Annotated in this window: 111 protein-coding genes, 4 tRNA genes and 1 pseudogene (1 of these 116 running past the window's edge); 48 read left to right on the top strand and 68 right to left on the bottom strand. The window is 68.0% G+C overall.

Features of this window, described 5'->3' with window-relative positions:
• The 6 genes from ACFYRU_RS31530 to ACFYRU_RS31505 form a co-directional block, all read right to left on the bottom strand.
• On the bottom strand, positions 1-1562 hold the 5' portion of the coding sequence (locus ACFYRU_RS31530) for an alpha/beta hydrolase (RefSeq protein WP_387665236.1). The gene continues 28 nt to the left of window position 1, outside the view; the window shows 1562 of its 1590 coding nt (coding positions 1-1562); its start codon is at positions 1560-1562; the stop codon falls past the left edge of the window.
• A 107-nt stretch (positions 1563-1669) separates the two neighbouring features.
• Positions 1670-2962: an ATP-dependent Clp protease ATP-binding subunit ClpX gene (gene clpX, locus ACFYRU_RS31525; RefSeq protein ID WP_387665233.1), complete on the bottom strand. Its 1293-nt coding sequence runs from the start codon at positions 2960-2962 to the stop codon at positions 1670-1672.
• 157 nt (positions 2963-3119) lie between these two features.
• Positions 3120-3731, bottom strand: a complete 612-nt coding sequence (locus ACFYRU_RS31520) for an ATP-dependent Clp protease proteolytic subunit (protein ID WP_387665230.1) — start codon at positions 3729-3731, stop codon at positions 3120-3122.
• Positions 3732-3761: 30 nt separating this feature from the next.
• On the bottom strand, positions 3762-4385 hold the full coding sequence (locus tag ACFYRU_RS31515; protein ID WP_387665228.1) for a ClpP family protease: 624 nt from the start codon (positions 4383-4385) through the stop codon (positions 3762-3764).
• 364 nt (positions 4386-4749) lie between these two features.
• Complete coding sequence (tig, locus tag ACFYRU_RS31510) at positions 4750-6159, bottom strand: trigger factor (RefSeq protein ID WP_387665225.1); 1410 nt, start codon at positions 6157-6159, stop codon at positions 4750-4752.
• A 77-nt stretch (positions 6160-6236) separates the two neighbouring features.
• A tRNA-Pro gene (locus ACFYRU_RS31505) sits at positions 6237-6309 on the bottom strand.
• A 109-nt stretch (positions 6310-6418) separates the two neighbouring features.
• Here ACFYRU_RS31505 and ACFYRU_RS31500 point away from each other — a divergent pair.
• Positions 6419-6489, top strand: a tRNA-Gly gene (locus tag ACFYRU_RS31500).
• A 158-nt stretch (positions 6490-6647) separates the two neighbouring features.
• Here ACFYRU_RS31500 and ACFYRU_RS31495 read toward each other — a convergent pair.
• From ACFYRU_RS31495 to ACFYRU_RS31480, 4 genes are all read right to left on the bottom strand, one after another.
• Positions 6648-8108 carry a nitric oxide synthase oxygenase gene (locus ACFYRU_RS31495; RefSeq protein ID WP_387665222.1) on the bottom strand — a complete coding sequence of 487 codons (1461 nt, stop codon included), beginning with the start codon at positions 8106-8108 and terminating at the stop codon, positions 6648-6650.
• A 71-nt stretch (positions 8109-8179) separates the two neighbouring features.
• Positions 8180-8806 (bottom strand): DivIVA domain-containing protein, encoded by a 627-nt coding sequence (locus tag ACFYRU_RS31490; RefSeq protein ID WP_387665219.1) that lies wholly within the window; start codon positions 8804-8806, stop codon positions 8180-8182.
• The gene (locus ACFYRU_RS31485) at positions 8803-9990 is read right to left on the bottom strand and encodes a globin domain-containing protein (RefSeq protein ID WP_387665216.1); all 1188 of its coding nucleotides are present in this window, start codon (positions 9988-9990) and stop codon (positions 8803-8805) included. The genes ACFYRU_RS31490 and ACFYRU_RS31485 overlap by 4 nt, the downstream gene beginning before the upstream one ends.
• Positions 9991-10222: 232 nt before the next feature.
• On the bottom strand, positions 10223-12055 hold the full coding sequence (locus tag ACFYRU_RS31480; protein ID WP_387665213.1) for a hypothetical protein: 1833 nt from the start codon (positions 12053-12055) through the stop codon (positions 10223-10225).
• Between the two features lie 98 nt (positions 12056-12153).
• Here ACFYRU_RS31480 and ACFYRU_RS31475 point away from each other — a divergent pair, with 98 nt between their 5' ends.
• From ACFYRU_RS31475 to ACFYRU_RS31455, 5 genes are all read left to right on the top strand, one after another.
• Positions 12154-13215 (top strand): ATP-binding protein, encoded by a 1062-nt coding sequence (locus ACFYRU_RS31475; protein WP_387665211.1) that lies wholly within the window; start codon positions 12154-12156, stop codon positions 13213-13215.
• Positions 13208-14971 (top strand): hypothetical protein, encoded by a 1764-nt coding sequence (locus ACFYRU_RS31470; protein ID WP_387665208.1) that lies wholly within the window; start codon positions 13208-13210, stop codon positions 14969-14971. Before ACFYRU_RS31475 ends, ACFYRU_RS31470 begins: the two co-directional genes overlap by 8 nt.
• Positions 14972-15034: 63 nt before the next feature.
• The gene (locus ACFYRU_RS31465; protein ID WP_387665205.1) at positions 15035-16255 is read left to right on the top strand and encodes an MFS transporter; all 1221 of its coding nucleotides are present in this window, start codon (positions 15035-15037) and stop codon (positions 16253-16255) included.
• A 312-nt stretch (positions 16256-16567) separates the two neighbouring features.
• Positions 16568-18232 carry an ABC transporter ATP-binding protein gene (locus tag ACFYRU_RS31460; protein ID WP_387665203.1) on the top strand — a complete coding sequence of 555 codons (1665 nt, stop codon included), beginning with the start codon at positions 16568-16570 and terminating at the stop codon, positions 18230-18232.
• Entirely contained in the window at positions 18229-20100 is a 1872-nt protein-coding gene (locus ACFYRU_RS31455) for an ABC transporter ATP-binding protein (protein WP_387665199.1), read from the top strand. The genes ACFYRU_RS31460 and ACFYRU_RS31455 overlap by 4 nt, the downstream gene beginning before the upstream one ends.
• Before the next feature lie 61 nt (positions 20101-20161).
• Here the strand turns inward: ACFYRU_RS31455 and ACFYRU_RS31450 are convergent, their stop codons facing one another.
• Positions 20162-21073, bottom strand: a complete 912-nt coding sequence (locus tag ACFYRU_RS31450) for an RNA polymerase sigma-70 factor (RefSeq protein ID WP_387665197.1) — start codon at positions 21071-21073, stop codon at positions 20162-20164.
• Positions 21073-22005, bottom strand: a complete 933-nt coding sequence (locus ACFYRU_RS31445; RefSeq protein ID WP_387666065.1) for an NAD-dependent epimerase/dehydratase family protein — start codon at positions 22003-22005, stop codon at positions 21073-21075. Before ACFYRU_RS31445 ends, ACFYRU_RS31450 begins: the two co-directional genes overlap by 1 nt.
• 91 nt (positions 22006-22096) lie before the next feature.
• Here ACFYRU_RS31445 and ACFYRU_RS31440 point away from each other — a divergent pair, with 91 nt between their 5' ends.
• Positions 22097-23266: an AAA family ATPase gene (locus ACFYRU_RS31440; protein ID WP_387665194.1), complete on the top strand. Its 1170-nt coding sequence runs from the start codon at positions 22097-22099 to the stop codon at positions 23264-23266.
• Here the strand turns inward: ACFYRU_RS31440 and ACFYRU_RS31435 are convergent.
• From ACFYRU_RS31435 to ACFYRU_RS31375, 13 genes are all read right to left on the bottom strand, one after another.
• The gene (locus ACFYRU_RS31435) at positions 23263-24099 is read right to left on the bottom strand and encodes a hypothetical protein (protein ID WP_387665191.1); all 837 of its coding nucleotides are present in this window, start codon (positions 24097-24099) and stop codon (positions 23263-23265) included. The genes ACFYRU_RS31440 and ACFYRU_RS31435 overlap by 4 nt on opposite strands.
• Positions 24099-24821, bottom strand: a complete 723-nt coding sequence (locus ACFYRU_RS31430) for a CDP-alcohol phosphatidyltransferase family protein (protein WP_387665188.1) — start codon at positions 24819-24821, stop codon at positions 24099-24101. The genes ACFYRU_RS31435 and ACFYRU_RS31430 overlap by 1 nt, the downstream gene beginning before the upstream one ends.
• A gap of 150 nt (positions 24822-24971) precedes the next feature.
• Positions 24972-25415, bottom strand: coding sequence for a nitroreductase family deazaflavin-dependent oxidoreductase (locus tag ACFYRU_RS31425; protein WP_387665186.1), 444 nt, complete (start codon positions 25413-25415; stop codon positions 24972-24974).
• Positions 25416-25457: 42 nt separating this feature from the next.
• Positions 25458-26009, bottom strand: coding sequence for an SUKH-4 family immunity protein (locus ACFYRU_RS31420; protein WP_387665183.1), 552 nt, complete (start codon positions 26007-26009; stop codon positions 25458-25460).
• The gene (locus tag ACFYRU_RS31415; RefSeq protein WP_387665180.1) at positions 26006-26467 is read right to left on the bottom strand and encodes a hypothetical protein; all 462 of its coding nucleotides are present in this window, start codon (positions 26465-26467) and stop codon (positions 26006-26008) included. The genes ACFYRU_RS31420 and ACFYRU_RS31415 overlap by 4 nt, the downstream gene beginning before the upstream one ends.
• 11 nt (positions 26468-26478) lie before the next feature.
• Positions 26479-27159 carry a sortase domain-bontaining protein gene (locus ACFYRU_RS31410; RefSeq protein WP_387665178.1) on the bottom strand — a complete coding sequence of 227 codons (681 nt, stop codon included), beginning with the start codon at positions 27157-27159 and terminating at the stop codon, positions 26479-26481.
• Entirely contained in the window at positions 27156-28196 is a 1041-nt protein-coding gene (locus ACFYRU_RS31405) for a hypothetical protein (protein WP_387665175.1), read from the bottom strand. The genes ACFYRU_RS31410 and ACFYRU_RS31405 overlap by 4 nt, the downstream gene beginning before the upstream one ends.
• Before the next feature lie 193 nt (positions 28197-28389).
• Positions 28390-29646, bottom strand: a complete 1257-nt coding sequence (locus ACFYRU_RS31400) for a hypothetical protein (protein ID WP_387665172.1) — start codon at positions 29644-29646, stop codon at positions 28390-28392.
• Positions 29647-29773: 127 nt separating this feature from the next.
• The gene (locus ACFYRU_RS31395) at positions 29774-30868 is read right to left on the bottom strand and encodes a PP2C family protein-serine/threonine phosphatase (protein ID WP_387665169.1); all 1095 of its coding nucleotides are present in this window, start codon (positions 30866-30868) and stop codon (positions 29774-29776) included.
• Positions 30869-30931: 63 nt separating this feature from the next.
• Complete coding sequence (locus ACFYRU_RS31390) at positions 30932-31759, bottom strand: Fpg/Nei family DNA glycosylase (RefSeq protein ID WP_387665166.1); 828 nt, start codon at positions 31757-31759, stop codon at positions 30932-30934.
• 162 nt (positions 31760-31921) lie between these two features.
• Positions 31922-32389 carry a ribose-5-phosphate isomerase gene (locus ACFYRU_RS31385; protein WP_387665163.1) on the bottom strand — a complete coding sequence of 156 codons (468 nt, stop codon included), beginning with the start codon at positions 32387-32389 and terminating at the stop codon, positions 31922-31924.
• Positions 32390-32406: 17 nt separating this feature from the next.
• Positions 32407-33156, bottom strand: coding sequence for a hypothetical protein (locus tag ACFYRU_RS31380; RefSeq protein ID WP_387665160.1), 750 nt, complete (start codon positions 33154-33156; stop codon positions 32407-32409).
• 81 nt (positions 33157-33237) lie between these two features.
• On the bottom strand, positions 33238-33852 hold the full coding sequence (locus ACFYRU_RS31375; RefSeq protein ID WP_387665158.1) for a DsbA family protein: 615 nt from the start codon (positions 33850-33852) through the stop codon (positions 33238-33240).
• A gap of 110 nt (positions 33853-33962) precedes the next feature.
• Between ACFYRU_RS31375 and pepN the strand changes: the two genes are divergently transcribed.
• The 3 genes from pepN (at position 33963) to ACFYRU_RS31360 (ending at position 37994) form a co-directional block, all read left to right on the top strand.
• Positions 33963-36536, top strand: a complete 2574-nt coding sequence (gene pepN / locus ACFYRU_RS31370) for an aminopeptidase N (RefSeq protein ID WP_387665155.1) — start codon at positions 33963-33965, stop codon at positions 36534-36536.
• Positions 36537-36706: 170 nt separating this feature from the next.
• Entirely contained in the window at positions 36707-37144 is a 438-nt protein-coding gene (locus ACFYRU_RS31365; RefSeq protein WP_387665153.1) for a hypothetical protein, read from the top strand.
• Between the two features lie 226 nt (positions 37145-37370).
• Positions 37371-37994, top strand: coding sequence for a hypothetical protein (locus ACFYRU_RS31360; protein WP_387665152.1), 624 nt, complete (start codon positions 37371-37373; stop codon positions 37992-37994).
• Here ACFYRU_RS31360 and ACFYRU_RS31355 read toward each other — a convergent pair.
• The 7 genes from ACFYRU_RS31355 to ACFYRU_RS31325 form a co-directional block, all read right to left on the bottom strand.
• A complete protein-coding gene (locus ACFYRU_RS31355) occupies positions 37976-38557 on the bottom strand; it encodes a GNAT family N-acetyltransferase (protein WP_387665150.1) in 582 nt (193 codons plus the stop codon). The genes ACFYRU_RS31360 and ACFYRU_RS31355 overlap by 19 nt on opposite strands.
• 2 nt (positions 38558-38559) lie before the next feature.
• Entirely contained in the window at positions 38560-38961 is a 402-nt protein-coding gene (locus ACFYRU_RS31350) for a DUF5130 family protein (protein ID WP_387665147.1), read from the bottom strand.
• The gene (locus ACFYRU_RS31345; protein ID WP_344190514.1) at positions 38948-39226 is read right to left on the bottom strand and encodes a hypothetical protein; all 279 of its coding nucleotides are present in this window, start codon (positions 39224-39226) and stop codon (positions 38948-38950) included. The genes ACFYRU_RS31350 and ACFYRU_RS31345 overlap by 14 nt, the downstream gene beginning before the upstream one ends.
• 66 nt (positions 39227-39292) lie before the next feature.
• Positions 39293-39796, bottom strand: a complete 504-nt coding sequence (locus ACFYRU_RS31340) for a hypothetical protein (protein WP_387665145.1) — start codon at positions 39794-39796, stop codon at positions 39293-39295.
• Positions 39797-39919: 123 nt separating this feature from the next.
• Entirely contained in the window at positions 39920-40726 is an 807-nt protein-coding gene (locus tag ACFYRU_RS31335; RefSeq protein WP_387665142.1) for an SAM-dependent methyltransferase, read from the bottom strand.
• 90 nt (positions 40727-40816) lie between these two features.
• A complete protein-coding gene (gene malQ / locus ACFYRU_RS31330; protein WP_387665139.1) occupies positions 40817-42934 on the bottom strand; it encodes a 4-alpha-glucanotransferase in 2118 nt (705 codons plus the stop codon).
• Positions 42935-42994: 60 nt separating this feature from the next.
• On the bottom strand, positions 42995-43999 hold the full coding sequence (locus tag ACFYRU_RS31325; RefSeq protein ID WP_387665136.1) for a hypothetical protein: 1005 nt from the start codon (positions 43997-43999) through the stop codon (positions 42995-42997).
• A 98-nt stretch (positions 44000-44097) separates the two neighbouring features.
• On the opposite strand from ACFYRU_RS31325, the gene ACFYRU_RS31320 reads away from it, so the two are divergent.
• On the top strand, positions 44098-44817 hold the full coding sequence (locus ACFYRU_RS31320) for a mechanosensitive ion channel family protein (protein WP_387665134.1): 720 nt from the start codon (positions 44098-44100) through the stop codon (positions 44815-44817).
• Here ACFYRU_RS31320 and ACFYRU_RS31315 read toward each other — a convergent pair.
• Positions 44765-45460: a GNAT family N-acetyltransferase gene (locus ACFYRU_RS31315; RefSeq protein WP_387665131.1), complete on the bottom strand. Its 696-nt coding sequence runs from the start codon at positions 45458-45460 to the stop codon at positions 44765-44767. The two genes, ACFYRU_RS31320 and ACFYRU_RS31315, sit on opposite strands and share 53 nt — an antisense overlap.
• A 137-nt stretch (positions 45461-45597) precedes the next feature.
• On the opposite strand from ACFYRU_RS31315, the gene ACFYRU_RS31310 reads away from it, so the two are divergent.
• Entirely contained in the window at positions 45598-46614 is a 1017-nt protein-coding gene (locus ACFYRU_RS31310; RefSeq protein WP_387665130.1) for a chitinase, read from the top strand.
• A gap of 42 nt (positions 46615-46656) precedes the next feature.
• Here ACFYRU_RS31310 and ACFYRU_RS31305 read toward each other — a convergent pair whose 3' ends face one another.
• Genes ACFYRU_RS31305 through ACFYRU_RS31290 form a run of 4 tightly spaced genes read right to left on the bottom strand, consistent with a single transcriptional unit; the run spans position 46657 to position 48390 of the window.
• Positions 46657-47085, bottom strand: a complete 429-nt coding sequence (locus ACFYRU_RS31305; protein ID WP_387665128.1) for an OsmC family protein — start codon at positions 47083-47085, stop codon at positions 46657-46659.
• Positions 47086-47113: 28 nt separating this feature from the next.
• Positions 47114-47533: a globin gene (locus tag ACFYRU_RS31300; RefSeq protein ID WP_387665125.1), complete on the bottom strand. Its 420-nt coding sequence runs from the start codon at positions 47531-47533 to the stop codon at positions 47114-47116.
• Between the two features lie 15 nt (positions 47534-47548).
• Entirely contained in the window at positions 47549-47965 is a 417-nt protein-coding gene (locus ACFYRU_RS31295; RefSeq protein WP_387665122.1) for an acyl-CoA thioesterase, read from the bottom strand.
• Positions 47965-48390, bottom strand: coding sequence for an acyl-CoA thioesterase (locus ACFYRU_RS31290; RefSeq protein ID WP_387665120.1), 426 nt, complete (start codon positions 48388-48390; stop codon positions 47965-47967). The genes ACFYRU_RS31295 and ACFYRU_RS31290 overlap by 1 nt, the downstream gene beginning before the upstream one ends.
• An 81-nt stretch (positions 48391-48471) precedes the next feature.
• On the opposite strand from ACFYRU_RS31290, the gene ACFYRU_RS31285 reads away from it, so the two are divergent.
• Positions 48472-49227, top strand: coding sequence for an SDR family oxidoreductase (locus ACFYRU_RS31285; RefSeq protein WP_387665118.1), 756 nt, complete (start codon positions 48472-48474; stop codon positions 49225-49227).
• 12 nt (positions 49228-49239) lie between these two features.
• A complete protein-coding gene (locus ACFYRU_RS31280) occupies positions 49240-49695 on the top strand; it encodes a MaoC family dehydratase (RefSeq protein WP_387665115.1) in 456 nt (151 codons plus the stop codon).
• On the opposite strand, the gene ACFYRU_RS31275 is transcribed toward ACFYRU_RS31280, so the two are convergent.
• The gene (locus ACFYRU_RS31275) at positions 49692-50576 is read right to left on the bottom strand and encodes a GNAT family N-acetyltransferase (RefSeq protein WP_387665113.1); all 885 of its coding nucleotides are present in this window, start codon (positions 50574-50576) and stop codon (positions 49692-49694) included. The genes ACFYRU_RS31280 and ACFYRU_RS31275 overlap by 4 nt on opposite strands.
• A gap of 205 nt (positions 50577-50781) precedes the next feature.
• Between ACFYRU_RS31275 and ACFYRU_RS31270 the strand changes: the two genes are divergently transcribed.
• The gene (locus ACFYRU_RS31270) at positions 50782-51552 is read left to right on the top strand and encodes a hypothetical protein (RefSeq protein ID WP_387665112.1); all 771 of its coding nucleotides are present in this window, start codon (positions 50782-50784) and stop codon (positions 51550-51552) included.
• An 82-nt stretch (positions 51553-51634) separates the two neighbouring features.
• On the opposite strand, the gene ACFYRU_RS31265 is transcribed toward ACFYRU_RS31270, so the two are convergent.
• Positions 51635-52546 carry a GNAT family N-acetyltransferase gene (locus ACFYRU_RS31265; protein ID WP_387665109.1) on the bottom strand — a complete coding sequence of 304 codons (912 nt, stop codon included), beginning with the start codon at positions 52544-52546 and terminating at the stop codon, positions 51635-51637.
• Positions 52547-52914: 368 nt separating this feature from the next.
• Between ACFYRU_RS31265 and ACFYRU_RS31260 the strand changes: the two genes are divergently transcribed.
• A complete protein-coding gene (locus ACFYRU_RS31260) occupies positions 52915-53445 on the top strand; it encodes a hypothetical protein (protein ID WP_387665107.1) in 531 nt (176 codons plus the stop codon).
• On the opposite strand, the gene ACFYRU_RS31255 is transcribed toward ACFYRU_RS31260, so the two are convergent.
• The gene (locus ACFYRU_RS31255; protein WP_387665105.1) at positions 53436-54407 is read right to left on the bottom strand and encodes a helix-turn-helix transcriptional regulator; all 972 of its coding nucleotides are present in this window, start codon (positions 54405-54407) and stop codon (positions 53436-53438) included. The two genes, ACFYRU_RS31260 and ACFYRU_RS31255, sit on opposite strands and share 10 nt — an antisense overlap.
• 134 nt (positions 54408-54541) lie before the next feature.
• On the opposite strand from ACFYRU_RS31255, the gene ACFYRU_RS31250 reads away from it, so the two are divergent.
• Both ACFYRU_RS31250 and ACFYRU_RS31245 read left to right on the top strand, forming a co-directional pair.
• Entirely contained in the window at positions 54542-55921 is a 1380-nt protein-coding gene (locus ACFYRU_RS31250) for a hypothetical protein (protein ID WP_387665103.1), read from the top strand.
• Between the two features lie 10 nt (positions 55922-55931).
• Positions 55932-56756 carry a hypothetical protein gene (locus ACFYRU_RS31245; protein WP_387665101.1) on the top strand — a complete coding sequence of 275 codons (825 nt, stop codon included), beginning with the start codon at positions 55932-55934 and terminating at the stop codon, positions 56754-56756.
• 3 nt (positions 56757-56759) lie between these two features.
• Here the strand turns inward: ACFYRU_RS31245 and ACFYRU_RS31240 are convergent, their stop codons facing one another.
• From ACFYRU_RS31240 to ACFYRU_RS31230, 3 genes are read right to left on the bottom strand one after another with little or no spacing between them, the layout of a single operon-like run.
• A complete protein-coding gene (locus ACFYRU_RS31240) occupies positions 56760-57512 on the bottom strand; it encodes an SDR family oxidoreductase (protein ID WP_387665099.1) in 753 nt (250 codons plus the stop codon).
• A complete protein-coding gene (locus ACFYRU_RS31235) occupies positions 57512-58732 on the bottom strand; it encodes an acetyl-CoA C-acetyltransferase (RefSeq protein ID WP_387665097.1) in 1221 nt (406 codons plus the stop codon). Before ACFYRU_RS31235 ends, ACFYRU_RS31240 begins: the two co-directional genes overlap by 1 nt.
• A 12-nt stretch (positions 58733-58744) precedes the next feature.
• Complete coding sequence (locus ACFYRU_RS31230) at positions 58745-59890, bottom strand: acyl-CoA dehydrogenase family protein (protein ID WP_387665094.1); 1146 nt, start codon at positions 59888-59890, stop codon at positions 58745-58747.
• A 76-nt stretch (positions 59891-59966) separates the two neighbouring features.
• On the opposite strand from ACFYRU_RS31230, the gene ACFYRU_RS31225 reads away from it, so the two are divergent.
• Positions 59967-60566 carry a TetR/AcrR family transcriptional regulator gene (locus tag ACFYRU_RS31225; RefSeq protein WP_387665092.1) on the top strand — a complete coding sequence of 200 codons (600 nt, stop codon included), beginning with the start codon at positions 59967-59969 and terminating at the stop codon, positions 60564-60566.
• Between the two features lie 48 nt (positions 60567-60614).
• Here the strand turns inward: ACFYRU_RS31225 and ACFYRU_RS31220 are convergent, their stop codons facing one another.
• Entirely contained in the window at positions 60615-61184 is a 570-nt protein-coding gene (locus ACFYRU_RS31220) for a YceI family protein (protein WP_387665089.1), read from the bottom strand.
• 155 nt (positions 61185-61339) lie between these two features.
• On the opposite strand from ACFYRU_RS31220, the gene ACFYRU_RS31215 reads away from it, so the two are divergent.
• The gene (locus ACFYRU_RS31215; protein WP_387666062.1) at positions 61340-61798 is read left to right on the top strand and encodes a MarR family winged helix-turn-helix transcriptional regulator; all 459 of its coding nucleotides are present in this window, start codon (positions 61340-61342) and stop codon (positions 61796-61798) included.
• Here ACFYRU_RS31215 and ACFYRU_RS31210 read toward each other — a convergent pair whose 3' ends face one another.
• Positions 61799-63166, bottom strand: coding sequence for an FAD-dependent oxidoreductase (locus tag ACFYRU_RS31210; protein ID WP_387665087.1), 1368 nt, complete (start codon positions 63164-63166; stop codon positions 61799-61801). It lies immediately after the preceding gene.
• A gap of 82 nt (positions 63167-63248) precedes the next feature.
• Between ACFYRU_RS31210 and ACFYRU_RS31205 the strand changes: the two genes are divergently transcribed.
• Together ACFYRU_RS31205 and ACFYRU_RS31200 are read left to right on the top strand one after the other, a co-directional pair.
• Positions 63249-63695, top strand: coding sequence for a MarR family winged helix-turn-helix transcriptional regulator (locus ACFYRU_RS31205; RefSeq protein WP_387665084.1), 447 nt, complete (start codon positions 63249-63251; stop codon positions 63693-63695).
• Between the two features lie 40 nt (positions 63696-63735).
• Positions 63736-64620 (top strand): aminoglycoside phosphotransferase family protein, encoded by an 885-nt coding sequence (locus tag ACFYRU_RS31200; protein WP_387665081.1) that lies wholly within the window; start codon positions 63736-63738, stop codon positions 64618-64620.
• A gap of 324 nt (positions 64621-64944) precedes the next feature.
• Here ACFYRU_RS31200 and ACFYRU_RS31195 read toward each other — a convergent pair whose 3' ends face one another.
• The 4 genes from ACFYRU_RS31195 to ettA all read right to left on the bottom strand — a co-directional run bounded on the left by ACFYRU_RS31195 (position 64945) and on the right by ettA (position 68794).
• Positions 64945-65970 (bottom strand): M4 family metallopeptidase, encoded by a 1026-nt coding sequence (locus ACFYRU_RS31195; RefSeq protein WP_387665080.1) that lies wholly within the window; start codon positions 65968-65970, stop codon positions 64945-64947.
• A 242-nt stretch (positions 65971-66212) separates the two neighbouring features.
• Positions 66213-66689 (bottom strand): SRPBCC domain-containing protein, encoded by a 477-nt coding sequence (locus tag ACFYRU_RS31190; RefSeq protein ID WP_387665078.1) that lies wholly within the window; start codon positions 66687-66689, stop codon positions 66213-66215.
• On the bottom strand, positions 66686-67012 hold the full coding sequence (locus ACFYRU_RS31185) for an ArsR/SmtB family transcription factor (protein ID WP_387665075.1): 327 nt from the start codon (positions 67010-67012) through the stop codon (positions 66686-66688). The genes ACFYRU_RS31190 and ACFYRU_RS31185 overlap by 4 nt, the downstream gene beginning before the upstream one ends.
• Positions 67013-67111: 99 nt before the next feature.
• Positions 67112-68794 (bottom strand): energy-dependent translational throttle protein EttA, encoded by a 1683-nt coding sequence (ettA, locus tag ACFYRU_RS31180; RefSeq protein WP_387665073.1) that lies wholly within the window; start codon positions 68792-68794, stop codon positions 67112-67114.
• Positions 68795-68931: 137 nt separating this feature from the next.
• On the opposite strand from ettA, the gene ACFYRU_RS31175 reads away from it, so the two are divergent.
• Both ACFYRU_RS31175 and ACFYRU_RS31170 read left to right on the top strand, forming a co-directional pair.
• On the top strand, positions 68932-69429 hold the full coding sequence (locus tag ACFYRU_RS31175; RefSeq protein WP_387665071.1) for a single-stranded DNA-binding protein: 498 nt from the start codon (positions 68932-68934) through the stop codon (positions 69427-69429).
• A gap of 81 nt (positions 69430-69510) precedes the next feature.
• Positions 69511-70128, top strand: coding sequence for an SRPBCC family protein (locus ACFYRU_RS31170; protein ID WP_387665068.1), 618 nt, complete (start codon positions 69511-69513; stop codon positions 70126-70128).
• Between the two features lie 92 nt (positions 70129-70220).
• On the opposite strand, the gene ACFYRU_RS31165 is transcribed toward ACFYRU_RS31170, so the two are convergent.
• From ACFYRU_RS31165 to ACFYRU_RS31155, 3 genes are all read right to left on the bottom strand, one after another.
• Positions 70221-71900 (bottom strand): GTPase, encoded by a 1680-nt coding sequence (locus ACFYRU_RS31165; RefSeq protein WP_387665065.1) that lies wholly within the window; start codon positions 71898-71900, stop codon positions 70221-70223.
• Positions 71897-73519 carry an ABC transporter gene (locus ACFYRU_RS31160; protein ID WP_387665062.1) on the bottom strand — a complete coding sequence of 541 codons (1623 nt, stop codon included), beginning with the start codon at positions 73517-73519 and terminating at the stop codon, positions 71897-71899. Before ACFYRU_RS31160 ends, ACFYRU_RS31165 begins: the two co-directional genes overlap by 4 nt.
• A 320-nt stretch (positions 73520-73839) precedes the next feature.
• Entirely contained in the window at positions 73840-74310 is a 471-nt protein-coding gene (locus tag ACFYRU_RS31155; protein ID WP_387665060.1) for a hypothetical protein, read from the bottom strand.
• 638 nt (positions 74311-74948) lie between these two features.
• On the opposite strand from ACFYRU_RS31155, the gene ACFYRU_RS31150 reads away from it, so the two are divergent.
• Positions 74949-75851, top strand: a complete 903-nt coding sequence (locus ACFYRU_RS31150) for a hypothetical protein (protein ID WP_387665057.1) — start codon at positions 74949-74951, stop codon at positions 75849-75851.
• A gap of 149 nt (positions 75852-76000) precedes the next feature.
• On the opposite strand, the gene ACFYRU_RS31145 is transcribed toward ACFYRU_RS31150, so the two are convergent.
• Positions 76001-77701, bottom strand: coding sequence for a PrsW family intramembrane metalloprotease (locus ACFYRU_RS31145; protein WP_387665055.1), 1701 nt, complete (start codon positions 77699-77701; stop codon positions 76001-76003).
• Positions 77702-77860: 159 nt separating this feature from the next.
• On the opposite strand from ACFYRU_RS31145, the gene ACFYRU_RS31140 reads away from it, so the two are divergent.
• Positions 77861-77934 (top strand) — tRNA-Arg (locus ACFYRU_RS31140).
• Here ACFYRU_RS31140 and ACFYRU_RS31135 read toward each other — a convergent pair.
• Positions 77896-78468, bottom strand: coding sequence for a TetR/AcrR family transcriptional regulator C-terminal ligand-binding domain-containing protein (locus ACFYRU_RS31135; RefSeq protein ID WP_387666060.1), 573 nt, complete (start codon positions 78466-78468; stop codon positions 77896-77898). The two genes, ACFYRU_RS31140 and ACFYRU_RS31135, sit on opposite strands and share 39 nt — an antisense overlap.
• A 203-nt stretch (positions 78469-78671) precedes the next feature.
• Here ACFYRU_RS31135 and ACFYRU_RS31130 point away from each other — a divergent pair, with 203 nt between their 5' ends.
• The 6 genes from ACFYRU_RS31130 (at position 78672) to ACFYRU_RS31105 (ending at position 83962) form a co-directional block, all read left to right on the top strand.
• Complete coding sequence (locus tag ACFYRU_RS31130) at positions 78672-79892, top strand: alpha/beta hydrolase family protein (RefSeq protein WP_387665053.1); 1221 nt, start codon at positions 78672-78674, stop codon at positions 79890-79892.
• Positions 79893-79980: 88 nt separating this feature from the next.
• Positions 79981-80559 carry an AAA family ATPase gene (locus ACFYRU_RS31125; protein ID WP_387665050.1) on the top strand — a complete coding sequence of 193 codons (579 nt, stop codon included), beginning with the start codon at positions 79981-79983 and terminating at the stop codon, positions 80557-80559.
• 129 nt (positions 80560-80688) lie between these two features.
• Positions 80689-81531 carry a S1 family peptidase gene (locus tag ACFYRU_RS31120; RefSeq protein ID WP_387665047.1) on the top strand — a complete coding sequence of 281 codons (843 nt, stop codon included), beginning with the start codon at positions 80689-80691 and terminating at the stop codon, positions 81529-81531.
• Positions 81532-81589: 58 nt separating this feature from the next.
• Entirely contained in the window at positions 81590-82723 is a 1134-nt protein-coding gene (dnaN, locus tag ACFYRU_RS31115) for a DNA polymerase III subunit beta (RefSeq protein WP_387665045.1), read from the top strand.
• Between the two features lie 113 nt (positions 82724-82836).
• Complete coding sequence (locus ACFYRU_RS31110) at positions 82837-83280, top strand: hypothetical protein (protein WP_387665043.1); 444 nt, start codon at positions 82837-82839, stop codon at positions 83278-83280.
• 4 nt (positions 83281-83284) lie between these two features.
• Positions 83285-83962 (top strand): YdcF family protein, encoded by a 678-nt coding sequence (locus ACFYRU_RS31105; protein ID WP_387665040.1) that lies wholly within the window; start codon positions 83285-83287, stop codon positions 83960-83962.
• Here the strand turns inward: ACFYRU_RS31105 and ACFYRU_RS31100 are convergent.
• Positions 83947-84474 (bottom strand): HEAT repeat domain-containing protein, encoded by a 528-nt coding sequence (locus ACFYRU_RS31100; protein WP_387665038.1) that lies wholly within the window; start codon positions 84472-84474, stop codon positions 83947-83949. The genes ACFYRU_RS31105 and ACFYRU_RS31100 overlap by 16 nt on opposite strands.
• A gap of 120 nt (positions 84475-84594) precedes the next feature.
• Here ACFYRU_RS31100 and ACFYRU_RS31095 point away from each other — a divergent pair, with 120 nt between their 5' ends.
• Entirely contained in the window at positions 84595-85650 is a 1056-nt protein-coding gene (locus tag ACFYRU_RS31095) for an acyltransferase family protein (protein ID WP_387665035.1), read from the top strand.
• Here ACFYRU_RS31095 and ACFYRU_RS31090 read toward each other — a convergent pair.
• A complete protein-coding gene (locus ACFYRU_RS31090; RefSeq protein WP_387665032.1) occupies positions 85632-86399 on the bottom strand; it encodes an alpha/beta fold hydrolase in 768 nt (255 codons plus the stop codon). The genes ACFYRU_RS31095 and ACFYRU_RS31090 overlap by 19 nt on opposite strands.
• Before the next feature lie 143 nt (positions 86400-86542).
• Between ACFYRU_RS31090 and ACFYRU_RS31085 the strand changes: the two genes are divergently transcribed.
• From ACFYRU_RS31085 to ACFYRU_RS31070, 4 genes are all read left to right on the top strand, one after another.
• Positions 86543-87514, top strand: a complete 972-nt coding sequence (locus tag ACFYRU_RS31085; RefSeq protein ID WP_387665030.1) for a LysR substrate-binding domain-containing protein — start codon at positions 86543-86545, stop codon at positions 87512-87514.
• Positions 87515-87559: 45 nt separating this feature from the next.
• On the top strand, positions 87560-88711 hold the full coding sequence (locus ACFYRU_RS31080) for an NAD-dependent formate dehydrogenase (protein WP_387665028.1): 1152 nt from the start codon (positions 87560-87562) through the stop codon (positions 88709-88711).
• 84 nt (positions 88712-88795) lie between these two features.
• On the top strand, positions 88796-88945 hold the full coding sequence (locus ACFYRU_RS31075) for a hypothetical protein (protein ID WP_387665026.1): 150 nt from the start codon (positions 88796-88798) through the stop codon (positions 88943-88945).
• 74 nt (positions 88946-89019) lie between these two features.
• Complete coding sequence (locus ACFYRU_RS31070) at positions 89020-89772, top strand: GntR family transcriptional regulator (RefSeq protein WP_387665024.1); 753 nt, start codon at positions 89020-89022, stop codon at positions 89770-89772.
• Here ACFYRU_RS31070 and ACFYRU_RS31065 read toward each other — a convergent pair.
• Positions 89765-89902 (bottom strand): hypothetical protein, encoded by a 138-nt coding sequence (locus ACFYRU_RS31065; protein ID WP_387665022.1) that lies wholly within the window; start codon positions 89900-89902, stop codon positions 89765-89767. The two genes, ACFYRU_RS31070 and ACFYRU_RS31065, sit on opposite strands and share 8 nt — an antisense overlap.
• Positions 89903-90446: 544 nt before the next feature.
• On the opposite strand from ACFYRU_RS31065, the gene ACFYRU_RS31060 reads away from it, so the two are divergent.
• Positions 90447-91349, top strand: a complete 903-nt coding sequence (locus ACFYRU_RS31060; RefSeq protein WP_387665020.1) for a 1-aminocyclopropane-1-carboxylate deaminase/D-cysteine desulfhydrase — start codon at positions 90447-90449, stop codon at positions 91347-91349.
• A 2-nt stretch (positions 91350-91351) separates the two neighbouring features.
• On the opposite strand, the gene ACFYRU_RS31055 is transcribed toward ACFYRU_RS31060, so the two are convergent.
• Positions 91352-92107, bottom strand: a complete 756-nt coding sequence (locus ACFYRU_RS31055) for a hypothetical protein (protein WP_387665018.1) — start codon at positions 92105-92107, stop codon at positions 91352-91354.
• A 207-nt stretch (positions 92108-92314) separates the two neighbouring features.
• Between ACFYRU_RS31055 and ACFYRU_RS31050 the strand changes: the two genes are divergently transcribed.
• Together ACFYRU_RS31050 and ACFYRU_RS31045 are read left to right on the top strand one after the other, a co-directional pair.
• On the top strand, positions 92315-92503 hold the full coding sequence (locus ACFYRU_RS31050) for a hypothetical protein (protein WP_387665015.1): 189 nt from the start codon (positions 92315-92317) through the stop codon (positions 92501-92503).
• On the top strand, positions 92500-92823 hold the full coding sequence (locus tag ACFYRU_RS31045) for a hypothetical protein (RefSeq protein ID WP_387665012.1): 324 nt from the start codon (positions 92500-92502) through the stop codon (positions 92821-92823). The genes ACFYRU_RS31050 and ACFYRU_RS31045 overlap by 4 nt, the downstream gene beginning before the upstream one ends.
• Before the next feature lie 185 nt (positions 92824-93008).
• Here the strand turns inward: ACFYRU_RS31045 and ACFYRU_RS31040 are convergent.
• The 6 genes and pseudogenes from ACFYRU_RS31040 to ACFYRU_RS31015 form a co-directional block, all read right to left on the bottom strand.
• Positions 93009-94255 (bottom strand): annotated as a pseudogene (locus ACFYRU_RS31040) (IS256 family transposase).
• A gap of 827 nt (positions 94256-95082) precedes the next feature.
• Entirely contained in the window at positions 95083-95526 is a 444-nt protein-coding gene (locus tag ACFYRU_RS31035; protein WP_387665009.1) for a hypothetical protein, read from the bottom strand.
• Position 95527: 1 nt separating this feature from the next.
• Positions 95528-97036 (bottom strand): Nramp family divalent metal transporter, encoded by a 1509-nt coding sequence (locus ACFYRU_RS31030; protein WP_387665006.1) that lies wholly within the window; start codon positions 97034-97036, stop codon positions 95528-95530.
• Positions 97037-97094: 58 nt separating this feature from the next.
• Positions 97095-99233: an acetate--CoA ligase family protein gene (locus tag ACFYRU_RS31025; RefSeq protein ID WP_387665003.1), complete on the bottom strand. Its 2139-nt coding sequence runs from the start codon at positions 99231-99233 to the stop codon at positions 97095-97097.
• A 13-nt stretch (positions 99234-99246) separates the two neighbouring features.
• Positions 99247-100473: a formyl-CoA transferase gene (gene frc / locus ACFYRU_RS31020; RefSeq protein ID WP_387665000.1), complete on the bottom strand. Its 1227-nt coding sequence runs from the start codon at positions 100471-100473 to the stop codon at positions 99247-99249.
• Between the two features lie 11 nt (positions 100474-100484).
• Positions 100485-102194, bottom strand: coding sequence for a thiamine pyrophosphate-binding protein (locus ACFYRU_RS31015; protein ID WP_387664997.1), 1710 nt, complete (start codon positions 102192-102194; stop codon positions 100485-100487).
• A 138-nt stretch (positions 102195-102332) separates the two neighbouring features.
• Here ACFYRU_RS31015 and ACFYRU_RS31010 point away from each other — a divergent pair, with 138 nt between their 5' ends.
• Positions 102333-102602, top strand: coding sequence for a hypothetical protein (locus ACFYRU_RS31010; RefSeq protein WP_387664994.1), 270 nt, complete (start codon positions 102333-102335; stop codon positions 102600-102602).
• A gap of 544 nt (positions 102603-103146) precedes the next feature.
• On the opposite strand, the gene ACFYRU_RS31005 is transcribed toward ACFYRU_RS31010, so the two are convergent.
• Positions 103147-104478 (bottom strand): MFS transporter, encoded by a 1332-nt coding sequence (locus ACFYRU_RS31005; protein ID WP_387664991.1) that lies wholly within the window; start codon positions 104476-104478, stop codon positions 103147-103149.
• 136 nt (positions 104479-104614) lie between these two features.
• On the opposite strand from ACFYRU_RS31005, the gene sucC reads away from it, so the two are divergent.
• Positions 104615-105763 (top strand): ADP-forming succinate--CoA ligase subunit beta, encoded by a 1149-nt coding sequence (gene sucC, locus ACFYRU_RS31000; RefSeq protein WP_387664989.1) that lies wholly within the window; start codon positions 104615-104617, stop codon positions 105761-105763.
• A 2-nt stretch (positions 105764-105765) separates the two neighbouring features.
• Entirely contained in the window at positions 105766-106653 is an 888-nt protein-coding gene (gene sucD, locus ACFYRU_RS30995) for a succinate--CoA ligase subunit alpha (protein ID WP_387664987.1), read from the top strand.
• On the opposite strand, the gene ACFYRU_RS30990 is transcribed toward sucD, so the two are convergent.
• Positions 106650-107627 carry a LacI family DNA-binding transcriptional regulator gene (locus ACFYRU_RS30990; protein WP_387664984.1) on the bottom strand — a complete coding sequence of 326 codons (978 nt, stop codon included), beginning with the start codon at positions 107625-107627 and terminating at the stop codon, positions 106650-106652. The two genes, sucD and ACFYRU_RS30990, sit on opposite strands and share 4 nt — an antisense overlap.
• Before the next feature lie 152 nt (positions 107628-107779).
• The gene (locus ACFYRU_RS30985; RefSeq protein WP_387664982.1) at positions 107780-108751 is read right to left on the bottom strand and encodes a 2-dehydropantoate 2-reductase; all 972 of its coding nucleotides are present in this window, start codon (positions 108749-108751) and stop codon (positions 107780-107782) included.
• A 131-nt stretch (positions 108752-108882) separates the two neighbouring features.
• Here ACFYRU_RS30985 and ACFYRU_RS30980 point away from each other — a divergent pair, with 131 nt between their 5' ends.
• On the top strand, positions 108883-109437 hold the full coding sequence (locus tag ACFYRU_RS30980; RefSeq protein WP_387664979.1) for a dihydrofolate reductase family protein: 555 nt from the start codon (positions 108883-108885) through the stop codon (positions 109435-109437).
• Positions 109438-109760: 323 nt separating this feature from the next.
• A complete protein-coding gene (locus tag ACFYRU_RS30975; RefSeq protein ID WP_130381366.1) occupies positions 109761-109964 on the top strand; it encodes a cold-shock protein in 204 nt (67 codons plus the stop codon).
• Between the two features lie 44 nt (positions 109965-110008).
• On the opposite strand, the gene ACFYRU_RS30970 is transcribed toward ACFYRU_RS30975, so the two are convergent.
• Positions 110009-110527, bottom strand: a complete 519-nt coding sequence (locus ACFYRU_RS30970; RefSeq protein WP_387664975.1) for a GNAT family N-acetyltransferase — start codon at positions 110525-110527, stop codon at positions 110009-110011.
• Between ACFYRU_RS30970 and ACFYRU_RS30965 the strand changes: the two genes are divergently transcribed.
• The 3 genes from ACFYRU_RS30965 to ACFYRU_RS30955 all read left to right on the top strand — a co-directional run bounded on the left by ACFYRU_RS30965 (position 110526) and on the right by ACFYRU_RS30955 (position 112211).
• On the top strand, positions 110526-111398 hold the full coding sequence (locus tag ACFYRU_RS30965) for a class I SAM-dependent methyltransferase (protein ID WP_387664973.1): 873 nt from the start codon (positions 110526-110528) through the stop codon (positions 111396-111398). The genes ACFYRU_RS30970 and ACFYRU_RS30965 overlap by 2 nt on opposite strands.
• 50 nt (positions 111399-111448) lie before the next feature.
• The gene (gene orn, locus ACFYRU_RS30960) at positions 111449-112069 is read left to right on the top strand and encodes an oligoribonuclease (protein WP_387664970.1); all 621 of its coding nucleotides are present in this window, start codon (positions 111449-111451) and stop codon (positions 112067-112069) included.
• 69 nt (positions 112070-112138) lie between these two features.
• Positions 112139-112211 (top strand) — tRNA-His (locus tag ACFYRU_RS30955).
• The last annotated feature ends 350 nt before the right edge of the window (positions 112212-112561 follow it).

Here is a 112561-nt window from a genome sequence, read left to right as displayed (position 1 = left end):
TTCCCTGCAGGTTCCGGGTCGAACGGTTTGCGGTCCTGGTTGCAGGTCGCGCCGTCGGCCGGAGCCTTGAGTGCCGTGAGGTAGCTAGTGATCATCGCGTCGGCGCAGGTGCTCTTGCCGATCGTGGTGTGGCCCCAGCCCTCGACCGTGACCATGCGGGCGTCCGGGTAGAGGTCGGCGTACGGCCTGGTCGCCTCGTACGGGGTGGCCGGGTCGTGGCGGGTACCGAAGACCAGGACCGGCGCCTTTACCTTGTTCGGCCACGGACCGAGGAACGCGTCGTGGTCGCGGATGCCGAGGAATTCGCACTGGATCCCGAGCCACGCGCGGTACGCCCCGAAGTGCGGCGCGCGCTTGTCCGCCGCGGCCGCGAACGCGGGGTAGGCCAACGGCCGGCCGGACTGCTTCGCCTCGACACACGGCTGCAGGACGCTGCCGATCGACGTGTAGTGCTCCTTACGGCGATTCCACTCGACCAGCGCTTCCGGGGCCTTGCTGCTCGCGAGCTTGGCCCGGTTCGTACCGGCCAGTTGAGCCCACAGCTCCGCCAGGCCAGGGAATGCGGCCGGGTCGTACAGGCTCGAGAACGTGGCCGCGACCGCGACCGCGTACGTCACCTTGACCGTCGAGCCGTCGGGCAGGGTGAAGTCCACCGGATGCGTCTTCAGCCGTTCGAGCGTGCCCTCGACGACCGTCTTCGGGTCACCGAGCTGGTTCAGCGCACAGTTCGCGCCGGCCTTCTTGCATTCGGCAAGGAACTGCTCGTACGTGTCGTACGCGCCGTCGCCCTGCTTCAGCCGTACGCCGACGGGCGCCTTGTCGCCGTTCGACCCGGAGTACCACTCGGGGCTCAGCGTGCCGTCCAGCACGAGCGCCCGGACCTTGTTCGGGAACAGCTTCGCGTACGTCGCACCGAGGTACGTGCCGTACGAGTAGCCGACGTACGACAGCTTGTCGTCGCCGACCGCCTGCCGGAGCCGGTCCATGTCTCGCGCGACGTTCGCGGTCGAGTAGTGCGCGAACCGGTCCGGTGAGGTGGTCCGGCAGCTGACCGCGAGCTTCGCGGCGTCGACGATGTACTGGCGCTCCTCCTTCGCGCCGAGCGGGAACGGCGGGACGTTCGCGAGCGCCTTCGACTCGTCGGCCGCGGTCGGGTAGCAGGTCGCAGGATCCGAGCGACCGACCCCGCGCGGATCGAACCCGAGGATGTCGAACCTCGCCCGGACCGCGGGCGAATAGATCAGCTGGCCGGCCTGCTGGATGAAGTCCACCCCGGAACCACCCGGACCACCGGGGTTCGTGAACAGGGTGCCGATCCTGTGCGCCGGATCGGTGGCCGGCAGCCGGGTCAGCGCGATCGTCGTGGTCGGACCGTGCGGATTGTCGTAGTCGGTCGGCACCTGCACCGTGGCGCACTGGAACGGCTTCAGCTTCGGGTCGGAACCGCAACTCCCCCACGCGATCCCGTTCTTGGCCTCGGCCACGGCAGACGTCATCGGTGTCAGCAGCGCGAGGGCCACACCGGCGACTGACAGTCTTCGAAGGATTGTTCTGGGCGTCATGGCACCGAAGGTAGGCGGGCCGCTCGTCCCATCGCGTCCACCACGAGAAGGAGGCCGGGAACCCGCCGTACGGCGGACCCGGCCTCCCTTGCTGCTGTGGAGTGCTGTCAGGCGCTCTTGTCGCGGCGCTTGCTGCGCTCGATCTGGTCGCGCGGGATCAGCGTCGGGTTGACGTTCTCCAGCACGACCTTGCCGGTGACAACGACCTTCGCGACGTCCTCACGGCTGGGCACCTCGTACATCACGTTGAGGAGCACCTCCTCCATGATCGCCCGCAGACCGCGCGCGCCCGTGCCGCGGAGCAGTGCCTGGTCGGCGATCGCCTCGACCGCGTCGTCGCTGAACTCCAGCTCGACGTTGTCGATCTCGAACAGCCGCCGGTACTGCTTGACGAGCGCGTTCTTCGGCTCGGAGAGGATCTTGATCAGCGCCTCGCGGTCCAGCGGCGACACCGTCGTGATCACCGGGAGCCGGCCGATGAACTCCGGGATCAGCCCGAACTTCAGCAGGTCCTCCGGCATCACGTCGGCGTACCCGCCGAGCTCCTTCGGCTTCTCCGGCTCGCGGCTGGTGTTGAAGCCGAGCGTCTTCTTGCCGACCCGCTGCTCGACCATGTGGTCCAGGCCGGCGAACGCGCCGCCGACGATGAACAACACGTTGGTCGTGTCGATCTGGATGAACTCCTGGTGCGGGTGCTTGCGGCCACCCTGCGGGGGCACGCTCGCGGTCGTCCCCTCGAGGATCTTCAGCAGCGCCTGCTGCACGCCCTCGCCGGAGACGTCCCGGGTGATCGACGGGTTCTCGCTCTTGCGGGCGATCTTGTCGACCTCGTCGATGTAGATGATCCCGGTCTCGGCCTTCTTGACGTCGTAGTCGGCCGCCTGGATCAGCTTCAGCAGGATGTTCTCGACGTCCTCACCGACATACCCGGCCTCGGTCAGCGCGGTCGCGTCCGCGATCGCGAACGGGACGTTCAGCATCCGGGCGAGGGTCTGGGCGAGGTACGTCTTGCCGCAGCCCGTCGGGCCGATCAGCAGGATGTTCGACTTGGCCAGCTCGACGGCCTCGTCCTTCGCGTGCCGGCCGGCGCTGGAGGCGCCCTGGCCGTCGCGGACCCGCTTGTAGTGGTTGTAGACCGCTACCGCGAGTGCCTTCTTGGCCACGTCCTGGCCGACGACGTAGGCGTTGAGGAAGTCGTAGATCTCCCGCGGCTTCGGCAGCTCGGTGAGACCGACCTCGGAGCCCTCGTTCAGCTCCTCCTCGATGATCTCGTTGCAGAGATCTATGCATTCGTCGCAGATGTAAACGCCGGGACCGGCGATGAGCTTCTTGACCTGCTTCTGACTCTTGCCGCAGAACGAGCACTTGAGCAGGTCGCCGCCGTCACCAATGCGTGCCACCGGGACAGATCCCTTCTATGCGCAGTCGGACCGATTTCGACGGTACCCCGTCACGGGCGGAAAAACCGCGCCCGCCACCGGGTTGTGACTACGCCGGTGGCGAACGCGTCAAGCCCTTGACAGCCGGTCAGACCGGCGGGGCCAGTTTCGAACTCGTTCAGACGCCGGCCGGGACCGGGGTCTTGAGGGTCTGCAGGACGTCGTCGATCAGGCCGTACTCGATGGCCTGCTCGGCGGTCAGGAACTTGTCCCGCTCGATGTCGCGGGACACCTCCTCGTGCGACTTGCCGCTGGCGTCGGCGAGCATCTTCTCCAGCAGCGAGCGCAGCCGGAGGATCTCGTTGGCCTGGATCTCGATGTCGCTCGACTGGCCGTAGGTGCCCTCGGTGGCCGGCTGGTGGATGATGATCCGGCTGTTCGGCAGCGCGAGGCGCTTGCCCGGCGTACCGGCGGCGAGCAGCACGGCCGCAGCCGAGGCTGCCTGGCCGAGGCAGACCGTCTGCACGTCCGGCTTGATGTAGCGGACGGTGTCGTAGATCGCGGTCAGCGCCGTGAACGAGCCGCCCGGGGAGTTGATGTAGATGCTGATGTCGCGGTCGGAGTCCATCGACTGCAGACACAGCAGCTGCGCCATCACCGCGTTCGCGATCTCGTCGGTGATCGGCGTACCGAGGAAGATGATCCGGTCCTCGAACAGCTTCGTGTACGGGTCGATCCGGCGCATGCCGTACGACGTGCGCTCCTCCCACTGCGGGATGAAGTAATTCATGGTGCTGTCCTTAACTGACGGAGTGGGAGATCAGGAGTTCGGGCTGCCCTGGCTGAGCTGGGCGGCACTGGTGACCACGTGGTCGATGAAGCCGTACTCCTTGGCCTGCGAGGCGGTGAACCAGCGGTCCCGGTCGGCGTCGTTCTCGACCTGCTCCAGCGGCTGACCGGTGTGCTCGGAGATCAGCTGGAACAGCAGCGCCTTCAGGTGCAGCGACTGCTCGGCCTGGATCTTGATGTCCGAGGCCGTACCGCCCATGCCGCCGGACGGCTGGTGCATCATGATCCGCGCGTGCGGCAGCGCGTAGCGCTTGTTCTTCGCGCCGGCGCAGAGCAGGAACTGACCCATCGAGGCGGCCAGGCCCATCCCGACGGTGGCGACGTCGTTCGAGATCCACTGCATGGTGTCGTAGATCGCCATGCCGGAGTCCACCGAGCCACCCGGCGAGTTGATGTACAGCCAGATGTCCGCGTTCGGATCCTGTGCGTTCAGCAGCAGCATCTGCGCGCAGATCGCGTTCGCGTTGTCGTCCCGAACCTCGGACCCCAGGAAGATGATCCGGTTCTTGCGCAACTCCCGGTAGATGTCGTCGTCTTGTCCGCCGGATCCGTTGCCGCCCGCGGCGGTGGGGCTGGCTGCAAATGTCTCGTTCACGAACCCGACATTACTGGTCCCCGGCGACAGACCTAAGGCTGGGCCGGAGGTGTTCGCTCACGGCGCACCGCCCGTCTGCCCGGCGTCTGCTGTGAGCGAATCACCAGCCGCAGAGGATGACCGAGCCGGACTCCTCGACGATTGCCTCGTCAGGTACTTCGCGGGGCTCCGGCGCGTCGGCGTCGCGCCGTACCTCAGGCTCCTGCAGCAGCGCGGCCATGCCCGTTCCTCCCGTCGGAAATCGTTTCACCCGCCACGCTAGGCGGTCGAACCGACAGTTTCCTTGCGGCCGGTTCGCGATCGTCCGACGAGATGCGAACGGCCCGGGACCCCTGTTCGGGGTTCCCGGGCCGTGTCGGCTTGCTCAGGCCTTGGCCGGCTCCGGCTCCTCGGCGCTCTCCGCGGCAGCGTCCGCGGCGTCGGTGGCCTCGGTCGCCTCCGGGTCGGCGTACGTGCCGTCCGGCTGCAGGGTCTTCAGCTCGACCGTGTTGCCGGAGGCGTCGGTGACCTTGGCGTTCTCCACCAGGTACGCCAGCGCCTTGCCGCGGACGACCTCGGACACCAGGCTCGGGACCAGGTTGTTCTCGACCGCGTGCTGGGCGAACTGGTCCGGGCTGACGCCGGAACGCTGCGCGTGCCGGACGATGTGCTCGGTCAGCTCCTGGTCGTTGACGCTCAGCTCCTGCTGCTCGGCCACCAGGTCCAGCACGAACTGCGCCTTGATCGCGTCCTCGGAACGCTTCTTCAGGTCCTCGTCGAACTCTTCCTGGGTCTGCTCCTCGCCCTCGAGGAACTGCTCCATGGTCATCCCCGAGTACCCGAGCTGCTGCTCCAGGTTCTCCTTGCGGGCGGCCAGCTCGTCGGTCAGCAGGCCCTCGGGGACCGGCACGTCGACCAGCGTCAGGATCTTCTCCAGGACCGCGTCCCGCGCCTCGCCGGCCTGCTCGAGCCGCTTGCCGCGCTCCAGCCGGGTCTGCACGTCGGCCTTGAGCTCGTCGGCGGTGTCGAACTCCGACGCGGTCTGCGCGAACTCGTCGTCGAACTCCGGGAGCTCCTGCTCCTTGACCGCGGTCACGGTCACCTCGACGTCGACATCCTCGCCCTTCAGCTCACCGCCCACGAGCTGGGTGACGAACGTCTTCTTCTCGCCGGCGCTCAGGCCGATCACGGCCTCGTCCAGGCCGTCCAGGAGCTGGCCGGAGCCGACCTGGTACGAAAGGCCGGTCGCCTGCGCCTCCTCGACCTTCTCGCCGTCCTTGCTGGCCGACAGGTCGATCGTGATGAAGTCCTTGTCCGCGGTCGCGCGCTCGACCGGGTTCAGCGAGCCGAACCGCTGGCGCAGCGACTCGATCTGCTCGTCGACCTCGTCGTCGGAGATCGCGATGTCCTCGACCGAGGCCTCCAGGCCCTCCAGGTCCGGCAGGGTGATCTCGGGACGGACCTCGACCTCGGCGGAGAACTGCAGGCTCTCCTTGTCGTTGAACTCGGTCACGTCGACCTCGGGCCGGCCGATCGCCTTCACCTGGTTGTCACTGACCGCCTGCGAGTACAGCTTCGGGAGCGCGTCGTTGATCGCCTCCTCGAGCACCGGACCCCGGCCGACGCGCTGGTCGATGACCTGCGGCGGGATCTTGCCCTTGCGGAAGCCCGGCACCACGATCTGCTGGCCGATGCTCTTGTACGCCGCGTCGAGGCTCGGCTTGAGCTCCTCGAACGGCACCTCGACGATGAGCTTGACCTTGGTCGGGCTCAAGGACTCGACGGTGCTCTTCACGGTGGCGGTTCTCCTTGATTCGGTGACATGTTGCGACGCCGGACAGCCGACGCCACAGCCGGTACTGCACGGGGTTGTCGGGGCGACAGGACTCGAACCTGCGGTCTCCTGCTCCCAAAGCAGGCGCGCTAGCCACTACGCTACGCCCCGCAGTGACCGCACGAGTCTAGTCGACGCGAACCAGTGCTCGCGCCACCGGGGCCCACCAATACCGTTTTGAGTCCACCGGGCCCTTTGTGGAATCATGTCCGAGCACCCCGCGGGTGTAGCTCAATGGTAGAGCCCTAGTCTTCCAAACTAGCTACGCGAGTTCGATTCTCGTCACCCGCTCTCGGCCGGAGGCCGAGTCGTGTCCGCAAACTGCGCGGACCGGCTCGGCCTCGCCGTTTTCTGCGCCATCGCTTCGCTCGGCGGCTGTGGTCGGGTTCGTCGAGTCGTGGAGGCTGGTTGGAAAATCCGGCCGATTTCCACGACTCGAGGATCGGCGGTCAGGGGAAGGCGGGGGGTTCGCCTTGGAGGGCTCTCGTGGTGGAGGCGGGGTCTGTGGTGAAGGCGGGGGTTTTGGTTTCGGTGTTGTAGTAGCGGTGGAAGACGGGGGTCTGGGAGCCCGACATCGGGGGGACGATCCAGCTCCAGTCGGCGGGGCAGGTGCGGCCGGCTCGTTCTTCCTTTTCCACGTGGAGGAGGAAGCGGCGGGACTCGGTGTGGTGGTCGGTGACGGTGACGCCGCTCAGGTTGAACGAGTGCAGGACGGCGCGGTTGATCTCCACCAGGGCCTGGTCGCGCCAGAGGGTGGTCTCGTGTGAGGTGTCGAGACCCATCCGCTCCGCGACCTCCGGAACCATGTCGTACCGGTCGCTGTCGGCCAGGTTGCGCGCGCCGATCTCCGTACCCATGTACCACCCGTTGAACGGCGCCGCGGGGTACGAGACACCGCCGATCACCAGCCGGTTGTTGCTGATCACCGGAACCGCATGCCACCGCAGGTCCAGCTCCGCGAACCACGGCAACTCCGGGTGCTGCAACTCGACCTCGTGGACCGCCTGCCGCGGCAGCTGGAACATCCGCGGCCCTTCCTCGACGGTCTCCACCACGAGCGGCAGTACGTCGAACGCCCCGCGCTGCTCCGGCGGCCGCCAGCCGCGCTGCATCAGGTTGCTGGTGAACCCGCAGTACCGCGGGTCCCCGAGCGGACGCCCGCTCGGCTGGTCGTACCCGGCGTACCGGATCAGCTGCTCGTTCCAGATCCGCGGCCCCGGCCGGGACGGCGTCTCCGGAGCGAACACCGTGATGATCGGCCGGATCTTCCCGCCGTTGTGCGCCGCGGCCAGGTGCTCGAAGCAGTGCGCGGCGACCCCGCCCGCGTCGGACACCCCGCGGAGATCACGTACCTGCAGACTGCGCCAGTACAGCCTGCCGATGCAGCGCTTGTTGTTCCGCCACGCGACCCGTGCGCCGAACGCGAGCTCCTCCGAGGTGTGCCAGTACGTCCCGGTCGTGTCGATCTCGCGCATCACGGCAGCCAGCCGCGGCCCCAGCGGCCCGGCGTCCGGGTTCTCGCCGTGGAACTGCTCCAGGAACTCCTTCGCCGCGGCCCGGACCATCCCGGTGTCGACGCGGACGGGTGCAGGCTCCGCCTCGGGCCGGTTCGCGGGCCGCCGTGGCGCGGCAGTCACCCGCGGCGGGCGCCGTACCGCCGTCCGCCGGCTCGGCCGCGGCGAGCCACGCCGGCCACTGAGGTGGAACAGCTGTTCGCCGGAACGCACCGCGATCAGCTGGTGCGCGCAGATCCCGGCGGCCACGACGAGCATCGCGAGGCCGAGTGTGATCGGTACCGCGGCCGGGACCCCACCAGGCACCTCCCGGCCGAATCCGAGCAGCCCGACGGCGGCGCCCGGCAGGGTCAGTCCGAGGACCGCGAGCGGTACGGCCGGCGTCCGCCGGGGCACGGCTCGACGCGGTCTTGGCGGGGTCAGGTCGGTATGAGCAGGGCAACGCCCTTCGCTGTACGACATACCGCTCACGCCGGCCCCGGAGACTCCGGACCCCGCTCGTTCCGCAGGCGGAGCTGCCAGTCGCTCATGTCGTCGAACCAGGCGTCCTTCTGGTGCCGTCCGGTCTCCGGGCCTGCCTCGTTCCCCATCTGCTCGATCTCGGTACCGAACGAGTCCACGATCGACTGCATCCGCAGCTGCGCCGACTGTGCGTACGAACGGACCTGCTGACCGGCGGTGTCCATCGCCTCCTCGACGATCCGGCGCTCGTGCGCCCGCGCCTGACCGATCCGCTCACGGGCGTCCCGGCTGACGTCCTGGACCATCTCCTCGGCCACCAGTTGGGCCTGGCTGAACAGCTGGACGATCTGCTCGTTCACCTTGTCGCCGGCCTGCTCGTACTCGTCCAGCTCCGCCTGCACCCGCTGCAGCTCCGACTGGGCTCGGCGCAGCTCTCCCTGGAGTCGTTCGTTTTCGGCCCGGCTCGTGCTGAGGTCCCGGGCTGTGTCCTGCACCTGGTCGGCCAGTACGTCGAGGTAGCTGAACACCTCGTTCTGGTCGAGGCCTCGCATCCGGCGCCGGAAGATCTCCGTGCGGATCTGGTCGGGTGTCTGGTACTGCCGGGAGCCGTGGCGGCGGCTGGTGTTGGTCACTTGACATCTCCTGACCTCGTAAATGGCCTGTCCAAGGCCGGGTGGGCCGTGTGGTCGTCCGCGGCCGCGTAGTAGAAGTTCTCGTACTTGATGTGCTCGGTGGGCAGGCCCGCGGCGGACAGGCGCTCGAGGGTGTGCGCGACCATCTGCGGACCGCCGCACACCATCGCCGTCCGGCCGGACAGGTCCTGCCGGGCTGCGACGGTGCCGACCTTGCCGCGTGTCCCGGGGTAGGAACCGTCAGCCGACACAACCTCCGTGTAGTCGAACCAGGGCCTTGCCTGCGCGAGCTCCCGCAAGCGAGGGCGCTCGTAGAGGTGCCAAGGCATCCGTACGCCGTGCAGCAGCTGGACCTGCGGTGCCGTGCCGGTCCGTGCCCACTCGTTGTCGATCTGCTCGAGTACGGCGAGCAGCGGTGCCAGACCGGTACCGCCGGCGACCATCAACAGGTCCCGCGGGTCGTTGTGCCGCCGGGTCAGCCGTTCACCGACCGGCGCACCCAGCTTGATCTCGTCACCGGCCTGGAGTTTCCGGACCACGCTCGGGCTCACCTGGCCACCGTCGATCTGCTGTACGTGCAGGTCGATCGAGCCGTCCGCGCGGGGCGCGTTGGCCGGGCTGAAGTACCGCCACAGCCGCGGCCGTTGCGGAACCTCCACCGACACGGACTGGCCGGGCAGGAAGTGGTACGCGCGCCGCGGCCGGACCGTCAGCAGCGTCAGGTCCATCGTCCGCCGTTCGACCGAGAGCACGTCGGCGTCCCACCAGTCCGGTGTGGACTCCTGGGAGTTCTCCGCGGCCTCGACCATCATCCGCGCGACCACCTGGTAGGCCGCCGTCCATTCGCCGGCGAGCTCCTCGTCCCACTCGGCGCCGAGGAAATGTTTCAGCGTGGCGCAGAGCGAGGCGCCGACCGCGTTGTAGTGCTCCGCGACAACGGCGTACTTGCGGTGGTCACGGCCCAGGTGCTGGAGGAAGGCCGCGTCGTTCTCGATCTGGTCGGCGTGGCTGACGATCCGGCCGAGTGCGCTGACGAACTTGTCCCGCTGGTTCGACATCGACAACGGGAACATCGACCGCACACCGGGGTTGGCCACGAAGATGTGTGAGTAGAAGTACAGCGCTACCTGTTCTCCGTGCTTCGTCACCTGATCCCAGCTGCGCTGCAAAGCGTAGGCGTCCATCGACGTTCGCTATCCGGCTCGCTGCGGCGGCTCCTCGGTCGAAAAGCACGGCCCACCTGCGGGCACCACGGACTGCCGGTCGTCGCCGTTTCCGGCCGACGGATACTGCAGTGACAAGGGTTCCCTCCCAGTTCAGTCCCCGAGTCTTTTCAGTACTCCGTGTGTCTTCCCCCCGTCCTGCCGTAATCAAACCGCGATCGGGACCGACACGTACCGAAATTCTCTGCCTGGCCTAGGGAGCGCGCAGAAAGGCGATGCCGTCAATCGTTGCCGGAGCCGTCGAGGTGGAGACGATCTTGACCGCCCCGGTGCGGAAAACCGTCGTCGGGAGGTAGGTCACGACGCGGCTGGTGGTCGACGCCGACAGCGAGACTGTGCCGATCTTGATGTTCGCGTGGTAGATGTCCACGCGGCCCTGGCCGGGACCGTGGATCGCCACGAGCGCAATGCGCAGTCCTGCCTCGGTGGCCTTCGTCAGGTAGGCGCCGTTGGCCTTGAGAACCGTGGTGGTGCCTTGGAAGGCCAGGGTGCTCGTGGTGCGGGTCACCGTGCCGGCTGAGGTCAAGGCGCGGTCGTCGTCGGGTACGACGGAGCAGATGGGGGCCGACCAGGCGGACACGTTCCCCAGGTAGTCGCGGGCCCGGACCATGAAGCACTCGTCCCAGCCGAGCCTGGGAGTCCAGGTGATCGACGTGATCCGGGTGTTCTGCCAAACGGCTGGGTAAATCCACTTCCCGAGCGCGGCGCCCGGTGCGGCCGTCTTATAGACCACGTCGTACGACGCGACTCCGGTGTCGTCCTTGTACGCCCAGCGCACCGTGGCCGATCCACTCAGCTGCACGCGGTCGCCGATGCGCCAGGTGGCCAGCAAAGGTGCCGTACCGTCGACCTCACTGCAGTACGACGCACTCCAGGCGCTCAGGTTGCCGGCGTAGTCGCGTGCTCGGACCTGCCAGCACGTGTCCGTACCGATGGGAGCAGTGAGACTCGCACCGGTCGTCGTGAGGCCCTGCCACGCCGCGGGCTGGTTCCATGCACCGTACGGCGAGCTGCGGTTGACGCGCTGCTGGTAGCGCAGGTCGTAGCTCTTCACACCGCTGGCAGGCGAGTTCGGGTCCTGCGGGTCCACGTATGCCCATTCGAAGGTCAGGCTTGTGTTATCGCGTACGCGGTCACCGGCGGTCGCGCTGGTCAGTACGGGCGCGACTGTGTCCGGGCGCGGCTGCGGGTCCGGGGTGAGCCAGCTGAGCGTGGCCACACGTACCGCGTTGGACGGGTCGGCGTAGACGAGCTTGGCCAGCCCGGACCCGTCCGCACGAAAGCTCGTGTCACGGACAGGGCCGTAGGTGTGCTGCCCCAGCGCCGGGTCGTTGAGATCGGTCACCACCAGGTTGGAGCCGGAGGTCTGTACGGTGAACCCGTTGCCCAGCTGGGAGTCCGCCCCGACCGTCAGGTTCCGTGGCGGCTGCGGGCCGTTGACGTCCACGACCTGGTTGCAGCCGCTCAGCACCGCCCAGCGTCCGTTCACCGCGCCCGCGCCGACACTGCACGCGCCGGCGACCAGCACGGTCTTCACGACGCCGGTGGTGAGGTTCTTGCCGTCCAAGTGCCCTGGCTCGGTCACCTTCCACAGCGTGTTGCCGGACAGCGCGAACGGCGGCGCCACGTCGGCCAGCTTGGTCTTGCTGGCGACGTCGTACACCTCCGCGGTCGCAGAGCTCGGTGCGCGATGCGAAGCGAGTACCCCGCCCTTACCAAGCACCACGTCGTCAGTAGCTGGAAACGTGAGCCCGCCGACCTTCGCAGTGCTCCCGTCGAACGTCAGCAGCGTGGAGCCCTCCAACTGCAGGGCCTTACCGCTGCTGGTGCCTCCTGATGCGGTCCAGGTCGTCCCGTTGTTGCTGGTCTCGTACACCGTGTGAGTTGAAGGATCCGACACCACCACACGCGCACCCGACACGGCGACGTCCGCCGCTGCATGCCCCGGCACCAGCACACCGGCCTCGACAGGGTCAGCAGCACGCGCCTGCCCCGCGGTCAACGACAGCAACACGACGGAACCCACAGCAACCGCTCTGGCACCCAACACGAGACCCCCATAACCAGGTGACACACCGTGACCTACAGAGGATCCTAGAGCGTTGACCACAGCGAAGGGACGGTATGCAGGCAGCAATCACGGTCACGGCAGCCGAACTGCCCGAGGTACTGCTGCACGTCGCGGTGGTACGCCCCGTCTTCCTCTGGGGCGCACCCGGGATCGGCAAGAGCAGTCTGGTGCGGGCGTTCGCGGACTCGCTCGGTCTGGAGTGTGTCACGCTCCTCGGCACGCAACTCGCGCCCGAGGATCTGATCGGCGTACCGCAGATCGTCGACGGCCGCAGCCGGTTCGCGCCGCCGGTGGCGATCGCCCGCGACGAGCCGTACTGCCTGTTCCTGGACGAGCTCAACGCCTCCTCGGCCGAGGTACAGAAGGCGTTCTACTCGCTGATCCTGGACCGCCGGATCGGCGAGTACGAGCTGCCCGAAGGGTCCGTCGTGATCGGCGCCGGCAACCGCGCCACCGACAACGCGCTGGCCCGTCCGATGGCGAGCGCCCTGGTCAACCGGCTGGTCCACGTCCACCTACGCGCTTCCGCGAGCGACTGGCTGGAGTGGGCCGGTACCGCGGGCATCCACCAGTGGGTACTGGAGTACCTGCGCAACCGCCCCGACCACCTGTGGACCGCACCGCCGAAGACGGAGGAGCCGTTCTCCACGCCGCGCAGCTGGCACATGCTGTCGGACGCCCTGCACTCGTACGGCGACGACGTGTCCGACGAGACGCTCCGGGTCCTCGCCTTCGGAACCGTGTCGGCGGCGCATGCCTCGACGTTCCGCGCGTACGTGAAGACGGTCCGGCACGCGTTCGGGCTCGACGCCGTCCTCAAGGGCGAGGCCGGCTGGCCGGCGGCGCCGGAGGACCGTGACCTGCTGTACTTCCTCGCCGAGACGTTCCGCGCACGCCTGATCAAGGAACTGGCCGCGGACAAGGCTTCCGCGAGCCCGGCCGCCCGTCAGCTCGCACACCGGGGCAAGGCGCTGCTGGTGGAGCTGGCCGAGATCTCGCTCGAAGTCGCGCAGCTGGTGATCGCGTCCGACGACGAAGGCCGTCCGGTACTGCCGACGTGGTTCCTGGTCGAGGTCAGCCGCGACCTGCCACGCCTGGTCGCGGCCCGTGCCTAAGAAGCGGAAGCAGGACCCGGCGCTCGAGGCGATCCAGGCCGGCTGGAGCGCGGTCGTCAGGCACCCGCTGTTCGCGCCGATGGCCCACTGGGCGAGCGGTCCGATCCGCGACGACGCGATCCCGAACGACGCCTGGGCGACGATCGACTCGACCGGCCGGATCGCTGTGCACCGGACCCGCAGAGCGACACCACAGGAGTGGTCGTGGGTCTTCGCCCACTTGCTGGTCCATCTCGGTCTCGGCCATGACCGGCCCAACCCCGATCCAGCCGCGAGCGCTGCGTACGACGTAGCCGTCAACAGCTACCTGCAGTCGCTGAAGCTCGGCACACCGATCGTGGAGCTACCGACGACCTTTCCCAGCATGGAAGAGGACGCGCTGGCGAGGCTCTGGCGACGCACCGGCATCCCGCCGGAGTACGAGGGCCTAGGCGTCGCGGGACACACAGCCGATGTGCAGGCGGCTCGCTGGAACGGCTGGGGCAAGCCGCCGGTCTGGAGCGAGCTGTTCGCTGCCGGCCTGTCCGCGGCCGCGGCAGCAGCTGTCGAAGTTGCCGGCGGCGCCCGCTCGTCGTTGAAGGGCAGGAGTCGCGAGAAGTGGGACCTGGCGCTCGGTTGGTTCGTCTCGTCGTACCCGCTGCTCGGTGCGATCGCGTCGAGCATGACGATCGTCGCCGAGGCGGAGCTGGCCCGCGCCTGGGACATCCACTTCGCCGCGGTGAACGCGTCGGCGGGCGAGATCTACGTGAACCCGCTGACCGACCTCACGCTGAGCGAGTGGCGGTTCGTGATGGCCCACGAGATGCTGCACGCCGCATTGCGCCACGGTGAACGCGTCGGCGGCCGTGACCCGTACCTGTGGAACGTCGCGGCGGACCTGGTGATCAACGGCTGGCTGGTGGAGATGGGTGTCGGAACGCTGCCTGACGGTGTGCTGTACGACCCGCAGCTGAAGGGCATGTCCGCCGAGGAGGTCTACGACCGCATCACCACCGACCTGCGCCGCTACCGCAAGCTGGCGACGCTGCGCGGCGTCGGGCTCGGCGACGTACTAGGTCACCCGCTGCCGCACGCAGGTGAAGCCGCGAGAGCCGCTGGTCTCGACGACATCTACCGGCGCGCACTGACGACAGGGCTCGCGTACCACGACCCCTCGCGCGGCACACTCCCCGCCGGGCTGGTCGAGGAGATCCGCGCGCTGGACCACCCGCCGCTAGCGTGGGACGCGCAGCTCGCCCGCTGGTTCGAGGAGCACATACCTGCCGTAGAGAAGCGCCGTACGTACGCGCGTGCCTCGCGACGCCAGTCCAGTACGCCGGACATCCCCCGCCCGGGCTGGATCCGCCCGGTCGAACTCGAGCACCTCCCGACGTACGGCGTCGTGCTGGACACGTCCGGCTCGATGGACCGCCAACTGCTCGGCAAGGCACTCGGTGCGATCGCCTCGTACTCACGGGCACGCGACGTGCCCGCCGCGCGAGTCGTGTACTGCGACGCGGCTGCCTACGACGCAGGCTACGTACCTGTCGACGACATCGCCGGCCGGATGCAGGTCCGGGGGCGCGGTGGGACCGTTCTACAGCCCGGGGTGAACCTGCTGGAGCGTGCGGACGACTTCCCGGTTGACGGCCCGATCCTGTTGATCACGGACGGCCAGTGCGACGTGGTGCGCGTACGGCGCGAGCATGCCTGGCTGATCCCTCGTGGCGCATCACTCCCTTTCACTGCAAGGGGTCCCGTGTTTCGCGTTGAGTGAACTGCTCTGCTCGTGGCGAACAGGCGTAGTCGGGCGGCTCTGCTGCGTGACAGGTTCGTCGGCATGGCATGGGTTGTGAGAGGTGAGTTCCGGAAGCTGTGGATCGGGCAACTGGTGTCCGCGTCCGGCAGTGCGGTGACTCGCGTCGCCTTGCCGCTGGTAGCCGTCGTGACCCTGCAGGCGTCGGCCCTGGAGATGGGCGTGTTGTCCGCGTTGTCCATCGCACCGCATCTGCTGTTCGGACTCCATGCCGGTGTCTGGGTCGACAGGTGGCCGTTGCGACGCGTCCTGATCTGGACGGACCTCGGAGCGCTCGTTCTTCTCGGCTCAGTCCCTGCTGCGGCAGCCCTTGGCTGGCTGCGGATCGAGCAGTTGTATGTGGTGGGAGTACTGACCGGGTTGATGGCTCTGCTGTCCGACACCGCCTCGCAGACGATGATCCCGTCGCTCGTACCGCGTGAAGACCTCATGCGGGCCAACAGCGCGGCGCTGCTCAACTACAACCTCGCTGGGACGCTCGGCCCGTCGGCAGCCGGTCTTCTCGTACAGGTGCTGACGGCACCGTTCGCCATCCTGGTCGACGCGGCGTCGTACGTCGTGTCGATCGTGTCGGCGTGCCTCATCCGCGAGCCGGAGCGGCCACCCGCCCGACCGCGGTCCGAAGTACGGCTGTCTGCTGGACTACGCGTACTGTTCGGCCACCCAATGCTCAGGCCGCTCGTGCTCTCGGCGGCAATTGCGGCCATGGCCGGAGCGATGCTGGGACCGCTAGTCGTACTGTTCCTGGTCCGCGAACTGCATCAGTCGGCCGCGTTCGTCGGGCTGAACCTCACCGTGTTCGGAGCCGCGGCGGTAGCAGGCACCTTTGTCGCCACCGCCTGGTGCAATCGGGTCGGCATCGGCCGTTGCTATCTGTCCGGTGTATTCCTGGCGGCACTGAACGGCGTCGCACTGTTCACCGGCGTGACACCGGTCATCCTGCTCGGATCGGCTTGCGCAGGACTCGGCATGTCGTTGTTCGGCGTACCGCAACGAACCCTGCGCCAAGCCCTCGCTCCGGAGGGCCTTGTAGGGCAGGTCACCTCCTCGTGGCGCACACTCGTCATCGGCGGCCAGACCGTCGGCGCCGCGACGTCCGGAGTGCTCGCGACCGCCTTCGGCATCCGCCCCACGCTGCTGATCGTCACCGCCGGCATGCTCGCCGGAATGCTGGTCGCGGCCCTCTCGCCGCTCCGCGGACTCCGCGACCTGCCGGAGGTCGCGCGATCGGTTGTGCGGGACTGATTGCGATCCGTGATAGGTCGACGACCCTTCGCCGCGTACGGCCGGAACGGCCTATTGCGATTCATTCACCGGGAATGGAATTGGCAGGACAAGCGCTTACCTACTGGGCGATACTGGAAAGTGCGCCGTTTTCAGGTCGCCGAACCCCAATCAAAACCGAAGTAGATGGGAAGTGCGCCCGTCCAGATGCCCTCAGAGCACACTGTCCAAGCGCCGTCGATCGCTGCCCCTTCCAACCATGCCCCAGAACGTAGCCGCAACCTCTGGCGGCTGCGTCCCTATTTGAAGCCACACCGCTGGCGTCTGTCGGTGATGTTCACCACCGCCATGCTGGGCGTCGGCGTCAGCCTCACCGTCCCACTGGTCACCAAGGCCATCATCGACGGCCCGGTCACCCGCCGGGAGCTGAGCATGCTGGTGCCACTGGCCCTGCTGGCCCTCGGGCTCAGCATCTCCGAGGTCATCCTGGTCTGGATGCGCCGCTGGGCGCAGTCCCGGACCGTCAGCGACCTCGAGGCCACGCTCCGGCACGACCTGTACGTCCGGCTCCAGTCGCTGCCGATGGAGTTCCACACCAAGTGGCAGAGCGGCCAGCTGCTGTCCCGGGTCACCACCGACCTGTCCACGATCCGCCGGTTCATGGGCTTCGGCCTGCTGTTCCTGGTGATGAACATCCTGCAGCTGATCGTGGTCACGATCCTGCTGCTCCAGCTGTACTGGCCGCTCGGTCTGGTCGTCCTCGTGGCCGCCGTACCGATCGTCATGGTGTCGCTGAAGTTCGAGAAGAAGTACCTGCGGATCTCCCGCAAGGTGCAGGACCAGCAGGGCGACCTGGCCACCCGGATCGAGGAGTCCGCGCTCGGTTTCCGGGTGATCAAGGCGTTCGGCCGCCGGCCGTACGTGCAGCGGCAGTTCGACGACGAGGCGACCACGCTGTACGACACCGAGGTCGAGAAGGTCCGGCTCGCGTCCCGGTTCTGGAGCTTCCTCGGCGTGATCCCGAACCTGACCCTGGTGATCGTGCTGCTGCTCGGCGCGCTGGCCGTCGGCCGGGAGGCGATCACGCTCGGCACCCTGGTCGCGTTCATCACGCTGATGCTGTCGCTGGTCTGGCCGGTCACCTCGCTCGGCGCGATCCTGGCGATGGCGCAGGAGGCGATGACCGCGGCGGACCGGATCAGCGAGATCCTCGACACCTACTCGGTGATCAAGTCCGGTCCGGACGAGCTCACCAACTCGCGCGGCCACCTGCGCTTCGAGCACGTCGGGTTCCGGTTCTCCGACGACTCGACCGAGGTGCTGCACGACATCAACCTGGACCTCACGCCCGGTACGACGCTGGCCCTGGTCGGCGCCACGGGGTCCGGCAAGACCACCCTGACCGCACTGGTCCCCCGGCTGTACGACGTGACCGCCGGACGGATCACCATCGACGGCCACGACATCCGGGACCTGTCCCTGGTGTCACTGCGGACCGCGGTCGCCTCCGCGTTCGACGACCCGACGCTGTTCTCCATGAGCGTCCGGGAGAACCTCACTCTCGGCAGGCCCGACGCCTCTGAAGCAGAGGTACAGGAGGCGCTGGACGTCGCCCAGGCACAGTTCGCCAACGACCTCCCGTGGGGCCTGGAGACCCGCGTCGGTGAGCAGGGCATGTCCCTGTCGGGCGGTCAGCGGCAGCGGCTGGCCTTGGCGCGCGCAGTACTCGCCAAGCCCGCGGTACTCGTGCTGGACGACACGCTGTCCGCGCTCGACGTACACACCGAGGCCCTGGTCGAGGAGGCGCTGCAGAACGTGCTCGCCGACACGACCGGCATCGTGGTCGCGCACCGCGCGTCCACGGTGATGCTGGCCGACAAGGTGGCCCTGCTGCAGAACGGCACGGTCACCCACGTAGGAACCCATCAGGAGCTGCTGGCCACGGTCCCGGAGTACCGGCACCTGCTGGCGGCGGAGGAAGAGGAGGTGCACGCATGACGACGACCCAGCAAACACCTCCTCAGCCGAAGGAACAGGAAGCCCAGCCGGAGGAACAGAAGTGGCGGGGTCTGTTCGAGGAGGACCCCGACCGCGAGATCTCCCGCGCCACGACCATCCGGCTGAAGGAGGACTCCCGCAAGCTGCTCGGGGAGCTGCTCCGGCCGTACCAGAAGCTGATCTGGCTGCTGGTGGTGATCGTGATCGTCGAGAACGCCGCCCGGCTCGCCGTGCCGTACCTGGTCCACCTCGGTATCGACAAGGGCATCCCGCCGATCCTGGCGGGTGAGGGCTCCAAGCAGCTGATCACCATCGTCATCGTGGTACTCGCGTCGGCGTTGCTGCAGGCGTGGGCGCGGCAGATCTTCCTGATGCGCTCGGGCCGGCTCGGGCAGACCATCCTGCTCGGGCTGCGGAAGCGGGTCTTCGACCACTTCCAGCGGCTCAGCCCGGCGTTCCACGACAAGTTCACCTCGGGCCGGGTCATCTCCCGGCTGACCTCCGACGTCGCCGTCATCGACGAGATGCTGGCGAGCGGTTTCGACAGCCTCGTCACCGCCGTGCTGACCCTGGTCGGTACGTCGATCATCCTGCTCACCCTGGACGTCAAGCTCGGTCTGCTCGCGCTGCTGTCGTTCCCGGCGCTGCTGATCCTGACGGCGTGGTTCCGGAAGCGGTCCGCGATCGTCTACCGGCAGACGCGCGAGGCCGTCGTGCTCGTGATCGTGCACTTCGTCGAGTCGATGACCGGGATCCGCGCGGTGCAGGCGTTCCGCCGGGAGCCGCGCAACGAGGAGATCTTCCACGGCGTCAACGACCGCTACCGCAAGGCCAACCTCGAGTCGTTCCGGCTGAACGCGATCTTCATGCCGGCGATCAAGGGCGTCGGCAACATCACCATCGTCGCGATCCTGGCGTACGGCGGCTACCAGGCGTACCACGGGCACGTGACGGTCGGCGTACTGACCGCGTTCCTGCTGTACCTGCGGCAGTTCTTCGAGCCGCTGCAGGACATCACGCAGTTCTACAACACGTTCCTGTCCGCGTCGGCGGCGCTGGAGAAGCTGTCCGGCGTACTGAACGAGACTCCGGACGTACCGGAGCCGATCCAGCCGGCCAAGCCTGGCCCGGCGCACGGTCACCTGGAGCTGCGGAAGGTCCGGTTCGAGTACGTCGACGGCGTACCGGTGCTGCCCGGTCTGCAGCTCGACGTACCGGCGGGCCAGACGCTCGCGCTGGTCGGTACGACCGGAGCCGGCAAGACCACGATCGCGAAGCTCGTGGCCAGGTTCTACGACCCGACCAGCGGGCACCTGCTGCTCGACGGCGTGGACCTGCGGGACCTGTCCGAGGACGACCTGCGCGAGCGGGTCGTGATGGTGACCCAGGAGAACTTCCTGTTCACCGGGTCGGTCGCGGACAACATCAGGTTCGGCAAGCCGGACGCGACGATGGCGGAGGTGGTCGAGGCTGCCAAGGTGATCGGCGCGCACGACTTCATCACCGCGCTGCCGAACGGGTACGACACCGCGGTCGAGAAGCGTGGATCGCGGTTGTCGGCCGGCCAGCGGCAGCTGGTCGCGTTCGCCCGGGCCTTCCTGGCGAACCCGGCCGTACTGATCCTGGACGAGGCCACGTCCAGCCTGGACATCCCGAGCGAGCGGCTGATCCAGCGGGCGCTCAAGACGATCCTGGCCGACCGGACCGCGATCGTGATCGCGCACCGGCTGTCCACGGTCGAGACGGCCGACCGGGTGCTCGTGCTCGAGCACGGTCAGATCATCGAGGACGGTTCACCCGACCACCTGATCACGGTCGACGGCCACTACGCCGGACTACACCAAGCCTGGGAAGAATCCCTGGCCTGACAGCAACAAGTAAAGGGGGCGCAGCCGTCGGCTGCGCCCCCTTCGCTTGTCCCCGGGCGGCTCACGAGCGGCGGGCGGCGCCGGTGTCGCGGACGACGGCCCAGGCGTCGGCGAGCGGGCCGATGTGCCGGAGCTTGTCCGGGTTCACCACCGCGCGGATCGCCTGGATCTGCCCGTCGGCGATGTCCAGCGTCCAGGTGTTCACCACCCGGCCGGCGCTGTCCCGGAAGATGGCGCCCGGCTGCCCGTTCACCTCGCGCGGCTCGACCACACCGCCGATCCGCGCGAACGGTTCCGCCAGCGCGGCCAGCATCCGCGCCACGTTGCCGGCCCCCGTGACCACGCCCCGCCCCCACTGCGGCGCCTTGCCACCGGCGTCGCCGACCAGTTGGACATCGGCGGCCAGGAACTCCATCAAGTTGCCGACAGCACCTTCTTTGAACGCGTCGAAGAACCGGACCGCGAGCTCCTCCCGCTCCCGACGATCAGCCGCGAACCTGGTCCGCCCGGCCTCCATGTGCCGCCGGGCACGCACGACCAACTGCCGGCACGCCGCCTCCGACCGCCCAACAGCAGCCGCGACCTCCGCGAAGCCGAACCCGAACACCTCCCGCAGTACGAACGCCGCCCGCTCGAGCGGAGACAGCCGCTCCAGCAGGAGGAGCGCCGCCATCGAAACGGAGTCCGCCAGCTCGGCAGCACGTTCCGGGTCCTCGTACGGGTCCGACAGCAACGGCTCCGGGAACCACGGGCCGACGTACTCCTCCCGCCTGCGTCTGGCGGAACGCAGTACGTCGATGGAGATGCGGGTGACGACCGCTGACAGGAAGGCCTTCGTGGACACGGGTTTGGTCTCCACAGCTGAATACCGCAACCACGTCTCCTGCACGGCGTCTTCTGCTTCGCTGACGCTACCGAGGATGCGGTAGGCAATCGAGAACAGCAGTGGACGCAACTGCTCGAACTCCTCCATCAGGACAGCTCAGCCTTGAAGCCCTGCCGCCACGACGGGTACTTGAGCGTCCAGCCGAGCTCCCGCTTCGCCTTGGCGTTCGAGAAACCGCGGCCCTCGGTCATCATCACCACAGCCTGGTCCCCTGCGAGCCGTCGCGCCAGCCACACCGGGATGCGCATGGGCGGCTTCGCACCCGCGCACTGCGCCAGGTACGGCAGCCAGTCGCTGGCCGGTGCAGGATCGTCGTCGACGATGTTGAACACACCGGTGACCTTCTGCTCGACAGCCAGCACTGTAGCGCTCGCAGCGTCGTCCAGGTGCACCCACGAACTGTAACCAGTCCCCTTCCCCACCAACGGGTACTGGCGCTTGCGTACGAGCTCCACCTGGTCGTCGATGGCTCCCGGCCCGTAGAAGGCGCCGTAGCGCATCACGGCTCCACCAGTCTTCAGTACGAGGTCCTCGATCCGGCTGAGCGCCTTGAGTCCGACGTACGCCGCCGTACCTTCGAGAAGGTCCAGCGGGTCCTCCTCTGTCTTGACCCAGCCGCCTTCGCGGACACCGTTCCAGCTCGCGTAGCCCTGCGCGACGAAGTGCGGCACTCCCACGGCTTCAGCCGCGGCCAGGAGGTGGTCCGTGCCTTCAGTACGCAGCCGGTTGGTCTTGGCGAACCACTTGTCCGGATGCTTGATGTCCGGCTTGCCCGCATGCGTCATCGAGATCGCGGTCATCTGATGCACGATCACATCGGGCTTGGCCATCGCCACCGCTTCACCGACAGCAGCACCGTCGAGACCGTCCATCACCACACCGTCAGCCCCAGCAGCCTTCAACAACCCCAGCTTGCCCGCGCTGGTCGTGGTAGCAGTCACCTGATGCCCCCGCCCCACCAACTGAGGCACCAACCGCTGCCCGAGAACCCCACTCCCACCGGCAACAAACACCCGCATCATCATCACTCCTCGTCGTTTAACCCTTCCGACGAGACAGTCCCTCGGCCTGTGACATCGGATTGTCCGAGGCCGTCGGTAGCGTGGTCGCATGCTGACGACGCTGGCGGTGGAGAACTACCGATCACTGCGACGGGTCGTCATGCCGCTACTGGCGCTGAACGTGGTGACCGGGGCCAACGGCACGGGGAAGTCCAGCCTCTACCGGGCGCTCCGACTGCTTGCTGACGCCTCGCGCAACGGCGCCGTCGCGGCGCTCGCCCGTGAAGGTGGTTTGCAGTCGACGCTGTGGGCCGGCCCCGAGCATGTGCGAAAGGACCGCCCCGTCCAAGGCACTGTACGGACCGGCCCGGTGGCTCTGCGGATGGGGTTCGCCTCCGATGACTACGGGTACGCGGTCGACTTCGGGCTCCCCATCGCGGTCAGCGGCGTCCGGGCCGAACCGTCAGCGTTCAACCTCGATCCGGAGATCAAGCGTGAGGCGCTGTGGGCGGGACCGTTCCTCCGACCCGCCACACTGCTGATGGAACGTGCCGGCCACGGAGCACGCATCCGCGGCGACGACGGCAAGTGGCAGGACGGCGGGCACCCTTTGCAACCGTTCGACAGCATGCTGAGCGAGTTCGCTGACCCGCACCGCGCACCCGAGTTGCTCGCTCTCCGGGAACGGATCCGGGCGTGGCGGTTCTACGATCATCTGCGCACCGACGTGGACGCTCCGGCGAGGCAGGCGCAGATCGGCACCCGGACACCGGTCCTGGATCCCGAGGGGGCGACGCTGGCGGCTGCGCTGCAAACCATCCGCGAGATCGGCTCGAAGGGCTCTCTCGACGAGGCGGTCGAGCTGGCGTTCCCCGGCAGCCGGATCGAGGTCGTCAACACCGCGGGCCGGTTCGAGATCGCCTTCCATCAGCACGGGTTGTTGCGTCCGCTCTCCGGTGCGGAGCTGTCCGACGGCACCCTCCGCTACCTGCTGTGGGTCGCCGCGCTACTGACCCCACGACCACCCGAACTGCTGGTTCTGAACGAACCCGAGACCAGCCTGCACCCGGATCTGCTGCCCGCGCTCGCGAACCTGGTCGTCACGGCAGCCAAGGAGACGCAGGTGATCGTCGTCTCGCACTCGCGCCCGTTCATCAGCGCGCTGGCAGCCCTCGCCCCCGAGCTCCAGACCATCGAACTGATCAAGGAGCAGGGCGCGACCAGCATCACCGGCCAAGGCCCTCTCGACGAGCCGCCGTGGAAGTGGCCGTCGCGCTAGTGTTTGACCGATTCGAAGCGGACGAGAATCACGGAGCCTGTCGCCGACAACGCGAAGCCGGCGATCGCGGCCGGCCACCAGCCCGCGCGTACGGCGTCGCCCAGGACGAAGACGCCGACGGCCGCCGGGGTGACGGTCTGCAGCGCGATCATCGGCGTCGTTGCCAGCGTCACCGAACCGCGCTGCAGTGCCAGCGAGTACAGGATGAACGCGAACGCCCCGCTGATCGGCAGCGTGTACAGCGTCGGGCTGTGGAGCAGCTGGCTCAGCGACCCGTCCTTGAGCAAGCGCGCCGAGATCGCGACGCCCGCGTACCCGAGACCGGCCAGCAGGCCGAGCAGCGCGGTCGAGGCGCCATGCTGTGAGCGGCTGGCGACACCGCCGAGTACGGCAATGGTGACCAGGCCGACGACGATGCCGACGGTGAGCCCGTGATGCTGTGCACTCGCACCCGCGTCACCGGCCGCCACCGCGAGCAGCCCGAGCCCGACCACGACGCCGAACACCGCGGACCACTCGAGCGCGCTCAGCCGGTCCGACATCAACCGGGTCGCCAGCAACGCCGTCACGACCAGGCTGACCGCGATCCCCGCCTGCGCGAGGTACAGCGGAAGCAGGCGCAACGCGACGAAGTGCAGACCGAAGCCCGCGAGGTTCAGCGCCAGCGCGCCGAGAAACGCGGGCTGCTTGAGCAGCTTGGCCACGAACCCGCCGAGCCGTCGCGGATCCAGCTCCGACTCCGTCGGCACCTTCCGCGAACCGACCGCCTGGGCGATCGCACCGACACCGAACAGCACCGCGGCACCGAGGGCCGCGCCGAGACCGAGGACCACTACGCGACGACCCTACGGCGCCAGGTCAGGTACAGGCTGAGGGCCGCGTAGTACACCAGGTAGGCCAGCGAGATCACGACGACGATCGCGTTCGGGTGCGGCATCTGGGCGAGGAGTACGGCGTACGACGCCAGCCAGACCGCCGTCGTCAGCAGGTTCAGCGAGCGGAACGCCTTGGTCCGCGACGGGTACACGTACTTCACCGGGATGAAGACCAGCACCGAGAACACGACCAGCAGTACGCCGGTGACGACCGGGCTGAGGCCGAGCACGATGATGTAGAACGCGACCACGTTCCAGTAGCTCGGGAAGCCGAGGAAGAAGTGGTCCTCGGTCTTCGCGTCGACCCGGCAGAACTGGTAGCTGGAAGCAAGCAACGGCAGCGCGCCGAGGACCGCACCCCAGGTGCCGGACGGCAGGTAGCCGCCGGTCCAGAGCAGCACGATCGGCGCGAAGGCGTACGTCAGGTAGTCGACGATGTTGTCGAGCATCGCGCCGTCGAACCACGGGATGGTCTCCTTCACCCGCAGCCGGCGCGCGAGCATCCCGTCGGTACCGTCGATCACCAGGGCCGCCAGCCCGAGCCAGAGCGCCCGGACGGCGTCGCCGTCGATGGCGGCGATCACGATCAGCAGCGCGAGCACCGTTCCGCTCGCGGTATAGGCATGCAGTGCAAGTCCGGCCAGACGCAGCCGCGTCGACCCGACGAACGGTTCCCGCACCGCGTCGTGTGTGGTCAGGACAACTCCCAGAACTCTCCCGACGCAGCGCGCCGGGCCGGGTCACGGTGAACCCGGCCGTCGCCAGCGTCTCACAAGCCTGGGCCCGCCCTTGTCACCGACCGTCAGGTAGGGCGAGATCTTTGCAAGGACTTAGTTGACGCGGTCCAGTAGGAAGACCGGGATCTTGCGGTCGGTCTTGGTCTGGTAGTCGGCGTACGGAGGGTAGGCGGCGACGCCGCGGACCCACCACTCGTCGTACTCGGCGCCGTCGATCTCGCGCGCGACGTACTCGCCGACGACGTCACCGTCCTGCAGCGTCACCTTCGGGTCGGCCTTGAGGTTGTTGTACCAGACCGGGTTCTTCGGCGCGCCACCCAGCGACGCGAACGCGGCGTACGTCCCGTCGTGCTCGACCCGCATCAACGGCACCTTCCGGAGCTTCCCGGACTTGGCACCGCGCATCGTCAGCAGCACCACCTTCATGCCCTGGATGCTGACCGCATCGGTGGTCCCGGCCGCGGTCACCTTGTCGACCTGGTCCCGCACCCACCCCTCGGTACTCGGCGCGTAGTCGTCCTCATGTTTCGATGTCATGTCACCAATCCTAATAGTGACACGTCACCCACACCAACCGACTCAGTCCTCGGCAACGAGAGCGGACCGCAGTCCCTCGAGAACCCTCGCCCACCACGTCCCGGAGTTCCGAACGGAGTACGGGTCCTGCCCGTGCAACAGCGCAGCGAGCTCCGCGACCGACTCCAGGTCCTCCGCAACCGTCGCGGACTCCTTCTCGTAGTACACGGCGAACCGGAGCAGGAACTCGACGAAGACCGTGAGCGAGCTGTTGACCACCTCGAAGACCGGGCGCTGCTCGTCGAGGCTGCACAGCACGACGCAACCGTTCCCGACGTCCAGGAAGTACCGTAGCTCCGGCCGATCCCGATGACCGCCGATGAACAGCGCGAGGTTCTCCGTACCGTCGGCCGCAGTCATCCGCTGCGTCGTGAACGTGTCCGGTTCACCGTCGACCTCGAACGCGAACACAGGACCGGCGGTCAACGGCAGGCCGACCTCCACCAGCACCTCGTGGTCTGCCGCGGACAGACCGAGCGTTGCCGCGCCGTCGGGGTCCAGCGTGGTCAGGTTCTCCACCCCTAGAGCCTCGCTGTACAGCTCGACCGCGCTCACGAGTCAACCGCGCAGGACTGGAGTTGGGTGGCGGTGGCGAGGGTGGCTTCGATCCAGCGGCGGCGGAGGAAGTGAGCCTTGAGGAGGCGGTGCATGCCGTCCAGGACGACCAGCCGGCCGCGGTAGGCGACCAGGTTGATCGGGAAGTCGAGGTCGGCGTCCATCACCCGTTGGTAGTGGGCGCGGAAGTTCATCGGGGTCTCGGCTACCTGGTGCGGGGTGACCTTGAAGCGGCCCCCGTCGAGCTGCCAGAGCGGCAGGTCGAACATCCACTCCAGGTCGGCGATCTCGACCGGCTCCACCTTCAGGTCGAGTTCCCACAGCTTCACGAGCTGCCAGCGGTACGGCGGGAACACCTCCCGCAACGTCTCCGGCATCATCGCGACCAGCTCGTCGAACGAGACGTCCGGCGCGGCCCGGTCCGCGCCGAAGGTGTCGCCCAGCCCATCGATCGTCACGACGGAGCAGGCTACGCCATCGGCAGGGCGACCACGACCACGTTGCTCAGGTAGACCGAACCGTTCCAGTCCTCACACGTGACCAGCACGAGCCGGCCACGGACACCCTGGTCGAACACCTGCGCCGCGCGCTTCGCCAGCGTGGCTTTCCGGTACGTCGTGACCGTCGCGACCCGGTACCGCAACGGGCCACGGACCGTCGTCAGCTGCACGACCGACCCCGGCACGAGCTGGCCGAGGTTGTCGAACGCGCCACCGCCGGTGTGCACGGTATGCCCGGTGATGACGGCCGAACCACGTTTCGCCCCGGGCTGTGCGCCGCCCGACCACCAGCCGACCGTCGTCGGATCGGACGGCGGGGTCAGCGCGGCGTCGACCGCCTTGATCGAGACGACCGGGGCGCTCACGTTCAACTGCGGGATGGTGATTGCGGTCGGACGGCCGGGGCGGGTGTTCACCGGCGTACGACTGGACGACGGACCCGACTTCGGCAGCGGTTTGCCCGAAGCAACCACTGGCGTTCGAGGTGAGGTCGAAGTCACCGGCGGGGACGGCGTGGTGGACGCGCCCGCGTGGTCGTCACCGTCGAACTGCAGGTACGCGCCGGTGGCCAGGACACCGGCACCGACGACGGCGACCACCCCGCTCCACCGCAGTGGAGCAGGACGGCCGCGTCGACGGGCAGGACTCACTGCGAGACGCTGTGCTTTCCGCGCTTTCCGCGTCGGCGAAGCGCCATGAACCCACCACCGGCGAGCATCGCGGCACCGGCGGCGAGCAACAGCCCACCCATCAGCCCGAACGGACCGTTGCCACCGGCAACCGAATTGCCGTTCGCGGTGCCGCCGAAGCCGGCATCCACCTCGGTCGGCACGCCACCGGTCGGAGTCTCACTCGGCACGGCGCCCGCCGGGGCGGACGGCGTGTCCGACGGACCAGTTGACGTACCGGGCGCCGTCGTGGTCGCAGGCGGAGCAGTTGTCGCCGGCGCCGTAGCCGTTGCAGGCGGCGCGGTCGTGGTCGGCGGAGCCGTCGTGGCGGGCGGAGCCGTCGTCTCCGGCGGCGCTGTCGTGGTCGGCGGTGCGGTCGTCGTCGGCGGCGCCGTCGTCGGGGGCGCGGTCGTCGTGGGTGGCGCGGTTGTCGGCGGGGCCGTGGTCGGCGGCGTCCTGGTCGGCGGGCAGGTCGGCGTCGGGGTCGGCTTCGGCGCATCGCAGCCCGTCACCCAGAACACCTTGTACTTGGTGTCGTTGCCGATCGAGCCGTCCGCGTGCACGGTGACCTTCACGTGGTAGCCCTGCTTCGGGTGCGGCTGCCCCGTGAACTTCAGCGTGTATACCTCGCGCGCGTCCAGGTCGTTCCCTCCACCGGCGGCATCCTCACCGATGAACACCTTGGACTTGCCGGAAACGACCTGCAGCCCACCGTCCTTCGTCGGCGCCTGATCCGCGAAGGTGACCGTCGCGTAGTTGTCATCGCCCTTGTCGTAGTTGTAGAACTCGACGCTGAACGTGCAGCCCTGGTGCGGGTTGTTGTTCGGCGGCTTGTCCTGCAGGACCGCGTCCTCGATCTTGATCGTGCCGTTGTTGCCCTTCGGATCCTTCGTCGCCGCGGTCTGGTCGGCGTTGGCCGACGGCGCGACGAGCAGGGTGGTGGTACCGAGTAACAGTGCGAGCGCTCCGGCGCCGGCGAACAGGCCGGCGGCCCGGGAGCGGATGCCTGTGTGGGTCATGTCCGTCCTCGAACAAAGCAGGGGGTGAAGAAGTCCAGGAGAAGTATTTCGGTTCCGTTACAGCAGTCAAGGCGGTTGGGTAACGATTGACCGCGTCGTTCCTGGGTTTTCCACAGGCGGGCAGTGCTCACGCACCGGGGGCTTGTCGTGACCTTCCCGGTGCGTGAGCCGCTTGTTGCCGAGGACAAGCTCGTCAGCGCGAGTGACGTCCCTGGCGTCGCAGCGAAGCGATCGCTCCGCCGGCGAGGAGCATGCCGCCGAGCGTCATCAGGATGCCGCCGGTTGCGCTCGGCCCGTTGTCCGTGCCGGCCGCGACGGCTCGGGTCGGCGTACCGGCCAGACCCGCCTCGACGGCCGTCGGCACGCCGGTCGAGGTACTCCTGTGGTGGGTCGGCACGGTCGACGGGTGCGCGGTCGTCGGCACAGTCGTTGGTGGCACCACCGGTGTACTCGTAGGAGTGGTCGGCGGCGTCGTGGGCGGTGTGGTCGGCGCCGTCGTGGGCGGTGTCGTAGGCGGTGTCGTAGGAGGCGTAGTTGGCGGCGTCGTCGGAGGACTCGTAGGCGGCGTCGTCGGAGGCGTGGTCGGCGGCGTCGTGGGCGGCGTCGTCGGAGGTGTAGTCGGCGGCGTCGTGGGCGGCGTCGTGGGCGGCGTCGTCGGAGGTGTAGTCGGCGGCGTCGTGGGCGGCGTCGTCGGAGGTGTAGTCGGCGGCGTCGTGGGCGGCGTCGTCGGAGGTGTAGTCGGCGGCGTCGTCGGAGGTGTAGTAGGAGGCGTAGTCGGCGGCGTCGTCGGAGGTGTCGTCGGAGGTGTAGTAGGAGGCGTAGTCGGCGGCGTCGTCGGAGGTGTCGTCGGAGGTGTAGTAGGAGGCGTAGTCGGCGGCGTCGTGGGCGGCGTCGTCGGCGGGGTGGTGGGTGGGGTGGCGTCGCAGCCGGTGACCCAGAAGACCTTGGACTTGGTGTCGTTGCCGATCGAACCGTCGGCGTGGATCGTCACCTTGACGTGGTAACCCTGCTGCGGCTGCGGCGGCCCGCTGAACTTCAGCGTGTAGATCTCCTCGGCGTCCAGGTCGTTCCCACCACCGGCGGGATCCCCACCGATGAACGGATTCAGGTTGCCCGACACCACCTGCAGCCCGGCGTTGCCGGTCGGCGGCTGATCCGCGAACTGCACGGTCGCGTAGTACGGCCCCTGCTCGTAGTTGTAGAACTGCACCTTGAAGGTGCACCCCTGGTGCGGGTGATTGGCCGGCGGACCGTCACCGAGCTCGACCCCGTCGATCTTGATCGTCCCGTTGTTCCCGGGCGGCGCTGCCATCGCCGCGAGCGGCGCGACCGGCACGCCACCGCCGGAACCCGACTGCAGCACCAGTACCCCGGCACCGATCAGAACAGTGAGTGCTCCAGCAGCCGCCGCGATTCCGGCAGCCTGAGCACGTACCCCCTTGCGAACCATCCCCGGTCCCCTGTCTAGCCATGGTCAACCACAGGTCATAGTGCGGGCGGGCATCTCACCAGCAGTATGACCCTGTCGTTGCCCAAGTCAACAAACATCGGGACTGACAACGAGAGACTTGCTTGCCTCAGGCATGCGCTTTGCGGTGGATGATGACGATCGCGGCGTCGTCCCCGGCGCCGCCGGCGGTCTCGACCAGCTCCCGGGCCGCGCCCTTGAAGCCGTGCCCGACCAGCCGCTCGGCGTGTCCCGCGAGCCGGTCGGTTCCGCGGCCGATGTCCTGCCGCGGCGTCTCGACCATGCCGTCGCTGTACAGGAACAGCGCGTCGCCCAGCTTCAGCTGCCCGTGGTTCACCTCGAACTCGGGCGACTCGACCAGGCCGAGCAACGGCCCGTCGGCGTCCCGGGTCTGCCAGCGGCCCGACCAGGCGTCGAACTGGATCGCCGGCGGATGACCGGCCGTCCGTACGTCGAACTCCCCGGTCGCGAGGTCGAGGACGACGTGCACGACGGTGGCGAAGTCGTCGTCCCATTCCTGTCTGCGGATGTACCGGTTCGCGGACGGCAGGAACTCTTCGACGGGTACGACCCCCAGCAGGCCGCCGAACGCACCGGACAGCAGCAGCGCCCGGGTACCGGCGTCGATGCCCTTGCCCGAGACATCGACCAGCGCGACCTCGAGTAGGTCGTCGTGCACCGTCGACACCACGAAGTCCCCCGAGAACGTGGACGCTCCGGCGGACTGGATCCACGACTCGACCAGCCAGCCCGGCGGCAGCCGCGGCAACTCCCCCTGCGCGGTCAGCGTGTCCCGCAACTCCATCAGCATCGACTCGCCCCGGGTCCCCGGTACGCCGAGCCGGCTGCGCACCTTGGCGCTGGTGATCATGATCCAGCCGACCACCGCGATCACCAGCACGAACCCGATCCGCGGCATCGTCAGCCCGCGGGACAGTACGACGTACGAGCCGAACGTGGTCGTGATCGCCGTCAGCGCGACGAGCTCACCGAACCGCAGGAGTACGCCGCCGACCACCAGCGGAACGATCAGGAACGACACCGGCACGAACGTCATCCAGATCAGGCTCGCGATCGAGATCAACAGCTGCACCAGCATCAGGGCGACGAACGCGACCCGGTGCGAACGGCGGGCGCGCCGGCCCAGCGCCTCGACCCGGCGGCCGATGCGTCGTGCCAGCGCAACACCGCCGCTCTTCCTCATGGTGTGAAGAAGATAACGGTACCGATCGGTCCGCGCATCAATCCGAGACACGATCGAGAACTGTCAGCTCTTGCGAGTGAGGCCGGTGCGCTGGCATCTGGGGCACCAGAACAAGTTACGGCCCGCGAGGATCTTCGTCCGGACCACCGACTGGCAGACGTAACATCGTTGCCCGTGGCGCCGGTACACGTACACCTCGCCGCCGTGGTCGTCCTGGCGCGGGTCGCGGCCCATCGCCTCCGGGGTGTGGTCGTCGGCGACGGTGTCGATCCGGCCGGTCTCGACGCCGTACTTCATCAGCTCGAGCAGGTCGTCCCACATCCCCTGCCATTCGCGCTTCTTCACCACGTTGCCGGGCGTCATCGGGTTCAGCTTGGCCCGGAACAGCACCTCGGCGCGGTACACGTTGCCGACGCCGCTGAGCACGTCCTGGTTCATCAGCAACTGCCCGATCGGCAGCTTGCTGCGGTGGATCCGCTTCCAGGCGAGCTCCGGGTCGGCGTCGTCGCGGAGCGGGTCCGGCCCGAGCCGGCCGAGCAGCTTCTCGCGCTCCTCGTCGGTGATCACCTCACAGACCGTCGCGCCGCGCAGGTCGGCGTACGCCGTGGCGTTCTGCAGCCGGACCCGGACCGCGCCGACCGGCTCGGGTACGGGCGCCGGGTGGATGTCCATCTTCCCGATCAGGCCGAGGTGGATGTGCAGCCAGCCGGCGCCCTCGAAGTCGGCGAGGAAGTGCTTGCCGTGCGCCTCGGTCTGCCGCAGCACGTGGCCGTCGAGCAACGCGGCACCGTCGGCGAACCGGCCCTGCGGACTCGACGCCCGGACGGTACGGCCGCCGAACGCGTCCCAGACGTCGTTCGCCAGCCGGTGCAACGTGTGACCTTCAGGCATGATTCCTCTTGTGGGGACGACAGGTGGTACCAGAGGGGGCAAGGCGGCGACGCCCACGCCGGCCGTGGTCGGCACGGGCCGGAGCATGCGCGCCCGGGACGTGTCCCGCCCCAGACAACCGGTCAGGCGCCGGCCTGTGCTGCCGGTGACCGACCAGGACGATCAGGAGAGCGGCGGGAGCTCGCCGGTCGACTCGTAGGCGGTCAGCATGTCGATCCGGCGTGTGTGCCGCTCCTCACCGGAGTAGGCGGTCGCCAGGAACGTGTCGACGAACCCCGTGGCCTCCTCCTCGGTGTGCATGCGGGCACCGATGCTGATCACGTTCGCGTTGTTGTGCTCGCGGCTGAGCCGTGCGGTGTCGGTGTTCCAGGCGAGTGCCGCCCGGACCCCCTGCACCTTGTTGGCGGCGATCTGCTCGCCGTTGCCCGAGCCGCCGATCACGACGCCCAGACTGCCCGGGTCGTCCACCACGGCCTGCCCGGTGCGCAGGCAGTACGGCGGGTAGTCGTCGACGGCGTCGTACACCGCCGGACCGTGGTCCGTGACGTCGTGCCCAGCAGCCTTCAGGTGCTGCACCAGGTGGTTCTTCAGTTCGAAGCCGGCATGGTCAGAGCCGATATGCACTCGCATGGCAGGCAATCTACTTGTCAGCTCACCGGTACGCGCACGCCGCCCGGCACAGTCAGCCCGGCGGTCAGTTGCGTCACAGCGGCGTACGCCTGTTCGTACGGCGTTCCGCACGGGTGCAGTGTGTAGACCGCGACGATGACCCGGTCGTTCGGGCCGACCGTGCCCGTGGTGTGCAGCGCCTCGCTCACGAGGTCTACGACCGACTCCGGCTTCGCCTTGTCGGAGCGGTACCCGCTGGAGCCCTGAAAGCCGGACCAGCCCTGCTTGATGCTGAAGTCCGGTGCGAACACCGACGCGATCCCGAAGTACTGGTCGAAGCCGTCGGTGCCGTTACGGGTCGCCCGGTGCAGCTGGCCCATCACGAACTGACGGACCGGCCGCGGGGCCTCCTCCAACAGGTATCGGTAGATGCGTACCGTGTCGGCTGCCGTGATGGCGACGTACCCCCAGAAGCCCGGGTGGGTGGCGGGCGGCCCGGCTGTGTGCGTCAGTCCGAGCCGCCCGATCATGCGCTCCACCAGAGCCGCACCACCACGCTGATCCCAGTAGTAGCTCGCCGCGTCGTCGTCACTGCTCCGCAGCATCAGCTCGAGCCGCTCCCGGTCCTCCTCCGGTACGTCGTACGCCGGCCCGCGGTCCCAGAAGAAGTCGAGCGCGATCAGCAGCTTGACCACCGACGCCGTACGGAACTGCAGGTCGGCGTCCTGCTCGTGGACGAACTGTCCGGTCTGGCGGTCGAACACCGCGATGCCTGCAGTCAGCGTCATCTGAAACCTACTCACCACTGGACGGAATCTTCAGTGAGCAACTTTCACGGTTCGGGTGGCTCCAGGACAAGCCCTGAACCGTCAGTCGAAGATCGGGCCGCGGTCCCGGGTGCGCTTGATCTCGAAGAAGCCCTCGGTACCGGCCACCAGTCGCACGCCGTCCCAGAGCTTGCCGGCCGCCTCGCCCTTCGGCGCGGGCGTGACAACCGGGCCGAAGAACGCGGTGCCCTCGACCGAGATCACCGGCGTACCGACCTCCATGCCGACCTGGTCCATGCCCGCGTGGTGCGACTTCTTCAGCGCGTCGTCGTACCGGTCGGTGCCGGCCGCCTCGGCCAGCGACTCCGGCAGCCCGACCTCGGTCAGCGCCTCGCGGATCAGCCCGTCGACGCCGTCCACGATGCCGCGGCCCTCGATGTGGATCCGCTTGCCGAGCGCGGTGTACAGCGGCAGCAGTACCTCGTTGCCGTGCGCCTGCTCGGCCGCGATCAGGACCCGCACCGGACCCCAGGCGTTGCTCAGGAAACTGCGGTACTTCTCGGGGAGCTCGTCGCGGCCGTCGTTCAGCACAGCGAGGCTCATCACGTGCCAGGTCGTCTTCACGTCCCGGACCTGCTCGACCTCGAGCATCCAGCGGGACGTCATCCAGGCCCAGGGGCAGGCCGGGTCGAACCAGAAATCAGCGGAGGCAGTCATATGCCCCATCATACAAAGTTGAAACAACAGAGATACCGTCTTGGTATCCATACCCCAAGGTCGGGGGAAACCCTCGGCGAACCCAACAGCCAGGTGCATAGGATGCGGACATGCCTGGAACCAACCTGACGCGCGACGAGGCGCGTTCCCGTGCGGGTGTGGTCAGTGACGTCAGCTACGCGATCGAGCTCGACCTGGCCAACGCCCCGACCGGTGCACCGACGTTCCCGTCGGTGACCACCGTCACGTTCGCCGCCGAGGCCGGCGCGAGCACCTTCGCCGACCTGATCGCGGACAAGGTCCGCGAGGTGACGCTGAACGGTGCCGCCCTGGACCCGGACGTGGTCTACGACGGCGCCCGCATCCAGCTCGACGGGCTGGCCGAGCGCAACGAGCTGCGGGTGCTGGCGGACTGCCTGTACTCGCGGACCGGTGAAGGGCTGCACCGTTCGGTCGACCCGGCCGACAAGGAGACCTACCTCTACACCCAGTTCGAGGTCCCGGACGCGCGCCGGGTGTTCGCCACCTTCGAGCAGCCCGACCTGAAGGCCCCGTTCACGTTCACCGTTTCGGCACCGGCCCGCTGGGTCGTGATCTCGAACGCGCCGACCCCGGAGCCGGCGCCGTACCAGGGCGAGAACGGCGAGGAGCTGGCCCGTTGGGAGTTCCCGCCGACCGAGCGGATCTCGACGTACGTCACCGCCGTCGTCGCCGGCCCGTACCACGTGGTCACCGACGCGTACGAGGGCCCGCACGGCACGTACCCGATGTCGCTGCTGTGTCGCCCGTCGCTGAAGGACGCGCTCGACGTCGACGACCTGTTCGAGGTCACCAAGCAGGGCTTCGCGCTGTTCGAGGAAGCGTTCGGTACGCCGTACCCGTTCCACAAGTACGACCAGGCCTTCGTGCCGGAGTACAACATGGGCGCGATGGAGAACGCGGGCTGCGTGACGCTCCGCGACGAGTACCTGTTCCGCAGCCGGACGACGCACGCGGAGATGGAAGCCCGCGCGAACACCGTGCTGCACGAGCTCGCGCACATGTGGTTCGGCGACCTGGTCACGATGACCTGGTGGGACGACCTGTGGCTGAACGAGTCCTTCGCCGAGTGGGCCAGCCACTGGGCGCAGGTGGTTGCGACGACGAAGTACAACGACGCCTGGACGACGTTCTGCAACGCCCGGAAGAACTGGGCGTACCGGCAGGACCAGCTGCCGTCGACGCACCCGATCGCCGCGGACATGATCGACTTCCACGCGGTCGAGGTGAACTTCGACGGCATCACCTACGCCAAGGGCGCGTCGACGCTGCGCCAGCTGGTCGCGTTCGTCGGTGAGGACACCTTCGTCACCGCGCTGAAGGAGTACTTCAAGGACCACGCGTTCGGGAACACCGAGCTGACCGACCTGCTGAAGCCGCTGGAGAAGGCGTCCGGCCGGGACCTCGACGACTGGACCGAGCGCTGGCTGCGGACCGCGGGCGTGAACACGCTGCGCGCCGACTTCGCGGTGGACGACGAGGGCGCGTTCACCTCGTTCGCGATCGAGCAGACGGCGAACGAGAAGTTCCCGGTGCTGCGTCCGCACCGCCTGGCGGTCGGGCTCTACCGCCGTACCGACGCCGGCCTGGTCCGGACCGAGCGGTTCGAGGTGGACATCGACGGCCCGCGCACCGAGCTCCCGGAGCTGACCGGCGCGACCCAGCCGGACCTGGTACTGCTGAACGACGACGACCTCACCTACGCGAAGATCCGGCTGGACGAGCGGTCCCGGGCGACCCTGGTGGAGTCGATCGACCAGCTGACCGAATCGTTGCCCAGGGCACTCGCCTGGGGTGCGGCCTGGGACATGACCCGGGACGCGGAGATGCCGGCCAGCCAGTACGTCGGCATCGTGCTGCGCGGGATCCGGGCCGAGACCGACCTGACCGGCGTCCGGGCCCTGCTGAACCAGGCGAGCAGCGCGATCAACCAGTACGCCGCGCCGCAGAACCGGCCCGGCCTACGGGCGCAGCTCGAGGAGGCGCTGGCGGGCCTGGTCGCCGAGGCGCAGCCGGGCAGCGACCACCAGCTCGCGTTCGTCCGGGCCTACAGCTCGGCGGTGTTCTCCGAGGCCGGAGCCGAACGGCTCGCGGGCTGGCTGGAGGGTCGTGACCTGCCCGAGGGTCTGGTCGTCGACACCGACCTGCGCTGGACGCTGATCGTGGCGCTGGCGCGGCTCGGCCGGATCGGTGCGGACGAGATCGACGACGAGCTCACCCGCGACACCACGATCACCGGTCAGGAGCGGGCTGCCCAGGCCCGTGCGGCACGGCCGACCGCCGAGGCCAAGGAAGAGGCATGGCGGGTCGCGGTGGAGTCCGAGGACACCCCGAACGAGACGCAGTTCCGGACCATCCTCGGCTTCCAGCAGCCGGGCCAGGAGGACCTGCTGCGGCCGTACGTCGACAAGTACCTGAGCGCGGCCAAGGACGTGTACACGCGGCTCGGCTCGTCCATGGGCGAGAACGTGCTGGTGTACCTGTCCCCCCGGCACCTGGCAGACCAGGCAGCCCTGGACGCGCTGACGGGCTGGCTGGCCGCGGAGTCCGCGTCGGTGGACGCCCCGACGCTGCGGTACGTCACGGAAGCGCAGGCCGACCTGACCCGAGCGATCGCCGCACAGGCAACTGACACTGTCGCCTGAGTGTCTCGAGCAGGGCCGGTCTCACCAGAGACCGGCCCTGTTTCTTTTGAACCTCGCAGTGCGGTAAGACTGGACCGGTGCCCGCCTCAGACCCCGCCTTGGCTGGTGCGGCAGCTGTTGCGCTGACCGGACTCGCAGAGGCGTACCGACCCCGCCCAGTCACTCCGCTGATGCCCTGGCGATACCCACACCGCTTGGTGAAGCCGTACATCGTCACGGCCCGCGGACGTCAGTGGGACGACGAGATGGTCGACATCGCCCGGGGCACCGCGACCAGGCAGCTCGAGTTCGACGACGCGATGGGCTCCGTCGGTCTCGGTGTCGTCGTACTGCACCTGGGCGACGACGGCATCTACCTGGTGGTGCAGAGCTGGGCGCGCGACTTCCAGTCCCGCTTGAGCATCTTCAGCGGAATGGAAGTCGACGACCTCCGCCCGGCCCCGATCGGCGCCGCACCGTGCGTCTGGGAGCTGGAGGTCCTCAGCCACGAACGCACGTCGTACGTGAACCACATCCTGTCCGCGGACGTCGACGTCGACGCCTGGCTCGACGACGCCTTGGACACTCGCCCCAAGGTCCGCTACGACGGGATCCCGTCCGGCACCTAGCCTGACGCTGTCCAGGTCAGGACATTGCGGATCCGGGAGTGCTCCGATTCGTTCCGTGAGGGTCAAACGATCGTTGGTCGGCACACGGTGAAGACCTGTGCGCGGTGCGCGATTCCCTTTCCTGGAAAGAGATTCTTGCCACCTGAAAGAGGCTCACTTATACGCTCGATCGGATTAAGCTGCACCGGATATATCAGTCTGGGGCGATCTGGGGAGGGGCCCTGCTGTGACACGCGCCGATCACCGGAAGCGGAAAGCCCAGCGTTCGCGCAGCGCCGTCAGCGCGGGAATCGTGGCCGGGCTCGCGCTGGCCGCTGTGTTCGGGTACATCCTGAGCCGCGGCTCGGGCACCGACCAGACCGCCGACGGGCTGCGGATGGGCTCGGGCACCGACACCGGCGCCGCCGCACCGGCCCAGAGCGCCACCGGTAGCGCCACCAAGGGCGACCGCAAGCCTCCTGTGGCCGCGACGACCAAGCCGACCGTGACCCAGCAGCCGTCGACGAAGGTCCAGTCGGTCACCCCGCCGTCGGTGAACACCGGCCCGACGTCTCCGAAGTTCAAGCACGGCCAGTGGATCGCCGTACTGGACAAGTACCCGGCCGACGCCGAGCAGTCCGCCAGGGACACCGCGACCAAGGTGACGCGCGCAGGCATCCCGGCTAAGGCCATGCTGGTCAACGGGCAGTACCCAGGCATCACTGACAGCGCGCTGACGCCGATCACCGGCACCTGGGTGGTCTACCTCGGACCCGGTGCGTCCTCGGCGCAGATGCTGAACCTCTGCCAGGACCCGCGGACGCAGGCGGCGTACTCCAGCGCCTGCCCGACCTACGAACCGGCCGGCTGAGGTACGACGTCCGTCGCGAGCCGCGCGTGCAGGTGAGAGTCGTGCCGTTGCCCTGTCGGCTCGACGTAGTAGTCGCGCATGACGCCCTCCAACTGGAAGCCCGCGCGTAGGGCGACGCGGCAGGAGCCCTCGTTGACGAGCGAATGGTCCAGCGAGATGCGGTGCAGTCGTAGACCGTCAGCGGCGAAGCCCCAGCGCGCCGCGGCATCCAGTACGCGCGCACCGAGCCGACGGCCGCGCGCCACCGGGCTCACCCAGTAGGCCGCGACAGCCTGGTCAGGCACGCGGTGTACGTCCCGCAGCGTGACGCTGGCGATCACCTTGTCGCTGTCGCTGTCGGCGACCGCGAAGACGGCGTTGCCGTGCGCCCAGCTGTCGAGCCGCGGCTCCAGCCACCTGCGGGCACGTAGGTCCGCAGGCGAGCTGATCACAGCGGTCCCGGCAGTCCAGCGCAGGATGCCGGGGTCTTGCAGTGCCACAGCCACTGCAGCCTCGTCGGACATGACGAACGGACGGAGTACCACGTCGCCCAGCTCGATGCGACGCGGCTGCAACGGCGCCACTGCTAGAGCTTGTGGGGCTCGTTGTTCGCGTGGAGCAGCGGAGCCTGGTGCGCGTGCGCACCCAGCTGCTGTACGCCGGTCACGAGGCCACCGGCCAGGTCACCGGTCGCGAACGACGTCTGCATGGTCAGCGCGGCCAGGCCGGCGGACGAGTCCGACAGCTGCCGGCGGGCCTGCGAGCCGGACACGATCTCGAGCCGGCGGCCGGCCGGGTCGACGTACACCAGGACCGAGCTGTCCGGGTCGTCGAGCTCGTTCAGCAGCTCGATCGCGAACGGGCGGGTCTCGGAGTCGGCGCCGCCGACGTACACCGAGAAGTGCAGGCCGGACGCCTCCTCGGCGTTGCGGACCGCGCGCTCGATGTCGTGGAGCTGATCCGGGGTGAAAGCGTCACCAGCTGGCACTTGCGCCTCCGATCGTGCGGGCGACGCCGGCGGCGGTCGCGGTGGCAGCCGGAGCAGGGTCGAGCTCGGGCAGGTTCGCGGGGTCGGGCTTGGTGGCGGTCGGCCCGTTGATCCAGACCGGCGGTGCCCACCAGGACAGCCCCGGACGGTACCGCGGGCCGTTCGCGATCGAGGAGGCGAACGTCAGCAACGCCACCACCGCGATCACCAGCACGGGAATCCCGACGAACACCAGCAACGAGTGCCCGGACAATTCAGCAATCACGGCTCGAAGCCTAGTACGCCCCAACTGCTGGAGGAGCCACCGCCCCTCCAGCAGCCGACGAGACGCTCAGCAACCGCCGCAGTTGTAGTACGTGATGTCCCAGTGGGAGCCTTCGTCCGCGTAGATGTTGCCGGCGCCGGACTGCCACTGCGGGTAGCCGTCACCACGGTTCGCGATCCGGGTGAAGTTGTTGTGGATGTAGTTCCCGATGCAGGTGTACTTCGAGATGTCGACCTTGTACCCGTTCCAGTGGCTGTAGGTCCCACTGGCATGCCCGGTCTCGGTCCCACCGGTGATGTTGATCGCGCACCCGCTGGCGTTCTTCAGCGTCCGGACGCCGTACACGGTGCTGTCGTTGATCTGCTCGAAGGACGTGCAGGTGGAGTTGTAGCGATCGGTACACCCGCCACTGGACGACCAGGTGATTCCCGCGGCCCGGAAGATCGAGGCCGCCTGCGACTGCGTCAGCTTGGTCAGGGCGGACGCCTGCTCGATCACCACCACACCGGGCAGCAGGCCGACCGCGACGGCGACGAGCGGTACGAGGATGCGTCGGAGCACAGATTTCATGGGGACACTCCTTGAAAACGGGGCGGTTTTTCAAAGAATGAACTTCCCGCGAAAGATATTGCCGAAACGTCCGGTTGAATCAGAAATCAGCGTCCGGAGACAGACTCTCGCGGGATCAGGCCGTCAGACGGCCTCAGCCAGCACGAGGTGACGCGACAGGCAGCCTTGCTCGGCGAGGCGGTATGCCGTGTCGAAGAAGCGTTGCTGCCGAGCGAACAGTTCGGCGCCTTCGCTCCTGATCAGATCAGTCGCGTGCCGAGCCCTGGCCTCGAAACGTCGGCGAGCGCTCACGGCCACGTTCTGTGTCCGGTCCGCCTGGCGAACAACTCGGAAGCCCGTCGCCTGGAGCAGCTCCGGATCCGAATGTGCCGGCGTGAAAAGAAACCTGCCAATGGATGAACGCACCGTCAGATCCTCGCCACTGATCGGACCGGTCATCACTGCGGGGTTCGTGAACAGAACTCGCCCGCCGGGCCTCAGCAGTCGGCGCCACTCGGCGAAGAGCACCACCCGGTCCAGCACGTGGTTGATAGCGTCGACGCTGATCACGGCGTCAAACGCTCCGTTTCCGAACGGCAGGAGCAGATCCTCACCGGAAACGTGGAAAGACGCTCGATGTTCTACCTGGCTACGCTTGGCGCGGTCTCTGGCGGCCTCGATCGCGCGAATGTCGATGTCGATGCCGTCAACCACACACCCGGTCTTCTCGGCGATCCGAAGAGTTGGACCGCCGGCGCCGCAGCCGAAATCAAGCACCCGATGGTGGGGACCGAGACCCAGCCAGTCCAGGAAGACATCCTGTTCGTCCGCTGTCTGCCAGCCGTTCTGACCGATGTCCTCACCGAAGGCTTCCGACCTAATGCGGGTAAGCAACTCACTGTTGAACGTCTCGTACGCGGCGCCGTAGTGGTCGTTGCTCGCCGTAACCATCGGACTCCTCGTTCACTCCGGAAGGCTGAAAATGCTTTATTTTCAGCCAGTGCTGTGAACCTGAGCTGGAGCCGAGCTGACGTCCGGTCGCTAGATGTTCAGCGCGCCGATGAGGCGGCGTAGGCGGAGGTTGTTCGGGAGGTCCTCCACCAGGACCGGGTCGCCCTGCGGGCCGCCGAGCGGGACGCGCCAGTTCGGGTACTCGTCCGTCGTGCCGGGCTGGTTCTGCGTCCGGCGCTCCCCGACCGCGTCCGTCAGCGCGACGCCGACCAGCTTCGCGGGCGTATGGGCTACGTACCGGTGCAGCGCCTCGACGATCCGCTCGACGTCGCCGTCGGTGTTGCTGAGGAGGTGGCGCTCACGGAGCGCGTTCAGCCACGCGTCGCGGTCTGCCTCGTCGACAGCGAGCTCTTCCGCGACAGGTCGGGTGAGCAGACCCAGGCGATTCCGCAGCTCCACGTGATCGCCCGCGAGGTACCCGGCCGTCGGCGGGAGGTCATGCGTCGTCACAGTCGCCAGACAGAGCTCTCGCCACCGCTCCGGCGCCAGCGGCTTCCCGTCGGCGTCTCGCTCGAACCAGAGCACGGACGTCCCGAGGACGCCCCGCTCCGTGAGGTAGTCGCGTACCCACGGCTCAACCGTCCCCAGGTCCTCGCCGATCACGGTGACACCGGAACGCTGCGCCTCGAGCACCAGGATCCCCACCAGCGCCTCGTGGTCGTACCGCACGTACGTGCCCTCGGTCGGCCGCTCCGGCGACGTCACCCACCACAGCCGGAACATGCCGAGGATGTGGTCGATCCGCAGCCCGCCACCGTGCCGCATCACGGCCCGCACCAGGTCCCGCCACGCGGCGTACCCGGTCTCGGCCAGCGCGTTCGGCCGCCACGGCGGCTGCGACCAGTCCTGGCCCTGCTGGTTGAACGCGTCCGGCGGGGCACCAACGTGGATGTTCGGCGCGAGTACGTGCTGCAGCGCCCAGGCGTCGGCGCCGTCCGGATGCACGCCGACAGCCAGGTCGTGCACGACGCCCAGCGACATTCCGGCCGCCTTCGCGCGGGCCTGCGTACGGCCCAACTGTTCGTCGAGCTGCCACTGTAGCCAGCAGTGGAACTCCACCGCGTCCGGGTTCTCGTTGCGGAAGGCAACAACCGCCGGGGACGTCGGCTCCTGCAGTTCCTCCGGCCACTTGCTCCACTCCGGCCCGTGCACGTCGGCAATCGCAGCCCAGGTGGCGAAGTCGATCAGCCCCTGACTCTCGCGGTCGCAGTACGCGCCGTACTCCGCGATCCGCCCCACGGACGGCTGCACGCGGAACAGCACCTGCAGCGCCTCCCGCTTCGCGGCCCACACCGTGTCCCGGTCGATCGCGGTCACGTCCTCGCTGAGAGCCCGTGCCTGCAGCGCCAGCGCCCGGACCTGGTCCCGCTCCATCGGCGCGAGGTCGCCGTACTCGTCGATGTCCTCGATGCGCAGGTAGATCGGGTTGCCGAAGCGGCGCGACGCCGGGAGGTACGGCGACGGCTCCATCCGGCCGGCCAGCTCCGCGGCGTGCAGGGGGTTCACCAGAACGAAGCCGGCACCCAGGTCGTGCGCCGACCACGCGGCGAGGTCGCCCAGGTCGTGGAGGTCGCCGATACCCCAGGAGCGCCGGGAGCGTACGGAGTACAGCTGGAGGACCCAGCCCCACGTCCGGTGCAGCTTCTCAGGCTCCAGCTTCTTAGGCGTGACGATCAGGGTGCTGACGGAGATCTCCGGGTTGGTGCCGATCCGCGCACACAGCCGGTGGTAGCCCAGCGGCAGGTCACCTGGCAGCTGGAACGTGGCCTCACCCACCTGGACGCCGTCGATCCACTCAGGCTCGACCCAGTGGTCCTGCTGCGGAAGGTCCCGCCGCTGGCCGCCGTCCTCGAGGTCCACCCACACCTCGGCCGTCGAGCCGTGCGGCAGGTGTACGGCGAACCACGGGGTCCACCCCTCCCGCATCACAACGGTAGGAGGCAACGTACGACGCCAGCGCGTCTGCTGGTGCTCCGCGAGCGCAAGAGCTGCCTTCTCAGGCGTGGAGGCGTCCACACCGAGTGCGGCGAGCACATCAGACACGACCTCGCTGGAAACGATCACGTGCTCGCCTTGCCAGTTCCAGTACTCCGTGGCCACGCCATGGGCGACTGCAAGCTCGACAAGGGCCGGAGTGGGAGCTGTCACCCCAGCGAGTCTGCCGTATCAACCGCGGGTACGGCCAAACGGCGCGCGTTGCGCTACCCGTTACTCGTTGGAGCGGCGGCGGCTGAGCATCAGGACTGCCAGGAGCAGTACGCCGCTTGCCACGACGAGTCCGATCGCCACACCGGCCAGGTTGTCGGTCAGCTGGTACAGGGAGATCGGCCAGATGACCAGGAGGATCGCGCAGCCCACCACGGCGTACGCGGAACGCCTGGTACGCCCGTACGCGACCAGCAGTGCGGCCGGACCCGCCGTACCGACCGCGAGCGCCATGATCTCGCCGCGTTCCTGCACCAGCCAGCAGATCGACGAACTGAACATCGCGGCTCCGGCGAGTGACCACGACGTCACCTGGTCGCGGACCAGTCCGAGCATCGCGAAGACGAACGCGACGATGATGAACCCGGTCCCGGCGATGCCCGCGCTGTTCGCGGCCGAGCCGGCGTCCGGAGTGAGGACATCGGAGGTGATCACCAACACACCGACCGCCAGGATCCCGAACGTTGCCACCAGCAACGAAGATTCCTTCAGCCACCACAGTCCGCCGGCCGCCAGCGCGAGCGCGACCATCACCCCGGCGACCCGCCCGGCCTCCCCCTCGATCGCCACGAACGTCGCGAACCCGGCCACACAGCAGCCCAGCGACGCCAGCGCCGCACTGAGCTGCCGGCGACGCCCGACGAGCGCCAGCAGGACGGCGACGCCGAGCAGCACGACGGCGGCCGTCGTACCGGTACTGACCCGGGCCGCGCGGCCCATTTCGCCCCAGTTCGCCAAGGTCAGGAGTGCGACGGCACCCAGCAGCAGCGCGCCGCCGATGTACCCGAGCACCTCGACCAGTGCGTTCGCGTGTGCCGCGGCGGGCGGACCCGTCCGCTTGGCCTGCTCGGACTCCCCGGGCTCGTCCGGCGGGCGGGGCCGACCGGGGTCCGCGAGGGCAGCGTCCAGCTCCGCGTCGGCCGCGTCCCGGATCGAGTCGGCCTGGTACTGGCGCAGCACACCAGCGCTCACGAGCCTGGAAAGCTCGTCGTCCAGCCGACTCGACATGCTTTTCCGTCTCCTTGTCAGTCCTACTAACATCGGGCGGCGAGATGCCTATTCTGACCAGCTACCTTGTGTCCCTAGTCAGTCACCCCCTGTTTTCGGTGCCGGACTCCTTCCCGACCTTCTTCCGGACGGGGTCCGACGGCAAGCTGGAGATGACCGATCAGATCATCGTGGTCCCGGCCCGGATCGCGGGGCTGATCATCGGTTTCTTCGTGCTCCGTTGGGTCCTGCACAAGGTCATCCGGCGGTTCGCGCGGCGGACCGGGAGCGGTGCGGTGGCCGGCGTCCTGGCGAAGTCCAAGCGCGGGCAGGAGTTCGTCGAGAACACCCTGGCGAACGAGCGCCGGGCGCAGCGCGCGGAGACGATCGCGTCGCTGCTGACCAGCGCGGTCACGATCGTGCTCACCGCCGTCCTCGTGGTGATGGTGCTCGCCGAACTCGGTTTCAACATCCTGCCGGTGATCGCGTCCGCGAGCATCATCGGCGTCGCGCTCGGTTTCGGCGCGCAGACGCTGGTGAAGGACTTCCTGGCCGGCGTGTTCATGATCTTCGAGGACCAGTACGGCGTCGGCGACCTGATCGACATGGAGAAGGCGACCGGCGTCGTGGTCGCCGTCGGCCTGCGCATCACCACGCTGCGTGGTGAGGACGGCACCACCTGGTACGTCCGCAACGGCGAGGTCCTCCGCGTCGGCAACATGACCACCCGCGACCCGAACAGCTCCGGCTCGTCCGGCGTGGGCTCCGGGATGGAGAAGGAAGAGGCTAAGGCCGACGAAAGTGCGGCGAGCGGTACGCAGGACGAAAACCAAGGTTGAGGTAGAGGCGCTCCGCGTCCGATCCCTCCACCACCTGCAGGGTCAACCGTCCACCCGCAGCCTCCTGCCGCGCCTGTTCGAGAAGCCTGGTCGCCAGCCCGCGACCCCGGTACTGCGGTTTCGTCGCCACGGCGTAGACACCGGTGACCAACTCGGTCCGTAGTACCAGGGTGATGGATGCCGGGTCCCCGTCGACACGCAGTAAGTACAGCGACTGGTTCGGCGCGCAGTAGTTCTGCACCGCGCGCTCGACGAACATCTCCCGCCACCAGTCGTAGTCCGGCTCCCCCACCTCAAGAAACACCGCCCCCTGCACCTCCGCAAACGCCTCAGCATCACGCTCCGTGGTGATCGGTGCAACCGGCTCGCCCTGCGCCGAACCGGCCGGTGCCTCCATGTGCACCAGCACCTCGGCGGCCATGAATCCCGCCGCGGCCAGCCGCTCCTCCCAGCCGGGGCCGCTGTCCGGCACCAGCCGGACTGCGTTTACCCCGGCGGGTAACTCGGCGGACGGTGAGAGCGGGATCCAGACGGAGAACTCCTCCGACTCGCCCACCACCTCGATCGCGTCGGCCGACCGCCGGACGTCACCCCGGTGAGCCGCAAGGAACGCCAGGTGGTTCTCGAGCAACGCATCAACCATGCGCGCAGTCTGCCGCGCAGCACCGACAGATTTGAGCTGTTGACGCAGCGCGAAGAGAGGATCATGATCGTGCAGAATCATTAGGAAACCTTCCTATTGATTCGAGACTCTGACCGCCCCCCGATCCAAGGAGAGTCATGAAGATCCTCGTGAGCGCGGTGACCGCCGCGTGTCTGGCGACCGGTATCGCGTCCGCCGCGCAGGCAAGCACCCGGCCGGTACACGCCCCACAGGCACAGGCCCCACAGCTGCAGGCCGCGGACCCGGCGAGCATCGGCGCGGCGCCGTACCTGTACCTCGGCTGGGGCAACCCGCAGAAGCCGACCGACGTGATGAAGGCCGCCGGGAACAAGTGGTTCACGCTCGCGTTCATCCTGTCCGACGGCGGCTGCAACCCGAAGTGGGACGGCGACCGCGCGCTCACCGGCGGCTCCGACCAGTCCGCGATCAACAGCATCCGGGCCGCGGGAGGCGACGTGATCCCGTCGTTCGGCGGCTGGTCCGGGAACAAGCTCGGCGAGAAGTGCAGCTCGGCCTCCGCTCTGGCCGGCGCGTACCAGAAGGTGATCGACGCCTACAAGCTGAAGGCGATCGACATCGACATCGAGGACACCGAGTTCCACAGCGCCACCGCCCGGCAGCGGGTGGTCAGCGCGCTCAAGACCGTGAAGAGCAAGAACCCCGGCATCAAGACGTACATCACGATGGGCACCGACCAGGGCGGCCCGGACGCGTCGGGCGTCGACCTGATCAAGAAGGGCGCGGCCGCGGGACTGGCCAACGACGGCTGGGTGCTGATGCCGTTCGACTTCGGCGGCGGCTCGACCAACATGGCGACGCTCACCAAGAAGGCCGAGGAAGGCCTCAAGGCCCGGCTGAAGAGCGCGTACGGCTACACCGACGACGAGGCGTACCGGCACATGGGCATCTCGTCGATGAACGGCAAGACCGACGACTCCGGCGAGACCGTCCGGCTGTCCGACTTCAAGACGCTGCTCACGTACGCACAGGACCACCACCTGGCCCGCTTCACGTTCTGGGCGGTCAACCGGGACCGCGCCTGCGGCGGCAGCAACACCGACGGCGACTCGTGCAGCGGGATCTCTCAGAGCGCGTACGACTTCACCAAGGTGATCGCCCAGTTCCACGGCTGAAACACAGCAGCGCCCCGGCGATCTCGCCGGGGCACCGGATTCTCAGGCGGTGAAGGTGACGTCCAGCGTGATCGGTACCGCGGACAGCGCCTGGGACACCGGGCAGTTCTTCTTCGCGCCCTCGGCGAACTCCGCGAACTCGTCGGCGGTCAGGCCCGGGACGTTGCCGTTCACGGCCAGCTTGATGCCGGTGATGCCCTCACCCGGCTGGAAGGTCACGTCGGCCTGGGTGTCGATCGACGTCGGCGCGTGACCGCCCTGGGCCAGCGCGTGCGACAGCGCCATCGAGAAGCAGGTGGAGTGCGCGGCCGCGATCAGCTCTTCCGGGCTGGTCTTGCCGTTGGCGTCGTTCGCGCGGGAGGCCCAGGTGACGTCGTACGTACCGACACCGGAGGACTCCAGGGCGACCTGGCCGGCGCCCTCCATCAGCGAGCCTTCCCAGTGAGCCTTCGCCGTACGGATGGTAGCCATGCTCTTGTTGTCTCCTTCGAAGAGGGAATCAGCGGCCGGACACGTCGATCGCGCCGGGGTAGTTCGGTTCGTCGGTGTTCACCATGCTGTGCGCGGCCATCACCATGTAGGTCCAGATCTGCTCGTCCTGCTCAGGTGTCAGGCCGAGCTCGTCCAGGGCGGCCCGCATGTGGCCGAGCCACCGGTCCCGTTGGCTCGGGGTGACGGCGAACGGGGCGTGCCGCATCCGCAGCCGGGGGTGCCCGCGCTGCTCGGAGTACGTCTTCGGACCGCCCCAGTACTGCTCCAGGAACATCCGGAAACGCACCTCGGCCGGACCGAGGTCCTCCTCCGGGTACAGCGCTCGAAGCTCCGGGTCGGCGGCGACACCGCGGTAGAACGCGGCCACCAACCGGTGGAAGGTGTCCGCCCCACCGACGGCGTCGTAGAAACTCTGCTGCTCAGTCATCTCGGATCCAGTCTCTCAACTGCTCGCAACGTGCTGCAGGAGGGCTGCCCGTTCGTCGTTTCCGAGGGTTCGTTTTGCGTGCGTCGTGCCGTCCACGGCGACGAGTACGGACTCCGCCTTCGCGTACACGTCGTCCGACTCGCCGCTGCGGTCGACGATGCGGGAACCGAGTGTGTACGACGACGTCCCGACCGAGGCGATCCACACGTCCACGTCGTACGGCGGGTGCCGGAGCAGGATCGGGCGCAGGTAGTCGACCGTCTGACTGACCAGGACACACGGGTACTGCGCGAAGAAGTCACCCGTCGTCTCCATCACCTGGCTGAGGAACGCGATCCGCGCCTCCTGCAGGTAGTCGAAGTACCGCACGTTGTTGACGTGGTCGTACGAGTCGATGTCCGACCACCGGACGAGCACGGGGTGTGTGAACATCAGCGACCCACCAGCTTGCCGAGGGCGACCTTCTCGTCCGGGGAGATCCGCCGGAGCCGGTTCGCGGTGAAGTCGAACGGGACCAGCTTGGTCTTCGCCTCGACGTACGTCCTGCGCTCGGGCTCGGCGTCGAGGATCTCGTAGTCGACCGTGAACGAGGCCGCGCGGATCTCGGAGATCCAGAGCTCGATCCGGACCGGCTCCGGGCGGAAGTGCAACGGCGCGCGGTAGTGCACCTCGTGCCGGGCGACCAGCAGCCCGGTCTCCAGGGTGTCCGCGCCGAGCTCCTTCGCGGTCCGGAACAGGAAGTCGACGCGCGCGTCCTGCAGGTAGTCGACGTACCGTCCGTTGTTCACGTGACCAAGCGCGTCCATGTCGCCCCACCGCAACGGGCAGTGATAGACGTGGCGGTTGTGATGATCCACACCACGATGATGTCATCCCGTGAGTGACCGACCGTGGGTAGTGTCGTCCCCGGCAGACCAGTTGACGGATTGGAGCGGTTGATGACAACGCAGCGGGTGGCGATCGTGACGGGGGCGGCCCGGGGAATCGGCGCGGCCGTCGCGCAGCGGCTCGCCGCGGACGGGAACGCCGTCGCGGTCATCGACCTCGACGAGGGCGCCTGCGCGGCGACCGTCCAGGCGATCACCGAGGCCGGCGGCAAGGCGATCGGCGTCGGCGCCGACGTCAGCAAGTCCGACCAGGTCAGCGCGGCGGTCGAGCGGGTGGTCGCCGAGCTCGGCGCGCCGACGATCCTGGTGAACAACGCCGGCGTGCTGCGCGACAACCTGCTGTTCAAGATGTCCGAGGACGACTGGGACACGGTCATGTCGGTACACCTCAAGGGCAGCTTCCTGATGTCGAAGGCCTGCCAGGCGCACATGGTCGAGGCCGGGTACGGCCGGATGGTCTTCCTCTCGTCGACCTCCGCGCTCGGCAACCGCGGCCAGGCGAACTACGCCTCCGCGAAGGCCGGCCTGCAGGGCCTGGCCAAGACGCTGGCGATCGAGCTGGGCAAGTTCGGCGTCACCGCGAACGCGATCGCCCCGGGCTTCATCGAGACCGACATGACGGCGGCCACCGCGGCCCGCGTCGGCGTCGACTTCGAGGAGTTCAAGAAGGCCACCGCGGCGACCATCCCGGTGAACCGGACCGGCAAGCCGGAGGACATCGCCGCCGCGGCGTCGTTCTTCTGCAGCGAGGAGGCCGGCTTCGTGTCCGGCCAGGTCCTGTACGTCGCCGGCGGACCGCGCAACTAGAGGGAGCCCCCAATGCCGCAGACCTTCAACGGCGTGGACGAGGTGTCGCACGCGGTCGGCACCACGCTCGGTGAGACCGAGTGGCTGGAGATCACCCAGGAGCAGGTGAACCAGTTCGCCGACGCGACCGGTGACCACCAGTGGATCCATGTCGACGTCGAGCGCGCGGCGAAGGGCCCGTACGGCGGGACGATCGCGCACGGCTACCTGACGCTGAGCCTGATCGCCCGCTTCGGTGACGAGCTGTTCCACGTCGACGGTGTGACCGCGAAGCTCAACTACGGCGTGAACAAGGTCCGCTTCCCGGCGCCGGTCCCGGTCGGCAGCCGCGTCCGCGCCGGCGCCTCGATCGCCAACGCGGTCGAGACCCCCGCCGGCGTCCAGGTGTCGCTCAACTGGGTGATCGAACTGGAGAACTCGACCAAACCCGCCTGCGTCGCCGAAACCGTCGTACTGCTCGTCCCCTAAAGGGGGCAGATCAGGACCGCATGGGTGGCGATGCGGTGGTAGCCGAGCCACTCGTTGACCGCGATCATCGGCGTGTTGCCGTCGTAGTTGGCCGTGTACGCGCCTCGTACGCCGGCGTCCGCGGCGCGGTGCAGGGCCGCGGACTTCACCAGTTTCGCGAGGCCGCGGCCGCGGTACTCCGGTAGCGTCGAGGTCATCTTCGACCAGATTTTGGTGGAGTCACCGTGGTTCCGGGTGAACGCGACGATCCTGCCGTCGGATATTGCCGCCATGCTGAGCCCCATCAGCAGATCCGGTGAGTTCCAGGTGTCGGCAAACCAGGCGGAATACGGCTGAGACGAGATCTTCGCATCACCCGGCTTGGTTCGCTGCGCGACCTCGTCGGCGGCGTGCAACAGCCTCGGATCTATCTCAGTGAAAGGTACGAGGTCCACGTGGCTCGGGATCTTGGGCAGGTCCGCCGCGTTGCGCGGGTCGATCCCCGCGTAGTGGACCTGACGAGTCTGCCGATAGCCGAACTGCCCCGCCCACTCGACGCTGCTCGGGTCGGCGAACACGCGCGCCGACGTAGCCCCCGCCGCGCGCAGATCCGCGTGTGTTGCCTCCAGCAACCGGCTCCCGATCCCTCTGCCCCGGTACTCCGGCCGGATCAGCAGCCGCAGCTCGCCGTCCAGCGGATCCGAGCCACCGATCAGCCCGTCCGACGCCCAGCCCACCGCGTGGCCGTCGTCCAGTGCCATGAACGTTCCCCGACCTGGTCTCGGCGGCGCCGTCAACCGTCTGATCAGCGAGCTCCGGGTGACCACCAAATACGGCACCAGGACGTCATGCATCGCCACCGCAGCGTCGACGTCCTCTGGTCCCGCTACCTTGATCTCCATCCAGACTCCTTGGATACCCCAACGACCAAGTCCCCCGGACGGTAACGCCCTTTCAGGTGCGTACCGGAAATTGCCTGGTTACAGCTCTTGTTCAGTTGAACTCCAGCCGCGCAACAGGCCGCGTGGCAGGATCCGCGCTGCACCCCGTTCTTGCCCGGCATCCAGCCGGCTTTGAGAGGACTTCAGTATGAGAGCTGTTCGCGCAGTGACCGCTATTGCGGCGCTACTGACGCCGGTCGGCGTCGGCGTCACCCATGTGGCTTCGGGCACGGATCCAGCACCGACGACACCCGTCGTCTCCTTCGACCGGATCGAGACCACCCAACCTGGGACCGGGGAGATGGAAGCAGAGGGGCACGTGAAGCCCGCGCCTCCGGATCACACTGTGGCCATCTTGCAGAAGTGGGACGCAGTTCATGCGGAGTGGACAACGGTGCAGAGAGGTGAATCGATCGGTGGTCATATCCTGTTTCACTTGGCGCTGCCTGGCACAGCCGGTGCGTTCCGGCTGTTCAGCGCGGCCGGCGGAACGGATACCGAGTCAGCCTCGAGCTCCAAGTTTCTCGACCACTTTGTCTGGCGCGGCGGTTTCATGAAGCCCCTGATTGCGTCCTCTAGCGGCGAGGGCAGTTTGTTCGTACGGAAAGACGGAACTCAGGATCTGCTTCTCGACCACCAACCGCTCGACTCCACTCGCGTTGGGAAGACGTTCGAGGCGATTTACACCCCCGACCTCAGCACCTGCACGCAGGCGCAAGCAACTATCCTGTTCCGCCCGGACGCCGGAGGTAGTCCGGCCACAACGCTGATCGTCCACAAACCGAACTTGCCTGACCAGCAGGTCACCATCGACGCCAGCCACCACCTTCTAGCTATCAATTTCGAGCCGAACGCCGATCTGATTGTCCGGGGAACCGTACTGAACAACAATCAGAACCGGTTCGACTTGAGCCTGACAGCGCTGTGTGACAGCTGACACGAGTGGCGTTCCGCGGTAGGTCGGGCGTTCCCTTCGCCCGACCTAACCTGCTGGACGTTCTGAGAGCTTTCGAGCCCTGTCAGGTGTCGAGCGCACGCAGGAGGCCGAGTTCGGTCTGGACGCGGTGGTAGCCGAGCCAGGTGTTGACGGCAAGCATCGGGCCGTTCTCGTCGTCGTTCGAGGTGTACGCGGAGGTGATCCCGGCCGCCGCGGCGCGACGCAGGGCGACCGACTTCACGAGCTTGGCGAGGCCTCTGCCCCGATATCCCGGAATCGTCCCGGTCATGCCCGACCACATCCGGTCGGTGGCGGTCTCGACGACGGTGAACGCGACCAGCTCGCCGCCGGCCATCGCGCCGACGCTGAGCGACTTGTCCATCGACGGGCCGTTCCAGATCTCCTCGAGCCACACGTCGTACTCGACCGCGTCCAGCGGCGAGTCGCTCGGCTCGTCCAGCGACGCGATCGTGTCGGCGGTGTACGCCGTCCGCGGGTCGAGGTCGTCGAAGCTGACCAGCTCGATCCCGTCCGGCGTCGGCGGCTGCGCGGGCAGCTCCCCGGTCAGGTCGAGCCCGGCGAAGTGCATCTGCCGGGTCCCGTCGTACCCGAGGTTACGCGCGAACTCGACGCCGTCGGGGTGCGCGAACGTCCGCACCCGGACCGCGCCGACCTCGGTGAGATGCTGGTGCAGGCGCTCGGCGAGCGCGCTGCCGATGCCGTGCTTGCGATGGTCGGGGTGTACGTAGACGATCGCCTCGGACTGGCCGGGTTCGCTGGTCCAGACGTTCAGGCCGGCCGATCCCCAGGCGACGACCTCGCCGTCGCGCAGCGCGACCAGCGGCAGGAACCGCTCCCCCGGCGACTGCACCGTGATCATGTGCGCGACCGCGGCCGCCGACATCACCTTGTACGGGTACACCGCGCGCCGCACCGCCGCCACCGCCGCGGCATCGCCCGCCACGGCCTGCCGTACCACCGCCCGAGTCGTCATGCCCGGACCCTAACCAGGACGCCGTACGGTCGCCACGCATTAAGAGACGGGATCTTGCCGGTCCCGTGATTCGGATGTGCGCCGAACTCGTAATAGAGTGACGCGGTGCTGTCGGACTGAATGCCCCGACCGCCGGAAGTGCCATCGTGGTTGCACGCGACGGGGTCACCGGCGGCGGGGCGTCCGCATCTAGGGCCTGTCTGGCAATCCATCGCCTACTGCGGGGCACTCGGCACGGCACCTCGCCGCACGGGGGCAAAGGCCACGATGGATCCGCATCGAGTCCTTCACCCCCGCACGCCGAGCCACCGCACCGAGCACCTCCTCGCGACGGCGCTGGATCACCAGACAGACCCTAGGGTGAAAACATGCAGCTCACCGACGGCGCGGCGGCCGCGAGAGTTCTCGCCGATCTGATGGTTTCCGACGGCCCGCGCGCGGAGTACGCGGACGCCTTCCGCCCGTTCGCTCCGTTGATCGGCAGCTGGGACCTCGACGTCGCCTGGTACGACGAGACCGGCGCCGTCACGCGCCGTACGCACGGCGAATGGCACTTCGCCTGGGCGCTCGACGGTCGCGCGGTCGCGGACGTCTGGATCACCCCGAGCCGGCTGGCCCGCGGTACCGACGGTGACGGCGAGTGGGGTCTGTCGATCCGGATCTACGACCCGGAACTGCAGGCGTTCCGTTCGACCTGGATGGGGCCGAAGGCGGCGTTCGTGATGCCGTTCGTCGCGCACGCGAGCGGCGACACGATCACGCTCGAGGCACAGTCCGCGAGTACCCGCTGGGAGTTCACCGGGATCACTGTGGACGGTTTCCACTGGCGCAACGAGGACATCGATGCCGACGGCAACGTCATCCTCCGGCAGACATTCGTGGCGACCCGTCAGCCGTAGGTCGCCACCGCCGCCCGGGCCAGCTCCAGCATCCGCTCTCGCAGGTCCCCCGGTCCCAGCACCTCCAGATCGCCGGCGAACCCGAGCAGTACGCCGCACGCGGCCTCCCGCACCCGGAAGTGCATCCGCAGGTGCGGCCACTCGTCGTCGGACGGTACGTCCCGGGGCACCTCCCCCTTCGCGAGCATCGGCGTCGCGATCCGCCGGATCAGCTCGGTTTTGTCCGGCCGGACCCGCACCAGTACGTCGACCCCGACCGGCGCGTGCCGTTCCAGCCCGGACCGCAACCGCTCCCACTCGGCCCGTACGTCCAGGCCTTCCGGCCGCTCCGCGGTCTCCTCGAGTACGTCGACCTCCTCGACGCGCGACACCCGGTACATTCGCGCCACACCGCGATGCGCCGCCACGAGGTACCAGCGCCCGGCCTGTTCCACGAGACCCCACGGGTCCACGGTGCGTTGCTGTACGCCCGCACTCGCCGACGCGTACCGCAGCCGCACCCGGCGGCGCGTGACAACCGCCTGGCGCAGTACGGGCAAAGCACCGTGGTCCTCGGCATCAGCGAACCAGCGCCGCCTGTCGACGACGATGGAGCCAGACAGCGCGTCCGCCTCACCCTGAAGCGCTACGGGCAGTGTCGCGGACAGCTTGCCCATCGCAGAGTGCAGGGCGTCCTGTAGACCGAGCTCATCCGACAGCGCAGCCCGTCCCGACCACGCGAACAGTGCCTGTGCCTCGCGCGGCGTGAGCTCACTGACGTCGGCACGGTACCCAGGCAGCAGCACACAGCCCCCGTTCCGACCGCGCTCCGAGTACACCGGTACGCCGGCCGCGGACAGCGCCTCCATGTCGCGCATGACCGTCCGCGTCGACACCTCCAGCCGCTCCCCCAACTCCCGCGCACTCAGCCGCTCGTGGCGCTGCAGCAACAGAATGATCTGCAACAGCCGGTCCGCCCGCATGTCCCCAACAATATGTTCATCGGTTGTCCGGAACTGGTCGGCAAGCGTTCACGACGTTCCGCACACAAAGGATTGCTCTCCGCCATCGCTTCGGCTGTTCTGGTCTGCGTAACGACCGGAACAGGAGGAGCAGGATGATCCCTGAACACAAGGCGGCCGGCGGGTTCGGCCGACGCGCGGTGCTTCGCGGTGCCGTCATCGGCGCGCTGGCCGCCGCGCCGCTTCCCTTCGCCCAACGACTCACCGCTTCCACCAAAGCTCCTGCGAAAGCCGCGACTGCGGCGGCCGCCTGTGTGGACCTGCCTCTGGTCGGTGGCGCCGAGTTCCCGATCGGGCTGTTCTGGCCGCCACCGCCGTACCAGACGACCGTCGACCGGTACGGCGACATCCGGACCGCCGGCTTCAACTTCCTGATCACGGGCAACTACCTCGACGACCAGGCGATCATCCGGCAGACCCTGGCGATCGCCGAGCAGGTCGGGCTGAAGGTGCTGGTCAGCAGCGATCCCGATGTCCAGAACCTGGCGCGGCGGTTCACGATCAGCGACGACCGCTCGGTCCCGATGTCGATCACCACCGCGGACGCACGGAACTTGCTGACCAACGCGCTGAACCAGTACCGCGGTTTCGAGTCGTTCGCGGGATTCAGTCTCGGCGACGAGCCACCGGAAGGACAGTTTCCCTCACTGGGCAAGGCGTTCGCGATCGCGCGTGAACAGGCGGCGACCTACACGCCGTACTCGAATCTCGTGCCGGGCAGCGGCGACGGCTACCGGGCCATGGTCCGCAGCTTCGTCGACACCTGCCACCCGCCGATGCTGTCGTACGACCGCTATCCGCTCCTCACCTCCGGCGAGGACCCGCAGTACTTCGAGAACTGGGCGATCATCCGCTCCGAGGCCCTGCGCGCGAACATCCCCTCCTGGGTGTTCGTCCAGAGTGTCGAGTTCAACGGCCATCGGTTCCCGACCCAGGCCGAGCTGCTGTGGAACATCAACACCAGCCTCGCCTACGGCTGCAAGGGCATCCAGTACTTCACCTACTGGCAGCCCGACCCTGCGCGCGGGGAGAACTTCGGCCGCGCGCTCACCACGCTCGACGGAACCCACACTCCCCTGTACGACGCCGCGAAGACGATCAACACGAGTTGGCTGCGACCGGTCGGCGCCGAACTCAAACCGCTCGTCTCCGAACTCGCTGTCCATGCGAACCACACCCCACCCACGGGAACGGTCGGCTTCACTCCGGACAGCTACCTCACCGGCGTGGCGGGCAGTCCTGCGGTGCTGGGGCGGTTCCGGCCGACCGACGCGGCCGGCACGCGCTGGTTGCTGATCGCCAACCGGCAGTCCGGTACGAGTGCGACCACGACGGTTTCGCTGAGTCAGGCAACGGTCAAGAAGGTCTCTGTCTTCGATCCGGCGACCCGCGCCTACACCGCCCAGGCGGACCGGACGAAGATCGTCGCCACCCTGGCACCCGGGGCCGCGGCCCTCTACCGGCTCGATGTGTAAGGGAGTACAGATGCGCACGCAGCTCCTCAGTCAGGTGATCACCGGCGGCGTCGCGGCCGCCGTCGCCGCGGTGGTCGTCGCGGTTCCGAATGTCTTCGCCAAGGACGAGAAGAAGTCCACCGAGGTCACGGCGGCCACCTGCGTCTACAACTGGTACCTGTCGAACAGCAGGACCTCACAATCGGCGACCGTCCCGGCCTTTGCCTACGGCAACACTCCGATGGTGCCGCTGGCCGGCAACTGGGACGGCGCCGGCGGGGACACGCCGGGCGCCTACAGCCCGGACGAGAACAAGTTCTTCCTGACCAACAATTTCAACGGCGGCGTCGGCCAGGTCACCATCGCGTTCGGTGCCGTCGGCGACCGGCCGATCGTCGGCGACTGGAACGGCGACGGCACCGACGAGGTCGGTACCTACACCCCGTCGACGGGCACCTTCACGAAGCGGGCGGCCGACGGGACAACGACCACCGTCACGTACGGCGGTCCGTACCAGACTCCGCTGATCGGCGACTGGAACGGCGACGGCATCGACGACGTCGGCGTCTACCGTGCCGGCGACGCGACCTTCGACCTCCGCCTCCCCGACGGCACCAGCAGGTCGTTCGTGTACGGCGACCCGTACTGGAAGCCGCTGGTCGGCGACTGGAACGGTGACGGCCGCGACGAGCCGGGCCTCTACTACCCGGCCAACGCGACCTTCTACTTCCGCGTGAGCGGTATCGATACCACCGAGACCACCGAGTCCGTCCGGTACGGCGACACCGGCGACCGGCCGCTGGTCGGCGACTGGGACGGCAACGGTACCGACACCCAAGGCATCGTCCGCTCGTGACAGCTAAACGATTCCGCCGTTGAGGGTGAGGCCGCCGTCGATCGTGATGGTCTGGCCGGTGATCCACGACGCTTCGTCGGACAACAAGAACCACACCAGCGAAGCGACGTCCTCCGGCCGGCCAAGGCGACCCAGTGGGTACGACGCGGCGACCTTCTCCTCACGTCCTTCGTAGAGAGCTCCGGCGAACTTGGTCTTGACAACCGCCGGAGCCACGGCGTTCACCCGGATCTCCGGAGCCAGCTCGACCGCCAGCTCCTGGGTGACCCGCGAAAGCATGGCCTTGGTCGCGCCGTACCACCCGATCCCAGGCGACGGCGCCAGGCCGGCCACGGACGACAGGTTCACCACGGCACCGCCGTGCTCCCGCATCCACGCGTCACGGCAGGCCTTCACCCAGGCGATCGCGGCCAGCACGTTGGTGTCGACCATCTTGCCCGCGACCGCCGCGTCGACGTCCAGCAGCTTCCCGTAGATCGGGTTGATGCCGGTGTTGTTCACCAACAGGTCCACTGAGCCGTACGTCGCTACCGCCGCCGCGACGACCGCCCCGCGATGCGAGGCGTCAGCCGCGTTGCCCGCGATCGCAAGCGCATGCTCACGACCGCCCAGGGTTTTCACGGCCTCGTCCAGCGTCTCCTGCGTACGCCCGGTGATGACGACGCGCGCGCCGTCGGCAACCAGACGCTGGGCGACCGCCAGCCCGATCCCACGGGATGCTCCGGTGACGATCGCCGTACGTTTGCCGAGACCCATCAGCTGAGGCGCTCGAGCACGATCGCCATGCCCTGGCCGCCGCCGACACACATCGTCTCGAGACCGAACTGCTTGTCCTCGAACTGCAGGCCGTTCACCAGCGTGGTCATGATCCGCGCACCGGTCGACCCGAACGGGTGGCCGAGCGCGATCGCACCGCCGTGCACGTTCAGCTTGTCCTCGTCGATCCCGAGCTCGCGGGCCGAACCGATCACCTGGACCGCGAACGCCTCGTTGATCTCGACCAGATCGATGTCATTGATGCTCATCCCGGCCCGCGCCAGCGCCTGCTTCGACGCCTCCACCGGACCGAGGCCCATGATCTCCGGCGACAGACCGCTCACACCGGTCGAGACGATCCGCGCCAGCGGGGTCAGGCCGAGCTCGCGGGCCTTGGTGTCGCTCATGATCACGACCGCCGCGGCGCCGTCGTTCAGCGGACAGCAGTTGCCCGCCGTGACCGTGCCGTCAGGACGGAACACCGGCTTCAGCCCGCTGACGCCCTCGAGCGTCGTACCCGCCCGCGGGCCGTCGTCCTTGCTCACGACTGTCCCGTCGGGCAGCGTCACCGGGACGATCTCGCGCTCGAAGAACCCGTTGCCGATCGCCTTCTCGGCCAGGTTCTGCGAGCGGACACCGAACACGTCCTGGTCCGCGCGGGAGATGCCGCGCAGCGTCGCGACGTTCTCCGCGGTCTGGCCCATCGAGATGTAGATGTCCGGGACCAGCCCGTCCTCGCGGGGGTCGTGCCAGGTGTCGTTGGTCTCCGCGTACTTCTCGGTGCGCGCGACCGCGTCGGTGAAGATCGGGTTGAACGAGCTCGGGTCGCCGACGCCGGCGGACCCGAAGTTCTTGTACCGCGAGACGCACTCGACGCCCGCGCTGACGAAGATGTCGCCCTCACCGGACTTGATCGCGTGGTACGCCATCCGCGCGGTCTGCGTCGACGACGCGCAGAACCGGTTCACCGTGGTCGCCGGCGTGTTGTCCCAGCCGAGCTGGACCGCGACCCGGCGGGCCATGTTGCCGCCGTGCTCGTCGTGCGGCTCCGCGCAGCCGAGCGCGAGGTCCTCGATCTGGTCGCCGGTCAGCCCGACCTTGTCGACTGCCGCCTTGATCATCTGGACTGCCAGGTCGTCCGGCCGGATCGAGGTCAGCGACCCCTTGTACGCGCGGCCGATCGGCGAACGGGCCGTCGACACGATGACTGCTTCAGGCACAGCAATTCCCTTCTACAGGCCGAGGTCGCGGCCGATCAGTTCCTTCATGATCTCGTTCGAGCCGGCCCAGATCTTCGTCACCCGGGCGTCGCGCCAGGCGCGGGCGACCCGGTACTCGTTCATGTAGCCGTAGCCGCCGTGCAGCTGGACACAGGCGTCCAGGATCTCGTTCTGCACGTGGGCGCTCCACCACTTCGTCTTCGCGGCGTCGACCGCGGACAGCCGGTCCTCGTCGTGCGCCACGATCGCGTTGTCGACGTACGCCTGGGTCACCTCGGCCTTGGTGACCAGCTCGGCGACCAGGAACTTGTTGTACTGGAACGAGCCCACCGGCTGGCCGAACGCCTTGCGTTGCTTCACGTAGTCGATTGTCTCGGCCAGGATCTGGGTGGCGTGCGCGATGTTCGACACCGCGGCGCCGATCCGCTCCTGCGCGAGCCGCTCCATCATGTGGATGAAGCCGCGGTCCACCTCGCCGAGTACGTTGTCATCGGCAACGAAAACGTCCTCGAAGAAGAGTTCCGACGTACCGGACTCGGTCTGGCCGACCTTGTCCAGCTTGCGGCCGCGGGCGAATCCGGCCATCCCCTCCTCGACCACGAACAGCGTGATGCCCTTCGCGCCCTTGGCCGGGTCGGTGCGGGCCGCGACGATCACCAGGTCGGCCATGTCGCCGTTGGTGATGAAGGTCTTCGACCCGTTCAGCAGCCAGCCGTCGTCGGTCTTCTTCGCGCTCGTCTTCAGCGCGGCCAGGTCGGAGCCGCCGGACGGTTCGGTCATCCCGATCGCGGCGACATACTCGCCGGAACAGAACTTCGGCAGCCACCGCTGCTTCTGCTCCTCGGTGCCGAGGTCCACGAAGTACGGCGCGGCGCAGTCGTAGTGGATGCCGAAGCAGCTCGACAGCGACGCGGAGACCTTCGACACCTCCTCCGCGAACACCGCGTTGAACCGGTAGTCGCCGACGCTCGAACCGCCGTACTCCTCCGGCACGTCCAGCCCGAGGAAGCCCTGCTTGCCGGCCTCCAGCCAGACGGCACGGTCGATCGTCTTCTCTTCGAGGAACTGCTCCATCCGCGGCACCAGCGACCGGTCGCAGTACTCCTTCGCGCTGGCGCGGAATGCGTGGTGGTCCTCGTTGAAGATGACGCGCTCCATCTAGGCCTCCCCAAGGTTTTTGAGATGGATGGCTAAGCGCTTGCTTAGCTTCACGCTTTTGGTGCAAGGTGTCAACGTGTCCGCAGTCACCGATCCCCTGGTCTGGGAGCACGTCCAGCCGGCCGCGGCCCGCCGGCTGCTGACGGGCGCCGTCGACGCGTTCGCCCAACGCGGCTACCAGGCCACCACGACCCGGGACATCGCCTCGCGCGCCGGCATGAGCCCCGCCGCCCTGTACGTGCATTACCCGTCCAAGGAACGCCTGCTCTTCGAGATCAGCCTGTACGGCCACAACGCCGCTCTCGACGTACTACGCTCCGCCGACACCGGCTCCACTCCCGCCGACCGGCTGCGCTCACTCGTCGCCGCCTTCACCGCCTGGCACGCCGAACACCACACGATCGCCCGCGTCGTCCAGTACGAGCTCGCCGCGCTGTCCCCGGAGCACCTTGCAGAGGTCGCGACGATCCGCCGCGCCATCTCCAGCCAGATCGAGCAGGTCCTCGCGGACGGCGTCGCCGACGGCACCTTCGCCGTACCGGACCTGCCCGGCACCACGCTCGCCGTACTGTCGCTCTCGATCGACGTGGCCCGCTGGTACACGCCGCACCGTGGCGATCCGGCCGCCCTCGGCAAGCTGTACGCCGACCTCGCTCTTCGCATGGTCCAGGCGTAGCGAAGGCCCCGCACCACCTGGTGCGGGGCCTTTCGGATGCTGCTCGGATCAGGCCTGGAGGGCAGCCTGGACGTCGAGGTGGATGTCCACCTTGTCACCGATCAGCAGCTTGCCACCCTCGAGCGGGACGTTGAAGTCGATGCCCCACTCCTTGCGGCTGATCGACGCGGAGGCCTCGAAACCGATGATGGTCTGGCCGTACGCGTTCTGGTCGACACCGAGGAACTCGACCGCGAGCTCGATCGGCTTGGTGACGTCCTTGATGGTCAGCTCGCCGGCCAGGACGTAGTCGTCGCCCTCGGGCTTGATGGCGGTGCTGACGAAGGTCATCTTCGGGCTGTTCTCGGCGTCGAAGAAGTCGCCGGAGCGCAGGTGACCGTCGCGCTGCTCGCTGCGGGTGTGCACCGAACCGAGCTCGATCTCGACGTTGGTGGTCGACTCCTCGATCGAGTCCTTGACCACGATCTCGCCGCTGAACTCCTGGAAGGTGCCGCGGACCTTGGTCATCAGGTGCCGGACGGTGAAGCCGACCTCGCTGTGCGCGGTGTCGAGGGCGTAGGTGCCGGCGACCAGGCCGGGGATGGTGCTGGTCAGGGTGCCGGTGGTGGTGTCGCTCATGGGGTCCTCTCGGGAAAACATGGTTCGAACTGGTCGGGGGCGACGCAGCCTGGTCTATAGTTAAAACTTCAACCGATGACTACGACAGTAGGCAGTAACGGTTTAAAAGTCAACTACATTCCCGGTACACTGATCACGTGACGATGGAGACTGAGATGGACACGGGGACTCGGTGGCTGAACGCCGAGCAGCAGGTGGCGTGGCGTGCGTACCTGCTGGGAACTGCACGCCTGATGGCCAAGCTCGATGACGACCTTCGCCAGTTCGGCCTGGGGATCAACGACTACGAGATCCTCGTCCGGCTCTCCGAGGCGCCCGACCGGCGGCTGCGGATGGCCGACCTGGCCGACCGGCTGCACCAGAGCCGGTCGCGCCTGACCCACACCGTCGGCCGGCTGGAGGCCGCCGACCTGGTCCGCCGTACGTCCTGCACCAGCGACAAGCGCGGCGTCTGGGCCGAGCTGACCGACGCCGGCTTCGCCCTGCTCGAGCAGGCCGCGCCGTACCACGTGGACGGCGTCCGGGAGAACCTGGTCGACCTGTCCAGCCCGGAGGACTTCGCCGCCGTCGGCCGCGTCTTCGACGCCGTCTCCGAACACATCGGCCAGCGCTGACTACCGACCGGCCGGGGCCGGCGTGATCTCCAAGGTCAGCTCGTCCCGGTCGGCGCCGCGGTAGGCCATCATCTTGTCGCGCATCCGCCGCTTGACCGGCGGCAGGTGGTTCACCGCGCGCATCCCGGTCCGCATGCCGGCCAGGATCATCCGGCCGATCACCGGCTTGTGCATCGGGTCGCCCGAGGTCATCTGGGCCCGCGACTTGATCACGGCGTCGAAGCCGTACTCGATCATCTTCGTCTCGTACGCGCGCACCCCCGCGACCAGCTCCTTGCGGCCGTCGCGGACCTCGATCAGCTCGCGGCACAGGTTCACGGCGTCCCGGAGCGCGGTGTTCGCGCCGACGCCCCGGCCCGGCGTCATGGTGTGGATCGCGTCCCCGATCAGCGTGACGTTCGTACTCGGCCAGGGCTCGAGCGGTACCGAGGTCCAGATGTTCACCGGGAAACAGGTGCCCGGATCGGTCAACTCGAACATCCGGCGCAGGTTCGGATGCCAGCCGGGCGTCAGGTCGAGCGCGGTGCGGACCAGTTCCTCGCCGCGCAGGTCCATGATGTTCGCGGGCAGCTTGTCCCGGGTCGCCGACAGGCCCCAGTTGATGTAGTCGCGGGTGTTGTCGAACTGCAGCCCGGGCCAGCGCCGGATCAGTTCCTCGGTATTGCCGCCGATCCCGTGCTTCGGGCGGCCGTCGCGGTCCCAGAGGAACTCCATCACATGGATGATGCAGAACAGCCCGCGCGGCGCGTTGATCATCGAGATGCCCTCGAACACCTTCGGCGACACCAGCTCGGCGCTCTCCTCGGTGATCGGCAGCTTGCCTGCGATCGCCACGATCCCGGTCTCCTCGGTCTTCGCCTGCGGCAGGTACTGACGCCGCACCCGGGAGCCCGACCCGTCGGCGGCGACCAACAGGTCCCCCGTCGCCTCGGTCCCGTCGGCGAAGTACGCCGTCACGTGGTCGTCGTACTGCTCGAAGCGGGTGAACACCTTGCCGAACTCGACCACGTCCTCGAGCCCGGTGAGCAGGATCTGCCGCAGCGTCATCCGGCTGATCGACTTCTCGCTCTCGACCGGATCCGTGGACGGCGGGATCTCCATCGAGAGGACCTCTTTCAGGTCCTCGGTGAGCATGTTGAAGTACCTCGGGTCGCGGGCCTTGGTCGCGACGAACGTGTCGTACAGCTCCGTCGGCAGCAACGCGCTCAGCGCCCGGCTGCCGTCCGGGTCGATGCCGACGCGGTAGCCGTGCAGACCCTCGGTCCGCAGCGCGTCCCGCTCGAACACCGCCACCTCGATCCCGGCTCGCTTCAGGCCGTGCGCCAACGCCAGGCCGCCGGTTCCGCCGCCGATTACCAGCACCTTCATGATCTCTCGTCCCTTCAAGTATCTTGGTAGTTCGAGTATCTTGGCGATCCGAGAGAAAAGCAAGCCCTATGCTGAGGTGGCCATGACCAGTTCCCGAGAAGAGCTCGCCGGCGAGATCCAGCAGCGGCTGATCCGCTTCATCGCCGAAGCCGTGCTCTACAACCACGCGGTGTCCGCGAAGGTCGGCCTCGGCGGCAGCGACTCGCAGTTCATGACGCTGCTGCAGACGTACGGTCCGCTCACGCCGCGGCAGCTGGCCGAGCGCACCGGCCTGACCTCGGGGACGATCACCGGCGTCATCGACCGGCTCGAGGCGCACGGCTTCGTCACCCGCGAGCCGGATCCGCGGGACCGGCGCAAGGTCGTCGTGACGCCGTCGCTGGAGAAGATCCAGGAGAAGCTGGTCCCGCTGTACGCCGAACAGGGCGAGCGGATGTATCAGCTACTGGCGACCCGGAGCGTCGAGGAGCTGCGGGTCATCTCGCAGTTCCTCGCGGACTCGGTCGACGACGCTGTAGCCCGGGACTAAACACTTTGGCGCCGCCGTCGTACTCCGGGACGCTTGCGGCGTGACGGATTACCACCAGGACGGCCGAGCCGGCATCGACGCAGACCTTGTCCGGCGACTTGTCGCGCAACAGTTCCCGCAGTGGGCCGACCTGCCGGTCACCCCGGTGAAGGTCGACGGCTGGGACAACCGGACGTACCGCCTCGGCACGGACCTCACCGCCCGCCTCCCAACGGCCGAGTCGTACGTAGCCGCCGTCGCCAAGGAACACACCTGGCTCCCCCGCCTCGCCCCGCAACTCCCGGTCGAGATCCCGTCAGCCGTGGCGTTAGGCAAACCCGCCTTCAGCTATCCACATCCCTGGGCCATCAGGCGCTGGATCTCAGGTGAGACAGCATCCGTTGAGTCTGTTCGCGACCTGCACGTGTTCGCACGTTCGATCGCAGAGTTCATCCTCGCCCTGCAAAGCGCGGACGCAACCGGCGGCCCACTCGCCGGCGCACACAGCTTCTACCGTGGCGCCGCACTGCAGCACTACCACGACGAAACGATCGACGCCCTGGCCTCACTGAAGGAGCGGATCAACGCCGACCTGGCAGGCGAGGTCTGGGAAGCAGCCCTCACAACCACCTGGGAGCGACCGCCGGTGTGGTTCCACGGCGACATCTCCCACGGCAACCTGCTCGTCCGCGACGGCCGACTGTCCGCCGTCATCGACTTCGGTACGTCGGGCATCGGCGATCCGGCTTGCGACCTCGTGATCGCGTACACCTTCTTCTCCGGCCGGTCGCGGGCAATCTTCCGCGAAACAGTCGCCCAGGACGAGGCGGTGTGGGCGCGGGCCCGCGGCTGGGCGCTGTGGAAAGCGCTCATCACCTACGAGACGTCGCCGGCCGGTCGTCAGGTGATCGACGAGGTTCTCACCGATCACGAAGCAAACGTATGACCTTCGCGGGTGGCGCACACTGGTAGCACCCCCCACGAAAAGAGCAGATCGATGAGCAGCCCCATCCTCCCCCCGGATGGCAGCGCCCAAGTACCGGACGGCCACGTTCTGGTCAGCAGCACCTGCTGGTCATGCGGAGCCTTGTTGGGCAAACACGTCCCTCTCCGGCAGCGCCGTCACCAACACTTCACCTGGTCCTGTGAGACCTGCGACGTCGCGTGGGCCGGGCCGGGCTCGGACCTGGCCCGTTCCGCCTGAGCCGCCGGGTTCGCTTCGCGCGGGGTCGGCCTCGAGGAGTTCGAGGCAGGCCCCGCCCGTCGTATGTCAGCTGATTCCGACCTCGTGGAAGGCCGCCCTGACGGTCTGCGGTGCCTGGCGGGCGACCACGCCGTCACGCGCCAGGATGCGCGCCATGTCACCGGCGACGTGCGCCGCGTCGGCGAACACCGCCGTCGGCCACAGGTTCTGCAGGGTCGCGTACCAGAGCTTCGCCGCCGGGAAGCTGCCGAGATCGGTCGCGATCAGGTAGAACACCCGGTTGATGATGCCGCTGTTGATGTGCGGGTCACCGTTCGGTACGTAGCCGGCCATGCTGTCGGCCTGCGGGTCCTTGCCGAGCAACGGATCGTCGTAGGCCGTACCGGGATGCGCCATCGACCGGATCGCCTCGCCGTACAGGTCGTCGGCCATCACGCCTTCGCCGATCAGCCAGTTGAACGTACCGGCGTCCTGGCCACTGACGTACTGGTCGATGCACGCGCCCATGATGTCGGAGGTCGCCTCGTTCAGCGCGCCGGTCTGATCGGTGTACCCGAGGCCGGCGGTGTACTGCGTGACGCCGTGGGTCAACTCGTGGCCGGGTACGTCGACGTCATTGGTGAAGTCCTTGAAGATGACGTTGTCGCCGTTCCCGAACACCATTTCGGAGCCGTCCCAGAACGCATTGTCGTACTGGACACCGAAATTGACGTTGCCGTCGATGGTCAGGCCCGCGTTGTCGATCGACTCCCGGCCGAGCACCTCGTGGTAGAACTTCCGGGTCGCGGCGAGCGCATCGTAGGCGAGGTTGACGTTCTGGCCGCCAACCGGCGGGTCATCAGGGCCGCGGACCTCTTGGACGTTGACGTTCCACTGGTTCTGGTCGTCATAGATGACGATGTCACTCTTGCCCGGCTGCGGCAGAGTAAGCGTTTGAAGGGTCGCGTAGGTCGCGCTCTTGCGCTTCTGCCGCAAGGCCTGATCGACCGTCGCCGTACGGGCCGCGTCGGTCCTTCGGCCCTGCTTCTGCGCGTTCCTGGCGATGTGGTCGGTGATGTGCGGCGGAATGAAAAAACATGTTGGTGTTGCCATCATGATGCTCCTGGAGTCCGGGTGACGGAGGTAGCTGCGGCACTCCGCGCACACGGCGGACCGCGCGCACCCGCGGCCGACCGCCCAAGACCTGCCATGACCCCCACCGCCCCAAGACCGTGGGGCGGTACGGCTGCTCCCAGTTGATACCCGGAAACGACTGTTGTCCATATCGGGGGCTATTCGTTGCAAATACCAACAATGGTTCTCAGCAAATACTCAACCGCATTTTCGGGGACGATTCACGCCTCGACCACCGCTGCGAGTTGCTTGGTCACCGTGCCCCACCCGTCCGCGAACCCGAGCTCCTCGTGCAACTCCCGCGCCGCCGCCGACGCATGCCGCACGACAACGCGGTAGTCCGTTCCCTCCGAATGCTCCGCGAGCCGCACCTCGGCCGTCATCAGCAACGGCTCCGGATCAGCAGGACGCCACCGGCTGTCGACCGCGTTCGTGAACACCAGCCCGTCGAGTTCCTCGACCACCAGGAAGCTCGCATCGAGGTGCGGCGCGAACGTCGTACCGTCCTCGCTCAGCTCCGTCACCATCGCGCCGCCCGGCCGCGGCTCGAACCGCACCACCCGGCAGACGGCCGGCGCCGGCACCCACCACTGCGCGAACTTCTCCGGATCGGTCCAGGCGTCCCAGACCTTCGCCCGCGGCGCCCGGATGATGCGCTCCACGACCAGATCCAGCTCCGGATCCAACTCCGCCCTCACACGTCCTCCTCGTCGGTCACGAAGCGCTCCAGCCGATCGGTGCGCTCCTCCCAGATCCGTCGCTGCTCGGCCAGCCAGTCGTCCACGACCGCCAGCCGCTCGCGGTTCAGTACGCAGGTCCGCACGCGGCCGGTCTTCACCGTCCGGATCAGCCCGTTCGACTCCAGCGTCCGTACGTGCTTCATGAACGACGGCAACGTGATCGGGAACTCTGCCGCCAGCTCTCCCACGCTCGTCGGGCCGCGCCCGAGCCGCCGGATCACGCTCCGGCGAGTCGGATCGGCCAGGGCGACGAACACCCCGTCGACCTCATACTGTGCCATGAGGCTAAGTATTGCCCTGGATCAATACTTAGCGCAAGGGCAAACTATTAGACCCCGCCCCTTGGAGGAGGCGGGGTCCGCTTCGACTGCTGTTGTGGGTCAGTCGCGTGTGAGCTTGCGGTGCGTGACCCGGTGCGGCCGGGCCGCCTCCGGGCCGAGACGCTCGATCTTGTTCGCCTCGTACGACGCGAAGTTGCCCTCGAACCAGAACCAGTCGGCCGGCTTCTCGTCAGTACCCTCCCAGGCCAGGATGTGGGTCGCCACACGGTCCAGGAACCACCGGTCGTGGGACACGACCACCGCACAGCCCGGGAACTCCAGCAGCGCATCCTCGAGGGACTGCAGGGTCTCGACGTCCAGGTCGTTGGTCGGCTCGTCGAGGAGCAGCAGGTTGCCGCCCATCTTCAGCGTCAGCGCCAGGTTCAGCCGGTTCCGCTCGCCGCCGGACAGGACGCCGGTGGGTTTCTGCTGGTCCGGGCCCTTGAACCCGAACGAGGCGACGTACGCCCGGCTCGGCATCTCGAAGTTCGCGACCTTGATGTAGTCGAGTTCGTCGGACACCTGCTGCCAGACCGTCTTCTTCGGGTCCAGGCCGCCGCGCGACTGGTCGACGTACGAGATCTTCACCGTCTCGCCGAGCTTGAGCGTGCCGGCGTCCGGCTGCTCCTCGCCGACGATCATCCGGAACAGGGTCGACTTGCCGACGCCGTTCGGGCCGACGACGCCGACGATGCCGGCCCGCGGCAGGCTGAAGCTCAGGCCGTCGATCAGCTTCCGGTCACCGAAGCCCTTCACCAGCTTCGAGACCTCGAGCACGGTGCTGCCCAGGCGCGGACCGGCCGGGATGTTGATCTCGTCGATGTCCAGCTTGCGGTTGCGCTCGGCTTCGGCCGCGAGCTCCTCGTAGCGCTGCAGACGAGCCTTGCTCTTGGTCTGGCGGGCCTTCGCGTTCGACCGGACCCATTCGAGCTCGCGCTCCAGGATCTTCTGCCGCTTGGCGTCCTTCTGCCCTTCGACGACCAGACGCTGCTGCTTGGTCTCCAGGTACTTCGAGTAGTTGCCCTCGTAGCCGTACGTCCGGCCGCGGTCGAGCTCGAGGATCCACTCGGCGACGTTGTCCAGGAAGTACCGGTCGTGAGTGATCGCCATGACGGCGCCCGGGTACTTCTGCAGGTGCTGCTCCAGCCAGAGCACGGACTCGGCGTCCAAGTGGTTGGTGGGCTCGTCGAGCAGCAGCAGGTCGGGCTGCTGCAGCAGCAGCTTGCACAGCGCGACCCGGCGGCGCTCACCACCGGACAGGTTGTCGACGACCGCGTCCGGCGGCGGGCAGCGCAGCGCGTCCATCGCCTGCTCCAACTGGGCGTCGATGTCCCACGCGTTGCGGTGGTCGAGCTCGGTCTGCAGGTCGCCCATCTCGGCCAGCAGCGTGTCGTAGTCCGCGTCCGGGTCGGCCAGCTCGGCGGAGATCTCGTTGAAGCGGTCGAGCTTCTGCTTGGTGTCGCCGACCCCTTCCTGGACGTTCTCCAGCACCGTCTTGCCCTCGGTCAACGGCGGCTCCTGCAACAGGATCCCCACCGTCGCGTCCTCGGCCAGCCGCGCCTCGCCGTTGTTCGGCTGCTCCAGCCCGGCCATGATCTTGAACAGCGACGACTTCCCGGTGCCGTTCGGCCCGACGACGCCGATCTTCGCCCCGGTCAGAAAGTTCAGCGTGACGTTGTCGAGAACGACCTTGTCGCCGTACGCCTTCCGGACGTTGCGAAGCGTGTAGATGAATTCCGCCATACCCCAGAGCCTATGTGCTCCCCCACCCCACCACCCAACCGGTTGTCCACAGCCGCCAACTTCATCCCCGGATTCCGCCCCGAACACGTGCACCTTCTCCGTCGACAACGCCCGCGCTACGAACGGAAGGCACTCTCATGAGCCTTGGTGACACGTACCTCACAGTCCTGGGCTGGATCGGCAGCGACCCCGACTTCAAGGAGATTCGCCAGACCCCGCAAACCACCTTCCGCCTCGGCTCCACCCCACGCCAGTTCGACAGAACTCTGAACAACTACGTCGACAAACCCACCACCTGGTACACGGTCCAGTGCTGGCGAAACCTGGCCCGCAACGCCTTCGATTCCATCAAGCTCGGCCAGCCGGTCATCGTCACCGGCCGCCTCCGCACCCACGAATGGACCGACGACTCCGGCGAACTCCACAGCCGCGTGATCCTCGAGGCCTTCTCCCTCGGCCACGACCTCAGCCGAGGCACGACAACCTTCGCCAAGAGCGCCCCACGGACCGACCAGAGCCCCTTCGCCGCGACGGAGCTCTCGCAGCGCGCACCCGAGGTGACCGCCGCGCCGTACCCACCTGACGAGTTCGCCACCCCGTTGCCCCTCTCCACCGAGCGACCCGAGGCGGCCTAACTATGTCATCGTTGACTTATATAAGCCCTGCCCGGCATTCTGGTGGCCTGCCCAGCAGCCGACCAGGAGAGGGAACCACCCGTGATCGACATCCTCGAGCACCTCAACGCGGTCCGGCGCGAGGTCAGCCGGACCGGCGAGACAGTGACCGTACTGATGCGCCGCTCGTACCGGGCGGAGCCGGCTGAGGTGTGGGACGCCCTGACGGACCCGGAGCGGATGCGCCGCTGGTTCATGCCGGTCACCGGGGAGCTGAAGGTCGGCGGCTCGTTCCAGCTGCAGGGGAACGCGGGCGGCGAGATCCTGGAGTGCGACCCGCCGAAGCGCTTCAAGGTGACGTTCGGCGGCCCGACCAGCCTGCTCGAACTGCGCTTGTCCCCCGGAGCGGACGCCTCGACCGACCTCGAGCTGGAGCACTCGATGAGCGAGGCCCCGGCCCCCGGCGGTTCCGGCGCGCTCTGGGTCGGCCCCGGCTGGGACGGCGCGCTCGTCGGCCTCGCGCTCTACGTCAACGGCGAGCTACCGGCGGACGCCGACCCGACGGAGATGGCCAACTCCGCCGAGGTGATCGCGTACAACGAGCAGTGCGTTCGCGCCTGGATCGAAACCGTCCGCGCCTCCGGCACCACCACCGAGGAGGATCTGCTCAGCGCCGCAAAGACCTCCATGGCCCAGTTCGCCCCCGACGCCGAACTCTGACCCACCACAGCCCCAGCCGAGCGTCGCCCCTCCGCGCGCCGACCGACGTCGCCACGCCCCGGACCTCTGCGGTCCGGGGGCCAGGCACCAGGTCAGCCGCGGGCGGTGGCCAAGCTGTCGCGGCACTTGGCGTACGCCTCGAGCTCGTCGCGGGCCGGCGCGACAACGTGGCTGTCGGCAACCTTCACGAGTTCCTCCCGCAGCGCCTTCGCGACCTGCCGGGACCGCCGTACGGCCCCGTTGGTGGCGAAGACCCGGCAGACGAAGGAGAGCACCAGACCGAGGACAGCACCACCGACCAGCATGACCCACGCGTACGGAATGCCGTTCCACTCCGGCAGCGGCGGGTCGTCGAGGTTCGCGATTCGCGTTACCAGCAAGGCGATCAGCCATCCTGCGCCGCCGAGCATGACGAGGAACAGCAGCCACTGCACGACCTTGGCGAAGCTCCACCAGCCCGGGTTCCCCGAGACGCCGAGGTCCGTCCGGGCGACGGCCTGGTCGAGTTCGTCCCCGAGCGACTCCTCACGCCGGCGGATCGCCGTACGGACCGAGTCCGCCCACGGCCGCGACAGGCCCTCGGCAGCCTTGTTCGTGATCGTACGAACTGCCGCGTCCATCCGGGCCCGCTGTACCGGAGTTGCCGCAGGCAACGAAGCGCGCGCGATCGCGACCTCGCTGGAGGCGGACTTGCGCAACGCCTTGCCCTGCTCACGCGAGACCTGGTCGCCGTGCAGCCGGCGCAACGGGTCGGGCCGGAAGCGTCCGACCCACTTGGTCAGCGGCCACCCGGTCGCAGCACGAGCCCGTTGCAGGTACGAGCGCCGTACGGCGTCCGACACGACCGACAACCCGCTCGCGTCCGACAACGCGTCGACGAGCTCGGTGACGTCGGCGTCGGCGATCTCCGGCGTCTTGGCGTTGCCACACTGGCTCGCCATCCGGTCGGAGACCCGGTCGACGTCAGCCGCGAGCCGCTCGCGCGCGGACCGCTTGTTGCTCACCCGCTTGACCAGCAGCGAACGGATCTCTTCCAGCCCGTCGCCGCTGACCGCCGACGTCGCGACGACGCTCGGGGACTTGAGGCCGTCCGACTTCAGCAGCCGGTCGAGGTCCTCGATGCAGCTCTTCTGCTGCTCCGGCGTCAGCTTGTCGATGTGGTTCAGCGCGAAGACCATCACCCCGGAATGCGAGGCGTAGGGCTTGATGTACCGGTTGTGCAGCGCCGCGTCGGCGTACTTCTGCGGGTCCACCACCCAGATGAGCATGTCGACCAACTCGACGAGCCGGTCCACGATCAGCCGATGCTCGACCTCGGTCGAGTCGTGGTCGGGAAGGTCCAGCAGGACCAGGCCGTCGAGGTCCTCGGAGTGCGCGTCCTCGAGCGAGCTGCGGTGCTGCACCTGGTGCCGGCGCGGGATGCCGAGCCAGCTGAGCACCTCACCGGCCGGCTCGTCACCCCAGACACAGGCCAGCGGCATCGAGCTCGTCGGCCGGCGGGTTCCGATCGCGGCCAGGTCGAGCCCGGTCAGCGCGTTGAACAACGACGACTTGCCCGACCCGGTCGCACCCGCGAGCGCGACGACCGTCAGGTCGCCCGACATCCGCAGCCGCTGCCCGGCCCGGTCGACGATCTGCGCTGCCTCGGTGAGCACCACCGGGTCCAAGCGGCCGTCGCCGGCCTTCGCGGCCACGTCGAGCGCGTCGATCTTCTTCAGGACATCGGTCTCCGCCCGGACGGGCGTCTCGACCGTATCCACTGTTTCCGTCACGTGCAGTCCTCCACCGCGCGCGCGGCCTCGGTCAGTTGCCTGGCCGTCTCGGCGTCGACCGGATGCTGGTCAAGGACGGCCAGATAGCGGGCGAATTCGGCATCCATCAGGGCATGAACCTTACCGTCAAGGTCCTCGCGTGCCTTGTCGACCATGCCCTGAACTGCCTTGTCGCCGAAAACTGCCTCCAGCAGGCGCTGCCCGACGACCGCGCTGCCGGCGCCCGCGCTCGCCGCGGCGCCCTTCGGGATCCCGGCCGCACTGGCGAACATCACCACCATCAACGAAAGGCCGAGCCCGTTGACGCCGTACTCCAGGATCTTCGCCGTCGACTTCTTGTCCGCGCCTTCCCGGCGGACCAGGTCGAGCACGAACGCCTGCCACTCCCGAACGGTACGGCTCGCCGCCGCCGGGAACTGCTCCGACAGCCCACCGAGCGACGGCACACCATCGTTGCCCTCGGCACCGGACTTGCCGGCACCGCCCGCCTTGCCCGGCCTGCCCGCCTTGCCACCGTTGCCCGCGGCACCTGCCTTGCCCGCGGAGGTCGCATTGCCCGCAGCGCCTGCATTGCCCGCGGTCCCGCCGTCAGCGGTCGCTCCAGTCGCGACACCAGCGTCCGCCGTGCCGGCGTCTCCGGTCCCGGCGTCTGCGGCGGCCAGGAGCTGGCGACCTGGCGCGGTCGCCTGCCAAGCCTTCTCGGCCCGTTCGGCGGACTCCGCCGCGTACTCACTCAGCAACGACTCGAGGCCGGACTGGATGGCGTCGCTGACGTCGCGGGTCTCGGCCGGCTTGTTGCCGAGCGAACTCTTCAACCGATCACGCAACCGGCCACTGTTGGACTGCAGGCCCTTCAACAGCTCGCCGGTCCCGACAAACTCCTGCCACCGGGCAAGGACCTCGCCGCGCAGCATCGTGCCGTCTTGGCAAGCCTTCGCGATGTCCTTGACGCCCTGGTCGTACGCGGACTCCACCGAGGTCCGCAGTTCGACAGCCGTGTCGGCCTGCGCCTTGACCGCGGCCGCAAACGGCGGAGTCTTCTTCACCATCGCGCTGACCGCACCCTGCAGCGTCCGACGAACGACCGCCGCCCGTGCCTCCGCGTCGGCAGCCAGATCGATCAGCCAGTCCTTGATCCCGGCAACAGCCTGCTGCGGCAGCATTCCGTTGCCGTCGACAACCGTCTCCTGGATGGAGAACAGCGGCGAGTCGCCCAGCCCACGTTCGAGCAACATCTGCGCGAGGTGGCCGGTGATGTCGTCGATGGTCTCGCTCGGCGCCCGGTCGAGCACCACTGCAACCGCCGTACTGCGGTCGGAAGCGCTCTGCAGGAACTCCCACGGAACAGCGTCGGAGTACCGCGCCGCCGTGGTGACGAACAGCCACAGATCCGCCGCCGACAACAACTGCGTCGCGAGATCCCGGTTCGCCTCGACCACCGAGTCGATGTCCGGTGCGTCCAGGACCGCCAGGCCACGAGGCACACTGTCGGCCGCAACCAGCCGCAACTGCCCCGCGTCCTCCATACCGCCCGGCTCCTCGGCCGTGGTCCGAGCCATCCCCGGCAGCACCCGGTCACCCACGAACCAGTCGGCGTCATCCGGGTGATGAATCAGCACCGGCGACCGAGTAGTAGGCCGCAGAACGCCCGGCTCCGAAACAACTTTCCCGATAACGGTATTCACCAGCGTCGACTTACCGGCCCCCGTAGACCCGCCAACCACAGCCAGAATCGGAGCCTCAAGCTGCACGAGCCGCGGCAACAAGTAGTCATCCAACTGATCCAACATGGCTTTCTGCTGCTGCCGAGCCTCGTCAGCCCCCACCACTTCCAACGGCAGCTGACTCCCCGCCAACACCCCCCGCAACTTCATCAAAGCCGTAATCAAAGCCATAGCAGCCTGCTCAGCCGCCAACCGCCGAGCCAACTCCTCAGCAGTCAACTCCTCAGGCTCATCCTCAACCGCCTCATCCCCGGCGTCCCCTCGAACGCCGTCACCGTCGACAGCCTCACCCCCGGCTGCCTCGCCGTTAGCGGCCTCGCCGCCAGCGCCCTCACCGTCAGCGGCCTCACCGTCAGCGCCCTTAACCTCAGCGGCCTCACCGCCAGCGCCCTCACCTCCGGCCGCCTCATCCTCAGCAGCCACACCCGCAGCCGCGTCGGCGTCAGCCGACGCACCTTCAACCGCCCCAGCTTCAGCCGCCCCAGCCCCAGCATCCACACCTGCGGCCGCCGGCACCTCACCCTCAGCCTCTCCTGCCTGCCCCTCAGCCGCCTGAGCTCCAGGCTCCTCGCCATTCGCCGCATCCGCCGCCGAATCACCCGGCGAAACCTCACCAGCACCCTCGCCCGACGCCCCAGCCTCGCCTGCAGAGTCCGCATCGAGCTCAGCACCACCAGCAGCTTCATCCGCCACACTGTCCCCAGCCGGCGCCCCCACACGCCCCTCAGCAGCCGCCCCAGAGGCATCCCCCGCCGACCCAACAGTGGCACCCTCGGCACCCTCGGCACCTGGATGGTCGCCGGTGCCCGCAGCCGCGTTGGCCGACACGCCGACCGCCTCCGCTTCAGAAGCATCTACCGCGTCGCCGGCAGACGCCCCCTCAGCGGCACCACCATCAGTCGCCTGCTCACGATCAGCCTCGGAGGGCCCATCCGCCCCACCGTCCGTCGAGCCCGTCGGCTCCGACCCACCGGCTCCGTCACCACCCGCGCCCGACTCGCCCGCACCGGAATCGTCCGAGCCAGAATCGTCCGAGCCAGAATCGTCCGAGCCAGAATCGCCTGTCGACGAGCTACTCGCCCCAACCAGTTCGTCGACGGATGTGGCGTGGTTCTCCTCCGGAGACGCACCTGCAGCCGCCTCAGCACTCGCGTCTACCTCAGCACTCGCGTCTACCTTCGCGCCCGCGTCTGCCTCAACATCCGCGCTGACCTCGGCGCCGGCGTCTACCTCAGCAGATGCTTCAGCCGCGGCGCTTGGATCGGTGTCCGAGGCTGCGTCCGCCGGGGCTGGCGTCGGCTGGTCCGACTTGGGGAGCCCGATGATGATGTTTCCGTATTCGAGCGGGAAGCCGTCCGCGGACTCGTCCGGCTCGTACACGACGCCGACAGCCGGGCGAGGACGGTCCTCAGGCGTGTTCAAACGTACGGCGGCATCGTCGCCTGCCGACGCACCACCCGATTCCTCGGGGGCTCCGGTCGCGTCGGAGCCATCTCCGCGCGCCTCTGAAGCAGGACTCCGTACGTCAGAAGCAGTACCTTCCGCGTCGGCTGCCGCAGATGCGCCCACGTCGGAACCGCCTACGGTCGAGTCGGCGTTCGCGTTCGCGTCCGCGCCGGGCTGGTCCGCGCCCGGCTGGTCCTCGGCGGCGGTGGAGTCCGCCGCCGCCGAGGAATCCGCCGCGGTGGAGCCTGCAGCCGTGGCATCCTCGGCGGCGGTCGTGTCGGTCGTGGGTTCTGCGGCGTCGGAGGCGTTCGGGCTCGTCGCGCCGGGAGCGTTGGGATCCGCGGTGGTCGTGGTGCTGTCGGCGCCGGCAGTGGACGTGCCACTGGAACCGTTGGCGGTGGCCGCGCCCGGGGCGCCGTCTGCGGACGTACCGGATGGGCTGCCGGCTGTTGACGTACCGGACGTACCGTCACCTGCCTGCGTACCGGATGCGCCCGCGCTCGCGGGCGTGCTGGATGTGCCGTCGCCGGCAGACGTACCGGAAGCGCCCTCGGCGGCGGGCGTACTCGTAGAGGCGTCGGCGATGGCCGCCTCGGCGTGGTTGTCGGCGGTGGAGCCGCCGGTGGTGGGCGTGTCGTCGGTGCTGGGGGGTGGAGACGACGGGGTGGGGGGCTGGTGGGGGGTCACGTCTTCGGGGGTCTTCTTGCGGCGGCGGCGCCAGAAGCCTCGGGGTTTGGGGGTGGACTGGGCGATGAGGTTCGCCAGCTCCTGGGCAGGCTGATCCTGGCTCGGAACCCGCGGTTCCGAACCTTCACCAGCTGCTGACCTGGTGTCAGCCACGGCGTCCACCCACGAGCACAGAGTGCCCGGTCGGACAGCGCAGAAGCAAAGTCATCGTCATCCCCGTTTGGCGGCGTGGACGGGTGGCAGTCACTGCGGTGGTGGATACGGACCGTATCCTCCCGGCGGTCCTTGCCCGTCGGGGGGTCCCGCCGGGTAACCGGCCTGACCGGCCGCGGAGCCGGATTGACCGGACGGATACCCGGACTGTTCGGGCGGTACGGCGTCCTGCGTGCGTTGGTACGGCGTCTGAGCGTCCCCGCCTGCGGCCCCCGGAAGCGGAGCTCCAGGTCCCATTGGCGGCGGGCTCATCGGCGGTACGGGGCCACCGGCCAGCGGGCCGCCGGGTCCGACCGGAGCCCCAGGCGCCATCGGAACACCGGGTCCACCCGGCCCCATCGGAGCAGGCCCTGGCCCCATGGCCGCCCCGGGTCCACCAGGACCCATCGGAGCGCCGGGGCCCATCGGGGCGCCGGGGCCGCCTGGACCCATTGGGGCTCCGGGGCCGCCTGGACCCATGGGGGTGCCGGCGTATGGCGGGGAGGCTTGGGCGAAGGCCGGCATCGGGGGGAACGGGACGCTCGGGCGGCGGTCGCGTAGTTCGTCCAGGAGGGCCTTCTCGGTTTCGAGGGCCTCGGGGCCGATGGTCTGGCGGACGATCTTGTCGCGCAGGTACGCCAACTCGGTCGCGTTGTGCTGGAACGCCTTCGCGGCCGCCTCCGCCTGCGGGCCGTACCGCCGGGCGTTCTGCCGCAGCGCCTTCCGCCCGCGGAGCGTGGCTATCAGCGGTACGTCCTGCGGTACCAACCACCCGAACCGCACGTAGTCATACAACCGGGAAGCGATCATCTGTCCCTCGCGTGATCGCATCACCAGTGCGAAGACCACCAGGCAGATGAACAGCGGCACCATCAGGCACAGGTACGCGAGGATGAATCCCCCGCCACCGGCCCAGCTGGCGGACGCGTTCCACGATGCGTGCGCGAGTACGGCGGCCAGGTAGCCGACCACGGGCGCGAGGAAGCGTACGACCGTACTTCGATGCCTGATCGCGACTCCGATGCCGATCGCGGTGAACGACGTGAAGAGCGGATGCGCGAACGGCGAGATCACACCGCGGATGATGAACAGCGCGAACGCCCCACGCAGACCCGCGTCACTGCCGGCCTCCTCGGAGAGCGTGTTGAAGACGCGGCCGTAGTACAGGATGTTCTCGGTGAAGGCGAAGCCGACGCCGACCATCCCGGCGTACACCAGGCCGTCGATGATGCCGTCGAACTCCTTGCGGCGCAGCAGCGCCAGCAGCAGGATCACGGAGCCCTTCGCGAACTCCTCCACCGGCGGCGCGACGAAGACCGCGGACCGGTCGCCACCGACGCCGGTCTCGGCCAGCCGGTGCGACACCTCGGTGTTGATGAAGATCGCGACCAGCGTCGCGATGAACGCGCCCCAGCAGAGCGCGAAGACGATGTACCTGGTCGGCTCGGGCTCGTAGCGGTCCAGCCAGAGGTACAGCGCGATCACCGGGATGACCGGGACGAACGCGAACACCAGGCCCCAGGTGAAGCCGCCGGCGCCGGTCGACTTGGCCACGATGCCGAAGATCACCAGACCCGCGATCGCGAACACGACCGCGATCACGATGCCGATCAGCACCCCCTGGTTGCGCCGCTGGCCGGGCACCGGATGGTTGCCGAGCACGTTCGGGTGCGGGTAGGGGCCGCCGGGCGAGTACGCCGACCCAGCCGCGGGTTGCGGCGCGCCGGACGGGCCTGGTGAGGGGTAACTCATGCACCGCAGCCTAGTTGGGGTCAAGATCCAGCGGCAGGACCACCCACTCAGCGTTACCGGGATGGAACGACAGCCCTGTACTTCGGCGCCGCCCCGGCCGCCCCGTTCGGGAACCCGGAGGCGGGATCACCCAGGTATCTGAGAGACTCTCCCTGCCACGCGCCCGTAGCTCAGCTGGATAGAGCGTCGGACTTCTAATCCGTTGGTCGCAGGTTCGAATCCTGCCGGGCGCGCCCATCAAATCTGCTGGAAACCGCGCCTTCCGTCGGCGGCCCCACGTGCTGGCTGCGGACGAGGGGCAGGAAGAGGTCGTCGACGATCGAGCGGATGCGTGCGGGCTTCAGGGGTCTGAGATCCATGAGCAAGTCGTGGCGCACAAGGTCGAAGGGCATGGCGAGTACGGCGGGTGGGATCCGTTCCAGGTCGATCTCGCCGCGGTCGTGGGCGCGTTGGTAGAGGGTTCGTACGCGCTTGAGGCGTTCGTCGCCGAGGATCCGGTCGCGCACCTGGGCTGGGGTGAGCCCGGCGCCGGTCATCAGGCCGGAGAAGGCTGCTGCTGTGGCGATGGCCCAGAAGGTGGCGCGGGCTTCGCCCATGCCTGTCAGTGCGGCGAGCAGGTCACCCCGCAGGGTTCCGGTGTCGGGAAGGTCGACCGGGTGGCTGACGCGGTAGTGCTCGAGCGCCGCGAGGACAAGCTCGTCCTTGTTCGCCCAGCGGCGGTACAGCACGGCGATGCCGGTGCCGGCGCGGGAGGCAACGGACTCCATGGTCAGCTTCGCGTATCCGGCCTCGACCAGCTCGTCCCAGGCCGCATCCAGGAGGGCGGCCTCGAGGGCGGGTCCGCGGCGGCGCTGGCGGGGAGGCGGTGCGGCAGGCGTGGTCACAACGTCACTATAAGGAAGGTTTGCATTCCCTAGCTGATGTGCGTAGCTTCGTAAGAGATGGATTCGTCTCTTAATGGAGGGCGGCGATGAGCATGGAGACCGGCACGCGGTCGGACTTCTTCACCGAGCCGAGGATGAACGGGCTGACCCGGGCGATGCTCGGGCGGGTTTACACGGGTGCGGCGGACACCGGGGAGACGCTGACGACGATCGACCGCGTCATCGACGGCGACCTCGACTCGTGGGCGGCCGAATGGGAGGCGACCGCGGACCGCGTCGCTGCCATCGGCGACGACTGTGTACGCCGAGGCCACCGCGTGAGCGGCCGGAACGCACTCCTGCGCGCCGCGACCTACTACACGGCGTGCGTCCTGGTGGTCGACGGCTGCAAGGAGCCGGAGGCGATCCGGACCCGGACGTTCGCCGCGTACCGGCGCTGCTGGGAGGAGTACCTGCGCCTGCTGGACAACCCGCCCCAGCCGCTGGAGATCCCCTACGAGGACATGACGATGCCCGGCTGGTTCTTCGCCGCCCCCGGCGAGGGCTTGAAGCCGACGCTGGTGATGGTCAACGGCGCCGACGGCGCGACCAGTTACCTGTGGCCCGGATACGGCTCCGAGGCGTCGGTGCGTGGCTACAACGTCGTGGTGTTCGACGGGCCCGGCCAGCAGCGCATGCTGTTCGAGCGGGGCGTCCCGTTCCGGCCCGACTGGGAGCACGTCGTCACACCGGTCGTCGACGCCACACTGAAGCTCCCGGGCGTGGACCCGGAGCGACTCGCCCTTTACGCCGTCAGTCAGGGCGGGTACTGGGCCCCGCGCGCTCTGGCGTTCGAGCACCGATTCGCGGCCGCAGTCATCGACGACGGCGTGGTCGATGTCTCCGCAGCCTGGCACGCCATGCTGTCGCCCGAACTGAAGGAACTTCTGGACAGCGGCGAGCGCGACGCCTTCAACGCCGCGATCGAACTCCTCCCCGCACGCGTCAAGTGGATCCTCGACTGGCGGGCCAAGCCGTACGGCTGCGCCACCTTCTACGACACCTTCCTCGAGGCCGCCCGCTACGAGATCACGCCGGAGCTCGCCGCGCGGATCACGACACCGGTGCTCATCGCCGACCCCGACCAGGAAGGCTATTTCGCCGGCCAGCCCCGGCGCCTCTACAAGATGATCCCCGGCGAGAAGGTCCACGTCCGCTTCACCGAGGCCGAGGGAGCCGCCGGACACTGCGAGCCGATGGCCCGCTCCCTCGCGGCCCAGCGGTTCTTCGACTTCCTCGACGACCACGTCGGACTCACCGGCTCCTGAGCGCGCCCTGTCAGCCTCTCAGGTAGTTCCTAGAGACTTCTCAGTCGCATCACGGGGCTTTCCGTGGCTGCCGTTCGTCTAACTGGGTGTGCACACGACAGTCATCGAAGGAGTTCTGCGGGGACGGGAGTTGCGGTACGCCGTCGACGCGGTCGTCGTACTCGCTGGGATACCGGGTGCCGGGGAGAGCACGTTCTTGCGCAGGGTGTTCGCGGACAGCCCGGTACGGGTGTACGACTCTGCCCACATCCGCGAACGCTGGATGCCTGTGCTTGGAGTACTCCCGTACGCGCTGTGGCGACCGCTGGTGCACCTCATCTACTACGTGACTCTCCTGAGCTCCATGCGGCGCGGTCAGGGCCCCATGGTGATCCACGACTGCGCTACGCGTCCCTGGGCACGGCGGCTGATCGGCTGGCGCGCCCGGCGGGCCGGCGTACCACTGCATCTGATCCTGCTCGACGTACCGGGCGATGTGGCGCGTTCGGGGCAGTGGGCGCGCGGTCGCGTCGTACGGGCGGGAAGCATGGAGACGCACTGCCGTCGCTGGCCGGACGTGGTGTCTCAGGCGGAGCGCGATCCAGGCAGTGTCGTACCGGGGGCGTTGTCGGCGGTCGTTCTGTCCAGAGGCGAGGCGAACAGGGTCGAGCGAGTCACGTTCGCCTGAGGTCTGGTTGCGGTGACCGTTACGCGGGAACATGCGTGGTGTCAGCCGGTGATCTACGGCTAGCCGTCCTCACCGGCCGACGTTCGAGGGACCCCGCCCACTCGGTCCCGTGATGCCTCTGGAGGACAAGTGAGGATCGAACGTACGCCACGGATGCGCCGTGCCGCTCAGTTGCTGGTTGTCGTCGGTGCGGTCGCCGCTTCCCTGTGCGCCCTGCCGGCTGAGGCCAAAGCCCCGTCGCCGACCGCACGGCTCGCAGCGGCACAGGCCGCCGTGGAACAGTCAGGAGTACGAGGCGTTGCCTGGTACGCGGACCCATCCGCAGGCAAGGTCGTTGTGACAGCTGACAGCACGGTCTCCGCCAAGGACTTCGCGTCGCTGCAGCGCGACGGTGTGCAGGTCAACAGGAGCAACGGTGTCTTCAGGCCGTTGCTGGCTGCAGGCGATGCGATCTACGGCGGACAGTACCGCTGCTCGCTCGGCTTCAACGTCCAGAAGGGCGGCAGCTACTACTTCCTGACGGCCGGCCACTGCGGCAAGGTCGCCAAGACCTGGTACACCAACTCCAACCACAGCACGCTGATCGGCCCGACCGTCGGCTACAGCTTCCCGGGCAACGACTACGCGCTCGTGCAGTACACGAACAGCTCGCTCAGCCACCCGGGCGGATTCACCGCGGCCAACGCGGTCGTCGGTGAGACCGTGACCCGCAAGGGATCAACCACCGGCGTCCACAGCGGCAAGGTCACGGCGCTCAACGTCACCGTGCGGTACTCCAGCGGCGGCAAGGTCGGCGGCCTGATCCAGACCACCGTCTGCGCCGAGCCGGGCGACTCCGGCGGCCCGCTGTACGACGGCACGAAGGCACTCGGCCTGACCTCCGGCGGCAGCGGCGACTGCAGCAGCGGGGGTACGACGTTCTTCCAGCCGGTGACCGAAGCCGCGTCCGCGTACGGGGTCACCGTCTACTGATCGGAAACTGTCGGCGGCGCCTGATTTAGTGATTCCTCTTGATGGGGAGGAGTCAACGATGAAGATTCGAGTCGGGCGTGAGGTGCTGGCCGAGGCGGTCGGCTGGGTGGCTCGTGGGCTGCCCAGCCGTCCGAGCGTGCCGATTCTCGCCGGGATGGTGGTCGACGCCGCGGACGGTCAGGTGACGCTGTCCGGGTTCGACTACGAGAGTTCTGCGCAGGTGAGCGTGCCGGCGGAGGTGGCCGACGAGGGGCGGGTGCTGGTCTCCGGGCGGTTGCTGTCGGACATCTGCAAGAGCATGCCGCGTGACTCGGTGGATCTGAGCGGTGAGGCGGCTCGGGTCCAGGTGAGCAGCGGCGCCGCCCGGTTCGTCCTTCATACGTTGCCGATCGACGAGTATCCGCCACTGCCGGAGATCCCGGCGGCCAGCGGTGTGGTCGACGGCGCCGAGTTCGCGCGGGCGGTCGCGCAGGTGGTCAGCGCCGCCGGGCGGGACGACACGCTGCCGGTGTTCACCGGGATCCGGCTGGAGATCCGCGGGCCGGTGATCTCCCTGCTCGCCACCGATCGGTACCGGCTCGCCGTCCGGACGCTCCCCTGGCAGCCGATCGACGCCGCGGTCGAGACGAATGCGCTGGTCCCGGCCAAGCTGCTGCTCGACGTGACGAAGGCGATGGCCGGACACGAGCTCACCCTGGCGCTCGGTTCGACCCGCACCGGGGACGGGCTGATCGGGTTCGAGGGCGGCGGCCGGCACGCGACCAGCCGGCTGATCGACGGGGAGTTCCCGAAGGTCCGCGGCCTGATCCCGGCGGAGAATGCGATCACGTCGACGGTCACCGTGGAGACTGCGGCGCTCGTCGAGGCAGTCAAGCGGGTCGCACTGGTCGCTGAACGGTCGACGCCGGTCCGGATCACGTTCGCCGATGGGACGGCGACGCTCGACGCAGGCAACGGCGAGGAGGCGCAGGCGTCCGAAGCCGTCGGGATCACGCTCAACGGGGAGCCCGTGGTGACGGGCTTCAACGCCGGTTACCTGCTGGATGGTCTGGCCTCGCTGGGCACTCCGATCGCGCACTTCGCGTTCACGCGACCGACCAAGCCGGCGAACCTGACCGGCCTACGATCACCGGAGGACACCCCGTCGAGCGACGCCGCCTACATCCTGATGCCGATGCGCCTGCCCACCTGATGTCAAACTGCCGCCGACGGCTCCGACCAGAGGTCAAACCAAGGAGGAGCAGATGGAATTCGAGCGGCACTGCGCTCAGATCGTCGAACAGGCCGAGCTGCTGGCGAAGCACCTTGCCGAGGGCAAGGCCGATCGACAACCCGACGACCCGGTTCACCGCGCGGCGGATGGTGCACGAGACCGCGATGCACCGTGCCGACGTGGCGCTCGCGCTCGGCATCCCGTACGAGCTCGATCCCGAGGTGGCGGCGGACGGGATGGACGAGTGGATGGAGCTCGGCGCGCTGCCGTTCCACTTCGAGGTGCATCCGTGGATGCGGGAGCTCCTCGGTCCGGAGCGGACGCTGAAGTACGCCGGACCCGAGCAGTCGTGGGTGGTCGACCTGACCGGTGATGTGATCGACTGGCGGCACAGCGACGTGGTGGCCGCGGTCACGGTCAGCGGGCCGGTGACCAACCTGCTGCTGCATTTGTACAAGCGCAGCGACGCCGGCACCGCGGTCGACGGCGACCAGGAACTGCTCGACTACTACCGGGAGCGCGTGAGCTTTGGTTGAGGACGTGATCGCGCGGTATCTCGCGCGCCGGGATCCGATCGAGCGGCCGGTGGACCTCGTCGTACTGATGGGCTCCGCCGTCCTCGAATCGGTCGAGGTCGCGGCGGAGGCGCATCGTGTGCACGCGGCGCCGGTCCTGGTCAACGGCGGGATCGGCCACTCCACGCAGTACCTGGACGACGCGGTCCGGCGGCGCGGGCTCGACCTCGGCACCGGCCGGCCGGAGGCGCACGTCTTCCGGGATCTGCTGCTGCGGTACGGCGTCGGCGCGGACCAGATCGTCGTCGAGGACCGGTCGACAAACTGCGGCGAGAACGCGGACTTCACCCGGCGGCTGATCGACGCCCCGAAGACCCTGCTGCTCATCCAGGACCCGACGATGCAACGCCGTACGCACGCCTGCTTCGTTCGCTCGTTCGCCGACCTCCCCGGTACGACCCTGCTCAGCCATGCCCCGCTCATCCCGTGGATCGGCCCGGACCACGTCAGCGCCGGACCGGACCAACCAGAGATCTGGTCCCACGAGCGCTTCCGCTCGCTCCTCCTCGGCGAGGTCCACCGCCTCTCCCCCGACGTCTACGGCCCGAACGGCCGCAACTTCATCGACCACGTCGACATCCCGTCCGAAGTACTTGCCGCCTACAACGAACTGGCGTCAGCCCACCCTCAGGATGTCCGCTGACCGACGGCGTACACCAGCTCCGCCGCGCGCTGCCGCACGCGCTCGTCCGGGTCCTCGTCGGCGACCCGCTCGACGAGCGGCAACAGCACGTCCGCCCAGCGCAGGTACGCGATGCTGCGGATCGCGGCGGCCCGGATCATCGGATGCTCGAACGACAGCCCGCCGACGAGCTGGGTGGCCGTCCGCTCGTCGAACTCCGGTGGCGCACCGAGCCCGAGCCGGAAGAGCGCCTGCACAACCTCCGCAGCGCTCTGCGCCGGCTCGATCCCGAACAACAGCTCGTCGGTGGAGTAGGCGTCGAGCCGCGCCGCGAGTTCGTCGAAGCGCTCTGAAACCGTGGCCTCTTCGGAACCACGCAGGTTGCACGCGAGCTCACCCGACGTGCGATCGCGGCAGAGGAACAGCGAGACGTCGTCCAAGACCCAGTAGTTCTCCGCATCCGCCGGGAGGTAGCCGAGCTCCTCGACGACCTGCAAGGCGTCCTCGTCGGAGTCTCGAAGGACAAGCGTCACGCTTTTGAAGGTCCGCACGGAAGAGTCCTATCAACCATGCGGGTCGTCATCCGTAGGTAGCACGACGGGATCCTGCTCAGGGTTGACGATCGCCTCGACGCGCCTCGGCAGACTACGGCTGTGGATTCCAGGGCGGGCAGGCTGCACGAGGTCGATCTGTTGCGGATCTTCGCGGCGGTGGCGGTGATGGCGTACCACTACCTGTTCTCCGCGTACGCCGGTGGGCTGAGCGGGCTGCGGTTTCCGCACATCGACGTGGTGGCGCGGTACGGGTACCTCGGGGTCGATCTGTTCTTCACGATCAGCGGTTTCGTCGTGCTGCTCAGTGCATGGGACCGCAGTCCGCGTTCGTTCCTGGTCTCACGAGCAGTACGTCTCTACCCGGCGTACTGGATCGCCGTCACGCTGACCGCGTTCGTCTCGGTGGCGTTCGGCCAGGGGCGGTTCCCGGTCTCCCTCCCGCAGTACCTGGCGAATCTGACCATGTTCAACTCGCTGCCGAACATCCAGAACGTCGACGTCGTCTACTGGACGTTGTGGGCCGAGCTCCGGTTCTACGCGATGATCCTGGTGCTGACCTGGATCGGCATCACCGCCCGCCGGGTCACGATCTTCTGCTGGGCGTGGCTGGCCGCGACCTTCGGCTACCAGGCCGGACTGTTGCCGCACGCAACCGATCTGGTGCTGAACACCCAGTTCGCGCACTATTTCATCGCCGGGATGGCACTGTGCCTGATCCACCGGTACGGCGTGACGCGGCAGACGCTGGCAATCGTCGCGATCTCGCTCGGCAACGCGATCTACCGCGGGATCGGGTTCGCCGACCGGGTCGGGCTGCGCTACCACACCGAGATCCGGAGAACGATCGTGGTCGCGATCATCGTGGCGATCTTCGCGGTCATGCTCGCGATCGCGCTGAAGCTCACGCACCGGCTCGGCCGGCCGTGGTTCGCGATCCTCGGCGCGCTCACCTACCCGCTGTACCTGGTGCACGCGCACCTCGGGTTCATCATCTTCGAGCGCCTCGGCGACCAGGTGAACCACGTCCTCCTGGTCGCCACGACGATGCTGCTGATGGTCGGTGTCGCGGCCGCTCTCCACTACGGCGTAGAGCGACCGCTCACACCTCGGCTTAAACGCCTACTGAGCAGACCGGCTCAGCTAGTGCCGAGGTAGCCCGTCAGGGCCTTCGCCAGAGTCTCAGGCGGAAGCGTGTGGAAAGTGCCGTCATGACCGCCGACGCTGCCGTGCCGCAGTGCGGCTGCGGTCTCTCGTACCGCACGCTGCAGCCACTCCGGGCTGGCGTTGCTGTAGAGCCCGAGCGTCGGGACATCGACAGACCCGAGTAGCTCAGTCGGTACGGCGCTGTCACCCATCTGCAGCGCGTCGTACACCAGTGTGGGCGCCATAGCCTCCAGCCCGGACCACATAGGCGTCTGGCGAATCTGCTCGACCACCTCCTTCGGCTGACCGACTGCCTCCACCATGAACAGCTCAGCCGCACCACCGGGGTTCCCAGCGGCTACGTACTCCTGCAGCCGCTCCACGTACCGCTCCGGCACCGGCGGCGCACCCTCGACACGGAACGGCGGCTCCACAACCACCTGCTTCTCGAACGGGAGCCCTGCCTGCAGCAGCACCATGCTGCCCGACGAGAACGCACAGGCGTACCGAGCGTCAGTGGCCGACCGCACTGCGTCCAGGTCCTCCCACTCACGCTCCACGGCGTACGGGAGGGTGTCACCTGAGTCACCGCGACCACGCCGGTCGTAGCTGATCACCGTGTATGCCGACGACAGCGCCTCGGCGTACTCCGCGAAGTACGCGCGGCCGGTGAACGCCCCGGCGATCAGTACCAACCCCGGTCCCCTGCCCGTCACGTCGTACGCGAGCTCCGTGCCGTCCTTCGAAACGACCTTGTCCATCAGAAGGCTCCTCTCTCTGACAGACCGTCGAACGGGCCGCCGCGAAGCAGACACAGTGTGACCCAGTTCACATCAATCGCGGGACTGACTCATTACAGTTGGATTATGTATACGGGCGACTGCACACCGCATCCGGAGCATTGATGTTGCTCCGCCAACTGGAGTACCTCGTCGCCCTCGCGCGGGAGAAGCACTTCGCCCGGGCGGCGGACGCCTGTTACGTCTCGCAGCCGTCGTTGTCGGCCGCGATCCGCAAGCTCGAGCAGGAGCTCGACGTACCGATCGTGCGCCGCGGCCGCCGGTTCGAGGGGCTGACGCCCGAGGGCGAGCGGGTCCTGCTCTGGGCGCAGCGCATCCTCGCCGAGCAGGACGCGCTCCGGCACGAGCTGTCGATGATGCGCGGCGGCCTGACCGGCACCCTCCGGCTCGGGGCGATCCCGACCGCGATGCCGGTCGTCTCGCTGCTCACCACGCCGTTCTGCGAGCGGCACCCGAACGCGCGCGTCACGCTCGAGTCGCTGTCGTCGCGGGACATCACCCAGAAGCTGGCTGAGTTCGACCTCGACGTCGCGATGACGTACCTCGACGACGACACGCTCGGCCAGGTACGGAAGACACCGCTGTACGAGGAGCGGTACCTGCTGCTGACGCCGAAGCACAGCCCGCTCGCCGAGCTGCCGGTCGCGACGTGGGCGCAGGTCGCGGAGCTGCCGCTCTGCCTGCTCTCCCCTGACATGCGCAACCGGCGGATCATGAACGGGTACTTCACCGACGACGGCGCCACCGCCACACCGTCGATCGAGAGCGACACGGTCTCGGGCCTCTACAGCCACCTGCACGGCAACCACTGGTCGACGGTGATCTCGCACGCGTGGCTGCACATGTTCGGCGTACCGGACGGGATGCGTGTCGTACCGCTGAAACGGCCGGCGAACGGGCCGCGGGTCGGCCTGGTGATCGCGGCGCGCAGCCCTGAGCCGGTGCAGGCGCGCGCTTTGCTCGACGTGGCGCGGCAGGCCGGCGTACACAAGGCCCTCGACGATCTGCTCGACGTACACCTGATGGATTCGGGCTATCTCGACATAGCGAGCAAGTCTTTGACCGCCGGAGCTTGACCCGGCGATGGTGGAAATCCCTTCGAAACAAGGAGATTCCCCATCATGGCGAAGATTGTGTGCGTACTGTACGACGACCCCACCGACGGCTATCCGGCCTCCTACGCGCGCGAGGGCATCCCCTCGATCGAGCGTTACCCGGACGGGCAGACGACGCCGACCCCGAAGGCGATCGACTTCACGCCGGGCGCGCTGCTCGGAAGCGTGTCGGGTGAACTCGGGCTGCGGAGGTTCCTCGAGAGCCAGGGGCACACGCTCGTCGTACTGACGGACAAGGACGCGGCGCTCGATCGCGAGCTGCCCGACACGGATGTGGTGATCTCGCAACCGTTCTGGCCGGCGTACCTGACCGCCGAGCGGATCGCCAACGCGCCGAAGCTCAAGCTCGCGATCACGGCTGGGATCGGGTCGGACCACGTCGACCTGGACGCCGCGATCGCGCACGGCGTGACGGTTGCCGAGGTCACCTACTCGAACAGCATCAGCGTCGCCGAACACGTGGTGATGATGATCCTCGGGCTCGTCCGCAACTACCTGCCGTCGCATCAGGTCGTCCGCGACGGCGGGTGGAACATCGCGGACTGCGTGGCCCGTTCGTACGACCTCGAAGGCATGCACGTCGGTACGGTCGCGGCCGGGCGGATCGGTACGGCCGTACTGCGGCGGCTCGCGCCGTTCGACGTACACCTGCACTACACCGACCGGCATCGGCTGCCGGAGTCGGTCGAGCGCGAACTCGGGCTGACGTTCCACCCGAGCGCGGCTGACATGGTGCCGTACTGCGATGTCGTGACGATCAACGCGCCGCTGCATCCGGAGACCGAGGGGCTGTTCGGGGACGAGTTGCTCGCGACGATGAAGCGTGGGGCGTACCTCATCAACACGGCGCGGGCGAAGATCGCGGACCGGGACGCGATCGTGCGGGCGCTGGAGAGCGGACAACTGGCCGGGTACGCCGGCGACGTCTGGTACCCGCAGCCCGCACCGGCGGATCACCCGTGGCGGACCATGCCGCACCACGGGATGACGCCGCACATCTCCGGGTCGACCCTGTCCGCGCAGGCCCGGTACGCGGCCGGGACGCGGGAGATCCTCGAGTGCTGGCTGAGCGGTACGCCGATCCGTGACGACTATCTGATTGTTGACAATCGACAGCTGGCGGGTACCGGAGCGCGTTCGTACTCGGCGCGGGTGTAAGCGGGATCACCCTGAGACAGGGCATACCGGGCCGGGCGGGCTGGTTCAATGTATACAGAAGCCAGAATTCAATGAGAGGTGGAAATGATCTTCACACGTAGGTTCGGTGCGTTGGCGGCGCGGCCGCGGTTCCCGGATGCCCCGGAGCTGCAGGAGCTGGACGCGCTCGACCTGGAGCTCGCCGAACTGACCGGACAGGACGCCCGGGACGACGCCGAGGAGTCGGCGGCCTGAACAGCTAGGACAAACCATGGCACTTGGTAGACTGTCTACCAAGTGCCATGACTGTAGGACCGGGAAGGGACCTCATGACGACGATCAGTGCGGGGCCAGGGGCGGGCGCGGAACCGGCAGGCACACGGCACGTCAAGCGGCCGCAGCCGCTGCGCGAGTCGGTGTACGAGGCCCTCACCGAGATGATCATCGACGGCACCCTCGAGCGCGGCCGGCACCTGGTCGAGGTCGAGCTCGCCGAACTGCTCGGTGTCTCCCGCCAGCCGGTCCGCGAGGCCCTGCAGCGGCTGAACAACGAGGGCTGGGTGGACCTGCGCCCCGGGTTCGGCGCAATGGTGCACGTCCCCGCCGAGGACGAGGTCGACCAACTGCTCGCGGCCCGCGCCGCCCTGGAGTCGGAGTCCGCCCGGCTCGCCGCGCGGCACGCGTCGAAGGACGACGTCGCGAAACTCCGCGACCTGTGCAAGATCGGCACCGCGTACCAGGAGGCCGGCGACATCGACGGCACCGTACGTACCAACGGCGAACTCCACAGCCTCATCACCCAGATGTCCGGCAACCGCTTCCTCGTCGACTTCGCCGCCCAGGTCGACCGCCGCGTCCGCTGGTACTACACCCCCGTCGCCCCGGTCCGCGGCGCCGCGTCCTGGCGCGAACACAACCGCCTGGTCAAAGCCATCAGCGAAGCCGACGAAGACAAAGCCGCCCAAATCATGCGAGAACACACCGAACACACCCGCAAGGCCTACCACGACCTCCAAGCAACCCAACCCACCCCCGCCCCCACCGACACACCCCCCAAACCCCGCCGCCGCCGCACTACCTGATCCGCACCTGATAGGCGACGAACCGCTCCGACAATCCGGACCCGTGCCGGAGGTAGAGGTTCTGCGCACCCGTCGGACTCTCCCCGTCGACGGTCAGCCGCACCTCGCGCCCGCGGCACCGTTCGAGCATCGACCCCAGCAGCGCTGACCCCACACTCCGCCCACGCCACTCGGGCACGGGTCCCGATCGGCCCCAGCTCGACATCGCCGTGAGCGAGCACAAACCCGGCGACGCTGCCATCCGGTGTCAGCGCCAGCACGCTTTCGTCGGCAGGACCGCTCCATGAGCCGGCCGGTTCCACCAGCCGCTGATCGCGGTACGCGGACACGTACGCACGGTCGAACTCGTACGACGACACGTCCGAAAGCCCGCCGTACCTGAGAGGCCTCGACAACTCCCACTCCGGATAGGTGATGCCGTCGTGCGCCATCGCCCAGATCGGGTACGCACGTACGAACCGCGCATCGTCAATGGCCTGCCCCTCAGGCAACGAGACCTGCAGAACCTTCAGCCCCGGCACCGACCCCGCCAACTCCACCAGCCGCGAAATAACCTCATCAACGCCATCCCGCACCCACCAGGCTCCGTACCGGCGCCCGAGCCCGCCCGACCCCGTCCGCCCAACGGCCGTCGTACGAGCCTCGTCCGACCGACGTTGTGCAATGGTGGGGTGGTGGATGATCTTCGGCCGACGGCTCCCCTGTTGCCGTCGCCGGTGTCGGAACTGGTCGATGAGCGCCTGCGTGTCGCAGGCGTTCGCGTTTTCCTGAAACGTGACGACCTCATCGATCCGGAGATCCCAGGAAACAAGTGGCGCAAGCTGAAGTACAACATCGCGTCAGCACGACGGCTCGGGCACAACACGCTGCTGACGTTCGGCGGCGCCTATTCGAACCACATCCGCGCGACCGCCGCCGTCGGCCACTACGGGAACTTCCGAACCATTGGTGTGATTCGCGGCGAAGAACACCTGCCGCTGAACCCTTCGCTCGCGTACGCCGTAGCGCGCGGCATGCAGCTCACCTATCTCGACCGAACGACCTATCGCGCCAAGACATCCGATGCCGTCGTCGGCGACCTGCATCGGAGATTCGGCGACTTCTACCTGATACCGGAAGGCGGCAGCAACGCCGAAGCGGTCCGAGGTTGCTCGGAACTGGCCGCAGAACTGACGCAGCCTTTCGATGTGCTGTTCTGCGCGGTCGGTACAGGCGGCACGCTCGCCGGCGTCGCCGCCGGTCTCGCCGGACGGCAATCGGTCGTCGGCGTCCCGGTCCTGAAGGGTGGAGCTTTCCTGGAGAAGGAGATTGTCGAACTCCAGACAGCGGCGTACGGCGCGCGCACAGGTAGCTGGCATCTCGAGTGCGACTACCACTTCGGCGGCTACGCGAAGCGGACGGCCGAACTGGACGCGTTCATCGAGGAGTTCGAGAAACAGCACGGCGTGCTGCTGGACTGGGTCTACGAGGCGAAGATGATGTACGCACTGTTCGACCTGGTACGCCGCGGCGTCTTTCCTGCACGTACGACGATCGTGGCCCTAGTCAGCGGATCCGGCCAGGTGCCGCTGACCTGAACTCAATCGTCCAGCCACTCCAGACGCCAGTCACCCGTGTTCACCTCGAACTGCTTACCGAACCCGAGCCACCGGCCACTCATCGAGCGTCCTTGCGGACTCACAACAAGCTGAATCGCCCCGTGGTAGACGGCACCTCGGTAATAGCCGGCGGGCGAGGTTCGCTCGGTCCACGTCCCGGTAGCGATCGCTCCCCTCAGGGTCAGCTCCAGAGCAAGTCTTGAACCGTGCTCCGCAGGATCGCTCGTGCCGACGATCTGGCCGCCTGAGTGGCGCAACCTGATGGTGTGCTCGCCGTTCAGTTCCTCGTCTCTGCCTGAGGAGTAGTAGCTGTATCGGGACAACCATTGTCCGCTCAGGTTCTCGCCAGGGACCTGGGCGGAGTCCATGCCTCGAAAGTCCGCGAGATCGGCGACGAGGTCAGCGACGGAGCATTGGTACAACTCCGCCAATCTGCCTAGGACGTCCAGCGAGGGTGCGTACCCCGTCGCGGCGGGCCACAGCTCCCAGTAGGAGAAGTTCTTGAACGTCTTCGGATCGTCCGGCCAGCGCTTGTTCCACTCCTCGGCGGCATTGCGTTGGCTCCAGTTGCGAGCGAGTCGAAACGCGACCCGCGGATTGACTGCATAGCGATCGGCGAATGTTTCCGCGACCTCGACCCAGGTTGAGCCTTGCGAGCGCAGCTCAGCAGCCCACTGCTTTCGGATCTGCCGTGCGCTCCGTGCTCCGGTGACAGGTTTGGCTGCACTCGCACTCACCGTACACATCATGCCACGAAAAGTCCCCGTTGAACGGGGAGAGGTCCCGTCGATGATCACTGATTGTCTCGGTGGTTCCGGTGGGTGATCGGCGGGAGGGTTGGGCAGGTCAGGGCGGCAGGTGAGCCCCGAGCGCGCAGGCGGGTGCGCGGTCTCTCCTGCCCTGTCGCCCTGGCCGTTCCAACCGTACGAACGGGGGTACACACGATGCCGTCTCCAGACGTTCTCTCCGAGGTACGACGGATCCTCGACGAACACCGGCCGGCCGAGCAGACGATCCGGGCGATCCGGCGGCTGCTCGATCCGCCGGCGGCACCTGTACCGATCCAGCGGACCGACCGTGGGTGGCCTGTACTGCGGGCTTCGTTGTCTGAGAACTCGGAGCTTCCGAGGTGAGCGCGGGCAGTGGTGGGTACGCCTGGGTGCTCAGCGAGGACCAGATCCGCGGCTACGTACAACGATGCCCGGCCGAACACCGATGGGCATTCGAGGGCTGGCTCCGCGGCGAACGCCAACTCGACGGCGATCCGATCGATTCGCAACCTGAAGGCGTGTGGAAAGTTCAGCTCTGGCTAGGCAACCAACTGATCGAGGAGCACATCGGGTCGGCCTCGTCGGCGCAGCAGCACGCTTCGTACATCCGCCAACGAATCGACGGCCGGGCGGGACGCCGCCTCACGTGCGAGCGTGTTCAGATCGACGAGACTGCCCGGTAGTCGGCACACCTGTCTGCCGATGGCCGTACTCACGCTTCCGATAAATGTCGTGTCCTCCGGGCCGATCCGGTGGCGCACTTAGATGGCGCCAGTACGGTCCGGGAGCGCGGTCGTCCCTCGCCTCGCAACCGGTACTCGGTCAAGTCCCCGGAAGTGGTGTAGTGCTGCGTGATCCTGGGGTGGGGTTAGGCGGTGAGTGCCGGTAGGTCGTCGGTCTCGATCTCGGGTTGGGTGTTGGTGTGGCTGGTCAGGCGTGAGCGTGCGAGGACGTCGAGGCCGAGGTAGCGGCGTCCTTCGGCCCATTCGTCGGTTTGTTCGGCCAGGACGGCGCCGACGAGGCGCACGATGGCGTCACGGTTGGGGAAGATCCCGACCGCGTCGGTGCGGCGCCGGATCTCTTTGTTCAGACGTTCAGCGGGATTGTTCGACCAGATCTGGGTCCAGACGTCCTTGGGGAATGCGGTGAACGCCAGGACGTCTTCGCGGGCGCCGGCGAGGTGATCGGCGACGGCGGGCAGCTTCTCGCCGACGTAGTCGAGCAGCCGGTCGAACTGGGCCTGCACCGCGGTCGCGTCGGGTTGGTCGTAGACCGAGTGCAGCATCGCCTTCACCGCCGGCCACATGCTCTTGGGGCAGATCGACATCAGGTTCGCGGCGTAGTGGGTGCGACAGCGTTGCCAGGTGGCCCCGGGCAGGTTGGCCGCGATCGCCTCCCGCAGGCCGGCATGGCATCGGAAGTGACCAGGCGGACGCCGGCCAGGCCGCGGGCGATCAGGTCAGCGAAGAACTCGTTCCAGGCCGGCCCGGTCTCGGACGTCGCGACGCGCAGGCCGAGAACCTCACGGTGGCCGTCGCCGTTGACACCGGTCGCGAGCAGCACGACGGCGTTGACGACCCGGCCGCCTTCGCGGACCTTCATCGTCAACGCGTCCGCGGCCACGAACGTGAACGGGCCAGATGTGCCCAGCGGCCGGTGCCGGAAGTCCTCCACGACCGCGTCCAGGTCGGCGGCCATCCGGCTCACCTGGGACTTCGACAGTGAGTCGATGCCGAGGGTCTTGACCAGCTTGTCCATCCGGCGAGTGGAGACCCCGGCGAGGTAGCAGTCGGCCACCACGGTGATCAGCGCGGCTTCGGCACGTTTGCGGCGCTCCAGCAGCCACTCCGGGAAGTAGGTGCCCTTGCGCAGCTTGGGGATCGCGACGTCGACGGTCCCGACACGGGTGTCGAGGTCGCGGTGGCGGTAGCCGTTGCGCTGCGTAGTGCGGCCCGGCGAGGGCCGTCCCCACTCGGCGCCGACCACCGCGTCGGCATCGGCGGACAGCAGCGCGTTGATGATCGACTGCAGCAGGCTGCGCATCAGATCCGGCGACGCCTCGGCCAGGGCTTCGCCAAGCAGGCCGGCAGGGTCGACAATGTGTGTTGCGGTCATCGTGATGGTCCTCGAGGATTCTGTGGAAGGTTGACTCGAAGGATCACGCGATGGCCGCTTCCTCGTTCACGACGAGCTCGGCTATCGCGCTACACCACTATCGGGGACTCAACTCGGTACTCTGCGTGTTGCGCGTACCGCCACGCCATCACAATCGCGAAGTCCGCGCCGTTCCACGCTGCGACTTACCGGCAAACGCAGATTGTGATGGCCTGGACGTCCGCCTGTCAGAACGCGTGGCAGCTCCCACGCCGGACGCAGTCCCCGTCACCACAGATCGCGCCCCCGCCGGAGGCGGCAAGAGACTGCCGCCGCGAAGCGGCGACCTTTCCCTGCGCGGCCCGGGACTCGGCGTTGGCGCCTTCAGCGCACAAGGCGCACACACCGAAGACGCGAGGGCCCAAATCAGGCGCTAACACGCCGGCCAGGCCCTACCACGACCCCCCAGGCAACCCAACCCACGCCGCCGCACTACCTGAGTCCCCTCCGAGTCGGCTTTCCGGAACTAATTCGGCGTATAGCGACGGAAATGTTCCGGAAACCAGCGCTTCCATCACAGGCCACCCCGCCGCACCATCACGGTCGCGAGGGCAGTGGCGTCGGCTTACACCGCGGTACGGCTCCCCGCCCCGGCGCAGCCACCTCCGCCACGGGGCCGAAGGCGGCAAAAGAACAGCCACCGCGAAGCGGTGCCCTTTCGCCCGCGGGGCGCAGCACTCGGCGCCAGGCGCAACCAGCTTCACCGCTGGACGTGCGCCCAGCGAAAAGAACTGTCACCGTGGAGCGGTGTCGTTTGGCCCGCACCCAGAGTGGGTGCGGGCCGCCTGTCAGGCTTTTGTGATGTAGGGGTTGGTTTTGGGGAGGTGGGGCCAATAGAAGCGGGCTACCTGGTCGTGCATCCAGAGGAAGCCGATGGCGAAGCCCATGCTCAACAGTGCGCGGAAGGCGAGGAACTTCCACGGGTCGGGAGGCAGGCCGGGCGTACCGGTGACGACCCATTCGGTGACGATCGCGTGGATGAAGAGTGAGATGGGGAACGCGATCAGCCAGTAGACCGCCGCCGGAGCGAACACCCCGGCGGGGACCTTGCGGAGGGCAACCAACACCGAGTACCCGGACCCGAACAGGATCAGTGGTACGCCGAGCCCGAGCCCGGTGAGGATCGCCCAGCCGGCGGGCTGGCCGACGAATGCGGCCAGTCCGCCAGCGACGAGTCCTGCGGCGGTACCGACCACAGCGGCCGGTACGCAGTACTGCGCTAGTTGTTTCATGTCAGCCCACTGCCACGCCGAAGCGGAACAGGCAGTAGAACAGCATGCCGAGGTAGAACACCGCGCCGAATCCGATGATCACGTTCCGCACCGGGCCGGGACGGATCTTCTTCGGCAGCAGCCGGTTGTTGGTGAGCAGCAGCACGATGCAGTACGCACCCATCGCGAACGTGGACAAGAACGCCAGCGTGTCGAGGATCCCGGCCGGGCCGTCGGCCGGGCCGAACAGCAGGATCAGGATGCCGAACAGGATCACGCCCCACAGGAACCCGGCGTACAGCCGCGACATCGAGAACCGCTTCGCACCGGGTACGAAGTAGTACGTCATGTCCGCCTGACCGCGTGAGAACGAGTCGAACAGCCCGAGTGTCGCGTTCAGCCCGATCAACGCGATGAACGCGAAGAACAGCGTCCCGAGGATCGGCGACCCGGCCGCGGCGAACGCGTCGGACATCGCCTTCAGTGCGGCCTCCCGGTCGCCGCCCTCGATCAGCGAGGCGACGTTCGGATTCTCCCGCGCCGCCGACATGGCGAGCACGGTGAACGAGATCGTGACCAGCATCGTGATGCCCCAGAAGAGCAGGATCGCGTCGAACGTGACCCACTTGCGCCAGCCCTTCCACTTCGCCATCTCGGCCGGGTCCTCGGTGTCGAACATGAACCCGCGCGACGGCATCGACTCGGCCTCATCCGAAGCGGAGGCCCGCAGCCCGCGGATCTTCGGAATGTGCGCGCCCATGCCGGCGCCGCTGTCCCGCAACTGCAGCGTGTACCACATCTGCTGCATCCCGGACGGCCCGGCGAACGCGATCGACCCGACCACGACCGGGAACCAGGCCGACGTCATCGCCTCGTGCGGGAAGTACCCGAACGCGAACATCCCGCTCAGCGTACGGCCGAGGTCGTCCCAGCTGCCGACGATCGCGGCGATCACCGACGTACCGACGACCAGCAGCCCGATCAGCAGGCCGAGGAGTTTCTCGAGGAAGTTGTAGATCACCGACAGCAGACTGAACAGCACACCGACGAACACCAGAGCCACGCACGCGGTGACCTGCCAGGGTATGCCGGTGATCTCCTCGAAAGCGGCCGCGCCGGCCGACAGATGGCCCGGCCACATGTAGATCAGGATCGCCGCCGCGTAGAAGAACCACATCAGCGGTTTGAAGATCCGGGCCGCGCCGAAGAAGATGCTCTCCCCGGTGGCCATCGCGTACCGCGCCATCTCCAGCAGCACGAACGCCTGCAGCGTGACACCGACCATGAACAACCAGCGGATGTCCGGCCCGAACACCAGGACGAGCCGGGGCCACATGTACGACTCCCCCATGCCCACACCGAGCGCGACCAGGAACACGGTCGGCCCGAGGATGTGCAGGGAGGGTGGTGCGTCCGGAAGTTTCCGGATCGGCATCGGTTCGAGCCGGCCGGCTTTCCAGACCTTCTCGGTCGCAGAAGTTACGGCCGCCGGCTCTTCAGGCACTTCTGAGGTCTTGCTCGTGACGTCCAAGGCGGACTCCTTAGTTCAACGCCAACTAGCGGTTGTCCCCGTGTGCTCCTGCCTCCAATCAGAGCGGCCCGGCGTTGCGGGCCCAGCGGTACTTCGCACCGAGAACCTGGACCGGAGTCTCGGTGGTGTACGGGTACGCGACCACACCGTGGTCGAACAGGTACTGCGACGCCTCCTCGACCTCGACGTCACCGGACAGCGAGGCGACGACCGGCTTGTCGATGCCCTTGGCCCGGAACTCCTCGACCACCTCCGCGACGAGGTGCGCGAACACCATCGGCGGCGTGACGATCGTGTGCCAGTAGCCGAGGATCAGCGCGTGGATCCGCTCGTCGGACAGCCCGAGCGCGATCGTGTTCCGGTACGTCGAGGGTGGTTCGCCGCCGGTGATGTCGACCGGGTTGCCGGCCGCGCCGAACGGCGGGATGAACTTCCGGAACGCCGCGTCCAGGTCGGACGGGATGTCCATCAGGGTCAGGCCGGCGTCGACGCAGGCGTCCGACAGCAGTACGCCGGAACCGCCCGCGCCGGTGATGATCACGACGTTCTCGCCCTTCGGCGTCGGCAGCAGCGGGATCCCGCGGGCATACTGGAGCATCTCGTTCAGCCCCGGCGCCCGGACCACCCCGCTCTGCTTGAGGATGTCGTCGTACACCTTGTCGTTGCCGGCCAGCGCGCCGGTGTGCGAACTGGCGGCGCGTGCGCCCAGGGAGGTACGGCCGGCCTTCAGTACGACGACCGGCTTCGTCCTCGACACCCGAGCCGCCGTCTCGGCGAAGGCCCGGCCGTCCTTCAGGTCCTCAAGGTGCATGGCGATCAGGTTGGTGTTGTCGTCGCTCTCGAAGAACGTCAGGAGGTCATCCTCGTCGATGTCGGCCTTGTTGCCTACCCCAACGATCGCGGAAACTCCCATCCGGCTGGACCGGCTGAACCCGAGGATCGCCATCCCGATGCCTCCGGACTGTGACGACAGGGCGACCGATCCCCGCACGTCGTACGGTGTACAGAACGTCGCGCAGAGGCTCTCCGGCAGGTAGTAGTAGCCGTAGATGTTCGGCCCGAGAATCCGCACGTTGTGCTTCCGGGCGATCGCGACGACCTCGTCCTGCAGTTCCTGCTCGCCGGTCTCGGCGAACCCGGACGGGATCAGGATCGCGCCGGCGACGCCCTTCTGGCCGCACTGCTCGAGCGCCGCGCCGACGAACTTGGCCGGTACGGCGAACACCGCGACGTCGACGTCTCCCGGGACCTCCGAGATGCTGGGGAACGCCTTCAGACCGAGGACTTCCCCGCCGCGAGGGTTGACCGGGTAGATGTCGCCGGCGTACCCGCCGTTGACCAGGTTCTTCATCACCGAGTTGCCGATCTTGCCGTCCTCGTTGGACGCGCCGATCACCGCGACCGCCCGCGGCTTCATGATCCGGGTCATCGCGGTCAGGATCTGCTCCTGGCTGTACCGTTCGACCGGTTCGGCTGCCGCGGCGTCGACGATGATCCGGAAGTCGACCGCGGTCGCGCCGTCCGGCCCGGCCAGGACCGGGTTGAGGTCCACCTCGGCGAACTCCGGGAAGTCCGTGACCAGGTCGGACACCCGCTTGATCAGCTCGCCGACGGCGTCCTTGTCCACGGGCCGCGCGCCGCGGACGCCCTCGAGCATCTCGTGCGCTTCGATCCCGTCGACCATCGCCCGCGCCTCGTCCGCGGTCAGCGGCGCCAGCCGGAACGTGACGTCCTTCAGTACTTCGACGAGTACGCCGCCAAGGCCGAAGGCGACCACCTTGCCGAACGTGGGGTCGGTGACCGCGCCGACGATCACCTCCTGGACGTCACCGCCGGTGACCAGCATCTTCTGCACCTGGACGCCGACGATCTCGGCACCCGGTTTGTAGACATTCGCATTGTCGACAATCCGCTGATAGGCCTGCCGTACGGCCTCCTCCGAGTCGACCCCGACCACCACGCCGCCGGCCTCGGTCTTGTGCAGGATGTCCGGCGACACGATCTTCAGCACCACCGGGAACCCGATCTCGGCCGCGAGACCGGCGGCGCCGTCGGCGGTCGTGGCCAGCCCCTCGCCCGGTGTCGGGATGCCGTACGCATCCGCGACCAGCTTGGCCTCCGGCGCGCTCAGCGAGGTACGGCCGTCCGCCAGCGCCTGGTCGAGGACGGTCCGAACTGCTGCCTTGTCGTAGCTCATCTGCTCTCCCACGTCAGATCACGCCGGCGGTCTTCAGGTCGTCGAGCTCGCCCTCGGAGATCCCGAGTGAGCCGTAGATGGCGGAGTTGTGTTCGCCGAGTCCGGGCGAGGTCCGGACCTCGACCGGCGAGTCGGACAGCTTGATCGGGCAGCCGACGGTCTTGAACGTGCCGCGCTGCGGATGCTCGACCTCGACCACCGCGCCGAGCTCGGCGAGGGTCTCGTCGGCGATCAGCTCGGCGGTCGACATGATCGGCCCGCACGGCACGTTCAGCGCGTTCAGCTTGTCCATCACCTCGAACTTGGTGTGCTGCTCGGTCCACTGCTCGATCAGCGCGAACATCTTGTCGAGCTTGTCCAGCCGCGCGGCCGGCGTCGCCCAGTCCGGGTCCTCGGCCAGCTCGGGCTTCCCGATCAGCTCCGCGATCGGCGCCCAGCCAGGCGGTTGCACGATCACGTAGATGTAGTCGTTCGGCCCACCCGGCGCACATCGAAGCGCCCAACCGGGCTGCCCGCCGCCGGACGCGTTCCCGGACCGCGGCACCTCTCCGTCGAAGTAGTCGTTCGGGTACTCGCGCAACGGACCGTGCGTCAGTCGCTGCTGGTCGCGGAGCTTGACCCGCGTGAGGTTCAGCACCGCCTCCTGCATGGCAACGGTCACCCGTTGGCCCTTGCCGGTCTGCGTGCGCTGGAAGAGCGCGGCGAGAATGCCGGCCACCAGGTGGATCCCGGTACCTGAGTCGCCGATCTGCGCACCGGTCGCGGTCGGCGGTCCGTCCTCGAACCCCGTCGTACTCATCGCGCCGCCCATCGCCTGCGCGACCACCTCGTACGCCTTGAAGTTCTCGTACCGCCCCGGGCCGAAGCCCTTGATCGACGCGAAGATCAGGCCGGGGTGGAGCTCCTGCAACCGTTCCCAGGTGAAGCCCATCCGGTCGATCGCGCCGGGCGCGAAGTTCTCCACCAGGACGTCGGAGTTCCGCACCAGGTCGACGAAGATCTCCTTGCCGCGCTCGGATTTCAGGTTCAGCGTGATGCTGCGCTTGTTGCAGTTCAGCATCGTGAAGTACAGGCTGTCGACGTCCGGCAGGTCGCGCAGCTGCTGCCGGGTGATGTCGCCGGTCGGTGCCTCCAGCTTGATCACGTCGGCACCCAGCCACGCGAGAATCTGCGTGCAGGACGGTCCCGACTGCACATGGGTCATGTCGAGTACACGGACACCTGCGAGGGCCTTGGTCATGACGGGTCCCCTTACTTGTACATGGTTTGGTTCATGGTTCCGGGGGCGTACGCGTCCGGGTCGACCCAGACGTTGATCAGCGACGGCAGCCCGGACTCGCGGGCGCGGAGCAGGGCCGGCCCGATGTCGGCCGGGTCGCGGACCTCCTCGCCGTACCCGCCGAGCATCCGCGCGAACTCGTCGTACCTGACGTCGCCGAGGGTGTTGCCGACCCGGCCGCGCTCCTTGCCGTACTTGGCTTCCTGGCCGTACCGGATCTGGTTCATCGAGGAGTTGTTGCCGATCACACCGACGAACGGGAGGTTGTAGCGGACCAGCGTCTCGAAGTCCCACCCGGTCAGCGAGAACGCGCCGTCGCCGAACAGCGCGACGACTTCCTTGTCGGGCCGTGCGTACTTCGCCGCGAGGACGAACGGGATGCCGACGCCGAGCGTGCCGAGCGGACCCGGGTCCATCCAGTGGCCGGGTGACTTCGGCTGGACGACGCCGCCGGAGAACGTGACGATGTCGCCGCCGTCACCGATGTAGATCGAGTCCTCGGTGAGGAACTCGTTGATCTCGTGCGCGAGCCGGAGCGGGTGGATCGGGTTCGCGTCGGACAGTTGGCGCGGGAGGCGTTTCTGGTACGCCGCGTCCTCCTCGGCGCGGAGCTCCGCGAACCATGCCTTGCGGTCGGTCTTCTGCAACCGGCCCGATGCCGCTTGCGTGACCGCCGCGAGGATCGCGCCCGGGTCGCCGACCAGGCCGAGGTCGATGTCGCGGTTCTTGCCGACGGTGCGGTAGTCGAGGTCGATCTGTACGACGGTCGCGCTCTTCGGCAGCCGCCGTCCGTACCCCATCCGGAAGTCGAACGGCGTACCGACGATCAGGATCAGGTCCGCGTTGTTGAACCCGTACCGCCTGGACAGGTGGAAGTGGTGCGGATCGCCCGGGGGCAGCGTGCCGCGGGCGGCGCCGTTCATGAACGCCGGTACGTCGAGCGTACGGACGAACTCCGTCGCCGCCTCGCTGCCGCGCGACGTCCATACCTGGGAGCCGAGCAGTACGACGGGCTTCTCCGCACGTACGAGCAGATCGGCCAGCGCCTCGACGCTCGCGGGGTCGCCGATGCTCTTCGTCGACGCGCGGTAGTGCCCGGCCTCGGGTACCGTCGCGGACTCGGTCGGTACGGAGTTGTCGAGGATGTCGCGCGGGATCTCCAGGAACGACGGGCCGGGCGCGCCGTTGTAGCACTCGCGGAACGCCATCGACACCATGTCCGCGACCCGCGCGGTGTGCGGCACGGTCGCGGCGAACTTCGTGATCGGCGTCATCATGTCGACGTGCGGCAGGTCCTGCAGGGATCCCATCTTGTGCTGGTTCAGCGCGCCCTGGCCGCCGATCAGCAGCATCGGCGACTCGGCGCGGAACGCGTTGGCGACGCCGGTGACCGCGTCCGTCGTACCGGGGCCGGCTGTGACGACCGCGCAGCCGGGCTTGCCGGTGATGCGCGCGTACCCGTCGGCGGCGTGCGCGGCGACCTGCTCGTGCCGCACGTCCACGACCGCGATGCCCTCGTCCACGCAGCCGTCGTAGATGTCGATGATGTGACCGCCGCAGAGCGTGAAGATCACGTCGATCCCCTCGGCCTTCAAGGCCTTCGCGACGAGGTGACCACCGGAGATCGTCTCCGGCTCGTTGACAACCGCTGCGGGTTGGGTCTCCGACACTGTCTGCGCCATCTGCAGTCAACTCCTCGGAAGGGCCGTGATCCGGCACTCTTTTGATCAAACACTGTGTAGATTGCATACCGTATGGTGTAGTCGTAGTCTTAACCCAGTGCGTGGTGGTTGTCCAGAGCTCGGCACCAGGAGGCTGTGATGACGATTTCCGACGAACTCGAGCGGACCCGCGCGGCGTTGCTCGCGTTGGAGAAATCCCTTGCTGCGTTGCGGAATCGGCTCGGTCCGCAGCTCGACGTACTGCGGCTGCTGGACGACCTGTCCCGGTGCACTGCCGACCTGGAGCGGCTTTCACAGCAGGTGCGCGCGCCTCGGCGGGGCGAGCTGGTGGTCATTCCGGACGGCGACTACGACCACGACTTCTGGGCGGAGGCGGAGCAGGAGGGGTTGGGCCGTACGGCGCTTTGAGTCGCCAGGCACAACTTGAGCAGGCTGCGTAGGCGTACGTCGCTTGCTGTTCTTGCTGTGATCGCGACTGCCTCGGCTACTTGCTCCGTCGCTACGAACGTACGGTAGAACGGTTCGCTCCAGTTGAATCGCGAAAGCACCGGCAGCCACCAGCGTGCCGCTCCCCCAGGACTGCCCTCGGAACCGAGCAGATGCAAGGCCGTTTGATGGGCTGCCGTCAGCCTTCGGCGCTCCTGTCCCGTGAGGTCACCGCCTCCACGGTCGCGGCTCGTACGCCCGCCGTCGGCGGCGAGGGCCGTCGACACGCAGAGGGCGACCAGGCGAGCGGCGGGCTCGAAGCCGGAGCAGTTGGTGTTGATGAAGCGTGGCGCCAGTGGGAGTAGGTCTTGTCGACCGGTCGTCGTGGTGTAGTCGTGGACTGTGCGGGCTATCGCGCTCAGGACGGGATGGACCGTGGTGGGGCGGTCGGTCCAGGGTTCGCGGGCCAGTCTTGAGACCAGTTCCATGAGACAGGGTTCGGGGCGGGCGATCTTGCCGTAGGGGCTCACTCGCCTGATACCGGCGTACCTAGTTGGGGGCGGACCGGGAGGGCTGGTCTGCCGGGCTGTTTGAGGAGACGGACGCTCAGGGCGGTCAGTACGCCCAGGAGGCCGGCACCGAGGAAGAGTGGGCGGTAGCCGACGACGCTGACCACGGAGGCGGCGACGCCGATGCCCAGCAGACCGCCGGCGGCCTTGGCGGAGTACAGGATCGCCTGGTTCTGCAGCAGGCTGTTCTCGCCGAAGAACTCCAGCACGAGGTTGGCCATGATCGCGTAGAACGCGCCGCCGCCAAGTCCGGCGAACATTGCGCACACTACGAAAGCCCAGCCCGCACCCGCCAGCACCAGCCCGACGTGTGCGAAGCCTTCGATCATCAGTACGACTGCCAGTACGCGGCGACGGCCGAAGGTGTCGGACAAACTGCCTGCTGAGGAGCGCCCAAGACCGTTGACGGCAGCAAGCATTCCAGCAGCTGCCGCGGCCACCGCAAGGCTATGGCCTGAGTCGACTGCGTAGCTGACCACGAACGCAATGCCGAAGAGCGACAGGGCCGTGCTGATTGCCAGCAGCAACCACATGAGCGGGAGTGCGCCGGTCCGCAGTGCCTCTCCTGGCCGGTACTGGCGTACGGCGGGCGCGTTGTGCGGGATGCTCCGGTTCAGCTTCCGGTCGATCGCCCAGGCCTGCGCATCGATCGACGCAGGCCACCAGTGCCGCGGCGGGTCCTTCAGCAATCCGCCGGCGATCAACACCACCAGCAGCGCCAGGCCGGCCGCCAGATCGTAGACAATCCTCTCGTCGACAATCGCCAGCAGCACGATGCTCGGCACCGCACCGACCGCGAACCCACCGGTGACGAAGCCGATCGTCGCCGTCCGGCGCTCCGGGAACCAGCGCGCCGACGTGGTGATGCACGCGGCGTACACGATGCCCGCGGCGGCACCACCGACGAGCGAGTAGCCGACCAGGACCGCGCCGTAGCTGTGCACGTGGGCGAGCGTGACGAGCCCGATGGTGGCCAGTACCCCGCCGGCGACGACGAGCTGCGCCGGCGTTGCCCGCCGTCCCCGATGCGCCCAGGCGGCCGGTACTGCGGCCAGCGCCTGACACGCGACGAAGACCGCGAGCAGCCAGAGCGTCCGCGCCGTACCCCAGCCACGGTCCGACTCGAGCCCCAGCGCCGCGGTCCCGAACGAGTACTGCAGCGGGCTGATCGCAGCCATGCAGGCCCATGCGGCCCACAGCTGCCAGCGACGCGGATGACCGGTCAACTGACGAGCATCCTCACCGATCCGGTACTTCCGGCCGTAGACGTCACGCACATCCCGAGTCATGCCCGCCTCCTGACTACTGCATACCGTATGAGATCTGTGGTACCTCGCGAGCCCCGGCATGTCCAGAGCTGAAGACCCTTGTGACAAGATTGCATACCGAATACAGTCGTCAGAACACCGTCACGAGGAGGCGCACGTGGACCTGATGGAGTACCAAGCCAAGGAACTCTTCGCCCGGCACGGCGTCCCGGTGACGCTCGGCCGGGTGATCGAGGACCCGGCCGACGCCGCCCGCGCGGCCCGCGAGCTCGGCGGCCGCGTGGTGGTGAAGGCGCAGGTACTGACCGGCGGCCGCGGCAAGGCCGGCGGCGTGAAGCTCGCCGCCACCCCGGACGACGCAGTCGCCCGCGCCGGCGAGATCCTCGGGATGGACATCAAAGGGCACACGGTCCGGCGCGTACTGATCGCCCCGGCCGCGGACATCGCCGAGGAGTACTACTTCTCGTTCCTGGTCGACCGCGCGAACCGCGAGTACCTCTGCATCGCCAGCACCGAGGGCGGCGTGGAGATCGAGGAGGTCGCGCACACCAACCCGGACGCGATCGCGAAAGTGCGGGTCGACCCGACGATCGGCGTCGACGAAGCCAAGGCCGCGGAGATCGTGGCCGCCGCCGGCTTCCCCGTAGGATCGTCGACAATCGTACGAAGCCTGTGGGACGTCTTCGTCGCCGAGGACGCCTCGCTCGTCGAGGTGAACCCGCTGGTGAAGCTGGCCGACGGATCACTCGAGGCGCTCGACGGCAAGGTCACGCTCGACGACAACGCGTCGTACCGGCACCCCGAGCACACGTCGTACGACGACAAGGCGGCGGCCGATCCGCTCGAGGCGGAAGCCCGCGCGAAGGGCCTGAACTACGTCAAGCTCGACGGGTCCGTGGGCATCATCGGCAACGGCGCGGGCCTGGTCATGTCGACGCTCGACGTGGTCGCGTACGCGGGCGAGCAGTACGGCGGCGTGAAGCCGGCGAACTTCCTCGACATCGGCGGTGGTGCGAGCGCCGAGGTGATGGCGAACGGGCTCGGCATCATCCTGTCCGACCCGCAGGTCCGCAGCGTTTTCGTCAACGTCTTCGGCGGGATCACCGCCTGCGATGCGGTCTCGAACGGCATCGTGCAGGCGCTCGCCCTGCTCGGCGATCAGGCGGACAAGCCGCTGGTCGTCCGGTTGGACGGCAACAACGTCGACGAGGGCCGCAAGATCCTTGCCAAGGCCAACCATCCGCTGGTGACGGTGGCGGACACGATGGACGACGCGGCAGCGCTGGCCGCGCGGAAGGGAGCGTAGGGATGGCCATCTTCCTGACCGAGAAGAGCCGGGTCGTCGTCCAGGGCATGACCGGGTCGGAGGGACAGAAGCACACCAGCCGGATGCTTGCCGCCGGCACCAATGTGGTCGGCGGCGTGACGCCGGGCAAGGGCGGGCAGTCGGTGGACTTCGCGAAGCGGTCGATCCCGGTGTACGGGTCGTGCACGGACGCGGTGCGGGCGGCGGACGCGGACGTGTCGGTGGTGTTCGTACCACCCCGCTTCACTCGCGGCGCGGTGCTGGAGGCTGTGGACGCCGGAATCCCACTGGTCGTCGTGATCACCGAGGGCGTGCCGGTGCACGACACCGCCGCGTTCTTCGCTGCCGCGCAGACGTCCGGGACGCGGGTGATCGGCCCCAACTGTCCGGGCATCATCAGTCCGGGGCGCTCCAACGCAGGGATCATCCCTGCGGACATCGCGGGCCAGGGCCGGATCGGGCTGGTCAGCAAGTCCGGCACGCTGACGTACCAGATGATGTACGAGCTGCGCGACTTCGGGTTCTCGACCGCGATCGGGATCGGCGGCGACCCGATCATCGGGACCACGCACATCGACGCGCTGCAGGCGTTCCAGGACGACCCGGACACCGACGCGATCGTGATGATCGGTGAGATCGGTGGCGACGCCGAGGAGCGGGCGGCCGCGTTCATCAAGGAGAACGTGACCAAGCCGGTCGTCGGGTACGTCGCGGGCTTCACCGCGCCGGAGGGCAAGACCATGGGTCACGCCGGCGCGATCGTCTCCGGCTCCTCCGGGACCGCGGCGGCAAAGCAGGAAGCGCTGGAGGCCGCGGGCGTCCGGGTGGGCAAGACACCGACCGAGACCGCTGACTTGATGCGTGCGGTGCTGGCGAGCACCACGGTCTAAGAAGAAGGTGCAGCAGTGCTGTTGCGGACGATGAGCTTGGTGGCCACAGCTACCGGCGCGTGGTCGCCTGTCGAGTGGATAGCCGCGAGCAGGGTGTCCACACTGCAGCGACCGAGCTCCGTGAAGGTTTGACGGATCGTGGTGAGAGGCGGCCAGAACTGGGCCGCCTCTTCCATATCGTCGAAGCCGACCACGCTGACGTCGTCCGGCACACTCCGGCCATGCGCATGCAAGGCCCGTAGTACGCCTAGCGCCATCTGGTCGTTGGCAACGAAGACCGCGGTGACATCTGGATCCACGGCGAGTTCGCAGCCCGCGTCGTACCCGGAGGCCGACGTCCAGTCACCGATCAGCACCGGCGGTACGTCACGGCCGTTGTCGCGGAGCGTCTGCTCCCAGGAACGGCGGCGCTGGTCGGCTGCGAACGATGACGGCGGTCCACCGACGTGCCGAACAGTACGGTGCCCTAGTTCGAGCAGGTGCTCTGTTGCGAGCCTTGCGCCCTGCACCTGGTCGGTGTCGACGACAGGGTGGTCGTAGTGCGCTCCGGCATGTACGACGACGACCGGCAGCCCGACTGGCAGTGGTACCTCCTCCAGAATCCGCGCCTCGATCATCACGATCACGCCGTCGACAGCCTGCTCCGCCAGCCGGGTGAACGCGTCTGCGACCGCCTGGCGGTTGATCGAGAGCACTGGCATCAGGTTGACGGAGTACCCGCGCGCGGTGGCGGCGGTGGCGATCGCGTCCAGCGTTCGCGTCGTACCGATGAACGACAGATCGAAGACGATCACGCCGATGCTGCGGAACTCACCGCTGCGCAGGGCGCGGGCGGCACCGTTGGGCCGGTAGCCGAGCTGGCGCATCGCGTCCTTGACCCGATCGCGGGTGCCCGAGTCGACGTTCTGCCGGCCGTTGGCGACCCGCGAGACGGTCTGGCCGGACACGCCGGCCAGGCGCGCCACGTCGGCCATCGACGGACCTCGCCGCCGCGTTCCCGGCCTTCCCTCCACCCGGCACCTCCCGTGGCAGGAGTCTAGACATGTTTGCGTCAACACGGCCGCGCGTCCGGCGAGCCACACCGAGGCTGACGCCGCCCAGGCTGACGCCGCCGGGGCGGACGCCGCTAGACGCCGACCTTGCTCGCCAGCAGATCGGCGACGGCGTGGACGGCGCGCAGCGTCGGCGCCGGCACGCCGGTCAGGTCCGCGAGCTCGACCACCGCCGCGAGGATCACGTCGAGTTCGAGCGGTTTGTCCTTCTCCAGGTCCTGCAGCATCGACGTCTTGTGCCCGCCGACCCGCTCGGCGCCGTCGATCCGCTTGTCCACCGAGATGTCCGGCTGACAGCCGAGCGCGGCGGCGATCTCCAGCGACTCCTCCATCATCAGGCGGACCATCTGCCGGGTGCCCCGATGGGTCGCGATCTCGACCATCGTCGCCCGGGCCAGCGCACTGATCGGGTTGAACGCCGCGTTCCCGAGGAGCTTGATCCAGATGTCGTTGCGGATGTCGGCCTCGACCGGGCACTTCAGCCCGCCCGCGACCATCGCCGCACTGAACCGTTCGCAGCGGCCGGACGGTCCGCCGGCCGGTTCACCGATCGAGAAGCGGGTGCCTTCGAGGTGCCGTACGACGCCTGGCCCCTCGAGTTCGGTGGAGCAGTAGACGACGCAGCCGATCGCGCGGTCGAGGTCGAGTACCTGGGTGACGGCGCCACCGGGGTCGACCGATTCGATCCGGCGGCCTTCGTACGGGCCTTTCAGGCCGTGGAAGTACCACCAGGGGATTCCGTTCTGCGCGGCGACGACGACCGTACGGTCGTGCAGCAGCGGGGCGAGCAGCGGGCCGGCGCTCGCGTACGAGTTCGCCTTGAGCCCGAGAAAGACGTAGTCGACCGGGCCGATCCCCGCCGGGTCGTCCGTGGCCGGAGTCCGGGCGGTGAAGTCGCCGCGTGGGCTGAGCACCGTGACACCGTTCGACCGGATCGCCGCCAGGTGCGCGCCGCGGGCGACCAGGTGGACCTCGGTGCCACCCCGGTGCAGCGCCGCGCCGACGTACGCACCGATCGCGCCGGCGCCGAGAACCGCAACTCTCATCGAAGATTGCATACAGAATACGGTAGGCGATGACTTCGAATGAGGTCAAGGTCACATTTCTGTCCGGCCGATGATTGGACGAGGCGCCGGCGGTATATACCGGCAACATCCATCGCGAAGGAGCAGGAACCATGGGACACGTCATCGTCACCGGATTCGTCAGCATGGACGGCGTCATCACGGACCCCGACGGCTCGGGCGGTACGCCGTTCGGTGGCTGGGCGTTCCGGCACGGGCCGGAGACCGTCGGCGGGGACAAGTTCCGCCTCGGCGACCTGATGGACACCGGCGTGCTGCTGCTCGGCCGGAACACCTGGGAGCTGTTCAGCCGGCTCTGGCCGAACCGCACCGACGACTTCTCGGTCAAGATGAACAAGATGGCCAAGGTGGTCGCCACGCACTCGCTGACCGACCTCTCGGCGTTCCCGAACTCGTCGCTGATGGAGGGCACGCTGGCCGAGTACGTACGGTCGGAGCCGCGGACGATCGCGGTCACCGGCAGCCTGAGCGTGATCCGTGCGCTACAGGCCGACGACCTGGTGGACGAGTACCGGCTGATGACGCTGCCGTCGATCGTCGGGGCGGGCGAGAAGATCTTCGGCCCGCTGGACCAGCCGGTGCACCTGAAGCTCGCCTCGGTCGTCCAGGCCGGCGCGGCATCACTTGCGACCTACGTGCGGCCGTAGCGGTTCCGGCCGCGGTCTGGTTGCTGCCGGATGCCGAGCACGAGAACCTCGCGGCGTGCCGCCAGGGGCGGCTGTGGCAGGCGGATCGTGGCCTGGCCGGGCTCCCGCCGTACCCGTCCGCCTGCGAGTGCGGTACGTCCGGCTGCGCGCTGACGTGGTCAGGAACACCCGACGAGTACCACGTACGGCGCGGCGAGGGGTGGCTGACAACTCATCCAGCGTGCTAGGGTTTTAGACCGTTGCAGTTTTGCAGTTCCACGTTCGTGTCGAAGCGCCCGCGGATTTGTAATCCGCCGGGCGTTTTGTCGTATCAGGAGAAAATCATGGCTTTGGGAACAGTTAAGTGGTTCAACGGCGAGAAGGGCTTCGGCTTCATCTCCCAGGAGGACGGCGGCGCCGACGTGTTCGTGCACTACTCGGCGATCCAGACCCAGGGCTTCCGCTCCCTGGACGAGAACCAGCGCGTCGAGTTCGAGATCGCCCAGGGCCCGAAGGGCCTGCAGGCGGAGAACGTTCGTCCGGTCTGATCTCGGCCGTCCTTCCGACGGTTGTTTTGGGCGGCAGGCCCGGCTCAGGCCGGGTCTGCCGTGCTCCACAGGTACTCGCCGTCCGTCATCAGGCCGGTCTGCGCGAGACCGATCGCGGCCGCGACGGCGGCCGACGCGGTGTGATCCGGATGGATGTGCGCCACGATCTCCTGGGCCCTCTGCGCCCGTAGCCAGGTGAACAGTCCCTGCGCTGCTTCTTTCGCGAACCCCCGGCCCTGCCACGCGGTGCCGATGACCCAGGCAATTTCCGCGGTACTTCCGGTGACCGTCGCCTGAACGTAGCCGATCAAGTCGCCGTCGTACTCGACGACCCAGTTCAGCCACTGCTCGTCCTCGTTCCCGGGGCCGGCCAACTGGCGGCGGTAGCGCGCCTCGAGCGCCTCCACGGTCGGCGGTTCCCCGCCGGTGAACGTGTAGAGACTCGGGTCGGACAGGACCTCGGCCATCCGTACGGCGTGCTCGACCCGCAGGGGCAGCAGCCTCAGACGTTCGGTGGCGATCACCGCGTAACAGTAGTGCAGCGTGTACGACACTGTGGGCATGATCGAGATCGACTGGGCCGGAGAGGCGGGACGGCTGCGGGCGTCCGCCGAAGGTGAGGGCGGCTGGAACGCTGCGGTGGCGCGCACGCTCGTACGGGACACCGACCAGGTCGTCGCGGACGTCGGCTGCGGCGGGGGCGGAATGGCGAAGGCGCTCGCCGAGGCGCTGCCCGGCGCGACCGTGGTGGCGATCGACGCGGACCCCGACGTACTCGAGCAGGCCCGCGAGCACACCGGCGGACTGGTCCGGTGCGCACTGGCGTCGATGGACGACGGCGCGGAACCGTTGCGCCGGGCAATCGATGCGCCGGCGGACCTGATCTGGGCGTCAGCGTCGGTCCACCACGCCGCCGACCAACAGGCGGCCGTGGCCGCGTTGGCGTCGCTGCTCGCGCCCGGCGGCCGACTGGCGCTCGCCGAGGGCGGACTCCCGGCCCGGAACCTGCCGTGGGACCTCGGGATCGGCGAGCCGGGGCTGGAACTGCGGCTGGATCTGGCGCAGGACCGGTGGTTCAAGGTGATGCGGGAGTCACTGCCCGGGTCGGTGCCGATGCCGTACGGGTGGACCGACGCGCTCACGCGGGCGGGACTCGTCGACGTGACCACGCGGAGCGTACTGAGCGAGACGCCTGCACCGTTGTCCTCCTCGCAACTGGAGCGGGTGGTCGCCGGGTTCCGTTCGCGGATCGAGCGGCTGACTGGCGGCGGCGGTCACGGTCACGTGGTTGTTGACGAGGATTGGCTGGAACCGGAGGACCTCGAGACCTGGGAGCAATTACTGGACCCCGAAGGGCCGTATTTCCTCGGCCGCCGTACCGACCTCGCCGTACTGGCCGTCCGGAGCGTCCACCTCGGGCACGCGCCGCGCTGATCGGCACGCGGTCGCCGTACTGTCGGCGGCTCGCCGTAAGGTGGGTGCCCATGAACGACCGGCTGGTGTGGATCGACTGCGAGATGACCGGCCTCGATCTGGAGAACGACGCCCTGATCGAGGTCGCGGTGCTGGTCACCGACTACGAACTGAACGTGCTCGGAGACGGGATCGACCTGGTGATCGCGCCACCACCGGCCGCGCTCGAACAGATGGGCGACTTCGTCCGCGACATGCACACGGCCTCCGGGCTGCTCGACGAACTCGCCAGCGGCATCCCGCTGGCCGACGCCGAGCAGCAGGTGCTCGACTTCATCAGCTCCTACGTCAAGGAACCCCGCAAGGCCGCGCTCGCCGGCAACTCCGTCGGCACCGACCGCACCTTCCTGGTCCGCGACATGCCGCGCGTCGAGTCCCACCTGCACTACCGCAACGTCGACGTCAGCTCCATCAAGGAACTCGTCCGCCGCTGGTACCCGCGGGTCTACTACGCGACCCCCACCAAGAACGGCAACCACCGCGCGCTCGCCGACATCACCGAGAGCATCGACGAACTGCGCTACTACCGCGAGACCGTCTTCGTGCCGCAGCCCGGGCCCGACTCGAACACCGCACGGGCCGCCGCCAGCCTCTTCACAGCCCCCACCGAGGACACCCCAACCGCCTCCTGACCTGCCGATTTTTGGTCCCGCCACTTCATCGCTATGATTGCTCAGCCGTCGCAGTTCAGGGCGGCGATGGTGGGTGTAGCTCAGCTGGTAGAGCACCTGGTTGTGGTCCAGGTGGTCGCGGGTTCAAGTCCCGTCACTCACCCGATGGCCGGCCATGTCGCGCAGAATCGCGCGATTTGGTCGGCTTCGTCATTTTGTGCGGCTGCGCTTCGCTTGCCGCGTTGCGGGGGCTCCGCCACCCGCACCCCCTGCGCCTTCGCTTCGCTCGGCGGCTGTGGTCGGGTTCGCATGTGGGCTCGGCGGCTGTGGTCGGGTTCGCATGTGGGCTCGGCTGTGTGGTCGGGGTTGGTTGGGGGCGTGGGAGGATGCGGGTGTGAAGTTGAGTGGGAGTGCGTGGTTCGGGTACGGCGTGGTTGTGGTGGTGACGTTTGTGGTGGGGTTCTTGGCGTTCGCCGTTTGGGTGCTTTCGAAGGTCTTCTGATCTTGGGTGTG

The organism is Kribbella sp. NPDC004536, assembly GCF_042873835.1.
GTDB lineage: Bacteria > Actinomycetota > Actinomycetes > Propionibacteriales > Kribbellaceae > Kribbella.
The sequence above is the reverse complement of the archived record's forward strand: the minus strand, read 5'-3'. Positions and strand labels throughout refer to the sequence as shown.

Coding starts and splice junctions, on each gene's coding strand:
- ACFYRU_RS31220 (WP_387665089.1), bottom strand. CDS start 61,184: ATGAGCGACACCACCACCGGCACCCTGACCAGCACCATCCCCGGCCTG.
- ACFYRU_RS31365 (WP_387665153.1), top strand. CDS start 36,707: ATGCCCTGGCGATACCCACACCGCTTGGTGAAGCCGTACATCGTCACG.
- ACFYRU_RS31405 (WP_387665175.1), bottom strand. CDS start 28,196: ATGACCCACACAGGCATCCGCTCCCGGGCCGCCGGCCTGTTCGCCGGC.
- ACFYRU_RS31035 (WP_387665009.1), bottom strand. CDS start 95,526: ATGAAACAACTAGCGCAGTACTGCGTACCGGCCGCTGTGGTCGGTACC.
- pepN (WP_387665155.1), top strand. CDS start 33,963: ATGCCTGGAACCAACCTGACGCGCGACGAGGCGCGTTCCCGTGCGGGT.
- ACFYRU_RS31195 (WP_387665080.1), bottom strand. CDS start 65,970: ATGGCAACACCAACATGTTTTTTCATTCCGCCGCACATCACCGACCAC.
- ACFYRU_RS31150 (WP_387665057.1), top strand. CDS start 74,949: ATGATGTTTCCGTATTCGAGCGGGAAGCCGTCCGCGGACTCGTCCGGC.
- ACFYRU_RS31315 (WP_387665131.1), bottom strand. CDS start 45,460: ATGGTTGATGCGTTGCTCGAGAACCACCTGGCGTTCCTTGCGGCTCAC.
- ACFYRU_RS31175 (WP_387665071.1), top strand. CDS start 68,932: ATGAGCCTTGGTGACACGTACCTCACAGTCCTGGGCTGGATCGGCAGC.
- ACFYRU_RS31065 (WP_387665022.1), bottom strand. CDS start 89,902: ATGCTCGAACGGTGCCGCGGGCGCGAGGTGCGGCTGACCGTCGACGGG.
- ACFYRU_RS31005 (WP_387664991.1), bottom strand. CDS start 104,478: ATGACTCGGGATGTGCGTGACGTCTACGGCCGGAAGTACCGGATCGGT.
- ACFYRU_RS31440 (WP_387665194.1), top strand. CDS start 22,097: ATGCTGACGACGCTGGCGGTGGAGAACTACCGATCACTGCGACGGGTC.
- ACFYRU_RS31015 (WP_387664997.1), bottom strand. CDS start 102,194: ATGGCGCAGACAGTGTCGGAGACCCAACCCGCAGCGGTTGTCAACGAG.
- ACFYRU_RS31385 (WP_387665163.1), bottom strand. CDS start 32,389: ATGCGAGTGCATATCGGCTCTGACCATGCCGGCTTCGAACTGAAGAAC.
- ACFYRU_RS31280 (WP_387665115.1), top strand. CDS start 49,240: ATGCCGCAGACCTTCAACGGCGTGGACGAGGTGTCGCACGCGGTCGGC.
- ACFYRU_RS31205 (WP_387665084.1), top strand. CDS start 63,249: ATGACCAGTTCCCGAGAAGAGCTCGCCGGCGAGATCCAGCAGCGGCTG.
- ACFYRU_RS31145 (WP_387665055.1), bottom strand. CDS start 77,701: ATGAGTTACCCCTCACCAGGCCCGTCCGGCGCGCCGCAACCCGCGGCT.
- ACFYRU_RS31340 (WP_387665145.1), bottom strand. CDS start 39,796: ATGAAATCTGTGCTCCGACGCATCCTCGTACCGCTCGTCGCCGTCGCG.
- ACFYRU_RS30980 (WP_387664979.1), top strand. CDS start 108,883: ATGGGACACGTCATCGTCACCGGATTCGTCAGCATGGACGGCGTCATC.
- ACFYRU_RS31025 (WP_387665003.1), bottom strand. CDS start 99,233: ATGAGCTACGACAAGGCAGCAGTTCGGACCGTCCTCGACCAGGCGCTG.
- ACFYRU_RS31520 (WP_387665230.1), bottom strand. CDS start 3,731: ATGAATTACTTCATCCCGCAGTGGGAGGAGCGCACGTCGTACGGCATG.
- ACFYRU_RS31305 (WP_387665128.1), bottom strand. CDS start 47,085: ATGGCTACCATCCGTACGGCGAAGGCTCACTGGGAAGGCTCGCTGATG.
- ACFYRU_RS31455 (WP_387665199.1), top strand. CDS start 18,229: ATGACGACGACCCAGCAAACACCTCCTCAGCCGAAGGAACAGGAAGCC.
- ACFYRU_RS31240 (WP_387665099.1), bottom strand. CDS start 57,512: ATGGGTCTCGGCAAACGTACGGCGATCGTCACCGGAGCATCCCGTGGG.
- ACFYRU_RS31465 (WP_387665205.1), top strand. CDS start 15,035: ATGGCATGGGTTGTGAGAGGTGAGTTCCGGAAGCTGTGGATCGGGCAA.
- ACFYRU_RS31210 (WP_387665087.1), bottom strand. CDS start 63,166: ATGAAGGTGCTGGTAATCGGCGGCGGAACCGGCGGCCTGGCGTTGGCG.
- ACFYRU_RS31400 (WP_387665172.1), bottom strand. CDS start 29,646: ATGGTTCGCAAGGGGGTACGTGCTCAGGCTGCCGGAATCGCGGCGGCT.
- ACFYRU_RS31075 (WP_387665026.1), top strand. CDS start 88,796: ATGATCTTCACACGTAGGTTCGGTGCGTTGGCGGCGCGGCCGCGGTTC.
- ACFYRU_RS31010 (WP_387664994.1), top strand. CDS start 102,333: ATGACGATTTCCGACGAACTCGAGCGGACCCGCGCGGCGTTGCTCGCG.
- ACFYRU_RS31275 (WP_387665113.1), bottom strand. CDS start 50,576: ATGGAGATCAAGGTAGCGGGACCAGAGGACGTCGACGCTGCGGTGGCG.
- ACFYRU_RS31485 (WP_387665216.1), bottom strand. CDS start 9,990: ATGGACGCCTACGCTTTGCAGCGCAGCTGGGATCAGGTGACGAAGCAC.
- ACFYRU_RS30970 (WP_387664975.1), bottom strand. CDS start 110,527: ATGCCCACAGTGTCGTACACGCTGCACTACTGTTACGCGGTGATCGCC.
- ACFYRU_RS31080 (WP_387665028.1), top strand. CDS start 87,560: ATGGCGAAGATTGTGTGCGTACTGTACGACGACCCCACCGACGGCTAT.
- ACFYRU_RS31450 (WP_387665197.1), bottom strand. CDS start 21,073: ATGGAGGAGTTCGAGCAGTTGCGTCCACTGCTGTTCTCGATTGCCTAC.
- ACFYRU_RS31375 (WP_387665158.1), bottom strand. CDS start 33,852: ATGACTGCCTCCGCTGATTTCTGGTTCGACCCGGCCTGCCCCTGGGCC.
- ACFYRU_RS31260 (WP_387665107.1), top strand. CDS start 52,915: ATGCAGCTCACCGACGGCGCGGCGGCCGCGAGAGTTCTCGCCGATCTG.
- ACFYRU_RS31265 (WP_387665109.1), bottom strand. CDS start 52,546: ATGACGACTCGGGCGGTGGTACGGCAGGCCGTGGCGGGCGATGCCGCG.
- ACFYRU_RS31185 (WP_387665075.1), bottom strand. CDS start 67,012: ATGGCACAGTATGAGGTCGACGGGGTGTTCGTCGCCCTGGCCGATCCG.
- ACFYRU_RS31445 (WP_387666065.1), bottom strand. CDS start 22,005: ATGCGGGTGTTTGTTGCCGGTGGGAGTGGGGTTCTCGGGCAGCGGTTG.
- ACFYRU_RS31295 (WP_387665122.1), bottom strand. CDS start 47,965: ATGTTCACACACCCCGTGCTCGTCCGGTGGTCGGACATCGACTCGTAC.
- ACFYRU_RS30985 (WP_387664982.1), bottom strand. CDS start 108,751: ATGAGAGTTGCGGTTCTCGGCGCCGGCGCGATCGGTGCGTACGTCGGC.
- ACFYRU_RS31300 (WP_387665125.1), bottom strand. CDS start 47,533: ATGACTGAGCAGCAGAGTTTCTACGACGCCGTCGGTGGGGCGGACACC.
- ettA (WP_387665073.1), bottom strand. CDS start 68,794: ATGGCGGAATTCATCTACACGCTTCGCAACGTCCGGAAGGCGTACGGC.
- ACFYRU_RS31085 (WP_387665030.1), top strand. CDS start 86,543: ATGTTGCTCCGCCAACTGGAGTACCTCGTCGCCCTCGCGCGGGAGAAG.
- ACFYRU_RS31250 (WP_387665103.1), top strand. CDS start 54,542: ATGATCCCTGAACACAAGGCGGCCGGCGGGTTCGGCCGACGCGCGGTG.
- ACFYRU_RS31070 (WP_387665024.1), top strand. CDS start 89,020: ATGACGACGATCAGTGCGGGGCCAGGGGCGGGCGCGGAACCGGCAGGC.
- ACFYRU_RS31380 (WP_387665160.1), bottom strand. CDS start 33,156: ATGACGCTGACTGCAGGCATCGCGGTGTTCGACCGCCAGACCGGACAG.
- ACFYRU_RS31130 (WP_387665053.1), top strand. CDS start 78,672: ATGAGCATGGAGACCGGCACGCGGTCGGACTTCTTCACCGAGCCGAGG.
- orn (WP_387664970.1), top strand. CDS start 111,449: ATGAACGACCGGCTGGTGTGGATCGACTGCGAGATGACCGGCCTCGAT.
- ACFYRU_RS30965 (WP_387664973.1), top strand. CDS start 110,526: ATGATCGAGATCGACTGGGCCGGAGAGGCGGGACGGCTGCGGGCGTCC.
- ACFYRU_RS31460 (WP_387665203.1), top strand. CDS start 16,568: ATGTTCACCACCGCCATGCTGGGCGTCGGCGTCAGCCTCACCGTCCCA.
- ACFYRU_RS31255 (WP_387665105.1), bottom strand. CDS start 54,407: ATGCGGGCGGACCGGCTGTTGCAGATCATTCTGTTGCTGCAGCGCCAC.
- ACFYRU_RS31090 (WP_387665032.1), bottom strand. CDS start 86,399: ATGGACAAGGTCGTTTCGAAGGACGGCACGGAGCTCGCGTACGACGTG.
- ACFYRU_RS31425 (WP_387665186.1), bottom strand. CDS start 25,415: ATGACATCGAAACATGAGGACGACTACGCGCCGAGTACCGAGGGGTGG.
- dnaN (WP_387665045.1), top strand. CDS start 81,590: ATGAAGATTCGAGTCGGGCGTGAGGTGCTGGCCGAGGCGGTCGGCTGG.
- ACFYRU_RS31155 (WP_387665060.1), bottom strand. CDS start 74,310: ATGAAGCTGCTGGTGGTGCTGAGCTCGATGCGGACTCTGCAGGCGAGG.
- ACFYRU_RS31135 (WP_387666060.1), bottom strand. CDS start 78,468: ATGGAGTCCGTTGCCTCCCGCGCCGGCACCGGCATCGCCGTGCTGTAC.
- ACFYRU_RS31285 (WP_387665118.1), top strand. CDS start 48,472: ATGACAACGCAGCGGGTGGCGATCGTGACGGGGGCGGCCCGGGGAATC.
- ACFYRU_RS31475 (WP_387665211.1), top strand. CDS start 12,154: ATGCAGGCAGCAATCACGGTCACGGCAGCCGAACTGCCCGAGGTACTG.
- ACFYRU_RS31325 (WP_387665136.1), bottom strand. CDS start 43,999: ATGTCGAGTCGGCTGGACGACGAGCTTTCCAGGCTCGTGAGCGCTGGT.
- sucD (WP_387664987.1), top strand. CDS start 105,766: ATGGCCATCTTCCTGACCGAGAAGAGCCGGGTCGTCGTCCAGGGCATG.
- ACFYRU_RS31395 (WP_387665169.1), bottom strand. CDS start 30,868: ATGAGGAAGAGCGGCGGTGTTGCGCTGGCACGACGCATCGGCCGCCGG.
- ACFYRU_RS30975 (WP_130381366.1), top strand. CDS start 109,761: ATGGCTTTGGGAACAGTTAAGTGGTTCAACGGCGAGAAGGGCTTCGGC.
- ACFYRU_RS31390 (WP_387665166.1), bottom strand. CDS start 31,759: ATGCCTGAAGGTCACACGTTGCACCGGCTGGCGAACGACGTCTGGGAC.
- ACFYRU_RS31230 (WP_387665094.1), bottom strand. CDS start 59,890: ATGGAGCGCGTCATCTTCAACGAGGACCACCACGCATTCCGCGCCAGC.
- frc (WP_387665000.1), bottom strand. CDS start 100,473: ATGACCAAGGCCCTCGCAGGTGTCCGTGTACTCGACATGACCCATGTG.
- ACFYRU_RS31050 (WP_387665015.1), top strand. CDS start 92,315: ATGCCGTCTCCAGACGTTCTCTCCGAGGTACGACGGATCCTCGACGAA.
- ACFYRU_RS31245 (WP_387665101.1), top strand. CDS start 55,932: ATGCGCACGCAGCTCCTCAGTCAGGTGATCACCGGCGGCGTCGCGGCC.
- ACFYRU_RS30990 (WP_387664984.1), bottom strand. CDS start 107,627: ATGGCCGACGTGGCGCGCCTGGCCGGCGTGTCCGGCCAGACCGTCTCG.
- ACFYRU_RS31335 (WP_387665142.1), bottom strand. CDS start 40,726: ATGGTTACGGCGAGCAACGACCACTACGGCGCCGCGTACGAGACGTTC.
- ACFYRU_RS31215 (WP_387666062.1), top strand. CDS start 61,340: ATGGACACGGGGACTCGGTGGCTGAACGCCGAGCAGCAGGTGGCGTGG.
- ACFYRU_RS31310 (WP_387665130.1), top strand. CDS start 45,598: ATGAAGATCCTCGTGAGCGCGGTGACCGCCGCGTGTCTGGCGACCGGT.